The 115,343-nt window shown below is 52.6% G+C and carries 99 protein-coding genes and 2 tRNA genes (2 of these 101 only partly in view); 45 read left to right on the forward strand and 56 right to left on the reverse strand.

Annotated features, from left to right (window positions below; genetic code table 11):
* On the reverse strand, positions 1-1,366 hold the 5' portion of the coding sequence (locus SGBXF1_RS15835) for a TIGR04028 family ABC transporter substrate-binding protein (protein WP_186427151.1). Its footprint begins 260 nt before the window's first position; only the first 1,366 of its 1,626 coding nucleotides appear in the window; the start codon lies at positions 1,364-1,366; its stop codon lies beyond the left edge, outside the window.
* Between the two features lie 439 nt (positions 1,367-1,805).
* Here SGBXF1_RS15835 and SGBXF1_RS15840 point away from each other — a divergent pair, with 439 nt between their 5' ends.
* Positions 1,806-2,054 (forward strand): hypothetical protein, encoded by a 249-nt coding sequence (locus tag SGBXF1_RS15840; protein ID WP_130381348.1) that lies wholly within the window; start codon positions 1,806-1,808, stop codon positions 2,052-2,054.
* A 15-nt stretch (positions 2,055-2,069) separates the two neighbouring features.
* On the opposite strand, the gene SGBXF1_RS15845 is transcribed toward SGBXF1_RS15840, so the two are convergent.
* Entirely contained in the window at positions 2,070-2,699 is a 630-nt protein-coding gene (locus SGBXF1_RS15845) for an alanyl-tRNA editing protein (protein ID WP_186427152.1), read from the reverse strand.
* Between the two features lie 84 nt (positions 2,700-2,783).
* On the opposite strand from SGBXF1_RS15845, the gene SGBXF1_RS15850 reads away from it, so the two are divergent.
* Positions 2,784-3,719 carry a LysR family transcriptional regulator gene (locus SGBXF1_RS15850; RefSeq protein ID WP_200875974.1) on the forward strand — a complete coding sequence of 312 codons (936 nt, stop codon included), beginning with the start codon at positions 2,784-2,786 and terminating at the stop codon, positions 3,717-3,719.
* Here the strand turns inward: SGBXF1_RS15850 and alkB are convergent.
* Positions 3,702-4,349 carry a DNA oxidative demethylase AlkB gene (alkB, locus tag SGBXF1_RS15855; RefSeq protein ID WP_130381351.1) on the reverse strand — a complete coding sequence of 216 codons (648 nt, stop codon included), beginning with the start codon at positions 4,347-4,349 and terminating at the stop codon, positions 3,702-3,704. The two genes, SGBXF1_RS15850 and alkB, sit on opposite strands and share 18 nt — an antisense overlap.
* Before the next feature lie 140 nt (positions 4,350-4,489).
* Here alkB and rarD point away from each other — a divergent pair, with 140 nt between their 5' ends.
* Positions 4,490-5,371, forward strand: coding sequence for an EamA family transporter RarD (rarD, locus tag SGBXF1_RS15860; protein ID WP_037417042.1), 882 nt, complete (start codon positions 4,490-4,492; stop codon positions 5,369-5,371).
* A gap of 48 nt (positions 5,372-5,419) precedes the next feature.
* On the opposite strand, the gene SGBXF1_RS15865 is transcribed toward rarD, so the two are convergent.
* The 9 genes from SGBXF1_RS15865 to citC all read right to left on the reverse strand — a co-directional run bounded on the left by SGBXF1_RS15865 (position 5,420) and on the right by citC (position 14,295).
* A complete protein-coding gene (locus SGBXF1_RS15865) occupies positions 5,420-6,115 on the reverse strand; it encodes a 4'-phosphopantetheinyl transferase family protein (RefSeq protein ID WP_238320977.1) in 696 nt (231 codons plus the stop codon).
* Positions 6,116-6,219: 104 nt separating this feature from the next.
* Positions 6,220-7,449 (reverse strand): bifunctional glucose-1-phosphatase/inositol phosphatase, encoded by a 1,230-nt coding sequence (gene agp / locus SGBXF1_RS15870; RefSeq protein ID WP_061806658.1) that lies wholly within the window; start codon positions 7,447-7,449, stop codon positions 6,220-6,222.
* A 150-nt stretch (positions 7,450-7,599) separates the two neighbouring features.
* The gene (locus SGBXF1_RS15875) at positions 7,600-9,063 is read right to left on the reverse strand and encodes an anion permease (protein ID WP_037417038.1); all 1,464 of its coding nucleotides are present in this window, start codon (positions 9,061-9,063) and stop codon (positions 7,600-7,602) included.
* Between the two features lie 29 nt (positions 9,064-9,092).
* The gene (gene citG / locus SGBXF1_RS15880) at positions 9,093-9,974 is read right to left on the reverse strand and encodes a triphosphoribosyl-dephospho-CoA synthase CitG (RefSeq protein ID WP_238321050.1); all 882 of its coding nucleotides are present in this window, start codon (positions 9,972-9,974) and stop codon (positions 9,093-9,095) included.
* Positions 9,955-10,503: a citrate lyase holo-[acyl-carrier protein] synthase gene (citX, locus tag SGBXF1_RS15885; protein ID WP_186427155.1), complete on the reverse strand. Its 549-nt coding sequence runs from the start codon at positions 10,501-10,503 to the stop codon at positions 9,955-9,957. The genes citG and citX overlap by 20 nt, the downstream gene beginning before the upstream one ends.
* Before the next feature lie 4 nt (positions 10,504-10,507).
* Complete coding sequence (gene citF / locus SGBXF1_RS15890) at positions 10,508-12,013, reverse strand: citrate lyase subunit alpha (RefSeq protein ID WP_037417033.1); 1,506 nt, start codon at positions 12,011-12,013, stop codon at positions 10,508-10,510.
* Positions 12,013-12,933 carry a citrate (pro-3S)-lyase subunit beta gene (citE, locus tag SGBXF1_RS15895; protein ID WP_186427156.1) on the reverse strand — a complete coding sequence of 307 codons (921 nt, stop codon included), beginning with the start codon at positions 12,931-12,933 and terminating at the stop codon, positions 12,013-12,015. The genes citF and citE overlap by 1 nt, the downstream gene beginning before the upstream one ends.
* Entirely contained in the window at positions 12,917-13,225 is a 309-nt protein-coding gene (citD, locus tag SGBXF1_RS15900; protein WP_037417027.1) for a citrate lyase acyl carrier protein, read from the reverse strand. Before citD ends, citE begins: the two co-directional genes overlap by 17 nt.
* Positions 13,222-14,295 carry a [citrate (pro-3S)-lyase] ligase gene (gene citC / locus SGBXF1_RS15905; RefSeq protein ID WP_186427157.1) on the reverse strand — a complete coding sequence of 358 codons (1,074 nt, stop codon included), beginning with the start codon at positions 14,293-14,295 and terminating at the stop codon, positions 13,222-13,224. Before citC ends, citD begins: the two co-directional genes overlap by 4 nt.
* Positions 14,296-14,617: 322 nt before the next feature.
* On the opposite strand from citC, the gene dpiA reads away from it, so the two are divergent.
* The 4 genes from dpiA (at position 14,618) to SGBXF1_RS15925 (ending at position 19,152) form a co-directional block, all read left to right on the forward strand.
* Positions 14,618-15,304: a two-component response regulator DpiA gene (dpiA, locus tag SGBXF1_RS15910; RefSeq protein ID WP_037417021.1), complete on the forward strand. Its 687-nt coding sequence runs from the start codon at positions 14,618-14,620 to the stop codon at positions 15,302-15,304.
* Positions 15,305-15,414: 110 nt separating this feature from the next.
* Positions 15,415-18,504, forward strand: coding sequence for a beta-galactosidase (locus SGBXF1_RS15915; RefSeq protein ID WP_186427158.1), 3,090 nt, complete (start codon positions 15,415-15,417; stop codon positions 18,502-18,504).
* A gap of 113 nt (positions 18,505-18,617) precedes the next feature.
* Positions 18,618-18,693: transfer RNA gene (locus SGBXF1_RS15920), tRNA-Asn, on the forward strand.
* Between the two features lie 243 nt (positions 18,694-18,936).
* Entirely contained in the window at positions 18,937-19,152 is a 216-nt protein-coding gene (locus tag SGBXF1_RS15925) for a transposase (protein WP_130381363.1), read from the forward strand.
* A gap of 284 nt (positions 19,153-19,436) precedes the next feature.
* On the opposite strand, the gene SGBXF1_RS15930 is transcribed toward SGBXF1_RS15925, so the two are convergent.
* Positions 19,437-20,939, reverse strand: a complete 1,503-nt coding sequence (locus SGBXF1_RS15930; RefSeq protein WP_130381365.1) for an HNH endonuclease — start codon at positions 20,937-20,939, stop codon at positions 19,437-19,439.
* Between the two features lie 485 nt (positions 20,940-21,424).
* The gene (locus SGBXF1_RS15935) at positions 21,425-22,021 is read right to left on the reverse strand and encodes a hypothetical protein (protein WP_186427159.1); all 597 of its coding nucleotides are present in this window, start codon (positions 22,019-22,021) and stop codon (positions 21,425-21,427) included.
* Positions 22,022-22,106: 85 nt separating this feature from the next.
* Between SGBXF1_RS15935 and SGBXF1_RS15940 the strand changes: the two genes are divergently transcribed.
* Positions 22,107-22,784, forward strand: a complete 678-nt coding sequence (locus SGBXF1_RS15940) for a helix-turn-helix transcriptional regulator (protein ID WP_061806679.1) — start codon at positions 22,107-22,109, stop codon at positions 22,782-22,784.
* Between the two features lie 59 nt (positions 22,785-22,843).
* Here the strand turns inward: SGBXF1_RS15940 and SGBXF1_RS15945 are convergent, their stop codons facing one another.
* Positions 22,844-23,290 (reverse strand): universal stress protein, encoded by a 447-nt coding sequence (locus tag SGBXF1_RS15945; RefSeq protein ID WP_186427160.1) that lies wholly within the window; start codon positions 23,288-23,290, stop codon positions 22,844-22,846.
* A 367-nt stretch (positions 23,291-23,657) separates the two neighbouring features.
* Here SGBXF1_RS15945 and katG point away from each other — a divergent pair, with 367 nt between their 5' ends.
* A complete protein-coding gene (gene katG, locus SGBXF1_RS15950) occupies positions 23,658-25,856 on the forward strand; it encodes a catalase/peroxidase HPI (protein ID WP_186427161.1) in 2,199 nt (732 codons plus the stop codon).
* 49 nt (positions 25,857-25,905) lie between these two features.
* Here the strand turns inward: katG and SGBXF1_RS15955 are convergent, their stop codons facing one another.
* On the reverse strand, positions 25,906-26,793 hold the full coding sequence (locus SGBXF1_RS15955) for a LysR family transcriptional regulator (protein ID WP_186428523.1): 888 nt from the start codon (positions 26,791-26,793) through the stop codon (positions 25,906-25,908).
* A 176-nt stretch (positions 26,794-26,969) separates the two neighbouring features.
* Here SGBXF1_RS15955 and SGBXF1_RS15960 point away from each other — a divergent pair, with 176 nt between their 5' ends.
* Positions 26,970-28,502, forward strand: a complete 1,533-nt coding sequence (locus SGBXF1_RS15960; RefSeq protein ID WP_186427162.1) for an MFS transporter — start codon at positions 26,970-26,972, stop codon at positions 28,500-28,502.
* Positions 28,503-28,520: 18 nt separating this feature from the next.
* Here SGBXF1_RS15960 and SGBXF1_RS15965 read toward each other — a convergent pair whose 3' ends face one another.
* From SGBXF1_RS15965 to SGBXF1_RS15990, 6 genes are all read right to left on the reverse strand, one after another.
* On the reverse strand, positions 28,521-30,146 hold the full coding sequence (locus tag SGBXF1_RS15965; RefSeq protein WP_130381377.1) for an MFS transporter: 1,626 nt from the start codon (positions 30,144-30,146) through the stop codon (positions 28,521-28,523).
* Complete coding sequence (locus tag SGBXF1_RS15970; protein ID WP_130381379.1) at positions 30,139-30,567, reverse strand: DoxX family protein; 429 nt, start codon at positions 30,565-30,567, stop codon at positions 30,139-30,141. The genes SGBXF1_RS15965 and SGBXF1_RS15970 overlap by 8 nt, the downstream gene beginning before the upstream one ends.
* Before the next feature lie 152 nt (positions 30,568-30,719).
* Complete coding sequence (locus tag SGBXF1_RS15975; RefSeq protein WP_238320978.1) at positions 30,720-32,153, reverse strand: MFS transporter; 1,434 nt, start codon at positions 32,151-32,153, stop codon at positions 30,720-30,722.
* 179 nt (positions 32,154-32,332) lie between these two features.
* Positions 32,333-33,523 (reverse strand): sugar transporter, encoded by a 1,191-nt coding sequence (locus SGBXF1_RS15980; RefSeq protein ID WP_037416996.1) that lies wholly within the window; start codon positions 33,521-33,523, stop codon positions 32,333-32,335.
* A 159-nt stretch (positions 33,524-33,682) separates the two neighbouring features.
* Positions 33,683-34,624, reverse strand: a complete 942-nt coding sequence (locus SGBXF1_RS15985; RefSeq protein WP_037416994.1) for a sugar phosphate isomerase/epimerase family protein — start codon at positions 34,622-34,624, stop codon at positions 33,683-33,685.
* A gap of 23 nt (positions 34,625-34,647) precedes the next feature.
* Positions 34,648-35,826, reverse strand: coding sequence for a Gfo/Idh/MocA family protein (locus SGBXF1_RS15990; RefSeq protein WP_186427163.1), 1,179 nt, complete (start codon positions 35,824-35,826; stop codon positions 34,648-34,650).
* Between the two features lie 321 nt (positions 35,827-36,147).
* On the opposite strand from SGBXF1_RS15990, the gene SGBXF1_RS15995 reads away from it, so the two are divergent.
* Both SGBXF1_RS15995 and SGBXF1_RS16000 read left to right on the forward strand, forming a co-directional pair.
* Complete coding sequence (locus SGBXF1_RS15995; RefSeq protein WP_186427164.1) at positions 36,148-37,179, forward strand: LacI family DNA-binding transcriptional regulator; 1,032 nt, start codon at positions 36,148-36,150, stop codon at positions 37,177-37,179.
* Positions 37,180-37,226: 47 nt separating this feature from the next.
* Positions 37,227-37,913, forward strand: a complete 687-nt coding sequence (locus SGBXF1_RS16000; protein WP_186427165.1) for an aspartyl/asparaginyl beta-hydroxylase domain-containing protein — start codon at positions 37,227-37,229, stop codon at positions 37,911-37,913.
* On the opposite strand, the gene SGBXF1_RS16005 is transcribed toward SGBXF1_RS16000, so the two are convergent.
* The 5 genes from SGBXF1_RS16005 to SGBXF1_RS16025 all read right to left on the reverse strand — a co-directional run bounded on the left by SGBXF1_RS16005 (position 37,910) and on the right by SGBXF1_RS16025 (position 43,052).
* Entirely contained in the window at positions 37,910-38,626 is a 717-nt protein-coding gene (locus tag SGBXF1_RS16005; protein WP_037416984.1) for an ABC transporter ATP-binding protein, read from the reverse strand. The two genes, SGBXF1_RS16000 and SGBXF1_RS16005, sit on opposite strands and share 4 nt — an antisense overlap.
* Positions 38,623-39,498, reverse strand: a complete 876-nt coding sequence (locus tag SGBXF1_RS16010) for an ABC transporter ATP-binding protein (protein WP_037416981.1) — start codon at positions 39,496-39,498, stop codon at positions 38,623-38,625. Before SGBXF1_RS16010 ends, SGBXF1_RS16005 begins: the two co-directional genes overlap by 4 nt.
* On the reverse strand, positions 39,495-40,781 hold the full coding sequence (livM, locus tag SGBXF1_RS16015) for a high-affinity branched-chain amino acid ABC transporter permease LivM (protein WP_186427166.1): 1,287 nt from the start codon (positions 40,779-40,781) through the stop codon (positions 39,495-39,497). Before livM ends, SGBXF1_RS16010 begins: the two co-directional genes overlap by 4 nt.
* 10 nt (positions 40,782-40,791) lie before the next feature.
* Positions 40,792-41,706, reverse strand: coding sequence for an ABC transporter permease subunit (locus SGBXF1_RS16020; RefSeq protein ID WP_017893418.1), 915 nt, complete (start codon positions 41,704-41,706; stop codon positions 40,792-40,794).
* Between the two features lie 227 nt (positions 41,707-41,933).
* The gene (locus SGBXF1_RS16025; protein WP_037416975.1) at positions 41,934-43,052 is read right to left on the reverse strand and encodes a branched-chain amino acid ABC transporter substrate-binding protein; all 1,119 of its coding nucleotides are present in this window, start codon (positions 43,050-43,052) and stop codon (positions 41,934-41,936) included.
* Positions 43,053-43,611: 559 nt separating this feature from the next.
* Between SGBXF1_RS16025 and SGBXF1_RS16030 the strand changes: the two genes are divergently transcribed.
* Together SGBXF1_RS16030 and SGBXF1_RS16035 are read left to right on the forward strand one after the other, a co-directional pair.
* Positions 43,612-43,687: transfer RNA gene (locus tag SGBXF1_RS16030), tRNA-Asn, on the forward strand.
* A 225-nt stretch (positions 43,688-43,912) separates the two neighbouring features.
* Positions 43,913-44,455, forward strand: a complete 543-nt coding sequence (locus SGBXF1_RS16035) for a DUF3916 domain-containing protein (RefSeq protein WP_186427167.1) — start codon at positions 43,913-43,915, stop codon at positions 44,453-44,455.
* Between the two features lie 57 nt (positions 44,456-44,512).
* Here the strand turns inward: SGBXF1_RS16035 and SGBXF1_RS16040 are convergent, their stop codons facing one another.
* The gene (locus tag SGBXF1_RS16040) at positions 44,513-45,430 is read right to left on the reverse strand and encodes a LysR family transcriptional regulator (protein WP_130381389.1); all 918 of its coding nucleotides are present in this window, start codon (positions 45,428-45,430) and stop codon (positions 44,513-44,515) included.
* Positions 45,431-45,534: 104 nt separating this feature from the next.
* Between SGBXF1_RS16040 and SGBXF1_RS16045 the strand changes: the two genes are divergently transcribed.
* A complete protein-coding gene (locus tag SGBXF1_RS16045) occupies positions 45,535-46,743 on the forward strand; it encodes an MFS transporter (protein WP_186427168.1) in 1,209 nt (402 codons plus the stop codon).
* Positions 46,744-46,926: 183 nt separating this feature from the next.
* Here SGBXF1_RS16045 and SGBXF1_RS16050 read toward each other — a convergent pair whose 3' ends face one another.
* Positions 46,927-48,522, reverse strand: a complete 1,596-nt coding sequence (locus tag SGBXF1_RS16050; protein ID WP_186427169.1) for a sigma factor-like helix-turn-helix DNA-binding protein — start codon at positions 48,520-48,522, stop codon at positions 46,927-46,929.
* A 601-nt stretch (positions 48,523-49,123) separates the two neighbouring features.
* Between SGBXF1_RS16050 and SGBXF1_RS16055 the strand changes: the two genes are divergently transcribed.
* Positions 49,124-50,050 (forward strand): hypothetical protein, encoded by a 927-nt coding sequence (locus SGBXF1_RS16055; RefSeq protein WP_186427170.1) that lies wholly within the window; start codon positions 49,124-49,126, stop codon positions 50,048-50,050.
* A gap of 161 nt (positions 50,051-50,211) precedes the next feature.
* Here the strand turns inward: SGBXF1_RS16055 and SGBXF1_RS16060 are convergent, their stop codons facing one another.
* The 8 genes from SGBXF1_RS16060 to SGBXF1_RS16095 all read right to left on the reverse strand — a co-directional run bounded on the left by SGBXF1_RS16060 (position 50,212) and on the right by SGBXF1_RS16095 (position 57,615).
* Entirely contained in the window at positions 50,212-50,955 is a 744-nt protein-coding gene (locus SGBXF1_RS16060) for an SDR family oxidoreductase (RefSeq protein ID WP_186427171.1), read from the reverse strand.
* Positions 50,956-51,150: 195 nt separating this feature from the next.
* The gene (locus SGBXF1_RS16065; protein WP_186427172.1) at positions 51,151-51,762 is read right to left on the reverse strand and encodes a dTMP kinase; all 612 of its coding nucleotides are present in this window, start codon (positions 51,760-51,762) and stop codon (positions 51,151-51,153) included.
* 245 nt (positions 51,763-52,007) lie between these two features.
* Complete coding sequence (umuD, locus tag SGBXF1_RS16070; protein WP_061806708.1) at positions 52,008-52,361, reverse strand: translesion error-prone DNA polymerase V autoproteolytic subunit; 354 nt, start codon at positions 52,359-52,361, stop codon at positions 52,008-52,010.
* Between the two features lie 171 nt (positions 52,362-52,532).
* Complete coding sequence (locus SGBXF1_RS16075) at positions 52,533-52,847, reverse strand: hypothetical protein (RefSeq protein WP_186427173.1); 315 nt, start codon at positions 52,845-52,847, stop codon at positions 52,533-52,535.
* 147 nt (positions 52,848-52,994) lie between these two features.
* On the reverse strand, positions 52,995-54,749 hold the full coding sequence (locus tag SGBXF1_RS16080) for an ATP-binding cassette domain-containing protein (protein WP_186427174.1): 1,755 nt from the start codon (positions 54,747-54,749) through the stop codon (positions 52,995-52,997).
* 231 nt (positions 54,750-54,980) lie between these two features.
* Positions 54,981-55,772, reverse strand: coding sequence for a Fic family protein (locus tag SGBXF1_RS16085; RefSeq protein WP_186427175.1), 792 nt, complete (start codon positions 55,770-55,772; stop codon positions 54,981-54,983).
* A gap of 242 nt (positions 55,773-56,014) precedes the next feature.
* Positions 56,015-56,407: a cell envelope integrity TolA C-terminal domain-containing protein gene (locus tag SGBXF1_RS16090; RefSeq protein ID WP_186428524.1), complete on the reverse strand. Its 393-nt coding sequence runs from the start codon at positions 56,405-56,407 to the stop codon at positions 56,015-56,017.
* A gap of 254 nt (positions 56,408-56,661) precedes the next feature.
* Positions 56,662-57,615 carry a LysR family transcriptional regulator gene (locus tag SGBXF1_RS16095; protein WP_186427176.1) on the reverse strand — a complete coding sequence of 318 codons (954 nt, stop codon included), beginning with the start codon at positions 57,613-57,615 and terminating at the stop codon, positions 56,662-56,664.
* Positions 57,616-57,754: 139 nt separating this feature from the next.
* Between SGBXF1_RS16095 and SGBXF1_RS16100 the strand changes: the two genes are divergently transcribed.
* Both SGBXF1_RS16100 and SGBXF1_RS16105 read left to right on the forward strand, forming a co-directional pair.
* The gene (locus tag SGBXF1_RS16100) at positions 57,755-58,924 is read left to right on the forward strand and encodes a M20 aminoacylase family protein (protein WP_186427177.1); all 1,170 of its coding nucleotides are present in this window, start codon (positions 57,755-57,757) and stop codon (positions 58,922-58,924) included.
* A gap of 36 nt (positions 58,925-58,960) precedes the next feature.
* Positions 58,961-59,749 carry an ABC transporter substrate-binding protein gene (locus tag SGBXF1_RS16105; RefSeq protein ID WP_037425489.1) on the forward strand — a complete coding sequence of 263 codons (789 nt, stop codon included), beginning with the start codon at positions 58,961-58,963 and terminating at the stop codon, positions 59,747-59,749.
* Between the two features lie 63 nt (positions 59,750-59,812).
* On the opposite strand, the gene tmaR is transcribed toward SGBXF1_RS16105, so the two are convergent.
* The 3 genes from tmaR to SGBXF1_RS16120 all read right to left on the reverse strand — a co-directional run bounded on the left by tmaR (position 59,813) and on the right by SGBXF1_RS16120 (position 62,226).
* Positions 59,813-60,130 (reverse strand): PTS system regulator TmaR, encoded by a 318-nt coding sequence (gene tmaR / locus SGBXF1_RS16110; protein WP_037425492.1) that lies wholly within the window; start codon positions 60,128-60,130, stop codon positions 59,813-59,815.
* A gap of 161 nt (positions 60,131-60,291) precedes the next feature.
* Entirely contained in the window at positions 60,292-61,359 is a 1,068-nt protein-coding gene (locus SGBXF1_RS16115) for an FUSC family protein (protein ID WP_061806714.1), read from the reverse strand.
* 99 nt (positions 61,360-61,458) lie between these two features.
* Positions 61,459-62,226: an N-acetylmuramoyl-L-alanine amidase gene (locus tag SGBXF1_RS16120; protein WP_130381401.1), complete on the reverse strand. Its 768-nt coding sequence runs from the start codon at positions 62,224-62,226 to the stop codon at positions 61,459-61,461.
* 215 nt (positions 62,227-62,441) lie between these two features.
* Between SGBXF1_RS16120 and SGBXF1_RS16125 the strand changes: the two genes are divergently transcribed.
* Positions 62,442-63,188 (forward strand): LexA family transcriptional regulator, encoded by a 747-nt coding sequence (locus SGBXF1_RS16125; RefSeq protein WP_037425549.1) that lies wholly within the window; start codon positions 62,442-62,444, stop codon positions 63,186-63,188.
* 42 nt (positions 63,189-63,230) lie between these two features.
* Here SGBXF1_RS16125 and SGBXF1_RS16130 read toward each other — a convergent pair whose 3' ends face one another.
* Positions 63,231-64,340: an SDR family oxidoreductase gene (locus SGBXF1_RS16130; protein WP_130381403.1), complete on the reverse strand. Its 1,110-nt coding sequence runs from the start codon at positions 64,338-64,340 to the stop codon at positions 63,231-63,233.
* Positions 64,341-64,597: 257 nt separating this feature from the next.
* Here SGBXF1_RS16130 and SGBXF1_RS16135 point away from each other — a divergent pair, with 257 nt between their 5' ends.
* The 3 genes from SGBXF1_RS16135 (at position 64,598) to sbcB (ending at position 66,590) form a co-directional block, all read left to right on the forward strand.
* Complete coding sequence (locus SGBXF1_RS16135) at positions 64,598-64,807, forward strand: hypothetical protein (RefSeq protein WP_037425500.1); 210 nt, start codon at positions 64,598-64,600, stop codon at positions 64,805-64,807.
* Positions 64,808-64,882: 75 nt separating this feature from the next.
* On the forward strand, positions 64,883-65,071 hold the full coding sequence (locus SGBXF1_RS16140) for a DNA polymerase III subunit theta (protein ID WP_130381405.1): 189 nt from the start codon (positions 64,883-64,885) through the stop codon (positions 65,069-65,071).
* A gap of 91 nt (positions 65,072-65,162) precedes the next feature.
* Positions 65,163-66,590 carry an exodeoxyribonuclease I gene (sbcB, locus tag SGBXF1_RS16145; protein ID WP_186427178.1) on the forward strand — a complete coding sequence of 476 codons (1,428 nt, stop codon included), beginning with the start codon at positions 65,163-65,165 and terminating at the stop codon, positions 66,588-66,590.
* A gap of 56 nt (positions 66,591-66,646) precedes the next feature.
* Here the strand turns inward: sbcB and SGBXF1_RS16150 are convergent, their stop codons facing one another.
* Together SGBXF1_RS16150 and SGBXF1_RS16155 are read right to left on the reverse strand one after the other, a co-directional pair.
* Positions 66,647-68,014 carry an APC family permease gene (locus tag SGBXF1_RS16150; RefSeq protein ID WP_037425509.1) on the reverse strand — a complete coding sequence of 456 codons (1,368 nt, stop codon included), beginning with the start codon at positions 68,012-68,014 and terminating at the stop codon, positions 66,647-66,649.
* Positions 68,015-68,548: 534 nt separating this feature from the next.
* Positions 68,549-69,967, reverse strand: a complete 1,419-nt coding sequence (locus SGBXF1_RS16155; protein ID WP_186427179.1) for a glutamine synthetase family protein — start codon at positions 69,965-69,967, stop codon at positions 68,549-68,551.
* A 394-nt stretch (positions 69,968-70,361) separates the two neighbouring features.
* On the opposite strand from SGBXF1_RS16155, the gene puuR reads away from it, so the two are divergent.
* The 5 genes from puuR to SGBXF1_RS16180 all read left to right on the forward strand — a co-directional run bounded on the left by puuR (position 70,362) and on the right by SGBXF1_RS16180 (position 76,894).
* Positions 70,362-70,919 carry an HTH-type transcriptional regulator PuuR gene (gene puuR / locus SGBXF1_RS16160; protein ID WP_037425514.1) on the forward strand — a complete coding sequence of 186 codons (558 nt, stop codon included), beginning with the start codon at positions 70,362-70,364 and terminating at the stop codon, positions 70,917-70,919.
* A 206-nt stretch (positions 70,920-71,125) separates the two neighbouring features.
* Positions 71,126-72,637, forward strand: coding sequence for a sugar ABC transporter ATP-binding protein (locus SGBXF1_RS16165; protein ID WP_186427180.1), 1,512 nt, complete (start codon positions 71,126-71,128; stop codon positions 72,635-72,637).
* Positions 72,634-73,629 carry an ABC transporter permease gene (locus SGBXF1_RS16170; RefSeq protein ID WP_037425521.1) on the forward strand — a complete coding sequence of 332 codons (996 nt, stop codon included), beginning with the start codon at positions 72,634-72,636 and terminating at the stop codon, positions 73,627-73,629. The genes SGBXF1_RS16165 and SGBXF1_RS16170 overlap by 4 nt, the downstream gene beginning before the upstream one ends.
* 255 nt (positions 73,630-73,884) lie before the next feature.
* Entirely contained in the window at positions 73,885-75,882 is a 1,998-nt protein-coding gene (locus SGBXF1_RS16175) for a ligand-gated channel protein (protein ID WP_037425524.1), read from the forward strand.
* A 64-nt stretch (positions 75,883-75,946) separates the two neighbouring features.
* On the forward strand, positions 75,947-76,894 hold the full coding sequence (locus SGBXF1_RS16180) for a siderophore ABC transporter substrate-binding protein (RefSeq protein ID WP_130381413.1): 948 nt from the start codon (positions 75,947-75,949) through the stop codon (positions 76,892-76,894).
* 34 nt (positions 76,895-76,928) lie between these two features.
* Here SGBXF1_RS16180 and SGBXF1_RS16185 read toward each other — a convergent pair whose 3' ends face one another.
* Positions 76,929-77,717, reverse strand: a complete 789-nt coding sequence (locus tag SGBXF1_RS16185; RefSeq protein WP_037425529.1) for an ABC transporter ATP-binding protein — start codon at positions 77,715-77,717, stop codon at positions 76,929-76,931.
* The gene (locus tag SGBXF1_RS16190) at positions 77,714-78,796 is read right to left on the reverse strand and encodes a FecCD family ABC transporter permease (RefSeq protein ID WP_186427181.1); all 1,083 of its coding nucleotides are present in this window, start codon (positions 78,794-78,796) and stop codon (positions 77,714-77,716) included. Before SGBXF1_RS16190 ends, SGBXF1_RS16185 begins: the two co-directional genes overlap by 4 nt.
* 335 nt (positions 78,797-79,131) lie before the next feature.
* Here SGBXF1_RS16190 and SGBXF1_RS16195 point away from each other — a divergent pair, with 335 nt between their 5' ends.
* Positions 79,132-80,229, forward strand: a complete 1,098-nt coding sequence (locus tag SGBXF1_RS16195; protein ID WP_130381417.1) for a GGDEF domain-containing protein — start codon at positions 79,132-79,134, stop codon at positions 80,227-80,229.
* Between the two features lie 95 nt (positions 80,230-80,324).
* Here the strand turns inward: SGBXF1_RS16195 and SGBXF1_RS16200 are convergent, their stop codons facing one another.
* Positions 80,325-81,803 carry an amino acid permease gene (locus SGBXF1_RS16200; protein ID WP_037425538.1) on the reverse strand — a complete coding sequence of 493 codons (1,479 nt, stop codon included), beginning with the start codon at positions 81,801-81,803 and terminating at the stop codon, positions 80,325-80,327.
* 200 nt (positions 81,804-82,003) lie between these two features.
* Positions 82,004-82,876, reverse strand: a complete 873-nt coding sequence (gene yieE / locus SGBXF1_RS16205; protein ID WP_037425552.1) for a DNA-binding transcriptional regulator YeiE — start codon at positions 82,874-82,876, stop codon at positions 82,004-82,006.
* Between the two features lie 249 nt (positions 82,877-83,125).
* Between yieE and SGBXF1_RS16210 the strand changes: the two genes are divergently transcribed.
* On the forward strand, positions 83,126-84,214 hold the full coding sequence (locus SGBXF1_RS16210; RefSeq protein ID WP_130381419.1) for a YeiH family putative sulfate export transporter: 1,089 nt from the start codon (positions 83,126-83,128) through the stop codon (positions 84,212-84,214).
* Positions 84,215-84,331: 117 nt separating this feature from the next.
* Complete coding sequence (gene nfo, locus SGBXF1_RS16215; RefSeq protein ID WP_037425543.1) at positions 84,332-85,171, forward strand: deoxyribonuclease IV; 840 nt, start codon at positions 84,332-84,334, stop codon at positions 85,169-85,171.
* A 759-nt stretch (positions 85,172-85,930) separates the two neighbouring features.
* On the opposite strand, the gene fruA is transcribed toward nfo, so the two are convergent.
* Genes fruA through fruB form a run of 3 tightly spaced genes read right to left on the reverse strand, consistent with a single transcriptional unit; the run spans position 85,931 to position 89,705 of the window.
* The gene (gene fruA, locus SGBXF1_RS16220) at positions 85,931-87,622 is read right to left on the reverse strand and encodes a PTS fructose transporter subunit IIBC (RefSeq protein WP_130381422.1); all 1,692 of its coding nucleotides are present in this window, start codon (positions 87,620-87,622) and stop codon (positions 85,931-85,933) included.
* A gap of 11 nt (positions 87,623-87,633) precedes the next feature.
* Positions 87,634-88,575, reverse strand: a complete 942-nt coding sequence (gene fruK, locus SGBXF1_RS16225) for a 1-phosphofructokinase (protein ID WP_037425545.1) — start codon at positions 88,573-88,575, stop codon at positions 87,634-87,636.
* The gene (gene fruB, locus SGBXF1_RS16230) at positions 88,572-89,705 is read right to left on the reverse strand and encodes a fused PTS fructose transporter subunit IIA/HPr protein (protein ID WP_186427182.1); all 1,134 of its coding nucleotides are present in this window, start codon (positions 89,703-89,705) and stop codon (positions 88,572-88,574) included. Before fruB ends, fruK begins: the two co-directional genes overlap by 4 nt.
* A 247-nt stretch (positions 89,706-89,952) precedes the next feature.
* On the opposite strand from fruB, the gene SGBXF1_RS16235 reads away from it, so the two are divergent.
* From SGBXF1_RS16235 to setB, 4 genes are all read left to right on the forward strand, one after another.
* The gene (locus tag SGBXF1_RS16235) at positions 89,953-90,375 is read left to right on the forward strand and encodes a nucleotide triphosphate diphosphatase NUDT15 (protein ID WP_037426897.1); all 423 of its coding nucleotides are present in this window, start codon (positions 89,953-89,955) and stop codon (positions 90,373-90,375) included.
* A 257-nt stretch (positions 90,376-90,632) separates the two neighbouring features.
* Positions 90,633-91,793, forward strand: a complete 1,161-nt coding sequence (locus tag SGBXF1_RS16240) for a NapC/NirT family cytochrome c (RefSeq protein ID WP_037426900.1) — start codon at positions 90,633-90,635, stop codon at positions 91,791-91,793.
* Between the two features lie 12 nt (positions 91,794-91,805).
* Complete coding sequence (torA, locus tag SGBXF1_RS16245) at positions 91,806-94,286, forward strand: trimethylamine-N-oxide reductase TorA (protein ID WP_186427183.1); 2,481 nt, start codon at positions 91,806-91,808, stop codon at positions 94,284-94,286.
* Positions 94,287-94,759: 473 nt separating this feature from the next.
* The gene (gene setB, locus SGBXF1_RS16250) at positions 94,760-95,938 is read left to right on the forward strand and encodes a sugar efflux transporter SetB (protein WP_130381430.1); all 1,179 of its coding nucleotides are present in this window, start codon (positions 94,760-94,762) and stop codon (positions 95,936-95,938) included.
* A 6-nt stretch (positions 95,939-95,944) separates the two neighbouring features.
* Here setB and SGBXF1_RS16255 read toward each other — a convergent pair whose 3' ends face one another.
* Positions 95,945-96,199: a YkgJ family cysteine cluster protein gene (locus SGBXF1_RS16255; RefSeq protein ID WP_186427184.1), complete on the reverse strand. Its 255-nt coding sequence runs from the start codon at positions 96,197-96,199 to the stop codon at positions 95,945-95,947.
* A 287-nt stretch (positions 96,200-96,486) separates the two neighbouring features.
* Here SGBXF1_RS16255 and mtr point away from each other — a divergent pair, with 287 nt between their 5' ends.
* Both mtr and yeiP read left to right on the forward strand, forming a co-directional pair.
* On the forward strand, positions 96,487-97,731 hold the full coding sequence (gene mtr, locus SGBXF1_RS16260; RefSeq protein ID WP_037426757.1) for a tryptophan permease: 1,245 nt from the start codon (positions 96,487-96,489) through the stop codon (positions 97,729-97,731).
* Between the two features lie 275 nt (positions 97,732-98,006).
* Positions 98,007-98,579 (forward strand): elongation factor P-like protein YeiP, encoded by a 573-nt coding sequence (gene yeiP, locus SGBXF1_RS16265; protein ID WP_037426760.1) that lies wholly within the window; start codon positions 98,007-98,009, stop codon positions 98,577-98,579.
* Between the two features lie 196 nt (positions 98,580-98,775).
* Here the strand turns inward: yeiP and uxuA are convergent, their stop codons facing one another.
* Positions 98,776-99,966 carry a mannonate dehydratase gene (gene uxuA / locus SGBXF1_RS16270; protein WP_186427185.1) on the reverse strand — a complete coding sequence of 397 codons (1,191 nt, stop codon included), beginning with the start codon at positions 99,964-99,966 and terminating at the stop codon, positions 98,776-98,778.
* A 337-nt stretch (positions 99,967-100,303) separates the two neighbouring features.
* Here uxuA and SGBXF1_RS16275 point away from each other — a divergent pair, with 337 nt between their 5' ends.
* Positions 100,304-101,785 (forward strand): mannitol dehydrogenase family protein, encoded by a 1,482-nt coding sequence (locus SGBXF1_RS16275; protein WP_130381436.1) that lies wholly within the window; start codon positions 100,304-100,306, stop codon positions 101,783-101,785.
* 100 nt (positions 101,786-101,885) lie between these two features.
* Here SGBXF1_RS16275 and SGBXF1_RS16280 read toward each other — a convergent pair whose 3' ends face one another.
* The gene (locus SGBXF1_RS16280) at positions 101,886-102,194 is read right to left on the reverse strand and encodes a type 1 fimbrial protein (protein ID WP_037426766.1); all 309 of its coding nucleotides are present in this window, start codon (positions 102,192-102,194) and stop codon (positions 101,886-101,888) included.
* A gap of 318 nt (positions 102,195-102,512) precedes the next feature.
* Between SGBXF1_RS16280 and SGBXF1_RS16285 the strand changes: the two genes are divergently transcribed.
* The 8 genes from SGBXF1_RS16285 to yejF all read left to right on the forward strand — a co-directional run bounded on the left by SGBXF1_RS16285 (position 102,513) and on the right by yejF (position 112,807).
* The gene (locus SGBXF1_RS16285) at positions 102,513-103,487 is read left to right on the forward strand and encodes a CobW family GTP-binding protein (protein ID WP_186427186.1); all 975 of its coding nucleotides are present in this window, start codon (positions 102,513-102,515) and stop codon (positions 103,485-103,487) included.
* Positions 103,488-103,538: 51 nt separating this feature from the next.
* On the forward strand, positions 103,539-104,249 hold the full coding sequence (locus SGBXF1_RS16290) for a phosphatase PAP2 family protein (RefSeq protein ID WP_037426771.1): 711 nt from the start codon (positions 103,539-103,541) through the stop codon (positions 104,247-104,249).
* 409 nt (positions 104,250-104,658) lie between these two features.
* Positions 104,659-105,234 (forward strand): bifunctional murein DD-endopeptidase/murein LD-carboxypeptidase, encoded by a 576-nt coding sequence (mepS, locus tag SGBXF1_RS16295; RefSeq protein ID WP_037426774.1) that lies wholly within the window; start codon positions 104,659-104,661, stop codon positions 105,232-105,234.
* 366 nt (positions 105,235-105,600) lie between these two features.
* On the forward strand, positions 105,601-107,187 hold the full coding sequence (locus SGBXF1_RS16300; RefSeq protein WP_186427187.1) for a cyclic di-GMP phosphodiesterase: 1,587 nt from the start codon (positions 105,601-105,603) through the stop codon (positions 107,185-107,187).
* Positions 107,188-107,277: 90 nt separating this feature from the next.
* Positions 107,278-109,086, forward strand: a complete 1,809-nt coding sequence (locus SGBXF1_RS16305) for an extracellular solute-binding protein (RefSeq protein WP_186427188.1) — start codon at positions 107,278-107,280, stop codon at positions 109,084-109,086.
* A 10-nt stretch (positions 109,087-109,096) separates the two neighbouring features.
* Entirely contained in the window at positions 109,097-110,191 is a 1,095-nt protein-coding gene (locus tag SGBXF1_RS16310; RefSeq protein WP_061807980.1) for a microcin C ABC transporter permease YejB, read from the forward strand.
* The gene (locus SGBXF1_RS16315; protein WP_186427189.1) at positions 110,188-111,213 is read left to right on the forward strand and encodes an ABC transporter permease; all 1,026 of its coding nucleotides are present in this window, start codon (positions 110,188-110,190) and stop codon (positions 111,211-111,213) included. Before SGBXF1_RS16310 ends, SGBXF1_RS16315 begins: the two co-directional genes overlap by 4 nt.
* 1 nt (position 111,214) lies before the next feature.
* Positions 111,215-112,807: a microcin C ABC transporter ATP-binding protein YejF gene (gene yejF, locus SGBXF1_RS16320; protein WP_186427190.1), complete on the forward strand. Its 1,593-nt coding sequence runs from the start codon at positions 111,215-111,217 to the stop codon at positions 112,805-112,807.
* A gap of 8 nt (positions 112,808-112,815) precedes the next feature.
* On the opposite strand, the gene SGBXF1_RS16325 is transcribed toward yejF, so the two are convergent.
* From SGBXF1_RS16325 to rsuA, 3 genes are all read right to left on the reverse strand, one after another.
* Complete coding sequence (locus tag SGBXF1_RS16325; RefSeq protein WP_037420856.1) at positions 112,816-113,160, reverse strand: YejG family protein; 345 nt, start codon at positions 113,158-113,160, stop codon at positions 112,816-112,818.
* A 604-nt stretch (positions 113,161-113,764) separates the two neighbouring features.
* Positions 113,765-114,973 (reverse strand): Bcr/CflA family multidrug efflux MFS transporter, encoded by a 1,209-nt coding sequence (locus tag SGBXF1_RS16330; protein ID WP_037420858.1) that lies wholly within the window; start codon positions 114,971-114,973, stop codon positions 113,765-113,767.
* A gap of 165 nt (positions 114,974-115,138) precedes the next feature.
* A protein-coding gene (gene rsuA / locus SGBXF1_RS16335) for a 16S rRNA pseudouridine(516) synthase RsuA (protein WP_130381450.1) crosses the window boundary here: on the reverse strand, positions 115,139-115,343 show its 3' portion. 509 nt of this gene lie beyond the right edge of the window; the window shows 205 of its 714 coding nt (coding positions 510-714); its start codon lies beyond the right edge, outside the window; its stop codon occupies positions 115,139-115,141.

The raw sequence follows: 115,343 nt of genomic DNA on the forward strand, positions 1-115,343 counted from the left end.
GCAACAGCGCATCACGGTTGGTCGGGTAGAACTGGCTTTTGATCACGTCCGGATCGGCCCGTCCCACTTCCACCACCGCTGCGGGCGTTTTTTGTGGATCAAGGTTATCCGCCACCCGGCTGCCGGCATCCCCCGCCAGAATATTCAAACGTGCGCCAACCTTGCCCCACTGCTGAGAAACCAGTTGCAGCACCGCTTTATTCTGCGGCTGTGGCAGTGATTCATAGATATTCAGCAGCAGTTTTTTACCGTCTTTCTCGCGCAGACCATCACTGCCTTTTTTCCAGCCCGCCTCATCCAGTAGACGGTTGGCGAGTTCCGGGTCAAATTTCAGTTTGGCGGACAGGTCGACAAAACCGGCGGCAGAAGAGGCAATCACCGATTTGGCCTGCGGGTAGTTAACGGAGAACAGCGTATCGACAATCTGCTTGCTGTCAGTGGCGTGCAGCAACGCCTGACGCACGCGCAGATCGCTCACTAACGGGTTATCAGGCCGGAAAGCAACGCTGTCATTGACGCCACGCGTTGGGGCTGCGTAGATAGTGAAGCCCTGGTCCTGCGTTTGCTTCTCGTCGTAGGCCTGGATCTGGCGAATAAAGTCCGCCTGCCCAGCCTGCAATGCGCCGATACGCACACTGTCTTCCCCAGTGACAATCACCTTGATACCGTCCAGATTGGCGCGCCCTTGCTGGGCCAGTTTGGTGGGTCCCCACTGATAATCTTTGCGCACGCTAAGATCCACTTCGCGTCCCAGCGTCTCGCCGCTGACCACGAACGGGCCAGAGCCGATGATATGGCGTGCATCACCCAGTTCGTCATAGTTGCGGTTTAAGGTACCCAGCGAAACCAGTCCCGACCCTATGGTGGCGGTGCCCTGAAGGAAACCCGGTGACGAACGCTTGAAGTAAAATTTGACGGTTAACGGGTCAATCACTTCGCTATGGTCATAGTTATTGATGACCTCGGACACCGGCAGACGTTTTTCTTTATTGCCCAAACCAAAGGTATCGAAATTCTTCGCCACCGCGTTGGCATCCAACAGTGTGCCATCGGAGAAGGTCACGCCAGGCCGCAGCTTGAAGGTGTATTCGGTTTTGTCGGCGTTACTGCTCCAGGATTCGGCAATCCACGGTTCAATCTCCAGCGTTTTAGGGTTCTGATAGGTCAGTTTGTCGGTGATCTGGTTGAGAATGCCGCCGTTGGGGTAGAAACCGCCGGAAGGCGGATAAAGATTGGTGTGCGCCTGCTGCTCCAGGTAGACGAGCGTGCCGCCCTGCACCGATGCCAGCGCCGGACTCATCACCGCCGCCAATCCCAATGCCACTGTTATCCCGCTGGTTAATCTATTGAAAGAGAAATTAAACATAGAGTGCCACGCCTTCTTTATTTCGGAATATTAAATTAGGTTGCACCTCCCCACTGTGCGTGAGCGCCGCTGGTGAGCATTTCTCTACGCAACCAACCGTAAGCGTCAAGGTTTGCGGTGGCGCATAAACGATGAGCAATACAGAGGCGTAGGAAATGCACCCAGCCCTCTGGACCTCGTTCCTAAAACCTGTACTCAGCGTTGTCAGGCTAGGACATAGGCCCACTATGTCCGTCACCTTCCACCTTGATTACAGGCTTTAGGACCAGCGACGGCGCCGCGAACAGTGGGAAGGCACAACCTCGATAACAAACCAAATTGGCGGGGAGTTGAACGAACTAATTTCGCTAACCAATGGCGGAAAATGCACAAGGCGGTGACGGTTGGCAGAAAAGGGGTTTTGTTATAACGTATCAGAAACCAAACCGGGAAGACGAAAATGAAAATCCAACTTTCTCTGCTGTTCCTTGGGCTGCTGGCCGGGCAAGCCGCCGCGTTTCAGTCCAAAGTGCCCGAACCGCAGCCGGAAAAGGCACGCGCAGCGGAAAACAGCCTCGAGAATCTGTTTTATGGTTTTCACGCGCTGGACGCGCAGGCGGTCAACATCGGCACCTGTGCAGCGCTGCCACAGGCGGGATGCCAGTGCGCATTCTGCACCATGCTACGACAGGCCGGGCCGATGAAATAGTCGCCGGCTCTGTAATCAACCCAGCTCGTACTGCACAATCAACTGCCCTTTTTTCACCTTTAGCGCAGTGATGTTTACCGTGCCAAGTTCAGCCAGCGAAGGCACATGAGTACCGCCGCAGCCATAGGCCGGCAGTTCGCCAAATCCGACCTGACGCAGGCCGTCAACCGCCTGTTGTTTGCGTGGGAAATCCGCCGCAATCAACCGTGCCAGCTCCGCTTGCAGGAAAGCCTGATCCAGCGTTTGCGGTTCCGCGCCCGGTGCAAAGGTGATTCGCCCTTCGCCCGGCCAATGATGCGCCTTCACCGGTTGCCAGCCACGCGTTTCACCCAACCAACCGATTAAGTGCCCGGCAGAATGCCAACGGGTATGCAATCGGCGCAGTTCTCCATCAATCTGTACGTTCACCCGCCCTGCGGGTACGGGTTCCGCAGTAAAATGCAGCACTTTTTCACCCTGCTGCGCCACACGTAGTACCGGGACAGTGCCAAGTTGGCCGCCGTCGGCCGGTTGACCGCCGCCCTGAGGGTGAAACAGCGTGGCGTCCAGCTCTATCGCGTATCCACCCTCTTCAATCGGGGTGCAGACCAGCACCTGCGCTTCGCCTTGTAAATCGTCGCTGTAATAATAAAGTCGTTCGGTCATGGTTTTTCTCCTGATTAGAGAGCCCATTATATTCATGCCATAATCAAAGGATAATCCGTCAACATTACAATGGACCTTTGCGCTGTGAGCACAAATCTCTCTCATTCACTGCTGGCCGAAATGGCCATGTTTGTTCAGGTGGTAGAGAGCGGCAGTTTTTCCGCCGCCGCTCGTCGATTAGGCACTTCTCCTTCCGCCGCCAGCCGTAGCGTAGCCAAACTGGAACAGGCGTTGGCGCTACAACTGTTGCACCGCACCACACGCAAGCTACGCCTGAGTGAACAAGGTGAAGAGGTGTTTCAACGCTGTCGCAACATGCTGGACGCCGCCCATTCCGTCATGGAATTCAGCGGCCGTGGGACGGTAGAGCCTGAGGGGTTGATCAGTGTTAGCGTACCCAAGGCCGTAGGCCGCTTTGTATTGCACCCACACATACCAGAGTTTTTACGCCGCTATCCCAAGGTGGACGTTCGCCTGCGGTTGGAAGACCGTTATATGGACTTAATTGATGATCGGGTCGATTTGGCGCTGCGCATTACCGAGCAGCCTTCACCCGGCTTGATAGGCCGCCAGTTGATGACTATCGAACACCTGCTGTGCGCCACGCCCGCTTATCTGGCGCAACACGGCACACCACAACACCCGCAAGATCTGGCACATCACAGTTGTATTTATCTGGGGGAAACACCTAACGACGCCCGCTGGAAATTCAGGCGAGCCGGTAAAACGGTGGCGGTAAATGTGCATGGTCGCTATGCCGCTAACCATACCGGCGTACGCTTGGATGCGGTGAAACAGCATATTGGCATTGGTAGTCTGCCCTACTTCACTGCCCGACAAGCGTTGGACAGCGGTGACGTGGTGCAAGTGCTGCCGGAATGGGACTTTCTTAGCAGTTACCACGGTGGCCTGTGGTTGTTGTATGCACCCAATCAACACTTGCCACCCAAACTGCGGGTGTTTATCGACTATCTGGTCGCCTGCCTGGCTAAAGAGCCACAGTTAAAGCGCCTTACGTAGGGTAATGTTTATACGGTGTGGCCCCACCAACGAATGGTAGCCTTCTTTGATCGGCATAATGCCGTGAAAACATAGTCGCGATGGGCCGCCCCACACTACAACATCCCCGTGTGCCAAGGGAATGCGCTGTGCCCGGTCGCTGCGCTGCATACCACCAAACTGGAACACCGCCGGTAGCCCCAGGGAAACGGAAACAATCGGCGAGCCCAAATCATGCTCGTCTTTGTCCTGATGCAATGACAGCTTACTGCCCGGATCGTAGCGGTTCATCAGACAAGAGTCCGGGACAAAGGGGGCAAAACCTGCCTGTTGCGCCGCTTCATCCGCCAACGCCATCAGAATATCCGGGATCGGTGGCCAACGTTTACCGCTGCGCGAGTCACGCTCAGAGTAGCGGTAGCCACGGCTATCACTGCTCCAGCCGTTGCCGCACCAGCTCATCGCCACCGACATCACATGGCCGCCCGGCGTGGTCATATGCCGCCACGGCACCTGGGCGATCACCCCATTCACTGCCGCCAGTAACTCCGGGCCATGATCGCGCACAAAGCCGTGCATCACTACCGCACCTGGGGCGATCTGCTCTCGCCACGGCGGCGGCACAGCGTCTTCAAATAGATCGAGGGTCATTGCAAAACACCTGTATTAATACACAGTGTTTATTTTAACCCGCCACTGACGATTGTCCAGTGTGATACGCGGCATTGTTGTCAGCACCAAACTTCACTAGAGTGGGCGGCAATAAAATCAATAACTTTTCAGGACAGTCTGTGATTAAAGGAATAGCGCTTTCCGTTATCGCCTCGATATTGTTCGGCGTGATGTATTACTACACTTCCACTCTGACGCCACTCGACGGCGAACAGGTGTTTGGCTGGCGCACCCTGCTGACGGTGCCATTCTTGACCCTGTTTATGCTGTATTCCGCCGACTGGCGCAAAGTCAGTGAAACGCTGTACTGGATAAAACAACGGCCTCGTCGCCTGCTGTTTCTACCGCTGAGTTCGGCGCTGTTGGGGGTGCAACTGTGGTTGTTCCTGTGGGCGCCGCTGCACGGCAAAGCGTTGGAGGTGTCACTGGGCTATTTCCTGCTGCCGCTAACGATGGTGCTGGCGGGCCGTTTAATGTTCCGCGATCGGCTTTCTCTGCTGCAAAAACTGGCGGTAGCCTGCGCCATTATCGGCGTTGGTAATGAGCTGTATCAGGTGGGCGGCGTCTCCTGGACTACGCTGGTGGTGGCGCTGGGTTATCCGCTTTACTTTATTTTGCGCCGCCGTTTTGGCACTGATAACCTCGGCGGGCTGTGGTGTGAATTGACATTAATGTTACCGGTAGCCGCCTGGTTCGCCTTCGGTGGCAACGGGCCGCTGGCGGCGCTGAACATCAGCCCGGCACTCTATTGGCAGGTTCCGTTGCTGGGAGTAATCAGCGCCGCTGCGCTGGTATGCTATATCCTTGCCAGCCGCCTGCTGCCATTCAGTCTGTTCGGTCTGCTGAGCTATGTGGAACCAGTACTGCTGGTGGTGGTGGCGTTGTTACTTGGCGAGAGCATTGGCCGGGATGAATGGCTAACCTACATTCCGATCTGGCTGGCCGTGTTGTTGTTGGTGTCGGAAGGCGCCCGCCATCTGTTACGCAGAAGGCAGATTTAGCGCAAACGTGACAGTGCAACTCCAGTATTTATTTGATTAAATTACTCTTTATAAGAAAATAAAGGTTGTGACGTCGTCACCTTCTTGCCAATAGCGCCCGCTAAAACGGCGCCCAGCATGGCAAGAAGGTGTGAGCTGCTTGAGCAGTTCCAATTCAAAGGTCTGTTGGTACGCATCGAGCGCCACCAGACGCGCATCGAGAAAATCAAAATAGTTGCGCACCTGCGGGTACAACGCTTTGAACAGGCTTTCTTTGGCGGAGAACACCAACGTCAACGCGTGGTTAAATGTCAGCGGTTGAGCGCGCAGGTATTCATATTCCGCCTCGCTGACGATAGCCCCCCACAGCTCCTCCGCCCGTGCAGTGGGGATTAACGTTTCAACGTCCAACCCCACGCCACCCAGCCCGCTCTCCCGATGCACGGCGCAAAGCGCAGTATTTGCATTATGGCTGATTGCACCGGCAATTCCTTGCGGCCACTGCGGTGCACGGTCTTCACCACGCAACAAGGTGAAATCAGCAAATCCCTGAGGTATCAACAACGCCCGCGCCAAATAACGCCCGGCCAAATATTCCGCCCGCCTTTTGGGTACCGCCCGCGACAAATGATCAGGGATTGCCATGCCAATGTCAGCGAAGCAGCTGTCCTGATAATTTGCCAAAGAAAAACGGCAACGCACAACCTGCCCCGGATAATCATCCAGGTTCAGCCATTCAATATTGGGGATAAAAGATGAGAACACGTGTCGTCCATGTTGAGTGCGCAGACCGCCAATTTTAGACGCCGAACTGAAAGGCAACAATGATTATTCCTCTCCCCCGCAACCGGAGGAGAGGAACGGCAGGATTACAGAATGCCTTTCATGGTTTTCTCGAAATCACTCCAGGCGCAATATCCCTGTTTATCAATCGGACAACCCTTTAACGCCATCGTCACGCGTTGCGGCGGGGTCTTGAGCGTCAACGGGGTGGCATTACGCAACTGATCGGTAGATTGATACACGTACTCAATCTTCAGCAAGTCACGATCATTTTTCTTATCGTGCCAACGCTGGAACACCAGCTTGCCCCCAATCGGTGTTTTCTCATATTGATGCGGCAGTTGATACGGTTTGAACTCCATCGCTGACAGCAAAGAGGCAATGTTAGAGTCGTGGCCCACCAGCACCGTGACTTTCGGCGAATCTGGCTTGCGTTCGCCAATCAATGCGCCGTTGATGTAGGTCAGCAGCGGCTTGGCCACGTTCTGCGCCACCACTGGTGAGGTGAATAACGAATCCTGATAGCCATCTTTCAACTGCGCCAACTGCTTCCACTGATGTGGCGTGGTGATTTTTCCCCAGGCGACATCTTTCATCGGGAAGCCTTCGTAATATTGCAGCATAAAGGCATCCACCAGTGAGTTGCCTACCCGCAGTGGCCCAGCCACACCCGGCTCTTTGCCCGGTACCGCACTCATTTTGCTGGCTTCTTTGGTCAGATCACAGTGCTTGTCGGTTTTACAGGCGCTGGAGTCTTTGTAATCGATGATTTTTTCCAATTGCTTATAGGCCGCGTCCAGTTTCAACGAGGCCAGTTCGGCGTTCATGGCACCCAGCGCCTGTTGATTGAAAGCTTCGCTGTTGTCAGTGATGATCGGGTTGAAGGTCGGATCCATCTCCCCCATTTTGTCCTGATGGTGCACGCTGACATCACAGCCGGGGAAAGCACCGTTGGTAAAGAACTGCGCAGTCGCGACCGTACGTTGCAAACTGTTGGCATAGACATAAACACTGCCGGCAGTCGGGCAGCCTTCCTGCGGCAGTACCCCAGTTTGCTTTAGCCACGCATTAAAATAGTGCCCCATGTAAACTTCCAACACCCCGCCCTTGGTGGTTAACAAACCACCCGGAGTGTCCCAGGTCGGCCAGGCTTTGGGCGTTGACTGCGCCAGCACGCTACCGTTATTGGCCAACGGTGCACGCAGGTTATGGCGACTCATCACCAGCACCTGTTCCAGTTGATAGTCGTTGGTTTCCGCCAGGGCAGTCCCGGTCATAAATAACGGCAAGCACAGCAATAAGGTTTTTATTTTCATCCGCAGAGGCTCCAGGAATATGATTATTTTTAATGTGTTAGCTTTGTCGTCGTTATGATGGCGAGGTTAACGGGGAAAGTGTGTGATAGGTATCACAAGGAGAGGTCTGCCCAGCGACCATCCGCAGATGGCCGCCGTTAACTTAAAAACTTACAGCCACAACCGCATGATTGGCCAGCCGATCAACAGCAGTGCCGCGATATACACCACACCGAGAATACCGCCCATACGCCAGTAATCTTTCGATTTCACATAGCCGCAGCCATAGATGATCACCCCTGGGCCAGTCGCGTACGGTGTCAGTACCCCCATGATACCGATCGACAACACCAGCAACATTGAGAGTTGTTCCATCGGAACCCCCGGTAGCCCTTTGCCGACCGCCAGGATCACTGGCAGCATGGTAGCGGTGTGCGCTGACAAGCTGGCAAACAGATAGTGAGCAAAGTAAAACACCAGCACCAGAGCCACCACCGTCATATTGGGTGAAAAACCGTCCAGGTGGGTGCTCATGGTCTGAGCAAACCAGTCGATAAAACCGGAACGTGTTAAGCCATTGGCCATCACCACCAGCGTCGCCAGGTTAACCAGTGTGTTCCAGGCGCTGGAGTATTTGGTGATCTCCTTCCAAGACACCACGTGCAATGCCAACATCAGCGAGACCGCCAGCAGACAAACCGTTGTTGCGTCAAGCACCTTGCCGCCAAACACCCACAGACACAGGCTGAGCAGCACCAGACCAATCAGCGTGTATTCCTTACGCGTCAACTTGCCCATTTCACTCAACGCGGTATTCGCCCAGGTCGCCACTTCGCTACTGTGGGTCACACCCGGTTTGTACAGGTAATAGGAGATCAACGGCGCGATAATCAACAGCAGCAGCCCAACCGGCAGGAACGCCAGGAACCACTGCATCCAACTGATATGCACCCCGGCGATCTTGCTGACGAACTCAATCCCCAGCACGTTGGGCGCAGCACCGGTGACAAACATTGAGGAGCTGATGCTGGTGCCCACCACCATCATCCACATCAGGTAGCCGCCGATACGGCGCGAGGAGGGATCATTGGGGAACGAGTCAAACAGCGGCGGCAGGTTTTTCACCACCGGGAATACGGTACCACCGGTACGCGCGGTATTGGACGGGGTAAAAGGTGCCAACAGGATATCGATGATCACCACGGCATAGCCAAGCGTCAGCGTTCGCTTACCCATGAACTTCACCAGAAACAGTGCGATACGCCGCCCTAACCCCGTGGCTTCATACCCGAGCGCAAAGATAAATGCCCCGAATACCAGCCAGACGGTGGTACTGGAGAACCCTGCCAGTCCCCATTTCAGCGCCTCTTTACCGGCCTTAAAGCCCGGTTCTGCCAGTTCCTGCGCACCAAACAGCACCCAGTTGGCACTCAGCACACTGAGTGTCACGGCGATAAAACTGATCGCCGTCGCCGGAATAGGTTCCAGAATCATGCCGACAATCATCGCCACAAAAATGGCGAAATAACGCCAGGCCTGCGGCGGCATACCGTCGGGCGTGGGTATCCAGAGCAGGATCGCCAACACCAATAACGGCGTTAGCGCTTTCCAGATTTTTTCCTTGGTTTCGGACATAAGTTTCTCCTGAAGACGAGTTATTGTTTTTAGTTCGGTAACTGGGCCAACAGCCAGGTGACAATCAACAGGTCAGCGCTGCCGCCGGGGCTGAGATTGCGCGTGATGCATTCGGCGTCGAACTGCCGCAGGCGAGTAATACCCGGCTCACCCTGCGCGCCCCCCTGTGCCAGCAGCTCAGCGGCACGCTGTTGTAACCAGCGCAAACCATCAATGCCGCCGCGCGAAGCCACATTGGTGTCATCGTTGTTGGCCATTAACCACAGCAGGCTGTCCATCAGCGCTGTCTGCTCGTCGCACCCGGCATTCAGCCGTTGTCGATACAGCGGCAACGCACCGTTAATCACCCGTTCAAAGCCAGACTCCGCTTCGCCGCGAGCGCCGCTCAGGCCATGCCTGGCGTACAACCGTTGCCCTGCGGTTTGTAACGCGTTGTGCTGTTGCAGCTCACGTGTCACCAGCCCGCGGCACATCGCCGCCACTTCGGCACACAACGACGTGGCATCGATGACGTGTTGCTGCTGGGACAGACGACCGAAAGCGGTACACAGCAAGCCAAGCGAAAATACGCTGCCTTTATGGGTATTAACGCCGCCTGTGGCCTGGAACATGTGGTTTTCACAGGCCAGGCCGAGTGGGCGCAACCGTAGGAGCTGCTCGGCAACCGGGCGACATGCATCATCACGGCCCTGACGGATAAAACGCGGTAGCCAGATACCGATGGCGCGGGCGCTGCGGTAAAAATGGCCAATATTCATATCCCGGTGGGCACCGTTGTTATGGCGATCCACCAGCCCCGGTTTGGGTGTCAGATTCACTTCCACCAGCAGTGCACGGTAGGCGGTGTGGGCAAGGCCGTTAACCTCCGGCTGAGGCGTGCAGCTGGCAGGATCAACGGGTAGCGAGCGCATCATTGAGCATCCTTTCCATTTCTTGCAGTAACTCTTCACTGCTGTGCTGCCGCTGGCGGGCGCAGAGTTTGGCCGGTTGGTTACACAACAGGCAACGACGTTCCGACAGCCCCAGATCACGACGCGACAAAATGCGCCCCTGTGCGTCCAGCACGTCGATATCCCACAAGCGGCCAATCGGCCGCTGCACCTCTAATTGAATGGCGCAGTCTTTTACCCGTTGAGCATCCGCCTGCAGCGCCATAAAGCCTTCGCAGCCGGTAGACAGCGCCAGCGTTTCCGACTGTAGACACTGCCAACCCTGCTCGCCCCCCATTTGCTGCAACGCCTGCCAACCCAGGTTGAAAATATTGCGCGTCAGACCGCTGTCTTTTATCGCACCAGGTACCACCAGCGTCAGTACCAGCAGAGTAGATTGATGTTGCGACAACCACGCCAATTGGCGTGCCTGGCGGCATTCACGGCTGGTAAGCAGTTCAGGCAGGCTTACTGCACGGTTGGCGGCGAGTTCTGGCAGGACACAAGGCATAGGCTTACTCCACCACCTGATGCACCACGTCTATCACTGAACCATCGCGGTAGCGCACGACCGCCACCACTTTGTCGGTAAAGGCGATCGGTTCCGGCTCCCCGGTCAGCAGCAGCGCACGCTGACGCAACCACTCGATGCCGACTACCGGCAAACCGGCCTCTTGCAACCGCTGCGCCAGTTCCGGACGGGCCGGGTTAACGGCAATACCATGATCGGTAACCAAAATGTCGATACTGGAACCCGGCGTCACACAGGTGGTCACTTGCTCTACCAATGTCGGGATGCGGCCACGCACCAGGGGTGCCACGATAATGGCCAACCGTGCAGCTGCTGCGGTATCACAGTGGCCACCAGAAGCCCCGCGCAATACACCATCGGAGCCCGTCAGCACGTTAACGTTAAAGCCGGTGTCAATTTCCAGCGCGCTCAGTACCACCACATCCAACCGATCGACCGAGGCTCCCTTCGAGCTGAAATTGGCGTATTGGTTGGCGCTGATCTCGATATGATTTGGGTTACGCGCCAACGACATCGCCGCTGCGCGATCAAAGCTCTGCACGTCCAGCAATTTGGCGATCAGCCCTTTTTCATGCAGATCCACCATGGTCGAAGTGATACCGCCAAGCGCAAAACCCGCCCGCACGTCACGTGCACGCATTTTGTCTTCCAGAAAACGCGTCACCGCCAACGAAGCACCACCGGTACCGGTTTGCAGCGAAAAACCTTCGGTAAAGTAACCGGAGCCGGCGATCACTTCGGCGGCCCGGCGGGCGATCAGCAATTCACGCGGGTTGGATGTCATACGGGTGGCATCGGCACCGATCTTGTCAGCGTCACCGACCTGTTTCAGTTGAACGATCAGATCAACCCGATCCTGCGCCAGGCTGGCCGGATGATGTGGATACGGTACGATCTTCTCAGTGAGTAGCACCACGGTACCCGCAGCATCGGCATCTACTTTGGCGTAGCCCAGCGAGCCACAGCAGGCTTCCCCGCTGTAGCCGTTGGCATTGCCGAACTCATCGCAGGCCGGTACTCCCAGGAAAGCGACGTCAATGCTCAACTCGCCGGATTCGATCAGGTTTACCCGGCCACCGTGGGAGTGGATCTGCACCGGTTCGGCCAGCAGGCCACGGGAGATGGCATCCGCCAATGGGCCGCGCAGGCCGGAAGTATAAATACGGCTCACCACTCCATTACGGATATGACCGACCAGCGGTGCATGGCATTCGCTCAGTGAACTGGAAGCCAGTGTCAGGTTACGGAACCCCATCGCTGCCAGTGTTTCCATCACCTGATTCAATGCCAGATCGCCGCCGCGAAACGCATGGTGGAAAGAAATGGTCATGCCGTCCTGCAAACCGCTGCGTCGCACCGCCTGTTCCAGCGTGTCACAGCGTTTGATATCACGTGGTTTGCGCGCCTGTTGATTGGCCTTGGAGGCATCCTGATAGCAGCGTAAATCCGCCAAATTTTTCAGAGTCATCAGTCGTTGTTGACGTTTCATTATGCTTCCTCTCCGTGCTGAACCAATGCTTCGCGGATGCCGGAGAGCGCTGCGCGTTGCAATACCAGCCGCGCGCGTTCAATCACCGGGCTGTCGACCATCTTGCCGTTGAGCGACACGACCCCGCGCCCTTCTTGTTCCGCCGCTGCGGCGGCATCGACCACCCGCTGGGCGTGAGCCACTTCTTTGGCGGTTGGCGCATACAGGTTGTGCAGCAATTCAATCTGCCGGGGGTTAATCAGGGATTTGCCGTCGAAACCAAGCTGTTTGATTAACGCCGCTTCCTGCAGGAAACCCGCTTCGTTATTAGCGTCGGAATACACGGTGTCGAAAGCCTGAATACCCGCTGCCCGTGCCGCCTGTAGTAACGAGCAACGTGCAAACAGCAGTTCAATGCCTTCCGGTGAGCGTTCAGTACGCAGATTGCGCACGTAGTCTTCCGCCCCCAGCGCAATACCAATCAGGCGTGGGGAAGCGTGAGCAATCGCCACCGCCTGAGTGATCCCCGCCGCCGACTCAATCGCTGCCAGCAGACCGGTGCTGCCGACCGGACGCCCGCAGTCGGCTTCGATAGCAGCAATCTCACGATCCATGTCCACCACGTCCTGCGCACTGTCGGTTTTCGGCAGGCGAACAATGTCCGCCCCGCCGCGTACCACCGCCTGTAAATCTGCCAGCCCATAGGCAGAATCCAGTGCGTTAACGCGCACAATGGTTTCCACCTCCTGATACAGCGGATGTTGCAGCGCGTGGTACACCAGCCGCCGTGCCGCGTCCTTTTCACGCAGAATCACCGAGTCTTCCAAATCGAACATCAACGCATCGGCCTGATAAATAAAGGCGTTACTCACCATCGCCGCATTGGCGCCCGGCACGAACAACATGCTGCGGCGCAGGCGGTGTTTATTCAGCTTTTTCATTACGCGCCCCCCATGGCAGTTGACCATTGTCACTGGCACGCATCAGCGCCGTTTCCAGCCGGGCTCGTAGCACACAGTCAAGTGCACCTTTGTCATCCACCATCACTTGTACCGGCTCCACCTGATAGTGTTGCAATACCTGTAGCAGCGTCTGGCGAATGGCTTCACCGAACTGTTTTTCCACGCTGCTGGCGATCAGCAGATCGTGTTCCGGCCCCTCTGCGGGCGCGATGCGTACCATGACATCACTGGATTCCAGCGTGCCGGCCATTGCTTCTCGGATAATTTTCATCTTTCACCTGATTGTGCGGATTCAAAGGATTTTGCCGCCGGTTTGGCCCGGCGCTGCGTTTGCAAATCTTGTAGGTAGTAGAGGGTTTCTGGCGGAACCAGTGGCGCAGCAGCGTGAAAGTCGCCAGCAGCCAGCAGTTTGCGAACCCAAGAGGCGGAGATCGCCACACCCTGATATTGCAAACGCTCAATTTCTACCAGCGCGATAGGCGGGCTGGACAAGGCTGGGGTTTCCAGCCAGTAGCGCATGTCACGGTTGTACTTCGCAGTGACTGCGCAGAACGGTTCGTTGCCGACAAAACGGTGGGTGATACCCAGAGCGGGTGCCAGATACTGACGAAAGATCTTCAGATCGATTTCGGTGTAGCAATCGTCGGCAATGCCCTGGTCTTTAATGAAGTAACACGGGAATGTGGCGCGTGAAATGACGTACTGGGATCCTTCATGCACGGTCAGATTGGGAATATCCGTCGTGCCCGCCAGCACCAAGCGCCGTCGGTCTTCGTAGCTGAAACGTGAGGTGTCTTCCTTCACTAAAAACAGGTGCAGCCAGTCGCACTTCTCTGCTGCCTTGCGCACCAAGTATTGGTGCCCTCGCGTGAAAGGGTTGGCGTTCATTACGATGCTGCCAATGGTGTTGCCCGGCCGACGCAGTCCCGCCAACTGCGCAGCATAACGCTTCAAACGGCATGGGCTGTTTTCCATCAGCACCACGATGCCCGGCACACGGGCGATTGGGTAGAAGCCACACTGACGGAACAGCGGTTCATTTTGAATTTTGGTATAAATAAATAGTTGGGTGTGATGGCGTTCATACGCCAGATTCACCAGTTCGGTTGCCAGCGATAACGCCAGCCCTTCACCGCGCATTTGTGGGCTGATGGCAACGCATTTGATAATATTGTCTGCAATGCCACCGCAAGCGACCAACTTATCGTTTTGTGTAACGGTAATAAATATTTCAACCGTAGTATCAATATTCAGATCGTTACTGCGCAGGAAGGTATTAATCTGTGCAATATTTTTATGATCTGACCTTTTCACTCGGTTAAATACGGCATCGCCCAACATAACACGCTCTCTGGATTAACCATTAAACAACAAATTAAAAACAAATAAGAACATCAATTAACATCTTTCGGATAATTAAAACCTTAAAAACCATAAAGATAAAACCGTTAAAACCTTACTACTGACGTAATAAAACAATGGTAAGCAGAAAAAAACATCGAATTATTGACCTATTTCACAAACCCCTTCCGGTTAATAAGTTATTTAATGTTCTTTATTTACTTAATTATTTTTATGGTGTTTATTATTGAGATAATCTTTATTTGATGATGCAATTCACTTACATTTACTTAGCATATTTATTTCAATCGTAGGTTTTACTATGGAATGGTTGAACATACTGATCGTCGAAGATGAAACGCCGCTGGCAGAGATGCATGCTGAATTTATTCGGCAGAACGGGGGGTGTCGGCAAATCTGGCTGGCCGGCACCTTGGCGCAGGCGCGCATGATGGCCGACCGCTTCAAACCGGATCTGATCCTGCTGGATAACTTCCTGCCCGATGGTCAGGGTATTGAGCTGCTGCGTGAACTGACGTTAAAGGGGTATACCGGCGGTATCGTGTTTATCACTGCCGCCAGTGATATGGATACCGTCGCCGAAGCGCTGCGTTATGGGGTGTTTGATTACCTGATCAAACCGCTGGCCTATGATCGTCTGACCCACACCTTATTGCGCTTCAGCCAGCGGCGCCAGGCGCTGAAGGACAAAGCGCGCCTTAACCAACGTCGTATCGACCAGATGTTCAACACCTATGCACGAGGTGAGCAGCAGGCAGCATTGCCGGCAGGTATAGATGAATTGACGCTGGTTAAAATCCGCGCCTTGTTTGATCCCCCGACGGAAAGTCACACGGCTGAAAGCGTTGCGCAAAAAATGGGATTAAGCCGTACAACTGCACGTCGCTATCTGGAATTTTGCACCGCCGCACAACAACTGCGTGCCGAAATCATTTACGGCAAGGTGGGCCGTCCACAGCGGATCTATCGTTCTCTTCCCCCTGAATAAACGGTTATTTGATCGGCCCTGCAAGGTTGTATGTAACCGCTTTACTTTTCTTGTACTCGTCAGCATCTTATTCGGCATGATTTAATAATCTGCCGACAGGACGATCGCCGATGAGTAGCCTGCCCCATCCTTCCCTGAAAGACATTCTCGCTCGCCAGGACTGGCAAAACCCGGCCTGTACCCATTACCAGCGGTTAGCGGCACATCCACCGTTTTCCAGCTGGCGCGAACTGAACGCTGCACGTGACGATGTCGCCAGCAAAAGCCGACAAACACTTAATGGTGACTGGTGCTTCAGCTATTTTGATCGTCCAGAGGCGGTGCCGGACAGTTGGTTGCAGCAGGATCTGCGCGACGCTGATCGGCTTAACGTGCCGTCCAACTGGCAGCTTGCCGGTTATGATGCGCCGATCTACACCAACGTCCGTTATCCCATTCCGGTGAATCCGCCACGGGTACCGGAACAGAATCCGACAGGCTGCTATTCCCGGCATTTTACGGTTGATCCTGCGTGGTTGGCTGAGGGGCAGACACGCATCGTCTTTGACGGCGTCAACTCGGCGTTTTATCTGTGGTGCAACGGTCATTGGGTTGGTTATTCACAAGACAGTCGCCTGCCCGCTGAATTTGATCTCAGCCCCTGGCTGTTGGCAGGTGAAAACCGGCTGGCGGTGATGGTGCTGCGCTGGTGCGATGGCAGTTACCTGGAGGATCAGGATATGTGGCGTATGAGCGGAATTTTTCGCGACGTCACCCTACTGCATAAACCAGCCACACATCTGAGCGATATTCGTATTACCACCCCACTTTACGACAGTTTCCGCCGCGGCGAACTGGTGGCAGAAGTCCACGTCAACCGGCCAACGCAGCACCGGGTGCAGTTACAGCTGTGGCGCGATGGCCTGCTCGTGGGGGAGAAAACCCAGGCGATCGGCAGCGAGATTGGTGACGAACGCGGTGCCTATGAGGACCGCACTACCCTGCGCTTGCCGGTAGAGCAGCCGGCGTTGTGGAGCACGGAAACCCCCACGTTGTACCGTGCAACGCTTGCTCTGCTGTCAGCAGAGGGAGAAATCATTGAGGTGGAAGCTTATGATATTGGCTTCCGCCAGGTAGAAATCAGCAATGGCCTGTTGAAGCTGAATGGCCAGCCGTTGCTGATTCGTGGTACCAACCGCCACGAGCATCACCCAGAGCACGGCCAAGTGATGGATGAGGCGTTAATGCGCCATGACATCCTGCTGATGAAGCAACACAACTTCAATGCGGTGCGTTGTTCACACTATCCGAACCACCCGTTATGGTATCGGCTGTGCGATCGTTATGGCCTGTATGTGGTTGACGAAGCCAATATTGAAACCCACGGCATGCAGCCAATGAACCGGTTGTCTGACGATCCGCTATGGTTGCCGGCAATGAGCGAACGCGTGACGCGCATGGTGCAGCGGGATCGCAACCACCCTTGCATCATTATCTGGTCTCTGGGCAACGAGTCTGGCCACGGCAGCAACCATGACGCCCTTTACCGCTGGGTGAAAAGCCAGGATCCTACCCGCCCGGTTCAGTACGAAGGTGGCGGAGCCAACAGCCCCGCGACAGATATTCTCTGTCCAATGTATGCACGGGTCGATCAGGATCAGCCGTTCCCCGCCGTACCCAAATGGTCGATCAAAAAGTGGATCGGCCTGCCAGATGAGTCGCGACCGCTAATCCTGTGTGAATACGCTCATGCGATGGGTAACAGCTTTGGCGGCTTTGACCGTTACTGGCAGGCTTTCCGCCAGTATCCGCGCTTGCAAGGGGGCTTCGTTTGGGACTGGGTCGACCAGGCGCTCACCCGCCGCGGCGAAAACGGTGAGGAATACTGGGCTTACGGCGGTGACTTTGGCGACACACCTAACGATCGCCAGTTTTGTCTTAACGGGTTGGTATTCCCCGATCGCACGCCACACCCCGCGTTGTTTGAAGCGCAACGTGCACAGCAATTTTTCCAGTTTACCTTCGACGCCGATACGCTGACGCTAACCGTCAGCAGCGAGTATCTGTTCCGCCATACCGATAACGAGCGGCTGAATTGGCGGCTGGAATTGGATGGCACAGAGCGCGCCAGCGGCAGCGTTGATCTCTCCTTACCCCCACAAGGCAGCGCCCGTATTCATCTGATCGACCGTTTGCCGATGCTCCACCAACCCGGCGAACTGTGGCTGAATGTAGAAGTGGTGCAACCCCAAGCCACAGACTGGTCCGAGGCGAACCATCGCTGTGCCTGGGACCAATGGTTAGTACCACGTTCATTGCATCTGCCGCCGCCCACACCGAACGGCGTAGCGCCACAACTCAGCCAAAATGACCAGACGATTGTGATCAGCCACGGCAGCCAACGCTGGCAGTTTACACGCGACAATGGCTGTTTAACCCAGTGGTGGCAACACGATCGCCCACAATTGTTGACCCCGCTGCACGATAACTTTGTCCGCGCCCCACTGGATAACGACATCGGTGTCAGCGAAGTCGAACGTATCGATCCCAACGCCTGGGTCGAACGCTGGAAGCTAGCGGGCATGTATCGGTTGGAAGAACACTGCACGCTGTTGCAGGCTGATCCGCTAAGCGACGGCGTACGGGTGGTGAGCGAACATCGGTTCGGGGTTGATGGACTAACGCTGTTTCGCAGCCGCAAACAATGGCTGTTCGACAACCAGGGCACGGTCAGCGTCAGTGTCGACGTAGAGATCGCCGCTGGCCTGCCACCACCAGCACGTATTGGCCTGAGCTGCCAACTGGCAGAAATCCATCCGCAGGTACAATGGTTGGGCCTCGGCCCGCATGAGAACTACCCGGATCGCCGCCTCGCTGCGCAATTCGGCCGTTGGCAACTGCCGCTGGAGGAGTTGCACACGCCGTATATCTTCCCCGGTGAGAATGGCCTGCGCTGTGACACCCGCAGCCTACAGTACGGTGACTGGCACATTGACGGGTTGTTCCACTTCTCACTCAGCCGCTACGGCCTGCGCCAATTGATGGACTGTAGCCACCAGCACCTGCTGCAACCGGAAGCCGGTACCTGGCTTAATCTGGACGGTTTCCATATGGGGGTTGGCGGTGACGATTCCTGGAGCCCGAGCGTCAATGCGGATTACCTGCTTAGTCGCAGCCATTACCATTATCAACTGCGTTTAAAACGCGCAGAGCTGGGCTAAATCTGCCAAAACCTCAACGGGTTGCGCATTCTGTAAGCAAACAGTCACAGAATGCGTAATCCGCCTTTGACATGCCGCCAACACCCCGTTATGATTCCGGCCGTTCAAACGATTCCTCTGTAGTTCAGTCGGTAGAACGGCGGACTGTTAATCCGTATGTCACTGGTTCGAGTCCAGTCAGAGGAGCCATATTTAGAAAAGCCCGCTTAAGGAAACTTAAGCGGGCTTTTTGCTTTTGGAGTTTTTGACCGACGGTTATGAGCGAGAAGCGGATGTTAGCCTCACACGCACATAATCAGTATGTCAGAAGGTCTTTAAAAGATAATGGACCGTTTTGCAGGGATACTTACAGTTCGTCCTGTAACAAATATAAAGTTTTTTTCAGTAATGCCGATAAATGCAGCGATGTACTACCTACAATGGAGATAGGGTATGGGTTTCTGGAAAACGGCAGGACAGATAGCCAAGGGTGCTGCAAATGCACTCGAAAAGCAGGTCAATGAAATGCAGGCAACTAAGATGCGTCTTGAAAGTAAAAACAGTGCCGATCTCAAGCGCCTGATTAAGTCAGAAGGATTGTTTGGCTCAGCTAGCAGCATAGAGAAGAGTATTGCTGTGAAAATCCTCAAAGAGCGCGGCGACGCATAAGGAGATAATCATGGTTGGAACAGTCAGTTTGCCTCATACATGCCCTAACTGCAGGTCTGTGACTGCACACACTGCAGCGCAGCTTGCTACATTATTTGGTTTCAGGACCATTCCCAGCGGCGCCACGAATCAAAGCTGGTGTCGCAAATGTCGATCCTCAAATTGATATAAGCCGCTTAGCGGCTTTTTTTCCTAACTGCTCCAGCTTGGACAGCTTCAAAATGGATCAGGCACTTTCACTCAAAATCATCGGGTTGTGATTTGAGAACTTAAGCTTAAGGGAATTAGGTAAAACGGCGTTCTATTTCACCCTCACCATCGCACTTCCTGCAATCGTCACCTTGGTAATGTCGTTTTCCTTTGCAGATAGGGCATTTAACAAGCTCATAGTCTCGCTCATCTATCTTAGGTAAATCGCGTTTTCTTATGCTTCTCTCACCAATGCATACTGAGCAGTCATATCCGTTTCTTGCTCCGCTTCCTTTACAAATGGGGCACTCAACTTCATCATAGGAGCCAGTATCGATCTGAGCCGCGAGCCTACGTTCTAGCTTTTGATCTCCGCCACATTCAGGACAATCATTGCCCTCGAATCGTCCTGAACCGTCACACAGCGGGCAATCAACCTCTTCATATTCTCTGAGATCAATCTCTACTGCATGTCTCCTGTTCATCTCACGATTGCCATGACATGCGGGGCAATCATTACCTTTGTAATTCGCAGCTCCTTCACAAAGCGGGCAATCAACATTCTCATAATCTTTAACGTCGATGGTTTCAGCATAACGTTTTTCAAGCTGCGCATTTCCACCACATGCAGGGCAATAATCACTGCAGTATCGCCCTTCGCCTTCACAGAGAGGACAGTCAATTAAATTGTATCTGCTTATATCTATCCGGCTGGCGATATCTTTTTCAACCTGTCTGTCTCCATCGCACACAGGGCAATTCGAGCCATTATGCCGACCTTCACCGGTACACAAGGGGCAAGCCACAAAGCCGTAAGCAGCAATGTACTGGTTCCTTATCGCATGTGCTTTATCTAATCGTTTCGCAACACTGTTCTCATTATCTCTTGCAAGTGAAGAAATGCCTTCTGTAATGATTTTAACCTCCTGATATTTAGGATCACTTTTAGACACAGGAGCTAATTTTGGCAGTTTATCCAACGTTGCTTTAGCAATCGTTTCAACAGCCTTGATCTGAGATTGAGTCTTGGCCAGCTTAAGTTGCTTAGCCAATCCCTCACAATCCCCTAAGACCGTTAAGAGCTTTTGACTGATTTCATGTTGTGTGCGCCACAGAAAGATTTTGTATCGATGCAGGACCTGCTTAAAGTTACTTACAAATTCCTTATTTTCATCATTCGGTCCAAAAAGTCCTGCATCATAAGTCGTATGGTGATTACTACACAGCCAAAGAAGATTTTCCGGGTGGTTGTTGTGAGATTGAGATACAGGATCAAGGTGAGCCGCTTCGCAAGTATCTTTATGTCCATGGCAAATGGCACACTCGCCATTTGCTTCATCCTTTATTTCACGGCGTATTTCCTGCGGTATACTCGGGCGTGTTCCAGATTTAAACGGCCATGGAGATTTCAGCCACGCGTTAAAAGCATGGAGTTCGTCCAGCTCAAAGTAGTAAATGTCATCACGCTTCTTCGCAACTTTTAGTTTTCGACTCTCCTTATATTTTGGCGCATAAGATGTTAGCCACCGTAACAATGTTGGGGACATCCCAGTGATGCATGCTGCTTCAAATTCTGTGCAAATTTTTTTCTTAGTCATATCCAGCTCTTTTTATGCGAATTTCCTTAACGTTACAGATAGAGACATTACTAAGATTATGGAGTGATAATCAATAAAGTTGATCCGCTCTTCGTTGACCTGCTCCCCGCAGATTAGTACATCTCGATGTTAGCAACGCCCGCCTCTGGCACAGAGCAGACTGCTAGAGCTCTTTGGACACAATCTCGCTTTGAGCCGACTTTTTGATGCTTGTTCTGGCTACCCTTCCTTTGCAGATAACATCGTAGAACGATCAATACATGAAGCGAAGTGTTTAAACCCGCTTTAAGTAACAAGCAACTATTGGGGCTCATTCTGGTGGTCTTGACAAGACTCGAATTCAGATTTTTATTTTTATTCAGCCATTTATGGCAAAGTCGATACCAGTCAGAGGAGCCATATTTAGAAAAACTCGCTTAAGGAAACTTAGGCGGGCTTTTTGCTTTTTATCCTGTAATCACATAACGGCAATCCTTACGTTGCGGTTAGCAAAGCGAACCAAACTCCATACTCATGGGGTCAATCATCGCCAAAAAGACTCCGCATACCGTTTCTCCCTGCCAGGATGCGCAAATTGCCTCAGCACAGAGTTGATCATCCGCAAAAGCCATATCAATAAAGACGCCATTACCCAAACAGACCAAATATTGGTTTTTCCAGCCAGTTTGATGCGCGAGATGACGTTCTATCATGGCGTTATAGGCCGCATGCATCGTGCTTTCGTTAACACCCGGTTTTAGACGAAATCGTCCTATTTCAATGCCGTATCCTTTTCTGACCACCGAGGTTTGAACACGCGGTGCCACATAGTGCCCCATACTGTCCAAGTGGCTTACGGAAGATCTAAAACTCAAGAACTCTGGCAAACTCGCAACCGCTTTTGCCGCAACCTGTGCTTCCTCATGGCTTCTCCACACGACCAGATCAACACGTTCGCAAAGGACATCCATACCTGAGAAGGCGATCCAGTCGATGTAACCGGGAAACCGTTTCAGTTCACGTTGTGCAATCTCTCTGGCGGCGTCTGCCACTTGCGGGTCTTTCACCTGGTAAGTCACTATTTCGTAGCATAGAGGGGTCATCTGAACTCCATTATCGTCATGAAATGAAGCCTGAATCGTATTACACTCCCCTGACAGGTTTTGTCAGGGTAGTTCATCACATTCAATGAAAACCATACGGTTATTCACTTTATTAGATCATCTTCGCAGTCGCATACATCCGGTCTCAGCTGAAGTGTTGGCACACACTCTGAATGTGTCTGTCAGAACAATCTACAGAGACATGGTGACCCTGCAGGCAATGGGCGCACCTATCCGCGGTGAGTCAGGTTTAGGCTACTTGCTCGAAAAGGGACACTTTCTACCGCCGCTCAATTTCGATCATGACGAGCTGGAGGTGATTATGCTCGGCATGCGAATGATGGCCGCACGGGGTGATGATTCTCTTTCGGCCGCAGCTGGCCGTGTCTCAGCTAAAATTGGTGCCGTGATAGATGTTAAACATACCGATGCTTATAAACGATTGCCTCTCAGGGCGGTATCACGACACACCAAAGAAAAAGTGAATGCCAATAAGCATCTGACATTTCTTCGAGAGGCGATTCGTAAAAAATCTCTATTGAGTATTGCTTATGTCGATCTCCAGGGACGAGAAAGCAACCGGATAGCCCGTCCGCTTGGTTTAACTCTATTCGATGAAGTATGGTTACTCACGATCTGGTGCGGAACACGCTCAGATTTCCGCAATCTACGAGTTGATAATATTGTGTCTGTGACAAACACTGGAGAACGTTTCCGGCCAGAAAGCGGAAAGTTATTTGAAGATTATCTGAAAACACTGTAGCAAAAACCTGCCGCTTATTATCACATACTGACAATACCAACATGCCCACCTGCTCTCCCTCAAGGCACTGAGATTATCGGGACGGAAGGAACATGAACAATCAACACATCAACAGTTAAGTGGTTGATGAACTCAAAAGAGAAAGACGTGTAAACCCCCATAAAACGATTTTCATGGCCCAGCATGACCAGATCTATTTCTTCCTTATCGATCACTGCTTGAACGTCTTTAAATCTATGGATACTGACGATCGATTTTACTTTGACGTCAAAATGCGCAGATCCAATCAAACGGCTTAGCATCGCCTTCGCCTCGATCACTTCATGTGACTGACGATCCTTGGTTAAGGCATCGCTGGTGTAATCCAACTCTCTGTAGTCTTCGCTGATATGCCCCAGCGTGATACAGGTGCCCATTTCTTTCGCAAGGCGTTCGGCATGCGCCAACATGAGCTGACCATCTGTCTCATTTTGGACCAACAACAACGCATGCTTATAAATGTGCATACATCACCTCTCAAAAAGTAGATAAACTTAGGGTCATCTAAGACTAATACCCTTTTTTGTCTATTTCTGTTCTGTCGATCACGCCATAACAACCTATTAATATAACTACGTTCAATAGCTGCCAACTATTACAACATTCAACCTTTCCTATTTTATCTATCCGCATCTACTGACTAAGCTTAATCCTGAGAGTCGACGCGATCTCCATTTTCTCTTGGCGTATAAAAATCACTTTAAATCAGTTGATTAGTTAGACATTAGCGCAACACCCGACGCGAGCATTGGCCCGCGATGTCACGTTAACAGCTCCTCAGGTACAGGACAGACAGGGCCTGACGAGCGAACCTACAGAAGCAGAGAGCGCACCATGACAACTGAAAGTAAATGCCCGTTTTCCGGCAGCGGTAAGCCAAATACACCGCGCCGCGGCCCTTCAAATCAGGACTGGTGGCCAAACCAACTTAGCCTGAAGCCGCTGCACCAACACTCCTCCCTTTCCGACCCGATGGACCCTGACTTCGATTACGCCAAAGCCTTCAACAGCCTTGACCTGGCCGCCGTTAAACAAGATCTGCACGCTCTGATGACTGACTCACAGGATTGGTGGCCGGCAGACTTTGGTCACTATGGTGGTCTGTTCATCCGTATGGCTTGGCACAGTGCCGGTACTTACCGTATCGGTGATGGTCGCGGTGGCGCAGGTGAAGGTCAGCAACGTTTTGCACCACTCAACAGTTGGCCTGACAACGTGAGCCTCGATAAAGCCCGTCGCTTACTGTGGCCGATCAAACAGAAATACGGTCGCAAAATCTCCTGGGCCGATCTGATTATCCTGACCGGCAACGTGGCGCTCGAATCCATGGGCTTTAAAACCTTTGGCTACGCGGGGGGTCGCGCCGACACCTGGGAACCGGATGATGTTTACTGGGGATCGGAAAAGATCTGGTTGGAACTGAGCGGCGGTGCGAATAGCCGTTATTCTGGCGATCGTGATCTCGAAAACCCACTGGCAGCCGTGCAAATGGGGCTGATTTACGTCAACCCAGAAGGCCCGGACGGTAACCCTGACCCGGTCGCTGCGGCACGCGATATTCGCGAAACCTTCGCCCGCATGGCAATGAACGACGAAGAGACCGTGGCGCTGATTGCCGGTGGTCACACCTTCGGTAAAACTCACGGTGCAGGTCCAGCGTCGCACGTCGGTGACGATCCAGAATCTGCGGGCCTGGAGCTACAAGGCCTTGGCTGGCAGAGTAGTTTCGGTACCGGTAAGGGGAAAGACGCGATCACCAGCGGTTTGGAAGTGACCTGGACGACCACCCCCACCCAGTGGAACCACGACTTCTTTAGGCACCTGTTTGAATACGAGTGGGAGTTGACGCAAAGCCCGGCTGGCGCACATCAATGGGTAGCCAAAGACGTCGGAGATACCATTCCAGATGCATTTGATCCGGCGAAAAAACAGCGCCCCACCATGCTGACAACCGACCTGTCGCTGCGCTTCGATCCAGAGTACGAAAAGATCTCACGCCGCTTCTATGAACATCCTGACCAGCTTGCTGATGCTTTCGCTCGCGCCTGGTACAAGTTGACCCACCGCGATATGGGGCCACGCGCTCGTTATCTCGGTCCAGAAGTACCGGCAGAAGAGCTGATTTGGCAGGATCCGATCCCAGAAGTCGATCATCAGTTGATCAACGATCAGGATATCGCTGCGCTAAAAACCCAAATTCTGGCTTCCGGTTTGCCGATCTCAGTACTGGTATCCACCGCCTGGGCTTCAGCGTCTACTTTCCGCGGTTCCGATAAGCGTGGCGGTGCCAACGGTGCGCGCATTCGTCTGGCACCGCAGAAAGACTGGGCAATCAACCAACCGGCTCAACTGGCGCAAACACTGGCCACGCTGGAAGGGATCCAGCAGGCGTTCAACAATGCCCAGTCGGGTAACAAACGCGTTTCGCTGGCAGATCTGATCGTACTGGCCGGTGTGGCAGGCGTCGAGCAGGCAGCGATCAACGCGGGTCATCCTGTCAGCGTACCCTTCACGCCGGGCCGTATGGATGCGACACAAGAGCAGACCGATGTCGACTCCTTTGAAGCGATGGAGCCGGTTGCCGATGGTTTCCGTAACTACCTGCAGCGCCAGTTCAACATTCCGGCCGAAGCCCTACTGGTCGACAAAGCGCAGTTGCTGACGCTGACGGCACCGGAAATGACGGTACTGGTCGGCGGGTTGCGGGTGTTAAACGCCAACGTGGGTCAAAGCCAGCACGGCGTATTAACCCAACGGCCGCAGGCACTGAGCAACGACTTCTTCGTCAACCTGCTTGATATGGGCACCACCTGGAAACCGGTGGGCGATGATGGCGTGTTTGAAGGCCGCGACAGCAAAACGGGTGCGCTGAAGTGGACGGCAACACGTGCTGATCTGATCTTTGGTTCACACTCTCAACTGCGGGCACTGGCGGAAGTCTATGGCAGTGCCGATGCGCAGGCGAGTTTTGTGCGGGACTTTGTTGCCGCCTGGAATAAGGTGATGAACCTCGATCGTTTCGACCTCGCCTAAATGAGAACCGCAGTAACGTCGCCCGCTTAAGGAAACTTAGGCGGGCTTTTTATTCTCCGTTAACCGGGAATAGCCGCTCACCAAGAAAATCGATAAACACACGCAGTTTTGGGGCCAAATATTTGCTGGAGGGCCAGATAACCCGGAAAGAACCCTGATGCTCAACGAAGCCTTCCAATACCTTTTGCAGTTCACCGTGTTGCAGTGCCCTCTTCACCATAAAATCCGGCAGGCAAGCGATGCCCAAACCGGCCTGTGCCACCGGCAGCAAGGCTTCGGTGGTGTTACAGATCATGGTGGCCGGCAGCTCAGACAAACCTGGATCCCTTAATGGCCAAGGCTCAAGCCGCCCTGTGGTGGGGAATTTATGCTGTAAACAGGCATGATTGAGCAAGTCCGTCGGCTTTTCCGGCCGACCGCGTCGTTTTAAATACTCTGGCGACGCCACTAACACTAACTGAAAACCGCCAAGCCGCCGAGACACCAACCGCGAGTCCGTCGGCTCACCAGTACGTACCACCGCGTCAAACCCTTCCTCGACGATATCCACCATGCGATCTGAAAAGTCGACGTCCAACGCAATGTCCGGGTACTGATGCATAAAGTCGGTCAGCACTGGCATTATCAGTCCGCTGACCAGCGGCAAGCTGACACGCAGCTTGCCACGTGGCGTGCCACGGCTGTCGGCCAATTCGAGTTCAGCTGCGGCTAGCTCCGCCAGAATACGGCGGCAACGCTCAAGAAACAGTGCCCCTTCTGCCGTCAGCGTCACGCTGCGTGTACTGCGGTGAAACAGCCGTACCGCCAGCCGTTGCTCCATACGTGCCACACTCTTACCCACTGCGGATGACGATACCCCCAGTTGCCGCCCAGCATCGGAGAAACTGCGCGTTTCTGCAACCTGCACAAACGCCAGAATGCCATTAAGACTGTCCATCATGCATGTTTCCTTATTCAGGACATTTTTGTCCGATATCTATGGAAATTTAGCCTATTTTTCTTCGATGTGGGAGAGATTACCTTGATGGCTACGCAGTCGCAGGCCATGACACGGTCCTTAATGCTGCACAACACCCGCTTGCGGGCTTTTTCCACCCGATGCAGATAAACGCCATGACACAAATAACTTCGACCGCAGACCACATTGAGATCCGGGCATGGCTGCAATTATTTGCCGCCTGCCTGACCGGTATTCTTATTCCACTGAGCTTCACCGGCCCCGCAGTGGTGTTGCCCTCCATCAGTCATTCATTGGGTGGTAGCGCCGTACAACTGAGTTGGGTCGTTAATGGTTATATCCTCACTTATGGCAGCGCAATGATGGCCGCCGGTAGCCTGACCGACATTTATGGCCGTAAACGCGTCTGGCTACTCGGTCTGGGTGCATTTGCCATCCTGACGATGATGATCCCTTTCGCCCCTTCGGTGGTGGGCATCGATATTTTGCGGCTGGCGCAAGGTCTGGCTGGCGCGGCGGCTTTCGCCGGAGCCATGTCTTCACTGGCGCAGACCTTTCATGGCGCGGTGCGCACCCGGATCTTCAGCCTGTTGGGCACCACGTTCGGCATTGGTTTGGCTTTCGGGCCGTTGGCATCAGGCTGGTTAGTGGTGACAGCAGGTTGGCAATGGGTGTTTTTTGCCACGGCACTGATTGCTGTGGCGGGATTGGTGTTAGTGGCACTCAGTGCAACAGAGTCCCGCGATCCCGATGCTGCTGGGCTGGACTGGCCCGGTGCCATCAGTTTTACCGCAGCGTTGGCATTGTTCACCTATGCCATTCTGCTCGCCCCTGACAACGGTTGGGCCAGCCTGTCGGTGGCCGGTTCATTGCTGCTGTCGCTGGCGGTCTTTATCGCTTTTGTACTGATTGAACAACGAGTCACGCGACCGATGCTCGATCTGACGTTATTCCGCAGTACCCGCTTTATTGGGGTTCAGGTGCTGGCAGCCACACCGGCCTTCTTTTTTGTGGTGTTGATCGTCATGCTGCCGGGTCGCTTTATCGGCATTGATGGGCAGAGCGCCCTTGAAGCCGGTAAAACCATGATTGCGCTAGCGGCTCCGTTGCTGTTTGTGCCCTTCCTTGCCGCACTCCTGGCACACCGTTTTACCTCTGGTGTGCTTTCCGGTATTGGGCTGCTGCTGGTCGCTGTCGGACTGGCCTGGCTGGGTCATGTGGCAGCAAATAACGGCAACGGATTGATAGCGCCCATGCTGTTGATCGGTACCGGTATTGGTCTGCCCTGGGGGTTGATGGATGCCATGGCCGTCAGCGTGGTGGAAAAAGAACGGGCCGGTATGGCGACCGGCATTTTCAACGCAGTACGGGTTTCAGCTGACGGTATCGCAATTGCGATTGCCGGCGCAGTGCTTGCCATGCTTATTCAGGGCGGTTTGTTTGATGCCCTCCCCAGCGTTACCAACACCCAACAGATGATAGAAGCAGCCAACCGCGCAGCGCTCGGCGACGTGAACAGTGCGGCTACCCTGCTGCCCGGGCAACGTCAATTAACACTGCAAATCTACGATCAGGCATTTCGTCACTTGCTGTATATCCTGGCAATCGCCTCTGCCGCAACGGCGATATTGATCTTTATGCTATTGGGACGGTTACATGCCCACAACAGCGCGGCGGAGCAAACATGATTGCCCGCCGCGGCTGTTTTATTCCCCTGGTTTTTCTCTTCCTAAATGCCGCAGATCAAGCGACAGGAAGTGATGCACCTGCGGTTTTTCCGGGCCAATATGGAACTGCAGCGCGGCCTGTTGCAGATCGGCATCTGCATGCGAAACACGTTGATGCTGGCGCAAATGTTCTGCCCAGGATTCCACCATGAACCACTCCATCACGCACTGTGGATCGGCAGTATGCTCAGTCAGGCCCCAGGCATAGGCACCGTCGCGACGCCGCACACGTGAAAGCTGATGCAACGTCCGCAGGAACTGCGGACGATCTTCCAGCCGCACGCGGTATTCGACCTGGATCATCACTGGTCCACGATCGTTCTCTACCGGTGTGTTGAGCAAGGGTTCCGGCCAGTGATTGGACGGCTGCAGATCGGCTTCCCCTTCCGGCAAACGAATACGATGAAACGCCAGGGAAATCACTAACAACCCAATGCCGCCCGTCAGCAGCGTGGCTGCCACGCCGATCTCTTGGGCAATCAACCCCCACAACAAGCTACCGGCAGCCATAGCACCATTGAACACCATCAAATAAATCGCCAGTCCGCGCCCACGCACCCAGTTTGGCAATACCCCTTGTGCTGCCCCATTCAGTGATGTCAGCGCGATGATCCAGCCGGCACCCAGCGCCAACAGCAGTAATACAGCCAACCACTGCGGCGGGGCCAACGATAACAGTGCCATCACCGCGGCGGTAATCACTGCCGCCAAGAGCACCAAACCATCAGCGTTTAGCCGCTGGCGTAACCGCGGCAACAGCACCGCACCGCCTATCGCTCCCGCCCCCACGGCGCCCAACAGGATGCCGTAGAAACCTGCGGTACCACCCAACATCTGCCGTGCCACTAATGGCAATAACGCCCAAACCGAACTGGAGAACACGAAGAAGACCGCCGCCCGTAACAACACGACGTGCAGTTCACGGCTGGCGCGGGCATAGCGAATTCCGGCGCGGAAAGCGCCAAAGAAATGCTCGGAAAGGCCGTTATCCTCCACCTTGGGTCTGCGCCACCACAGTAGAGCTGAAACAACGAATACGTAGCTAAGTATGTCAGCGCCGTAGGCTGCGCCAGCGCCAAAGCTCGCCAACAACAAGCCTCCCGCCGCCGGGCCAATGGCGCGGGCGATGTTAATCCCCAGCGAGTTCAGCGCAACTGCATTTCTGAGATCGGCACGCGGTACCAGCTCGGGTACGATAGATTGCCAGGTTGGCCCCATCAGTGCCCCACCGATGCCACCGATAAAGGTCAACACCAGTAAATACTCAACGGTCAGCGCGCCACTTTGCGACAGTAACAATAAGGTGCCGCTGACGCAGGCCAGCAGAATCTGGACAAAAATAAGGAAACGACGGCGGTCAAGAATGTCTGACAATACCCCCGCCGGGATTGCCAGCAGGAACACTGGCAGTGTGGCCGCTGTCTGCATCAATGCCACTGCCGATGGATTAGAGGATAAATCCGTCACCAGCCAGGAACTGGCGACGTCGCGCATAAAGCTACCAACGTTGCCCAATACCGTGGCCCCCCACAGCACCGCAAATACCGGGATCTTCAACGGCGCGAAACCGCCAGGTGCTGCTTTGCTCTCAGCCGATTCAGCCATCGTTATGCTCCTTGAGATCGTAAAGCGCGACCAGCAGCAACGCACCCGCCAGCCCAATATGTTCAAAAAATCCGTTCATACCGGTAAAGCGCTCCGGCGGGCTCATTTCCCAAAAACGGTTAGCCATCAGCGTGGCGGCCAGGGTAAATCCGGCCAGCGCCAACGCGCCCAGCCAGCGGTAAAAACCCGTCAGGATCAGTGCCGAAGCCCCCAGTTCAAGCACAATCACCAGGCTGGCAAACAACGCTGCCGGCTGTAGACCAAAATGGGTCATCTCCGCCATAGCCCCGTTAAAATCCAGCACTTTGACCAAACCGCCCTGTATGTAGGCGGCGCAAATCGCCGCTAGCATCAAGCCGCGAATAAAGGGAGTATTAATAGAGGAAATTCGGGTGCCATCTTGCGTGGTCGGCGGGCTCATAGATCGTCTCCCAGTAGAGGTGTGAATGCATTTTCCGGGTCAAGATTAAGGCAGGAGAGAAAGCCGTGATAACGGAATTATTTTCGCATGATCGCCAGTTTTTTTGCTGAAGATACCGGCTTTGCCTCAGTGCGCAACGCCGGTTGAGTCCGTTAGATATTTTCCAGATCGATGCCGCGTGTTTTGGGACCGAATACCCCAATGACCACCATCACAATCAGCATGCTGGCAACGATAAACACAATGACACCCACCGAGCCACTGTATTGCAGGATCATGCCAATAATCAGGCTGCTGAATACCGTCGACAACCGACTAAAAGAATAGCAGAACCCGACAGCACGGGCGCGGATGTAGGTCGGAAACACCTCTGACTGGTAGGAATGATAACTGTAGGTCAGCCAAGCATTAGACCAGGTGATGAAAAACCCGCACAAAATTAGCCACAGCGGGTTGTTCTGCATAGCAAAAAGCGAACCGAAAACAACCGTGACCAGACAAGAAAGGACTATTTGCCATTTGTTTTCCATCTTGTCGGCATAGCGACTGCACAGCAGTGACCCCAACGGATAAGCCAGAGTAATAAAGAAGGCATACAGCAGACTGTGGGTGATCGACGCGCCCTTTCCAGCCAACAAGGCGGGTAACCAGTTACCAAAACCAAAGAAACCTATTGCCTGGAAGAAATTCATCACCACCAGCATCAAGGTGCGTCCACGGTATCGCGGCGCCCAGATATCTTTAAAGCTGCCCTGCGCCGGTATCTCGTTTTGTATCCCGGTATCGCGCAATGGGAACTCTGTTGTTTGGACAACACCGCAACGGCGCTCCATAGCCAACATCACTTGCCGGACCTCTGCGTAACGTCGCTGTTGCGCCAACCAGCGTGGCGATTCCGGTAACCCTTTACGCACCAGCCAAATCACCAGTGACGCCACCGCACCGGCGATCACCACATAACGCCAGCCACTCAAGCCCAGAATGGTTTGTGGAACCAACCACCAGGACATCAGCGCCACCGTCGGGACCGACAGAAACTGAATGAAAAAAGAAAAAGCAAACGCCCGGGTGCGCAGATGTGCGGGCACCCATTCGGTCAGATAGGTATCGATCGTCACCAACTCAATCCCCAGTCCGACACCGACCAGAAAACGCAGGAAGATCACCCACTCTGCCTGGTGCTGAAAAGCCAGAAACAACGAAAACACGCCATACCAGGCCAGCGCAAACATAAAGGTCGTGCGTCGGCCAAAGCGATCGGCATAGGGACTGAGCAGGCTGGCACCGATAAACAGGCCAAGAAAGGTCGCGGAGGCAAACGCTGCTTGATCAGAGACGCCGAACACACCTTGCGTCCCCGTATGGAATATACCTTCTGCGATTAAACCGGTGCTGATATAACCGGTTTGAAACAGGTCGTAGAGTTCAAAAAAGCCCCCTAACGCCAGCAAGGCGATAAACCGCCACAGGCCAGCTGAGGTCGGTAATGCATCAATTCTCGCTGACAGATCCTGTTCATGGATAGGCGATTGGGCCACTCCATTGTTTTCAGTAACCAAATAGCCACTCACCATTAACCATCCCATAACACAATCAATAATTTTCTATGCTATAGGCTCGGTGTCGGAGTTAAATATTTAATTAGCAGACTATGAAAAATAATTAAGCATAAAAAACTGCAGCAATCTGTTTTGCTGAGAGAAAGTTTAATCGGGGGGAGGAAACCTGATAGTGAGCTCAAGGCGCACTATCAGTAAGAAGGCGGTTAGCGGATGTGGTGGTGTTGGAACCGTTCACTGCGGTAAAAGTTCAGCAGGCACCAGCCAAGGGCGATCAACGCCAGCGGGGCAGCGACAAAACCTATGTTACCCATGCCCAGATACTGGCTAACCTGATTGCCCAGCAGTGCACCAGCGCCGATGCCGAAGTTGTATAACCCGGAGTAAATCGACATGGCGACATCGGTCGCATCCGGTGCCAGATTCAATACCTTGGCCTGCATGGATAAGCCAATCGCCATGATTGCCATGCCCCACACGGCAAACAATAACGTCAGATGGTTTTCATTGCCGGAGGCCGGTAACAGCAACAGCAGGCTCAACATCAGCAACGCGATGGCACCGATGAAAAAGCCAGAAGGGAAACGTTCGCTATAGCGGCTAAACAGCAGGCTCCCGATGATACCGGCAGCACCGAACAGCAGCAGCATCAGCGTCGTGAAGTTTTCCGACAGCCCTGCCACGGTCTGAATAAAGGGCTCGATATAACTGTAAGCGGTGAAGTTTGCTGTCACCACAATAATGGTCAGCATATACAGGCTGACCAGTGCCGGGCGCTTAAACAGCATGGGTACGCTGGCCAATGAACCGGAATGTTCGCTTTTCAGCACCGGCAGCAAGCGCCACAGCAGCACCAACGCCAGCGTGGCACAGACGGCGATACCGATAAAGGTCATACGCCAACCCAGGATCTGTCCAACGATACGCCCCAGCGGCAAGCCAAGTACCATCGCCAGCGCAGTACCGCCCGCCAGCAAGCTCAGTGCCTGTGCTTTTTTGCCTGCGGGTGCAACGCGGATCGCCAGTGAGGCGGTGATAGACCAGAATACGGCGTGGGCTAGCGCAACACCTGCACGGGAGATCACCAGCGTGGTGAAGTTCCATGCCACGGCGGTCAACACATGACTGGCGATAAACAGAATAAATACCCCGATCAGCAGCTTACGCCGCTCGATCTTGCTGGTCAGCAACATGCACACTAACGAGGCCGCGGCGACGATCCAGGCATAAATAGTGATGATTAAACCCACCTGCTCGGTCTGCATCGAGAAGCTTTGGGCGATATCACTCAGCAAACCCACCGGAATAAACTCCGTGGTATTGAAGATAAATGCCGAGACAGCAAGAATGACCACGCGCAACCAGGCAGTTGAGCGAGAGACCTGAGTGTGTTCCATGTTAAACGGGATCCGGGCAGGTGCGGGAAGTAGCGATATTTTAACCAATCGGTGGGACAAATGCGATATGCGTCACACTTTTATTGGGGTGTTTTTTTCTACAGTTTTTTCCGCTAATGGTCTGCTCGTTGGCAAGCCATTAGCGGATCAGAACGCGGTTTACTGACTAATACAGTGTTTTAATGCATCAACCGAAGTCGTAATGCCGGCATCGACGGACATCGTCAGATCTTCCATCTCTAACGATACCCAGTCGTTGTAGCCCATCATGCGGACTACCGAGAAAAACGCCTTCCACCACTGCAAATCCTGGCCGCAGCCAACTGCGACATAGTTCCAGGCACGGTCCGCGACCTGTTCCACTGGCCGGGTTTCCAATAGCCCGTTGACCGCCACCATGCCACTTTCCAAGCGCACGTCCTTGCCGTGCACGTGATGAATTGCGTCGCCTAAGCGCCGGGCAACCGCAATAGGGTCAGCACCCATCCAAATCAGATGGCTGGGATCAAGGTTTAGCCCCACCATCGGCCCTACCGCGTCACGCAGCCTGAACAATGTGTCCGGGTTCCACACCAGCATGGAACTGAAGTTTTCCAGCGCAAACTTTTCGATACCGAACGCCTGCGCTTTATCCACCAGCCGCTGCCAATAGGGGATCGCCACTTCGTTCCATTGATAATCGAGGCAGTTTTTCAGCGTCGGTGGCCAACTGACGGTATAGGTGATCCAGTTAGGGATGCTGTCACCGGGCGATGCGGGCGGTAATCCGCTCATCATGACGATTTTTTTTACCCCCAGGCTGGCGGCCAGCGCCAAGGTATTGTCGGTATCATGGCGATGCTTTTCCCCCAACACACCCGGATCCAGTGGGTTGCCAGAAACGTTCAGCGCGGCAATTTTCATGCCGCGGCTTTCTAATGCTGCCAGCAACCGCCGACGTTTGCCGGCGTCCTGTAATAAGGCAACGGTATCCAGATGCGGTGCTGAAGACCAACCGCCGGTGGTCATTTCCACCCCAAAAACGCCCAGTTCACCCAATCGATCCAACATGGCTTCAAACGGCAGTTGGCCCAGACTATCGGTACAGAAAGAAAGCTTCATGTTGTGTCTCCGCAAAGAAAGGTTTATCCGAAGGCCACCCAGCGGGCACCCTCGTTGGCGGAACGTACGCAGTTTTCAATCCAGCGCACACCGTCGATCCCGGCGTCGATATCCGGATACACCAATTGCGCCAGCGCCTGCCGATCGCCCCGGTTGCAGGCATCAATCGCCAGAGCAAATTTCAGGTAGATGTTGGCCCAGGACTCGGTCAGCCCTTCGGTATGCAGCGCCCCCAACCGCTCCCAGGCGTTGCAGGTCTCGTCCAGATATGGCATGCCGCGATACAGTGTCTGGTTCGGTTGCCCCTGCACCTCATAGCGCAGCTCGCTGGGATTGACATCACTCCACTCCAGACTGGCTTTGGATCCGACGATACGCATGCGCTGGCTACTCATTGCACCGGCATTGACCGACGAGGCCCACATCCGCCCCACCGCGCCATTGGCGTAGCGCATCATCACCAGTGCGTTGTCTTCCAGCGGCGCGCGCGAAGGAATAAAGCTTTGCCGATCGCACAGCAGTTCACGGATCTGCATTTGCGGCATAACCAATTGAGACAGGTAATAGGTGTGGGTGGAAATGTCGCCCAGTACAAAACTGGGGCCGGAGATGTTGGGGTCGATACGCCATTTTTGCGCTTCGCTGAGACGATCAACTTCGTCCGTGGCATTAAAACCGTGGGTGTATTGCAGGTCTACCATGCGCACTTCACCGATCTGCCCGCTGGCAATCATGGCACGCATTTGCAGCAACAACGGATGGCCGGAAAAACCGTAGGTTACACCAACGATACGGTTTTTTTCCGCCGCCAACGCCTTGATTTCATAGGCCTCCTGACGGGTAAAAAACAGCGGTTTTTCACAGATGACGTGCAGCCCAGCCAACAGCGCTGCACGGGTGATTTCATAGTGAGTGCCATTAGGCGTGGCCACGGATACCACTTCGATCCCGTCTTCTCTCTGCGCCTCTTGAGCAAACAGCGTGCGGTAATCCGCGTAGCAACGGTCAGCGTCAACCCCCAGATTTACGCCAAACTCACGGCCACGCTCCGGCACAATATCAAATGCCCCCGCCACCAGCACAAAAGCCGTGTTATCCCGTAATGCGCCACAGCGGTGCTTGTAACCCACCTGCCCCAGCCGCCCACCACCGACCATTGCCCAACGCAGAGGACGTGCCGTTTTTCTTTCGCCATTCAACATAGTTGCTCCCGAAGTCTAACGTTGCCAATAATTCTGCCGCATTGCACCCGGGTGCAAATTTGAATGCACCCGGGTGCAAAATCAGGTGGCAACTTGACCGCAAAACAAATGCCACTTGCGATGGACTATTGGAGATGGTTAAAAATAAGTCAAATACGCTATGAGAAATCTGCTGCTCAGGATCACACATTGCCGATAAAAGGATCCTGAGCCTTGCCCGGTTTGCCCCATAGATTCCACCGCGTGCGGCGGTCACTCCCGCATCTGACAGCGCTGTGCTAATCTGTTGAACCCATACCGTTTTTTCTTCACGAGCGAAAAATGATGGCGAAAAAACCCGGTTCTATCCCGGCACCGACTGCACGTAAGGCGACGGCCAGTGATGTGGCAGCCCGCGCCGGCGTGTCTAAATGGACGGTATCGCGCGCCTTTACGGACGGCGCATCGATCTCGCCGCAAGCGATGCTGCGCGTTCAAACCGCAGCACGCGAATTGGGCTATCGCCCTAATCTGCTGGCGCGCAGCCTGTCGAAAAAAAGCACCCGCATTATCGGGCTGGTGGCGGACGAACTGAAAAACCCGCATATCTTTACGCTGCTGGACGAAGTCACCCGGCACTTGCAAAGCCGCGGCTATATGGCATTGCTGCTGAACATCACCTCGGAAAACGACTATGAATCGGTGCTGACGCTGGCCGATCAAATGCAGGTGGACGGCCTGCTGTTTCTTGGCACCCTGCTCAATGACCGGCTAATTACGCTGGCGCAGGATATTCACCATATTCCGCTGGTGGTGCTTTATCGCTACAGCGAAAGCCCGTATATCCAGGTATTGGCGACCAATGGCTATCAGGCCGGGCAAGAAATCGGAGAATTGTTACTCGCGCAGGGTCATCAACGCATGGGGTATCTGGCAGGGCCAGTGAGTGAGTCCACCCAGTTACGCCGTCTTGACGGTTTCCGCGCAGCACTGGCGGAGAAACAACGTGACGTCAGCGTGGTGCTACAGGCTCCGCATTATCAACGCCTCTGCGGCATGGAGGCGTTTACGGCCTACCTGGCCGCCACCCCGCCGGAACAGCGGGTTGAGGCGATTTTTTGTGAAAACGATATTCTGGCGGTAGGCGTGATCGACGCCATGCGTGCCCTGCCGGACTGCGCACCCATTGCCGTGGTGGGCTTTGACGACATTGAGCTGGCCGCCTCCCCCAGCTACCAGTTAACCACCTACCGCCAGCCAATGCAGTCGCTGATTGCCGAAGGCATTCATTGTCTGACACAGGCTTTCGAACCCGGCGGACAAACGTTGTATACCGGAGAATTAATCATCCGACAGTCGCATATTAAACAATAATAATATCAAGAGACGGCGAGAAATCTGGTTACTCTATTGAGGTCATTATGTCAGCTATCTATGATTGGTCCGTGTTGGCATTACGCCGTATTTACGATCGTCGCATTAGCGGTACTCCCGTGCTCGACAGTGCACGCCTGTTCCCTGATGCCCAGCGCTTTACCGGCCAGTGGCAACAGATACGTGAAGAGGCGCTGACCGTAGCGGAAGATCTGCGTAATATTCCGCGATTTCACGAGATTATGATCGAACAGGCGTCGATCTCCGACAATGATGCGCGCGACTGGCGTATGTTTATCATGAAAGCCTATGGCCAGCCGATTGCGCGTAATCTGGCACGCTGCCCAACATTGGCTGGGCTGATTGCCTCATCCCCCGACGTCCTTTCTGCTTCGCTGTCCTTCCTGGCACCCGGGAAACAAGTGCCGGCACACCGTGGCCCGTTCCGCGGCATTCTGCGTGGCTATCTAGTGTTATCGATGCCTAAACGTGCCGATGGTCTGCCTGCCGCCGTGTTGAAAGTCGACGGGCAAGAATACCGCCTGAACGACGGGGAATTTATGCTGTGGGACGATACCTTCGAACATGAAGTCTGGAATGACAGCGATGAGGTGCGCACCGTGTTGCTGCTGGATATCCGCCGCCGCGATTTACCCACCGGGCTGCGGATCCTGTCCAGTGGCATCATCGCACTGGTGCGGCTGAACGTACGCTGGATCCAGCGCCAGTTCTAGGCGCCGCCCAGATAGGCTTTCCTCACCTCCGGATCGTTTAGTAGCTCTGCGCCGCTACCGGTCAGACGGATTTGGCCGTTGACCATGACATAGCCGCGATCGGACAGCTTCAGCGCATGGTTGGCATTCTGTTCCACCAGAAACAACGTCATGCCCCCGCGGGTTAATTCCTGCAATATGCTGAAGATCTGTTTGACGATGATCGGTGCCAATCCCAGGCTCGGCTCGTCCAGCAACAGCAGTTTTGGGCGACTCATCAGTGCCCGGGCAATCGCTAACATTTGTTGCTCACCGCCGGACATGGTCATCGCGCGCTGGTTACGCCGCTCCTTTAGACGTGGGAACAGATCGAACATGCGCAACAAATCCTCATCTACATAGCGATTGCCAATGGTAATGGTGCCCATCAGCAGGTTTTCCTCCACGCTCATGTCCGGAAAAATACGCCGCCCTTCGGGGGCCTGAGCGATGCCGCTGCTGGCGACATAATGAGTAGAACGCTGGCTGATGTCCTCACCGCGAAACAGGATCTGCCCGCCGCTGATACGCGGCTGACCGAAAATCGACATCAGTAACGTCGACTTACCCGCACCGTTGGCGCCAATCAGCGCCACCGTTTCCCCTTCATTCACCTGCAACGAGACCTGCTGCAACGCCTGGATCGGACCGTAAAACACGTCCACGCTGCGAAACTCCAACATCACATTGCTCATCCCGCCAGTTCCTCTTCATCTGCGCCAAGGTAAGCGGCGATCACCGAATCGTTATGCTGGATTTCTTTCGGCGTGCCTTCGGCGATCACATCGCCGTGATCAAGCACGATCACCCGATCGGAGATCTCCATCACCATACCCATATCGTGTTCGATCAACAGCACCGTGATGCCGTGATGCTGGCGCAGAAAACGGATAATACGGCTCAGGGTCGCCGTCTCCACCGGGTTCAGTCCGGCGGCGGGTTCATCGAGACAGATCATCTCCGGCGTGGTGCACATTGCTCGCGCGATCTCCAGCCGTCGCTGCTGGCCGTAGGACATTTCCCCCGCCAGCCTGTTGGCACTGTCAACCAACTCCACCACTTCTAGCCAGTAAAAGGCACGGTCCAGCGCCTGATTTTCTGCCCGGCGGTAGCCCGGCGTATTGAGCACGCCGGCGATCAAATTGCGGTTGCTCAGCATGTGCTGTGCTACCAATAGGTTTTCCACCACCGACATTTCGCGGAACAAGCGAATATTCTGGAAGGTACGCGCCAGCCCGGCGCGGTTAACCAGATGGGTGCCACCAAACATTTTGTAGTAAACACGCGACCCCAGCCGTTTTGGGTTAATCCAGTCACCCGCGTGGAATTTCTGCCCCAGCACCTGGATCACGTCGGTCGGCCGCTTGTGGGTATTGAGCAGGATCGCCCCGCCGGTAGCACGGTAAAAACCGGTCAGGCAGTTGAACACCGTAGTTTTACCCGCGCCGTTGGGGCCGATCAACGCGGTAATCGAACCGCGCTCTACGGCGAGATTCACGTCGTTCAACGCCTTGATGCCGCCGAAATGCATCATCAGATGCTCAACCTGCAAGATGGGATCGCTCATGGCTCAACCCCCTTGCGCGGTGCGAAGCTGGTACGGCTGATACGTACCAATCCACGCGGTCGCCAGATCATCATCGCCACCATCAGCACACCAAACAGCAATACCCGGTACTCGGCGAAGCTGCGCAACAACTCCGGTGCCACCGTGAGCACGAACGCCGCCAATACCACACCGATGGTCGAGCCCATACCACCCAACACCACGATTGCCAGGATCAACGCCGATTCAAAGAAGGTGAATGAGGTGGGATTAACGAAGCCCTGATAGGTGGCGAAAAACACCCCGGCCAGCCCGGCGGTAGAGGCACCCATCATAAAGGCCGACAGTTTCACCAATACGTGGTTCAGCCCGAGAGAACGACAGGCGATTTCATCTTCGCGCAGTGCCTCCCAGGCGCGGCCGATTGGCATACGCGTCAACCGGTGCTTGATATACAGCACCAGCAGCACCACCAGAAACAGCACGGCATAGATAAAAATAAACTTCAGATTAGGGTTATAAGCAATCCCGAGGAATTCGTGGATCGGTACGCCGCCGTCCTTCGCTCGCCGGCCAAACTCTAGGCCAAAAATCGTTGGGGCCGGTACCGAGACGCCGTTGGGGCCACCGGTCAGCGACATCCAGTTATTCAGCACCAGACGGATAATTTCCCCGAAGCCCAGCGTGACGATCGCCAGATAGTCGCCGTGCATACGCAACACCGGGAACCCCAGCAGCGCACCGGCCAGCGCGGCCATCAATGCCCCCAGCGGCAACATCGCCCAGAACCCCAGCCCAAGATACTGGTAGCCCAACGCCAACCCATAAGCACCAATGGCGTAGAACGCCACATAGCCCAGATCAAGCAGCCCAGCCAGGCCCACAACGATGTTCAACCCCAGCCCAAGCAATACGTAAATTAACCCCAGTATTGCTACTGTCAGCAGGTACTTGGTGGCAATAAACGGGAACAACAGCGCGATAACCGCCATTAACGGAACTCCCCAACGCAGACTGGTTTTGGCCCCAATCGGCCGGACATAGACGCCGTCGTTACCGCCGTCAAAGCGCGTTAACAGCTTGCGGCCCGGTGCGGTCTGCAAAAACAGGCTTAGCAGCAGTCGCCCAACCATCACCGCCGCGATAATCCACACCAGACGGCGTGGCTCAAAATTAAAGCTGTATCCGTTGAGAACAATACCGACGATCGGCCCAAACACGATCAGGGCGATCAGCCCAGCCAATACGGCGTCCAGCAGGCTGCGTTTAATGTTCAGCCCTTGGTGAACCAGAGATTGCGACATAGTTTTCCCCTCAAACCTTAGCGACCATTGGCCGTCCGAGCAGGCCCTGAGGGCGGAAAATCAGGATCACCACCAGCAAGCCGAAGGAAAATACATCTTTGTAATCCGAGTTAACCATACCGGCAAACTGCGCCTCCGCGACACCCAGCAGCAGGCCACCGAGCATTGCACCGGGCAACGAACCTATACCGCCCAGCACCGCAGCGGTGAAGGCTTTAATGCCAATGATAAAGCCGACGTAGAAATCAAAGGTGCCGTAGTTCATGGTAATCAGCACCCCTGCCAAACCAGCCATGGCGGCACCAATCACGAACACCAGGGAGATCACCCTGTCTGTGTTGATACCCAGAATGGACGCCATCTTGCGATCTTGTTGGGTCGCGCGGCAGATACGCCCCAGGCGGGTGTGCTGAATGATGTAAGTGAGGATAGCCATGCCCAGCAGTGAGGCGACCAGGATAAACACCTTGGTGTAAGTGATTTGGATCACCCCGCCGTCAAAGTTGAGGCGGAACACGCCATCCAGCAATGTCGGGATCCCTTGTTGGCGAGGCCCCTGGCTGATTTGCGCGTAATTTTGCAAAATGAGCGACATACCGATCGCGGAGATCAACGGTGCCAGACGCGTGGAATTGCGCAAGGGTTTGTAGGCGATACGCTCGATCACCCAGCCATACACGCCGGTGACGACGATGGTAAACACCAGTGTACCGAGGATCAGCAGCGGGAATGATTGCAGGCCGAAGAACGACAACAGTGCCAGCCCGATGGCACACAGGTAGGCGGAGATCATGTACACCTCGCCATGGGCGAAGTTAATCATGCCGATAATGCCGTAAACCATGGTGTAGCCGATGGCGATCAAACCGTAAACCGCGCCGAGTGTCAGACCGTTGATCAACTGTTGCAGAAAGAAAACATCCATAATGAGCAGTCTCGCCTGGTGGGACCGCAAGCAAATGCAGACGCGGCCCAAGGGAAGTATCGGCGCGGATCCGCCAAATACGCGGATCCGCTTATGGGTTAATCCTCTATGGATTTCAAGTGACAGTTAGGCGGCAAGTACGGGAGTCCCCAGAAGCTTAGGTTCACTAAGTGACTGGGGGAACGTATGCAGCCAACAACGCTGTGGCTTGAAAGACGCCGAGGATTTTAGAGTTGGTGATATTTGCCTTTATCGTCCCATTGGTAGACCACGTAATCCGATACCTTCAGGTCGCCCTTCTTATCCCAGGCCTTTTTGCCCATTACGGTATCCACATCATGCGATTTCAGCCATTCGCTGGCCTTGGCGCTGTCTTTGCCACCGGTCGCGTTGAACGCCGCGGCGATCGCCTGAATAGAGGCGTAGGAGTAGAGGGTGTAGCCTTCTGGTTCAAAACCGCTGGCACGGAACTTGGCGATCACCGCTTTGCCTTCCGGAATTTGGCGCGGATCGTTACCAAAGGTCATCAGCACGCCGTTGGTATACTGCGGCCCACCGGCAGCGGTCACCAGCTCTTCGGTCACGATGCAGTCACCGGAGAAGAACTTGGCGGTCACACCCTGCTCACGCATCTGGCGCACCAATGGCCCAGCCTCTGGATGGCAGCCACCGAAATAGACCACGTCAGGTTTAACCGAGGCGATCTTGGTCACCAGTGCGTTGAAGTCTTTTTCACCGCGTGACAGCCCTTCATACAGCACTTCCTTCACGCCGCGCTTGTTCATCTCTGCTCTGGCGGCATCTGCCAACCCCTGACCGTAGGTGTCTTTGTCGTGGATCACCGCGATGCGTTTGGCTTTCAGGGTATTGAGCATGTAGTTGGTGGCGATCACCCCTTGCTGGTCATCACGACCGCACATGCGGAACATGTTGGCCATGTTGCGCTCGGTGATCTGCGGGTTGGTCGAGCCGGGGGTGATGGCGATAATGCCGGCCTCGTCATACACCTCGGAAGCAGGCATGGTGGAGGACGAGCAGAAGTGGCCCACCACCGCCGCGACCTTGTCCTGATCCACCAAACGGTTGGCAACGGCGACCGCTTGTTTAGGTTCGCAGGCGTCATCCCCTTGAACCAGTTTGATTTTTTCCCCTTTAATCCCGCCGGCAGCGTTAATATCCGCTGCCGCCTGCGAAGCACCACGCCAATACTGATCGCCATAGGTCGCATTCGGCCCAGAGAACGGCCCGGCGACGCCGATAACGATATCGGCCTGAGCATAAAAAGCAGAACCTAAACAACCGATAAGCAGAGCAGCGAGCGGACTTTTAATCAATTTCGATGACATTGTTGTATTCCTCAGCACTGTTTTTAGATCCCAAATAATTGGCGCTGTATCAAAGCGGCGAGAACACCGATACGGCTTCAAGTATCACAGGTATAGCGGAACGCCCAGAGGCGTGGAGCAATCACTTTATGTGTAGACGGCGAAAATAATTTGCGCGAGAGCGCAGTCGCATTCCCCGCATTTAAACAAGCAAAAATCTAGCCATTGTGACGGCCAATACATATTTTCTGTCCATTCATCCTACATATCAGAGAGAAAATGCGAGGTTTCAGCGCCGTCAGGAGGCTCTGTGAGGGGATCTGCTGGCTAACTCGTCGCAATATTTTTCTGCGGTATTATCCGTTCACCTACGGCGATATCGCCCTGCGCACCAGAAGCGTGCAATGGCCGGTGCAAACCCGACGCCGGGGATTTTTGGGTGAAAAATAGCGTGGATAAACAAGATGAGTGCCGAAAAACAACGCAACATGCTCATTACGACAGCAAACACACTTTTTTCGTAGTTTAGTGCTTTGACAAAGCCGCACCACCCCGCTATTATTCGCCCCGTTCACACGATTCCTCTGTAGTTCAGTCGGTAGAACGGCGGACTGTTAATCCGTATGTCACTGGTTCGAGTCCAGTCAGAGGAGCCATATTTAGAGAAGCCCGCTCAGGGAAACCTGAGCGGGCTTTTTGCTCTTGTTTTTTATCGGTGGTTAGGAGCCTGTGTCGGATATGTCAGCGTTCCAATCTGTGACGGTTGCCAAGTGACAACAATGGCATTACTGGTAATATTTAAGCTATCGAAGAGGGACAGCACAGTTCTAAATTATGATTTTAGTCAGGACTGTTTGAACAGATAGGGAAGCTTAAAATAGATGAGTAGGCGTCTAAACAGAGATTACCGTACTAAAATAAGAAATATTCCCCGCCGCTTAAAAGCGCTTAACCGTTGGGCGGAAACCTTCCATGATCCAATCCTCGCAGTTTTTCCAGAAGACCAACGCTACTGGAACTACAAAATTCCTGTAGATGTCAATCTTGTTGAGGGAAAACACAGTCTCCAGAAAACCAAGGCAGCCTGCGCGCAAGCGTTAATTGACGCATGTTCTAATTTAATACTTGCAACAGCTGGCTCGAGCTACAGCCCGCGAATTACTTCTGTTATCTGCCTCCCGGATATGTTTACCAGCGAAGTCTGTCTTTACCATTCTGAAGAGTACTATCAGGGTTTCATATGCGAAAGCACTTCTGAAAATGTGGCTTCATCGATCATTAAGGGGCGTAGCCTTGCTGAAGAATGGGGATTAACTCTGCCAGAGAATGTACAGGAGCTGGGGACCTCGCTTGAATACTATGGCGGTGACGATCCTGATGAATGGTTTACAGGCGAACGTTGGTATTATGGCCAAGTGTTATAAAAGCGCGTTTAATGTCCGTTTCGCATAGTGCCAGTCTCACAGTGAAACGATGTCAGCTTATGTTGCTAAGGATATATTGCTCAATTTCTGATGCATGAAATCAATAAGCGCTCTTGTTTTAGCCGGCAAGTAACGCCGATCTGAATAAAGTGCAAACAATTGCAATGGGGCTGCCGATTGTTCAAACTCAACCTCGATTAACCGTCCATCGCTAATGTAGGGTTGGCAGGCTTGTTTCGATAGAATTGCAAAACCGACACCTGATACCGCAGCCCGTCCTGCCATCTCTCCGCTGTTTACCCGATAATGCCCATTAACCTTAATTGTCTCGAATCCCCCCTTTGTATTGACAAACTGCCAGGGGGCACCTTTCAGTGCACTTACCGTTGTAATGCAGGGTAATTCTTCAAATTGCTGGATATGAGAAGGGGTACCATAACGCTGAATGACAGAGGGGGCTGCAACAACGGTGCAAGGGATAGTCATCAGATGACGAGCTATGTAGTCACTGTCATCCATCTGACCCCGGGTAATAATGATAGCTAAATCCAAATCATCTCGCAGGGATTCGAGGCCCGACAAATTTGTGACACAGCTGATCTCCAGATCCGGGTACAGACAGGCGAAATCGGCAACAACAGAACCCAGCAATGCAGGACCTATTTCATTGGGAATACAGATGCGTAATGGACCCTTGAGTTGCATTTGCCGCAACGTTAATTCTGTCTCAGTTTGCTCAAGCGCCTCCAGTAATGGCTTCGCTCGGGTATAGAGTAAGTGCCCCGCCTGGGTGAGTTTCATGTGTCGGGTGCTGCGCTCAATAAGCTGAAGATTCAGTTTTTCTTCTAACTGAGAAATACAACGACTAACATTTGATGTCGGCATTTCAAGGACTTTCGATGCCCCGACAAAACTTTCTCTTTCAACCACAGCAATGAATACTTTTAGGGTATTAAAATCAAGAGCCGGACGCATCAACTATCCCATATTTGATAATAATGAATGCCATTTCTACCATATAATACACACCATTGATAGCGGTTAAACTCAGGGTATCTTTTATCCATAGGTTGCTTGCTATGCCACTGGTCACACAGACGTTTAATCATAAAACTCTCATGCGGATAGCCATTGTAATGGCTTTTATCCAGTTCACTAATGCGCTGGAATACATGGCGTTGACGCCTGTTTTTGCTTTTATGGCCGATGGATTTTCGGTTCCTGTATCATTTTCTGGCTATGTTTCTGGTATGTACACACTGGGTGCTGTCCTTTCTGGAATTATTGCTTTTTATATGATCGACCGGTTTAATAAAAAACAATTCTTGGTCAAGAATATGGTACTGCTGGGAACATTAACATTTTTGTCCACACTCACGACTCATTTTGACACTCTACTCGTACTACGATTTTGCGCAGGATTGGTTGGTGGTACGACAATGGGGGTGGGTACGAGCATTTTGATAAACTATGCCCCAGCGAACTTACGTGGAAAAATGCTGGCAACGGTGATTGCATCATTCTCGATGGTGAGTATCGTCGGCATGCCAGCTATATTATTTTTGTGCACGCACTATGGTTGGCATACTGCGCTGTGGTTAATCAGCTCACTTTGCCTACTGTCTTTACCGTTGATAGTATTTATTATCCCCAAGGATACGGTTCCATCAAGCGTGAAGGGTAATCTATCTATTGATACCCAAACCTTACTTTTCGCCTCTTGTGCTGCAATAGTACAATTTAGCCCAATGCTAATTATTCCGATTTTGACGCCATTAATGACGCAGTATATGGGAGCACAACAAAACCTATTACCCTTATTGTTCTTAAGTGGAGGGGTTGCAGGTTATCTGTCTACAAAAATAACCGGTGTTCTAACATCGCGTTTATCTGCTCTGATGTTGGCAACAATTTCAACGCTGTTCTTTGTAGCAAGTTTGCTGATTCCTGCGATGGACTATCATAATGCATTTCTATTTATAACCTTATTTCTTGGAGCCTCATATAGCCGACTTGTTTCCGCTTCGTCGGTTGCTGTCCAGTATCCTGAGAATGAACAACGAGCCAGTTTTTCTTCACTACAGGCAGCAATTATGTCCCTGATAACAACTCTCGCATTCTTTTTGTCTTCCTTATTACTACCTGACCAGGGAATAACAACGCAAAATCTAAACAGACTGTTAGCTGTAAGTGCATTAGCCGCAGCTGGATTTCCTGTAATGGTCATAATACTTCAAAAGAAACTGGCCAAACGGACTATCCAGCCTGACCATCTCATCATTGATTAGCATAACATCCACCTCTGGCACAAAGCGGGCATGTACCCTCACTATTGCTCCAGTAACACCACTTGATGTCCGGTGAATGAGCGTTCGTCATGCTGACCAAGCCAGGTATTTACAGAGCTGTCTACACCCGTATTTAACGGATAATGTTTCTGTAAATAGACCCATTTTAGAAAGCTCACGGGCTCAGTCCAGTATAGCCAGCACGGTGTCATGGGCATTTCGCGCAGTAATGCGGTAGGATCTGTCTACCTCAGCACCTGACTGAATGATATACGCCGTCAGATCGAACCGTGTAAGTTCATGCCGCGTGCATAACCCCATCATGTCGCGCCAGGTCAGAACCCCAGATGCGTTCAGTTCGTTTTCTATCAGCGTCCATTTAGCCGCAGGGATGACATGTTCTTCCAGTTGCCGTAACGTATGTCGATCGCTGACAACCAGCCATCCCCACCCTCGCGCGTGCGCCCATGCCCGACCAGCAATGGCTTTTGCACAGTTGATACTTAAGGCCATGCTGTCTGTTGGTTTAACTTCGACAAGCAGGCACCGGCCATCAACGGTCGCAACGAGCAGATCCGGGTAATACTTTCGGAGTTTGCCTTTAAAACTGTACGGAATAGCAACGGGTTGTTCCTGGTAAAAGGAAACCTGGTCGCTGCGCTCCAACAGCGTCATGATATCTAGCTCAAGTCCGGACTCGTACTGGACGACGCGTTCGAGCTTCTGTGAGTAAAAATGACCGGCGATATCCGAATCATTGACTAATCGCTGAGAAGAGAGCTGCGCTGCCGTTGGTGGCGGAGCGATGACTGAGGGCCAGTCTGTATTATTTAACCAGCCGCTGAGCACAGATTCAATTCTCTCTTTCGCGGCTCGACTCCGGTCCAGCTCGCGCAACTTTGTCTTTTGTAGTCGTGAAATAGTGGAGAAGAATCCCACAATTTCCACCCTCTTAACCTTCAGAATACCGGCAGTGCAGAGAATGAACTTCGCGGCCAGTTCAGGCGACGTCATAAAATCACGGTGAGCGATACGATGCGCCCATATCGCTATTTCATACGAGGAATCACTGACTGCGATAATAAGCTTTTTAAGAGCGGCGCCGGGGGCTCCCTCATAGCGAGACTTAGCCGCTAGCCGCCTGAAGGCCCGCTCCTGAATTTGTCTGACTCTCTCACGGGAAACACCCCATTTGATGGCGATCTCAGCGAGTGTATGGGGATACTCATCTATGCCGAAACGCATCAGAAGAACATCACGATCGCGCTCCTTAGATAAACTCTCCACAGCCGCACTAACCAGCATGATGACATCGGATTCACTGGCTACATAATCCAGAAATTCCGTGTTGGGGACGAAATCTGTTATTTGCTTTTCGTCTGGCGTTTTACCGCTCGCTCCCGGCATCGCTGCACATGACGAAACAGCTTGCTCACCAACCCTCTGTGGTATCCCTATTTCTTGTTTTTTTTCCGGGGCTTTTTCTGTTGCAGCAGACCGACGCAGGGCATTGATAAGACATGCCCGTTCTTGACTTCGTGTTTCGTTGAAATAGCGCGCCAGATCACACACTGAACCAATATTGTTGTTCTGGCAAAATTCAGAGGGGAGCAAACGCTTAATCGCGCCATATATACCTCCAAACGTACGCTGATGACGTTCGGCAAGCTCACTTAGCGTGAGGCCCTGCTCTATTGCTAAGATCAGTTGCTGAAATTCTTTTTTACCCCACGGAGCTCCATGGCGCGCTGGAAAGTTCTTGGTGGTGGTTTCAGACATAGCTTTAGCGATATATCCCTATTTTTCGTTACGAACTGCCTCACTGAGAGCGCATGACGTCCATTTACGGTGATAATGGTAGCAAATTCAGTCTGTGGCAGAAAACAGCCGCACCGACATTAGCCTAATTATTGGATCTCTGTTCCTTCCCATCTCCCAATAACAATGTCATTGCTCCCGCAGTCCCCGTTTTGTTCCTAAGCAATGCTTTCGGCTGAAAGCTCCAGAGTAAATACTATCCTGATAGCGAGTGGATTAATGGTACTTCATCCTTTACCTAGTGGTGAGCCACAGAGGTCCACTTTAGCGAGAAGCGGAAGTAGGCACTTTTGCTCCCACAAGAGAGTCTACATAAACAGTCGCAACTCAGCCATGTTCCCGTCCCCTGCGCAATACTTTGGCGCACAAAACCGGGAATGTGTACGTAAGGTGCTGCTTCATTAGAGAAAATTGAGTGGAGTGGACTGGTCTCGTCGGCAGGCTGAAGGTAGCTGATCCCGGCAGACGTTTTTCGGTTTGTCGGGCCGAAAGGTAAGTAATACTATAATTTTGAAAAGCTTAAAATAAGTAAGACGCATAAACATGAAGTTAAAGGACAGACATGACAGCATATTCAAACTCTGATGCGGCAAGGGACTTACGCCCGGCCTTAGACAAGGCGCCCGCAGGCGCTGTGAACGGAGAATGGTTCTTTATCACCGAGCAGGCTGGAGTCTCCTCACAGTCCGGAGGCTATATGTATGCAGACGGGAGTCACGGTGCAAAGGGTAACCACTCCTTTCAGAAGATCCAGGAGGTTGTCGAGAAACTCGAAGCATCACGGATACAGCCCTTTAATAAGGTTATTGTTCGCTGGACAAGGTCTAAAATACCGTTAGTACGGGGGCGCGTTACGGTTGACACAATATTCGACGAGGCAATTGTACCGCGCGGTCCTCAAAACCCGATTTATGAGGCAGCCGCTGTAGCAAGGCGAGCTTTTTGGGAAATGTATGGCGGCGTCTCAGATGGCTTTGCTGCTGAACGAGGTGACGCAAATGTACACAACCAGACGAAATGGTTCGGGCCCCATCGCCGGGTGATCAACACTAAGAGTAACACCAAATTAACGCTGGCCACTGATGGCCTCTCGACGCCCTGGGCCGGCATTGCAGACCCGGAAAATGGCGTAGGATGCGAACTTTTCATGGAATTAGATGCTTCGGATATTACCAGCCATCAGATTGATGACTGGGCTCATCTATTAATTAGCTTAGGAGATCTCGTTGCCGATGGGCATGAGATCGCTGCCGATGTTGAAAAATATGGAGCAATCCTGTTTTGCACTCTTACGGGCGATTATAACCCAATGACCCGGATCATTCTCAGCCGTGATGGTCGTAGGATTGATAATTTGCCTTTCGGTTCAGTTCCGCTGATCCGTGTAACGCCGATAGCAGAGTCAGAGATTGAACACCTGGACCAGTCCGATGAATGGGCATCAAACGCAGCAAGACATGCTCTCGCGGAACGGCGGATAGAAACATAGTTAATTATCACGAAGTTATTCACACCCCCTTATTCACACCCCCTTACGAGGCAGAGTGAGTCAGTCACCTTCCTTTAAAGGAAGAACAGCATCAAATGATCGAACCTTGTTCAGCTGTGAGCGAAAGTGGACGTTGACTATTCTGTTCAACGTCACCAAATTCAGCCCCTAACCTTCAGGTCTTCGCGCGTTGGACCTTGAAAGTAGATGCTACTTATATGGCAACTGCGAGGTTGAGCCAGCACAAAACGAATCGTTTCCCAGATCGATCGCCCATTCATCAGATGCTCCCCCATTCTGGATTGATTATCGACAAATATATCTAACCCAGTAAGTTCGAAATCCGGTGGGTACAACCCAGTAACACGTATGTTTTCTTCGGACAACTGCTGGGACAGTTTAGTTGTAAACCCGCTAAGCCCATGTTTGCTGGCGAAAAAAGCAGGATGCGCAATTGAATCCGTAAAATTCGGAATCCCACATGCAGATATAATTGAGATGATATCAGCGCTGTCTGAACGTCTTAACCCAGGCAACAATGCCTGAGTCAGTAGGATCGAACCTGTCAGGCCTGAACTGATGGTATTGATAATTTCTGTGTCAGGTTGATCGTCTAACGTTCCTGACAACCACTGAGCAGCATTGAGGATTAAAATGTCTATGGGCTTGTCTGAAGTTAACAGCTGTGAAGAAAACTGAGAAAGGGATTCAGGCTGGGTTAAATCACAGATATATCCTTTTGCAATGCCGCCTTCAGCAGTGATGATGCTGCAGGTTTTTTGAATATCATCAGCCCGCCGCGCGCAAAAATCCACTTCGACGCCTTCTCGCGCCAACCACACGCACAGCGCCTGACCAAATCCTCCGCCTCCACCGGTAATAACAGCTCTTTTACCTCTCAGCATCTTCATGCATCCTTTTATCAATGAGTATGTATTGATGGAGATATAGCATGGGAAGGCGGAGTGATATCTTTCAGTTAGTGCCCTTTTTACATGAGGAATATAAATAAGCTGCACTGCAAACTGTTTAATAGTGTGCCAGGGGATTAGCAACTTCCTCTATTGGCACAAAACTGCCCATGGCAAGCACGTAGTGCATCATCCAAGCACTCTGTAGATCTCGGAAATCACTTGCATCGTTGCGTCTTCAATCATTCCTTCATTACGGCATAAAATCCAGCCGTGATTTGCAATTTCTTGCTCGAACGCCTTGGTACAAGCGACATGCTCTTCCAGCTTATAAATCACCGTGCTACTTAGCCCACGCGGTCGGGCCGCGGCCCTCGCCCATGAAATATCAGGCGCAGTAACAACCCCAACATGCAGGTCTGGTGTGCGCACGTTTCGCTCAATGTTAAGTTGTAAAATCTCTGAAAATGGAACCATCCGGCGAAACGCGGCATCCGACGGGTACCAACGATCCATCAGGATAATGCTGTCCGGGGGCTGTTTAGTCAGCACTTGCTGGGAAATCCAGGCACGGCTATCAGCAAGGCGCTTACAAACCTCCAATTCCAAATCCAGGCTGGGATTTCTGGCGAGCTTATTAACGAGGGCCATTGTTTCCCCTCTGTAAGGATCGCTTTTTTTCTCGCAAAGTCGGACCACCTTCTTGTTGTCTGCCCTTAGTACTTTCGTAATGGCCTCCAACAGTGTGGTTTTACCGGCTCCTTTAGGCCCATCCAGAGAAACAAACAGTTGACGACTCATTCTTGAAATGACGATTGATATAGGGTTTTTGTATAGCGTGCATCTGGCAAAAGCATCTTACTTCCTTCGTTTGAATAGCAGCCCGCTCTGCGTTCGTTGGATTAGGTACCCTAACTCAAGGTCACCCTTATCAACATCAGAAATGTGAAACATTAGTTATACCTGATTCATTTTTAGCTTTTAAAGCTACCCTATCTTTTCTAATTGGCCTGCCCGCCTTTGATTATCACATTGAAGCTAGCTTTTCAGGCATCCGGCGACGAGGATGATGGAGTATGAAGTCTGCAAAGAGTGAGTAGCAGACGTTTCACGGTAAATTCCCCGTCGACTGCGGCAATCACTATGCTGTCATGTTCAGGTTTTTCTGCGCGGTCAACGATCAGCAGGTCACCCGACAATATCCCGCCATCGACCATTGATTCCCCCGTTGCACGGATAAAGTATGTTGCTGCCGGATGACGAATAAAATCATTTAAATCAAGTGATTGTTCAATATAATCGTCGGCTGGGCTTGGGAACCCAGCAGGGCATTGCGCACCGAAAAATGGCAGCTTAAACGTGATTTCTGGTGAAAATCTGAACAGCTTGGTAATGGTCATCGTTTCTATATCTTTGCTGTATAAATACACAGTGATCATAAGCGAAACAGATAGACCTGCAAGCCCCGCAACCGCGATGCTGACAGGGCAAGAAGTAACTCAATAATTATCCGAATGATTTAGCTTGCCGGAAACGCTGATTTTTACCGACGATTGCACACACGTTATCCACTAAATTTGTGGATAACGTTGATGTTTCCCGTGGCGCAGCGCCTCATTCTGTCTCAGGTACCCTTCAACTGCAGTCAGTTGTTCACACAGCTCTGTCAGGGCAGCGGTTGAATCCGAGGCGAAGGCTCCGACCGCACCGGCCGCCACGATACTGTTGGTCACCACGGCCAGCCAGTCGGCGGCGCTGCCGGTCTCTGTCAGGCCAAACAGCAGGCCTCCCACCAGAAGTACCAGGCAGGTCAGCGCTGCACTGATCACGGCCGTCAGGACGACATCCCCTGCCCCGCGGGCTATTTTGCGCCAGCATGCCGTCACGCCGGGCTCGTTCGGGCGGGGCGGTATCACATCGGCAGCGTGTTGTACCGTGCCCGTAACGCGGCCTTTCCTGCCCTTGATACGGCTGAACAGTGTCATCATTTCCCCCTGCGGTCTCCGTGGCCGGCGGGGGGTGAGGACGGGGTATTAACCCGCAATGTCCAAGTTGCCTTTTTCCAAGATGGATTGAATATAAGCATTTTTTCCAGCAAGTGATGCAAAATTACCTCGTTCAACAATTCCATCCTGATCCAATACTATTATCTCATCTGAGTAATCAAATGTTGAACGCCGGTGACTGATATTGATGACGATAGCTAAAGGGTAGGCCGATTTTATGCTTTTCAGCACTGCTCTTTCATTTACAATATCCAGTGACGAGGTGATTTCGTCGAGAATAATGATTTGTGGCTGCCGGAGAAACAATCTGGCCAATGACAGGCGTTGTCGTTGCCCACCTGACAAGGTCATACCATTATCTCCTATTGGCAAATCTAACAATTCAGCGGGGCTGTCGCAGGGAATATCATTAAATTGAGCCAATTGCAATGCCGTGAGTAGTTTTTCATCCGATGCATGCGGGCTCGCAATTTGTAAATTAAAGCGAAGAGTATCCATGAAGATATAGTCATTTTGTGATACATGAAACATTAACTCCGCTCGTGTCTTATCCGACATTTCATTTATTGGTGTTTCATTAATATATATATGGCCTGAGTCAGGTATGAGCTCACCAGCAATCAGTTTAGCCAGGGTACTTTTCCCGGCTCCGCTTGGGCCGGTCAAGGTATAGAAACCTGGATTTGAGAACGTTAAATCCATGTTGTTTATTGCGTTCGTTCCATTTTTTTCATACGAAAACAGGACCTTTGAGAGCGTCACAGAGATATTTTTACCTTGGGCCTTGTTCATCACCGGATGATCATTTCGGGGGGGCGTGCCCATATCAGTAACAAACTTATAAAGCGATACCATGGATTTTTGCATTGCGGTATACATGGAGCCGATATTCTCAAGGGGAGCAGCCAATAGCATAATGTAGGAAGATACCATAACAAAGTGACCTAGAGTGATATCTTGACTCATGACACGATAAAAGGAGAGTAAGAAAGAGGCACCAAAAAATAGAACGCTTAAAATAGACTCAATCAACAGAAACCGGAAGTCGGCCTTAAGCAAGGCTTCATGTTTCGCTTCTATTGAATTGAGTAAGTTTTTATATCTACCGAACAAAAAATCATAAGAGTTGCAAACTCTAACTGCATCTATATTCTTAACACTGTCTGTGATTACGCTGTATTTTTTCACTGAGGAAGAATAAAAATCAGAATACAGATTAACAATGCGCGGGTTAAATTTTCTTTTCGTCCAAAGATAAATAATAAAGTAAAGCACGAAGAGCAATGCAACAACCACATCTCCAGACATCAATATTATTGAAATGCTAAACAATAATTGCAGGAGTGGGGGTAGCAAGTTGTGCGAGATGTTTCTCAGTAACGTTGTCAGTTCGTCAACCGCCTGATTCAACCTCTGTGTGATATCACCGGTATTCTCATTTTTCGTCATTTTATTGGAGGTAAACAAACTTTTAAAATAACTATCTGTCAGACTAATGACAACGTTGTTACGCAACGACGTTATCAAAATAAAGCTCACTGCCGAGGATAGTTTTTTTATGCTCATCAGCGCAATATAACTAATGGCAAGACCAATAACCGCAACGGATAAATTGTACTCTTTTATCTCGATGGCATTGACCAGATATGACATAATGACGGGTTGCACTGAAAAAAGCAGCGTGGTGATAACGGAAATTAACACGACATAGACAAACTGCCGCTTTACCGTTTTATTTGATGAAGCTCTGAAGTACTGAAACAAAAACAAAAGTTTTTCCATATTGGAGCCTTTTATTTTTTATAGTATGGCGGGGCCCCACCATACTTTGTAATCAACGGTCAGATAAAGTATTACCTAACATACAACTTCAATTAAGTCTTAGAGGTAGTCCAAATGTCACCCTTACCGACTTGCGTATCCGTCATAGTTGTTGTCTTGATCAAAAGCAAATCTTTTTCAGTTAACATAAATGCTCCTTTGTCGATAAATTAGCTAAATAGCATACATTTTTCACTGTATGCTATTTAGATCACTTAATGATGAGTCATAGAGAAGATGAATACACTTACAGTAAAATCTGATGATGTTATCCCACTCTGAGAACAAAAATGCCTCACGTATACTGAGTACATACCCACTACGTGCTGCGTAACACAACTCGGTGAGCGGGATGTAATCGGATAAGGTATTTCTTAGCATCATATTAAAAAAAAGCCTGGATGTGCGACCGTTTCCGTCTAAAAGTGGATGAGCGTGTACAAACATAACGGAAAAAGCAATAGACACAAACAAACTATGCTCACCATTATTTTTTAGTGCATATTCACGTAGGGAAAGTAGCGTCGTTCTAAGCATTGATATATCAATAAACTCGGTGTACCCACCGTCTTCATCAGGGACAGTCCTTATATTTCCCGGCCTAATAATGTTAGACTCATCTTTTATTTTACGTCCAGCTTCACTGATAAATTCAATGAACGAGTCATCACTGAATAGTTTGTCTATGAAAGCAGGCCCCGTATTCTGATAGAAAGAAAATTCTTTAAAACTGATCGCGTTCTCACTGGGGAATATTTTGGGATCGACATGATTACTGAGGCGATGTTGCAATAATTTTATCTTGTCTGTGTTTATTACCTCATTAGCATTGCTGACCAGTTTTTCATACCCAATATTTGTTCTCTGTAACAACCGCTGAGTTCTATCCAGCAACACAAGACTATCCTTATGAAGATGATTTACATCAGGATATGCGATCGGTTGTAGTTTGATGACATTGCCATTTAAAACGTAGTTTTCCATGCATCCCTTCTATCTATAATCCATCCAACTCCCAGCGTAACTTCATTTTTTTACATAAATGTTTCTTGTTTGTTAACATTTTCTTTCCCACCCTCTCGTAAATATTTTCTTGCTCAAACTCCGTATACGCATAATGGGGTCCGCTTGGAAAACGGAAGATATCCCACGTTAAGCCTGTTTTTTAAGCAAAAATGACAATCCGCTTCAAGCGAGAAGCGGACCTGCTCATGTTCATGGTATGACTAGCCGCGCAAATCAAAGCGAGATTTTTGAAAATCGCGGTACACCGCCTCATTAGTGAAGGCCGGAAATGTGGCTTTCTGGGCTGCTGATTTTACCGCTTCGCAATATGCTTTATTACCGTCACTGGTTGATATGTTTAAAGCCGTGCCATTCTGCGCAAACTCGATATGCAACCGACACTTCTTCCCTTTCCAGTTTTGTGGCTCAGCAAGTTTTGCATTTATCGCTGCTCTGATCGCCCGCGCTTGCGAGCCCCACTCATCCCGATCATCCCAGTTGCCAGAACCGCAATTACCCAGTGCAGTGGCTTTATGGCATCCTGAAGGTTGTAATGGTGCGCAACCCATTGCCTGACTGGCCATAAATGCCAGCATAGACATTTTAATTGCCATTCGATTCGCTCTCACTCCTTGCTCCCTCATTCGATTAATTTCTTCATACACACTGAGATATTGTTCCGTCATTACTGGCGCATTTTCAACTACTCGTAATGGTAATGACGTGGTCGCCATTACGTGGTCACTAACTCCCTATTGATAACTTCAAACAATTTTTTAAAGGTCCGCTATTGGCACAAAGCTGACTGTCAGAATACCCCTGAATAACCAAAATGCTCCCAGTCCCAATAACTCCGAGCCCCCACCCCCTAAATCAACAACTTCACCCGATCATAAATCAGTCGATCCTCGAGCCGAGCGGAGCGGGCATGCTGGCGCAGGGTACGGATCAGGTTATCAATCAACGCGTGGGCAGCGGTGCTAAGAATGCTGTTGCGCCGGGTGACGATATTCAGCCGCGCTAGGTCACAGCCTTCCTGTAGCGCCAGCGGTTGCAGCCGTCCGGCAAACTGCGGTAAACCTATCAACGGTGCCGGGCTCCAGGTACACATGTCTGCCGACTCTACCATTGCCTGCAACATGCCGAGGGAATGCGCATGAATAATGCGGTTCGGATCGAGTTGAGCGCCGTGTCGGCTGAACAGTTGCTGGATTAAATCATCATAATTTTCCGGGGTGTAATTCAGTACCCAATCCTGCTCCAGCAATTGGTGGACTGAGGTGCTTTGGGCCAACGGATGGCCGTGGCGCACCATCACCGCCGTTTCATAATCCAGCAACGGCTCACAATGAAACTCCTGCGGTGCCATCGAAGCCGGAAGCGGCGTGATGGCAAAATCCATCGTGCCCTCTCGCAGTTGGGATTGTGCGTTGGCCATCAGGCTTTCAAACAGCTCCAGTTTTACCCTCGGCATCTTTTTGCGAAAGGCCACCACCGCCGCCGGTAACACCGTCAACATCAGCCACGGAGTGATCGCCACTTTCACCTGCTCTTGCGCCAGCCCACGCAGGCCCGCCATCTCATTGTTGGCCTGTTCCAGTTGGTTCAACACCAGCCGCGCGTGTGCCAACAACGTTTTTCCATAAGGCGTGAACCCCAACCCGGAGGGTGTGCGGATCAGCAACGGCAATTCCTGTTGCTGTTCCAGCTCTCGCAAGGCCCGCGTGACCGCCGCCTGTGAAAGCCCCAATTGTCGTGCGGCGGCGCGGATGCTACCACCGTCGGCACTGGCGACCAAAGCCTGTAACTGATGTAGTTTCATCACGCCCCCTGACAATCATAAGTTGTCAGCATAACCGAACGACGGCTCCCCGGGCAAAAGGTTGTTTGTTAGTCTCCGAAGTACCTTGTTCCCGGTTATCTTTCGCGTCGGGGAGTGAACATTCAATCGGGATGCCGCAATGGGAAATTTGCTTGTTTTACCTGAAATAGCCGCTGTTCATCACGAAATGGTCTCCATTCGCCACCATATTCATGCGCATCCAGAACTGGGATTCAATGAGTTTGCCACCAGCGATCTGGTGGCAAAGCTGCTGACCGAATGGGGATATCAGGTCACGCGCCATATAGGACAAACCGGGGTTGTCGCCACCCTGCAACGCGGCGTGGGGAAATCGCTTGGCTTGCGGGCCGATATGGATGCATTGCCGATTGAAGAAACCAGCGGACTGCCTTATGCCAGCACCCATAGCGGGGTGATGCACGCCTGCGGCCATGATGGCCACACCACCATGCTGCTGGCGGCAGCACGCTATCTGGCACTGCACTCTGACTTTACCGGTACTCTGCATCTGATTTTCCAGCCGGCAGAAGAAGGTGGCGGTGGTGCCAAAGTGATGATCGAAGATGGGCTGTTTGAACGCTTCCCTTGTGACGCGGTGTTCGCCATGCATAACGTGCCCGGCTTCCCTGTTGGCCAACTGGGCTTTGCCAGCGGCCCCTTCATGTGTTCAGCCGATACGGTCAACATCACCCTGCACGGCCGCGGCGGCCATGGTGCGGTCCCGCAGCACACGGTCGATCCGGTGGTGGTCTGCGCTGCTATCGTGATGAGCCTGCAAACTATCGTGTCCAGAAATATTGATCCACAGGAAACGGCGATTATCACCGTAGGCGCGATCCAGGCCGGTCTTGCCAGCAATGTGATCCCTGCGACTGCCACCATGACACTGAGCGTGCGCGCACTGAATGCCGATGTGCGTCAACGGCTGGAAAACCGTATTACCGCATTGGTTGAAGCGCAAGCCATCAGTTTTGGTGCCCGGGCAGAAATTGATTACCAGCATGGTTATCCGGTGCTGGTGAACCACGCTGCGGAAACCGAACTGGCGCGTGAAGTGGCGCTGGACTGGGCGGGCGAACAACAGCTCATTCCATCACTACGGCCATTTACCGCCAGTGAGGATTTCGCCTTTATGCTGGAGAAATGCCCCGGCAGCTATATCTCAATTGGCAATGGTGAAAGCACGCCCGGCAATTCATTGCATAACGCCGGTTACGATTTCAACGACGCATGCCTGCCGATTGGCGCGACGTACTGGGTCAAGTTGGTTGAACGCTTTTTGGCTTAATGCCCTTTTGAACACCACAACACTGAGGAAAATGAAATGAAAACAAAAAGTAGCCTGGTTTTATTGCTGCCACTGGCGTTAAGTTTCGCGGCCTTTGGTGGAGAGTTCAGCGGCAAAGTCATTAAGCTGGGCGTCGACCCCACCTATCCGCCGTTGGAATACAAGACTCCACAGGGTGCGCTGACCGGATTCGGTGTCGATATTGCGCAGGCAATGTGCGATCAAATGCAGGCCAAATGCATTTGGGTCGAAAGCAGTTGGGATGGGATGATCCCGGGGTTGCAGGCAAAAAAGTTTGACGCTATTGCCTCTTCCATGACCATTACGCCGCAGCGTCAGGCGCAAATAGCCTTCTCGGATAAAGTGTCCAATGCCCCAGCACGGTTGGTAGCCCGTAAAGGCAGCGATCTGCAACCTACCGCGGCTTCGCTGAAAGGCAAATCCGTTGGCGTACAACAGGGATCCAGCCAGGAAGCTTACGCCAACGCGCTATGGCGACCAGCTGGGGTCAATGTGGTGTCCTACCAAAGCCAGCAGGAAGCCAATGAAGATTTGGTCAATGGACGGTTGGATGCGTCACTGTTGGCCAGTGTCAGCGCCAGTGAGTTTTTCCATACGCCTGCCGGGAAGGATTTTGCCTTTACCGGTGCTGAGCTCAATGACAGCAAATATTTCGGTATCGGCGACGGTATTGGGTTGCGTAAAGAGGATACGGCATTGCTCAATGCATTTAATGCCGCGCTGAAAGCGATCATCGCCAACGGCACTTATAAGAAAGTGAACGATAAATACTTTGATTTTGACGTGTATGGTTCAGGGCAATAACGGCGGATTGGCGGGAAACAAAAAATAAAAGGGCCAGGCAAATGCCCGGCCCGATAAAAACGGTTACTTCACTTCGCCCATAGCTTTCAGCTTTTTGGACAGTTCGCGACGTTCTTTAGACAGATCGGCATTTTTGATGATGTAGTCATCAACGCGATCTTCATAGTCGCTGCGCATGTTGCCAATGATGCCCTGAACGTCTTCAATGCTCATGCCTGGCTTGATGTACTCACTCAGGTTGTCGAGTAGCAGCACACGCTTTTGGTTATCACGAACTTTCTTTTCGTTGTCGATAATTTCGCGTTGCAGCTTATTTTTACGGCGGAACATACGCACAAACTCCAGAACGTCCTGGAAACTCGGCTTATTTGCATTATCCATCTTCATACCCTTGCTTTAGTAATACACAGATTCATTTGCTTACGGCCACAATGATACCAAGATACAGGTTTGTGGCGGTCAGGCACAACACTCATCGCCCTATCTTACTCACTTTGCTGTCCGGACAAAAACCCGAAGCGCCTGCTTCATGATCTGACCCCCTATTCGCGCCCGGTAGCAGTACAGACCTTGAGCAGGTCGCCCAGTTCTTCCAGTTGTTGTGTCAGCTCCATGCTCAGCCAGACATAACCGTAAATTGGCGCTTCGCCGTGCTGACTGACACTGGCTTCCTGCATCAGCGTTTTCAGTTCAGCGGCGATTTCGCTTAGCTCGCCTGCCACGACAGATTGTTGCGCTTGTGGGCCATTACGCATCGTGTCCGCCAATGATTCAAGCGACCGCAGCGTCAGCAATTGCGCACTGCGCAGGGTTTTCGCATTCAGCATAATGAAATGGGTTTCACGCGAGGCCCAATAAGCGTCCGCCAACAGCTCCAGAGTACAGACCAGATTGCGGCTCAACGTTTGTACCGCTTCAAATACAGCCGGAGGAATATGGGTTTCTTTACTGCTGGGAACAATCAGGCCGCGCAATTTGACCACCTGATTCAAGAGATCTTTCAACTGCGGTTCCAACCGCGGCCGCTCTATCATGTTCGGTGACAAATAAGCACCGTAGATTTTACTCGCGCTTTGCAAGCAATCCGCCATCTGCATGCGCCACAGAATGTAGGCGCGCTGAGGGTAAATGCTGGTGAACAACAACGCCAGCAACGAACCAAAAATTACGTCACCACTGCGCCACAACGCGGTATGCATATCACCTGCCCCCGCGCCACAAACCACCGCCAGTGTAATCCCCACCAACAGTGCCATATAGGGCCGCTTACCGAGTGTCAGATAGCCGCAGAAAAACATCACCACCCCACACCACGCCAGCATCAGCGGTAGCGAGTAGAGTTCTAGATACAGAGCAATCAGGCCCGAGGCTGCACCAAACACCGTACCGGCGATACGTTGCAGTGCACGTTGCAACACATTCCCCCAGAACGAAATCGGCCCCATCACCACCACTAAAGTAATCAACGGCCAGGTCCCTTCCGGCACTGCGAGCAAACGAATCAGCAGGAAGGTCAGGATAAACGCCAGCCCAATGCGCACACCATGCACAATGCGGTAATGGCGATAAGTCAGACGTTCAAACGACGATATTTTTCTGTCGAGGCGCACAATGCATCCCGTTATGAGGGGCGAGAAAGTACATTAGTTTAGCGGAGGAAGAGGGGTAGAGAAAAGGCGGATAAGGCGTCCCTCACCCGCAGTCAGTCCTTAAGCAGCATATTTATCCACCAGCGCCTGTAAAATGGCGGCGGTTTCCACATCCATCACCCCATCATACTGGCGTTGACGGAAATGCAGTTGGAACGCACGCACCAGTTGGCGATAACCTTCAGCGTCAACCGCTGCCGAGGTGTCATAGCCATATTTGGCGAACAGCGCCAATAAATCAGCTTGTGCGGGCACGCCATGACATTGATATTCATGCTGGTGTCGTTGTTTCGCCGCATCGTCATACCAGGCGCCAACCCCGGCTTGATACAGCTGATGCCACGGGAACTGCGGACCCGGATCGCTCTTGCGGCCCGGCGCGATATCAGAATGCGCCACCACGTTAACGGGGGTGATATCCGGATAACGTTGCAGGATATTTTGCGCCAGTTGAGTTACCGCCGCAATTTGCTGCGGGTTAAACGGTGGGAAAGTAATGTCTTCACCATCGCCACTCGCCAGATTGACGATCTCAATACCAATCGCCGTATCGTTGAGATTAGAGCGATTGCCCCATTGGCTTGCACCGGCATGCCAGGCCCGTTCATCTTCATCCACCAAATTAAAGATGCGTACACCGCTGAAACCGGCCGCCTGATAGGTTTGATCTTCCGGATCCGGCACCAGGTAATGGGCGCTGACCGATTTGCCGGTCAGTGACTGCACGGAATCGGCAAAATTCTGCGCCGTGTAATGCAGCACCAAAAAGCGCACCCGGTGGCCAAAGCCGGCTACCGAACGGTAGCTATTGTAATCAATACTGAACATCGTAGATTCCTTGTTAGTTAAACTCGCGTGCCTCAGTCACTGTAGGAGACGAATATATTCGTCCCGGGTCAAGCAGTCCCAACATGCTACGACCCTACAATGTCTTCGTGGACCCTGTCCACTCATTAATGTTTAGCTAATTGCTAAATTTAAATCAAGTTAAATTTAGCAAAAACGATATTTACCTTTTTGCTAAAGAATGCGATCATCCGATGATGGAAACCAAAGAAATAAGACGCAATAATTTGCGCGAGCTGATGGCCAGCTACGCCCGGCAGGGCATCAACCAGAACGATTTTGCGGTGCTGGTTGAATCCTCTTCGCCAACGCTGAGCCAAATTACCGGTGAAAAATCCTCCCGCAACCTTGGCGATAACCTTGCCAGGCGGATCGAGGCCAAACTGGATCTGCCCAAAGGCTGGTTCGACGTTTTCCATGAAAAACAGTTGGTGCACCCGTTCGATAACGTGGCGGCAGAGTCGGATTTTCAACCTGCCCGCCTGAAACCGGTAGTGTGGGAAGATACCGAACAGGACAAGGAAGAGTTTGTGGAAATCCCCCTACTGGATATCAATTTTTCTGCCGGCGATGGCTGTTATGAAATCGTTGATCGTGAAGAGTTTTCACTGATCTTTCGTCGCTACTATCTGCACAAGATGGGGGTGGCGGTCAATGCGGCGCGTATCATCCGTATTTCCGGCTCCAGCATGGAGCCACGGCTACAAGATGGCGACGTGGTGGGCATCAATACCGATGACACACGCATCCGCGAAGGCAAAACCTACGCGATTCGTCATGGTAATTTACTGCGGGTCAAAGTGCTGATCGAACAGCCTGACGGTGGGGTCACTATTCGCTCCCTGAACCGGGAAGAATACCAGGACGAACACCTGAGTTATCCGCAGCGTAAAGACCAACTGGTGGTGTTGGGCCGCGTTTTCTGGTCGTCTTCGTCCTGGTAATGGACGGGATACAATCAGGCGCCGCTCAGCGGCGCCATCCTGTTATTTGAAATCCACGACCATCTGCTGCTGGATAGACAAACCGCGGGTAGACTGCACGCAACGGGCGATGTAGTCGGTAAAACGCGGCGGTTTCGGCATGCCCAGCTTAAGAATTTTGTCGTTGCTGAAACGCACGTTAAGCATGGCGAAAGATCCATACAAACGCATCGCTTTCAGCATCAGTCTTTCGTTGCACGGCCCGAAAATATCTTTCAGTTGCTTGCGCATTTTCAGCAGTGCTTCGTAACTGACCTGTGCGTAATGGTCGCCAAGCGGTGGTTTTTCCAACGCGGCAGCAATGGCGCGATCAATATCTGCAAAGCTGACACTGCTCTCTTCGCCAGCGGAAATATGGTAAACGTCATTATCCAGCGTTTCGCTGTTCAGCAGCATCACCATCGCATCAGCACAGTAATCGACCGGGATCACGTCGATGTTGTCCTGCAGCGAGCACATGAATTTACGCAGCATCAGTGCCATGCTGAACACCCAGAAAATACTGCTGGATGGCTGGCACCCTAAACGGGTGTGCCCAACAACGATAGAAGGACGAGCAATCACCAGCGGCAGTTGCGGGCAGTGTTGACGCATTAACTGTTCAATTGTGGATTTAGAGCGGGTGTATTCCACCAGATGCTCAGCCGTTTCTTCAAACTCACCACTTTCCGCAACCAATGAACCCGGTTCCGGTGCACAAGACATTGCGGTACCCACATGCAGAAAACGTTTTAATCCCGGTACCTGCGCCATTCTTTCGGCAAAGGCCAATGTACCTTCAACGTTAACCTTCCAAATAAGCGGGTTATTGCCAAATGAAGCGACAGCGGCACAATTGATAACGTGCGTTACATTGTTAATACGTGTGTCCGCTAAAAAATTAGCAGGCTCACTTAAATCACCCAACAATATATTTTCTATCGTGATTTTAGAGAATAAATCGGATTCAATATTAAACTTCTCCATATTAATCCGAATACGCTCCAGCCCCTGCTGCGCATTTTCAGCTCGCACTAACAGAAGATAGTTAATTTCCTGATTTTCATTCAGTAATTTTTCGAGCACTGCACCACCGAGAAAGCCAGTAGCGCCGGTTAACAGCAGAGTTTTCATAATATGCACCCACATTGGCATTGAATGCTGCTGATTGTATGCGGGGATATTTAAACAAATATTAAATGGAACTCAGTGGCACCTATTTATCTTTTCTTAATATTATCTTAAGGAATATCCTGAAACATCACTGAGGTATTTGGTAACACATTAATAAAAAAACACCCATAATAAATGCGGCCGTTTACGGACCATTGATACAAACTCTGATTTAATTTCCTGGTAAATGTTATTCCCTTTTTTCATCAGGAGTATTTATGAGCTATAACCAAAAAGTTTGGTTGGGCATCCTGGTCCTGTGCAGTGTCTTCTGGCTGGCGGTGATTGGCGGTGTTTTCTCGATCCATGAAGCCTACGAGCGCACAAGCCTGCAAAGTCAGCAGGATTTCACAACGCGATACTCTCAGCATTATCATGGCACTGCAACACCGAACCACGGCCTCCAGGCGCGAACACCAACATCCTGATATGCCCCCCTGAATGGGTAGGGACAAGCATGTCTAACGATCTTATGATGCCCTTTAGTTCATAGGGAGAATAATATGGATCGAAAGCTGGATCGCTTACCGCAAGCCGAACGTGAGAAAATTGAAACTGACTTACTCGCTCTCAGCGTCATTTATAACGAACGCTATGGCATTGCCGCCAATACTGCCCATGCCGAAAAACAGGTGCCTGATTATTTGCGTTCCTACTTTCATCTGCGCCTAAGCTACTATCGCAGTGCGTAATACCGCGCATTTCGGTGATTAACGCTAACGACTCGTACATCTCGCCGTTACAATAGGAAGATATTCCCAACGCCACGTGAGAGATGCGATTTTGAGCAGCAAGGCACCGGCCACATTCTACATCCACGACTACGAAACCTTCGGTAAAAGCCCATCAATGGACCGCCCGGCGCAGTTTGCCGGTGTGCGTACCGATATGGATTTCAATATCATCGAAGAACCACTGGTCATCTATTGCACCCCGGCCGACGACTACTTGCCTGATCCTGAAGCGGTGATGATCACCGGTATTACGCCGCAATTGGCACTGGCAAAAGGTGTCAACGAAGCCGAGTTTGCGCGCCAAATTCATCAGGCATTCAGTGTTCCTGGCACCTGTATTCTGGGTTACAACAATATTCGTTTCGATGACGAAGTCAGCCGCAATATTTTCTACCGCAGCTTCTATGACCCCTATGCTTACAGTTGGCAAAACGGTAATTCCCGCTGGGATCTGCTCGATGTAATGCGTGCTTGCTATGCATTGCGTCCGGACGGTATCGTCTGGCCGGAAAACGAAGATGGCTTCCCCAGCTTCCGTCTGGAACACCTGACCCGTGCTAACGGCGTTGAACATGAGCATGCCCATGACGCCATGTCGGATGTTTACGCCACCATCGCCATGGCCAAGTTGGTCAAACAAGCGCAACCGCGGCTATTTGACTTCCTGCTGCAACATCGTAACAAGCATAAGCTGAATGCCTTGATAGATATCGCAGAAATGGCTCCGTTGGTACACGTTTCCGGCATGTTCGGCGCAGCGCGTGGCAATACCAGTTGGGTATCGCCGTTGGCCTGGCATCCGGATAACAAAAACGCGGTCATCATGTGTGATTTAGCCGGTGATATGACGCCATTGTTGACGTTAAGCGCTGATGAATTGCGCGAACGGCTGTATACCCGCAGAGACGACCTGGCACCAGACCAATCCCCGGTACCGATCAAACTGGTGCATATCAACAAATGCCCGGTACTGGCACCCGCGAAGACCCTATTACCAGAAAACGCGGAACGCTTGGGGATCGATCGCCAAGCTTGTCTGCAAAATCTGCAATTGCTGCGCCAACACCCACAAGTACGCGAAAAAGTGGTGGCGTTATTCGCTGAAGCCGAACCGTTTAAGGGCTCTGATGACGTCGACGCCCGGCTTTACGACGGTTTCTTCAGTGATGCTGACAAAGCGGCAATGAAGATTATCCAGCAAACTAAACCGCAAAACTTGCCGGCGCTGGATCTGACCTTCAGTGATGGCCGCATGAAGGAACTGCTGTTCCGCTTCCGGGCCCGCAATTACCCCAACACGTTGGATGACAGTGAGCAACGTCGTTGGTTGCAGCATCGTCAGGAAGTACTGAGCGCCGAACGGGTACAGAGCTACGTACTGCAACTGGAGTCGCTATATAACTTGTACGAAGGTGATCAAGAAAAGACCGCGCTGTTGAAAGCGCTGTTTGAGTACGGTAAAGAATTGGTCGGCTGACAAAAACAAAAAAGGGTGCCGAAGCGCCCTTTTTTAATGCACAAAGCCGTTAAGACTTATGCAACGTCTTCGCTAGCCTGTGGAACTGGCAGACGGAAGCTGCGGGTGACGAAGGCCAGATAAATCAGACCAATCGCTGCCCACACCAGACCCAATGTCATTGAGCTGGCTTCCAGGTTCAGCCACAGCGCACCTACAGTCAGTGCACCCAGAACAGGCAGAATCAGGTAGTTAAAGGTGTCTTTAACGGTACGGTTCAGCTTGTCGCGGATATAGAACTGCGAAATGACCGACAGGTTCACAAAGGTGAACGCCACCAGCGCACCGAAGTTAATCAGTGCCGTCGCAGTCACCAGATCAAACGATACCGCAGACAGTGCAATCACGCCGACCAGCAACACGTTCAATGCCGGGGTACGCCATTTCGGGTGTACATAACCGAAGAAACGCTCCGGGAATACACCGTCACGGCCCATCACGTACATCAGGCGTGAAACACCGGCGTGCGACGCCATGCCTGAAGCCAGTACGGTTACGCAAGAGAACACCAGAATCACCGACTGGAAGAACTTGCCGGCCACGTACAGCATGATTTCCGGTTGGGACGCGTCAGGATCTTTGAAGCGCGAGATGTCCGGGAAGTACAACTGTACAAAGTAGGACACCACAATAAAGATGACACCACCAATCAACGCCGTCAGGAAGATGGCTTTTGGGATCACGTTTTCCGCGTCTTTGGTTTCTTCAGACAGTGAGCTGATACCGTCAAAACCGAGGAACGAGAAGCACAGAATGGTCGCACCGGTAATCATCGGCACCACATGCGCACCCTCAGACCAGAACGGACGGCTGCTGATCAGCGTGCCGGCACCTTCACCATGCGAAATGCCGTTCACTACCAGGAACAGGAACACGACCATGATCGCCACCTGCACCACCACGATAATGGAGTTCAGGTTCGCCACCAGCTTAATGCCGCGCAAGTTGAAAATCGTCATCAATGCGACCAGCGCTGCCACGAAGATCCACGAAGGCACGCCCGGGAAGATAGCTTCCAGGTAAATTTTGGCCAACAGGATGTTGATCATCGGCATGAACAGATAGTCCAGCAGCGATGACCAGCCCACCATAAAGCCAACGTGCGGGCTAATGGCCTTCTGGGCGTAAGTATAGGCAGAACCGGCGGACGGGAATTTCCGTACCAGTTTGCCGTAGCTCAATGCGGTAAACAGCACCGCCAGCAGAGCAAAGGCGTACGCAGTGGCGACGTGACCATCGGTCAGGCCGGATACGATGCCAAAGGTATCGAAGATGGTCATTGGCTGCAGGTAAGCAAGCCCCATCATCACTACCGGAACTAAAGTCAGGGTTTTACGCAGCTGTGCGCGTTGAGCCGGAGCGGCACTGATGATGTTATCGGACATGACGCAGCCCCCCCTTACCTTCTGCCTTGCGGAGCGTAGACACGCCAAGACTTAAGGTTGCGGGGAAACTTCGCAACGAGCGACTGAATTCAAAAAGAAGGGGATTGGAAGCTGGATAACGAGTCAAGGCGGCCTTGGCTGCTCCATAATCGCTGCGACCGCAGCGGAAACCGGCGGGCACCGGTGCTAAAGTGAAAAATTGCCCCATCTTTCTTATCCTCATGAGTCACGACCATAAAGTTTTGTTTGATCGCGCACGAAACTATTTATCTATCCGGATCGGTGTCCGGCCTCGCTTGGTGTATGAAACGCACAGTTTGTAGTACATAAATGCAAAAAAAATAACCGACGCGTTAAAACGTCGGCTATCTGCATTAGGGATATTTTGCACCAAAAACCCTCCTGATGACAAGATCAGGAAGGCCTCTTAAACAAATTCTTTTCGCGATCGTTCGGAAAACAGCCCTTACGGGTGAATTAATCCGCTATCCTCAGCATCGCTTACTCAGTTAATACTGCTTAGTTTACGCTCCCTCAGGCATTTTTCAACATCCAGTCGATCTCTGTTTCCGTCACTAAGCGTTCAAACTGCATCAATTCGTCCATCTTGCAGGCATGATAAACATGGGCAAAACGTTCTCCCAGATACTGCGTCAGCTCATGCTGGTGCTCAAATTCGTATAGCGCATCGCTTTGGCGGATCGGGAACGGCAGCCCTTCTTGTTCGAGCCCGTTACCGGTCACCGGTTCAGGCAACGGCAGTTCATTGTCCAACCCGTACAAAATCCCGGCGAGGATCGCGGCAACCACCAGATAGGGGTTTGCATCCGCGCCCGCGACACGATATTCCACGCGATGATTCTCTGTTTCACCACAGGGAATACGCAACGCGACGGTGCGATTATTGTGTCCCCAAGAGGCTTGAGTGGGTACATACATGCCCGGCTGGAAACGACGGAAAGCATTAACATTGGGTGCCAGTAGTGCCATTGACGCCGGCATTAAGGTAATCATGCCGGCCAGCGCACGGTGCAGTAATGCAGAGTCTTCGCCGTCCGCTTGTGCGAACACGTTGTTACCGTTGCCATCAAGCATGCTGATATGCACGTGCATACCGCTACCGGCGTACTCTTCATAAGGTTTTGCCATAAAGGTGGCGTGCAGATGATGATTCTCCGCCACCATACGTACCAGGCGCTTTAACCCCAGCGCATGATCGCAAGCCAGCAGTACATTATCGGTATGCTTTAGGTTTACCTCGAACTGGCCGGGTGACGCCTCTGCCACCGCACCGTCCGCCGGTAGCCCCTGCATCTGAGCCAGGCTATCGATGTCGTTCAACACTTCTGCAAAGTGATTTAGGTTATCCAGCGAGTAAACCTGACTTTGCACGTTGCGTTCCTGGGTCCCAGGTGCGCAAGGGGGTTGTAGGTAACCCTCAGAGTCTCGTTGCCGGTCAATGAGATAGAACTCCAACTCTACCGCTACCACCGGGAACATGCCTCGCTGGCGCAACGCCTGCCACACTCGGTTCAGGACATTACGGGGTTCAACGTCAAAGGGAGTACCATCTTCATCCAGCATGGTCAGCAGCACCTGACCGATATTATCCGGGTCCGCTGCTGACGGCGTCAACGAACCAAGCACCGGCATACAGACACGGTCTGGCTCCCCCAACTCCTGGCCCAGGCCCGCTTCTTCCACCACATTACCCAGAATATCCATAGCGAATACCGAGGCGGGGAAGTAACTGCCTTTTTCCAATTTTTTCAGTCCGGAGACAGGAATACGTTTACCGCGGAAGGAACCATTCAGGTCAGTGAGAAGGATATCGATATACTGCGTTGAGGGATGGCGTTCCAAATAGTGAGCAACTTCACGTTGGAACGCGCTACTTCGCCTCTCTTCATTATGCTGTGCAAAATTTTCAACTGCTGCGATATTGGTTTGCATACATCACCCGCCATTATGCTCTGAGGACGCTGCCGCGCCCGCCTGCCGATAGGTTCAACACATGGTCTGATTTCTCTGTAGACTGCGCCAGAACAGGCGCTCAAAATAACATCCATAATATGAAACATAGCTTTAACACAAATGGTTTGCAAATGTTACAATGCTGTTTGATTATTCGCCACCGACTGCTAAATTGATAAAATATTGACCGAAAAGGTGTTAACTGCCTTTTTATGTACAGAATTTCGTCCGCCAGAACGGGGGTGACCATGGGCAATATATTTTCCAAATTCGACACAACTACCGATATCATGCAATGTCGATATCACTCAGACAGGCACCTGACACCGATATTCATTTCTGCCTGTCGTCCCTACCAGAAGGAAGTACCGCTATGAGCGAAGTCAGCTTGGCGCCAGGTAAGCGCCTGTCACAGATCCGTCTGCAATTGGGTTTGTCGCAGCGCCGAGTCGCCGAACTGTCCGGGTTAACCCACAGCGCAATCAGCACCATCGAACAGGATAAAGTCAGCCCGGCTATCAGCACGCTGCAAAAACTGCTGAAGGTCTATGGTTTGTCGTTGTCCGCGTTCTTTGCCGAACCTGAAACCGCAAATGAACCCAAAGTGGTGATCGACGCCGAAGATTTGATCGAGATCGGCAGCCAGGGCGTGTCGATGAAGCTGGTACACAACGGCAACCCAACGCGCAATCTGGCGATGATGCTGGAAACCTATCAACCCGGTACGACCACCGGTGAGAAGATAAAGCACCAGGGCGAGGAGATTGGCACGCTGCTGGAGGGTGAGATCATGCTGACTATTAATGGCCAAACTCATTGCCTGACTGCTGGACAAAGTTATGCCATCAACACCGGTATTCCCCACAGTTTCAGCAATACCTCTGCACGCGTCTGTCGTATCGTCAGTGCACATACACCGACGACATTCTGATAAGCCGGATAAGGGCGTCGCGTTGCCCGCGATTCCCTTTTCCCTGCCTTCCGTTTAGTGATGTCGTTTACGCTGGACAGATCCCTTTGTCGGCTAAACATCATTTTCGTCTCAGTTATTCTATTTAGTGTGTTGCGTGAATCGCAATCTGTGTTACAAAAGACTATCTTTAGCCATCTAAACACCTAAACGTCTTTAATCACACTATGCCAACCACTACGCCCTCATGTCTCGAGATGCGCAATATCTCGATCGCCTTTGCCGGATTCAACGCGCTGCAAAACGTCGACTTTACCCTGCTGGGTGGGTCTATCCATGCACTGGTCGGCGCGAATGGTGCCGGGAAGTCCACACTGATGGCGATCCTGTCCGGGGCGCATAATCATTACCGCGGTGAGATCTTTATCGACGGTCAAAAAGTGGATATTCATTCGCCACTGCAAGCCCGCCAATATGGGATTCACGTGGTGCAGCAAGAAGTGGATGTGGCACTGATCCCCACGCTGTCAGTGGCGGAAAACATCATGCTCGATTGGCTTAATGAACCAGGCCATTTGCTCAATTGGGCACAATTGTACCGGCAGGCCACCCAACTACTGGCCCAGTTGGATTTGACCATTAACCCACGCCAGCGTTTGGCAGACTGTACGCTGGCGGAAAAACAGCAAGTACTGCTCGCACGCGCACTGTCACACCGCTGCCGTTTCCTGGTACTTGATGAACCCACCGCTCCGCTCGATCGCGCCGAAAGCGAACGCCTGTTCCGCGTGGTGCGCCGCCTGCAGTCCGAAGGGATCGGCATTGTCTTTATTTCACACCGTATTCACGAACTGAGTGAAATCTGCGATCGTTTAACGGTACTGCGCGATGGCCGCCATGTCAGTGAAGATGCTATGCAAGGCCTGAATGGCGAGCAGATTGTTGAGAGAATGCTCGGGCACCGGTTAGACGATATCTTCCCACCGCGACGCCCACCGCACGGATCACGCCCGTTGTTACAGGTAGAAAACCTTCACGACCGCCACAAACTACACGATATCACTCTGCAACTGCATCAGGGGGAAATTCTCGGCATCGCCGGGCTGGCCGGTGCCGGTAAAACGGAGCTGTGCAAAGCGCTGTTTGGTGCCTCTCCGGCCCGCATTGAACGCGGTGAGCTGCTGGGCAAGCCCTGGAGGCCTCGCGCTCCGCATCTTAGCGTCGAGCAAGGGTTGGCACTGGTACCGGAAGAACGGCGTAAAGAAGGCATTTTTATAAACGAAGCTATTCCGATGAACCTGAGCGTCAGCGCCGACGACAGCTTCTCACGCTGGAGTCTGTTCAGTCGCCGCCAGGAACTGCGCTGGGCTCTGGATATCATGCAACGCCTGAACATTCGCGCCTCGGGTCCTCAACAGCGGCTGGCAAGATTGTCTGGCGGCAACCAGCAAAAAGTGGCCATTGGCAAATGGCTGCGCGGTGATGCCAGCGTACTGATTTTTGACGAACCGACCAAGGGTGTGGATATCAAGGCCAAACAAGAGCTGTTCACTGTGATCGACAACCTGGCACGCGAGGGGAAAGGCATTATCTATGCCTCCGGCGAGTTCTCGGAGCTGGTCGGCTTGTGTGATCGCATCTGTGTGTTGTGGGATGGGCGGATCGTGGCGGAACTGAACGCCGCCGATATTGATGAAGAAACCTTATTACTGTATTCCACCGGAGGAACCCCAGCGTGAGTAAAGAATTATCCCTACAAAATGCGCAACCCTGGCGCCATCAGTTGTTTGAGTTTCTCTACAAATGGGGGATGTTACTCACCGTTGTTGCTCTGATCGCTCTGTTCGGACTGGCATCGGATAATTTCCTCGATCCGAACAACATCATCAACATTTTGCGCTCGATCGCGATCGTTACCGTGATCGCCATTGGTGTGTCCATCTCACTTTCGGTGGGCGGCTTCGACCTTTCTGTCGGCTCCACCGCTTCACTCGCTAATGCCTTGGTGGTTTCGCTGTTCGTTTGGTACGGCTTCGGCACGACCAGCGCGATTGTACTGACACTCCTGATTTGTACGTTGGTCGGTCTGTTCAACGCCTTCCTGATCGTGGTACTGAAAATTCCTGACATGCTGGCGACACTGGCAAGCTTGTTTGTGATCCAGGGTGTGGCAATGACCTACAGTTACGGCGGGTCAATAACCCAAAACATGCTGCTGCCGAACGGCGATATGGCTGAAGGCCTGATCCCGGATATCTTTTCTTCACTAGGTCAGGTGCCGATCATTGTGCTGATCATGCTGGCAGTCACCATAGTGGTGCAGCTTTTCCTGTCGCTGACCAAACACGGCCGGCGCATGTACGCCATTGGCGGTAACCCGGAGGCCGCGCGTCTGTCAGGCATTCGCACCGTACGTTACAGGGTTGCCGCCTATGTCATTTCTGCCCTGCTGGCCTCACTTGGCGGCATATTGCTGGCGTCACGTATTGGCTCTTCCCAGGTGAATGCCGGTGGCGGTTATCTGATGGATGCCGTCGCCGCCGCCTATATTGGTTTCTCGTTGGCTGGCTCCGGTAAACCTAATGCGCTCGGCACATTGGTGGGTGCTGTGATCCTCGGCGTATTGCAAAACGGTCTGGTAATGCTTTCCGTACCCTACTATGCAATGGACATCATCAAAGGTCTGGTACTGGCCCTGGCGCTAGCGATTACCTATATCCAGAAACGTTAATGACTCCACCGGTGCACGCCTTGCTGCGCCGGTTTTCCCTTTAATTCATACGGTTAATTATTCCTCCTCTCCGTAATTATACAAATGATACGAATTATCATTTGCGTTTACATTTTGTTTGAAATCCTTACAATGGCCTGACGAAATACTGACGGAACGACGATCCTCGCAACGACGGGGCCCGTTTCTACTTATTATTCAAACCGTTAAAACGACACTTTGTCGATTTACATCAGACCAGGAAAGGTTTGCCTCATGGAAAAGCCACGTTATAACTCGCTTACTGCACTGATTATTGCTTCACTCGGCAGCGCCAGCGCGTTTGCCGCACCACAAAATGACGCTCAGGACACCATGGTGGTGACCGCCTCCGGTTTCCAACAAAAAATCCAGGACTCCCCTGCGTCTATTTCTGTGATCCCACGTCAGCAAATTGAAGACAAAGCCTACCGCGACATTACCGATGCGTTGAAAGACGTGCCGGGCGTGGTAGTGACCGGCGGTGCCAGCAGCAGCGATATCAGTATCCGCGGCATGTCCTCCAAATACACCCTGATTCTGGTGGACGGCAAGCGCGTAGACACCCGTGGCACCCGCCCGAACAGCGATAACTCAGGCATTGAACAAGGTTGGTTGCCCCCGCTGGAAGCCATTGAACGAATCGAAGTGGTGCGCGGCCCAATGTCTTCGCTGTATGGCTCCGACGCGATGGGCGGCGTGATCAACGTCATCACCCGTAAAACATCCACCACTCAGGCATGGAAAGGCTCGCTGCACGGCGATTCCACCTTCCAGGAAAACAGCAATTCCGGCGATATCTTCCAGACCAACGCCTACGCTTCCGGCCCATTGATTGAAGGCCTGTTGGGCCTGCGGGTTAATGGCCTGCTGTCGCGCCGCGCTGAGGACAAAATCCTCAATGGTTTTAACGAACAACGCATGCGCAGCGGCACCGCGGTATTCAGCCTGACACCGAACGAACAGAACGATTTCGATTTCGAAATTGGCCGCTCTTTGCAGGATCGCAACAGTACGCCGGGCAAATCCATGGCGACCGAAAACTGCCGCAATAAAAAGTGCACAGCTAACAGCGCCAGCGACAGCCTTTACACCCGAACCAACTACGCTGTAACCCACAACGGTTATTACGATTTCGGCAATACCAACAGTTACATTCAGCGCGAAGAAACCAACAACCCGGGCCGTAACATGAAGATGTACAACACCATCTTCAATACGCAAACCCAGTTTGACCTTGGTAACCATATGCTGAATCTGGGCGGCCAGTACCGCTACGAGAAATTGAGTGACGGGGGCAACCAGTTAGCATCGGCAGATAAGTTGAACAAACTGACGCGCTGGAGCTGGGCGCTGTTTGCCGAAGACGAATGGGCGATGACCAACGACTTCAGCCTGACCAGCGGTATCCGTATGGATCAGGACCAGAACTACGGTAATCACTGGACACCGCGCATGTACGGCGTCTGGCATCTGACCGAACAATTTACGCTGAAAGGCGGCGTTTCCGCCGGTTATCGCTCACCGGATCTGCGCCAATCCTCCGCCGGCTGGGGGCAAATCACCGGCGGTGGCCGTACGTCAATCATTATCGGCAACCCGGATCTGAAACCAGAAAAGAGCCTGAGCGAAGAGATCGGTGTGATGTGGGATAACCAGCAAGGCCTGAACGCCGGTGTAACCCTGTTCAATACTGATTTCAAAGACAAGATCACCGAAGTACGTCGCTGTGATAGCGGTGACGGTGATGCGCAATGCATGATCGGTACCACGCCATATTACTTTATCAGCGACCGCACTAACGTCGATAAAGCCAATATGCGCGGCGTAGAAGCGACGTTCGGTTGGGAAATCACCAAAGACTGGCAGTTGACCACCAACTATACCTACACAACCTCTGAACAAAAGAGCGGTGATTTCCAGGGCAAACCCTTGAACCAAATGCCGAAGCATATGGTTAACAGCGTATTGGACTGGCAGGCCACTCACGACGTCAGCCTGTGGTCGCGCGTTAACTTCCGCAGCAAGACATCGGACTACATGAGCCGTTCATCGATGGCCAAAAGCACGCCGTCTTACACCTTTGTTGACGCTGGCCTTAGCTACCAGGCGAATAAAAACCTGATGGTGACCGGCGGGGTTTACAACATCCTCGATAAGACCGTTGATTACGATAACTACAATACCGTGTTGGATGGCCGCCGTTACACCGTCGGCATGACCTACAACTTCTAACGCTACCCTGGGCGCGCACTCAAACTGCGCGCCCTTTTTATATCCCCCACCCGAGGAAGCCTCTATGACTTTACGCCGCTCCCCAATGGTTATTGCCCTGCTGGCCTGTATGGCGCTGGCTGGCTGCACCAACAAAACCCGCACCACCGTTATCGATGCTCCGGCAACGGTCAGTTTTCAACATCTTAACGGCACCACCGACGTGAAAAAGCACCCGCAGCGTGTAGTCGTTCTGGACTATGCGTCGCTGGAAACACTGCAACTGCTGGGTGTCGAGCCTCTGGCGCTGCCGGGCAACCGCACAATGTTGCCGGACAGCCTAAAACAGTACCAAGATGCCAAATACCTCAACGCAGGGACACTGTTTGAACCAGACATGGCTACGCTGCGCGCGGCCAAACCGGATCTCATTCTGATTGCTGGCCGCTCTTCTAAGGCTTACGCCGAACTGAGTGCCATCGCGCCAACGTTAAATATGGCGATTGATCCGCAAGATCAACTGGGTAGCCTGAAGCAACGCACACTGCAACTGGGCGAGTTGTTCGATAAACAACAGCAGGCACAAGCGGCGGTCGACAAACTGGACGCTGAGATTGCAGCAATCAAGCCGCAGGTAGCCAACGCCGGGCGTGGTCTGGTTGTACTGTTCTCCGGCGGGAAAATCAGCGCTTATGCGCCTAAAAGTCGCTTCAGCTTCACCTATGATGCTCTCGGGTTCAAATCGGCATTGCAGAGCGAAAACCCCGATGTGCGTGGCAACAAACTGTCGCCCGAGCAGGTCGCCAAGTTGAATCCTGACTGGTTGTTTATCATCGATCGTGACGCGGCCACCGGCCGTCCGAACGCGGTTGCACCGCAGAAAATACTCACCAATACGGCGCTGAAAAACACCGTTGCAGTCAAAAAGGGTCAGGTAGTGTATTTGCCGGCGGCTGAGGTCTATCTGTCAGGTGGCATTATCACCAGCCAACATATCGTCGAACGCGTCACTGAGGCGCTGAAAAAGAAGTAATTGAACAGGCCCGGCGATGCCGGGCCTTTTTGGTTTAGATCACGGGCTGGTTCACCAACCCGTCGATCAACACCTGAGGCGTCCCTTGCGAGCAACGCTCAATGCGCCCGCGCACACCATAAACACGCGCCAAACTCTGTGGCGTGATCACCTCTTCTGGCGCACCGTCAGCAATCAATTCCCCGTCTTGTAGCATCAATACGTGATCACCATGGCGCAAGGCTATGTTGATGTCATGCACCACCACCACGGTGATGATATTGCGTTTACGGGTTTCTTTACGCACCAAATCCATCACGTGGAACTGATAGTTAAGATCGAGTGCACTCAGCGGTTCATCCAGCAACAACAGCGAAGGCTGGCGGATCAACGACTGTGCCAATCCGACCAACTGCTTCTGACCGCCAGATAGCTGATCAAGATAACTCAGTGCCAAATGGGCGATGCCAAGTTGCTCGAGCAACGCCATGACTTCCGCCTCACTGCCCGCATTGCTACGGCCACCCGAGGCACGTTGCGCCACGATGATCGATTCCAGCACGTGCAAATGTACCCCAGCGGGCAGCGATTGTGGCAAATACACGACCTTTTCTGCCCGACGGGCAAAAGGGATCTGCATTAGATCGATATCGTCCAGCCACAGTTGCCCCTGAGCTGGGTTTAACCCCGCCAGTGAACGCAGCAGCGTCGATTTACCGCTGCCGTTTGGCCCTAGCAGCACGGTAATTTGACCACGAGGTAACATGGGAACCGCCAGATCGGTGATCACCTGTCGCTTCGGATAACCGGCGGAAAAATGCTCAATACGCAATCCCTGACTCATACATTCCCCCGGTGACGCAGAATAATGCTCAGGAAGAATGGCACGCCCACCAGCGAGGTGACGATGCCGACCGGAATAATAATACCCGGGATCAGGTTTTTCGACGCCACGGAGGCCATCGACAGTACCAGCGCGCCAATCAGCGCACTGGCTGGCAGATAGAAACGGTGATCTTCACCGAAAATCATGCGCGCAATATGCGGTGCCACCAGGCCGATAAAGCCAATCGGGCCAACAAAAGCGACGGCTAATGCGGAAAGAATACTGATACGCAGCAACGTGGTCAGACGCAAGCGGCGCACGTCGATACCGAAGCTCACCGCCCGATCTTCACCCAAACGCAGTGCGGTCAACTTCCAAGAACTCATCATCGACAACGGCAACAACACGGCAAATACACCAAGCAGAATACCCAGCTTGTCCCATGAGGCACGCGCCAGGCTGCCCATGGTCCAGAACACCAGCCCCTGCAACGTATCTTCGCTGGCGATAAACTGCATCATGGAGACCAGTGCATTAAAGGTGAACACCAACGCAATGCCGAACAACACCACGCCAGACGTCGCAACCCGCGTCCAGCGCGTAATGCCATCGAGCATCAGTGCCGCGAACAGAGCAAAAATAAACGCATTGGCGGAGATAAACCACTGATCCGGAATGCCCGGTACGCCAATCCCCAACACGATAGCCAGCGCTGCGCCAAACGCCGCGGCTGAAGAAACCCCGAGGGTAAATGGGCTGGCAAGCGGGTTGTTCAGGATGGTTTGCATTTCTGCACCAGCTAAACCAAGCGCAAACCCAACCACCACGGCCATCAACGCATAAGGCAAGCGAATATCCCAAACGATCACCCGCGTACCGGCATCAGCCACCGCAGGATCAATCAACGTTTGCCACAGAGAGGACAGTGAAAGTCCGGAAGGCCCCATGGTAAAGTCCAGCAGTAGCGAACCCAAAATCGCCAGTGCCAACACCCCCATCATTAATAAACGGTGGCGGAGAATATGGTGATAACGCCCCATCACATTGACGCTGGGTTGCCCCTTGGCCTCAGGGATAGGATCGGTGGATACGCTCATTATTTCGGATACCTGTTACGACGATGACCATAGCGGCTGAAAAGGGCCGCTTGAACCTGATAAGCAGCCGATAACAATAAAGCAAACGATAATACTTATCAATCATATCAATAGCTATTACCTGTCATATAAAGATGTAACACTTTATTTTATAAAGCTATTCCCGTATTCATGACGATAACCCTATAAAAGCACACAGGGTTAACAATTCCGAAAGTTACGCCCCACCCCGCCCAGCTGTGACAAATCGCAACGAAACCACATAGAATCCGAAGCCTGACCGCCAAACCCGTTCTTTAGGGCTTATTGGCGAGGTCCTTATTAATGAGGCTGCAATGAGAAGTCGACTCCCCACGTTAACGCCTAAAAGGCCCGCTCTGCTGCACTGGCTGGTACAAAGCCCACAGCATACTGATGATGCCCAATTTCAACGCCAAATGCGGCTTACGTTGGTGCCTTCTCCCGCAACGCCCTGGTTAAATGCCGCCGGTGTGGCACTGCTGCTGCTGGGTTACATCTGGCTGAGTCATCGCGCACTCGGTGCCGCACTATTGGTTTCGCTCTTACTGCTGACCGGCGGCCGTTGGTGGCTGATGCGCGTCAGTCCGCCCCGCTGGCCAAATGCAATGCTTGTAACGATGCTATTGTGGTGTGCACTGGTGGGCGCAACCGCCCTATTGGCCATGTTGTCAGGCCGTATGGTACTGATCCTGTTCGCCGGGCTATTGATTACCGGGCTGGCTTTCTGGCTGATGCAGCGCCATGCCGCAGCACCGCGTTTTGCCTTGCTGGAAATCATGTTGCTGACACTGCCTTATCTTGTAGTCGCACCACTATCACGTGTACAGAATCTGTTTTTACTGGCAGATATCATTCCGCTTTGGCTCCTGTTAGCCCATGGACTGATCGCGTTTTACCATCGCCAGGTCACTCAACACGTCACTCTGACAGCCGAAAAACAAAAAGCGGCTCATCAGGATCGTTTGACCGGCTTCCTTAACCGTGCAGGCGGCGAGGCCGTCATGCAGGAAGTTTGTCGGCCGTCAGCAACGATGCATCCGCTTTCTCACCTGTTTATTATCGAATTCACCCCACTGGCTGCGCTGTATCAGAGCCACGGCGTTCTCATCGGCGATGACGTATTACGCACCATTGGTGAGCGCTTGAAAATGCTGGTGCGCCCGAGTGATTTTGTCTGTCGCTATACCGGAGGCCAATTTCTGATCCTGGTACACGGCTTACCTTACGGTTCTGAAGGGGAGTTTTTGGCGCGTATTGTCCCGCCACTGCAAGCACCCTATGATTTTGGGGCTTTTGGTGAGGTATCGCTGCACCTGAACACAGGCGTACTGGCGTTAACACAGGATTATCAAAAGGTAGAGAATCTGATGGCCGCCGCGCAACACGCGCTGACCATTAATGGAAAGGAATAACGCGGCGGTAACCCGCCACGTTGTACATATGTGTCTTTCAAGCTGCAGCCGAACCTTTCGACCACAGCTTGAAATACCTAAGGCTTATACAGAGATTACTTCACGTCCATTTTCGGGAATTCCATTTCGCTGTACTTCACAACACGGGTGCCGCGCGTCAGCTTATAACCGAACCAGATAATCAGGAATAGTGGAATGCCGATATAAGTGGCAGTCACACCGTACCAGTCGATTCGGTCTTGCAGGAATGCCTGATAGTTCTGCCCCAGCGTAATGATCAGGCACAGGACGAAGGCAAAGATCGGCCCCAGCGGGAAGAAACCGGAACGGTATGGCAGATCGTTCAGATCGCGTCCCTGAATCATATAGCCGCGACGGAAACGGTAATGGCTGATGGCAATCCCCAACCACGCGATAAAGCCGGTCATACCCGAGGTATTCAGCAGCCACAGATAAACCGACTGATTACCGAACATTGAACTCAAGAAGCACAGGCCCGCAACCACGGTCGTGGCATACAACGCATTGCGTGGTACCCCACCCTTTGACAATTTGGCAAAGATACGCGGCGCTTTACCTTCCGATGCCAGGGTAAACAGCATACGGGTGGATGCGTACATCCCAGAGTTACCGGCGGACAATACCGCAGTCAGAATAACCGCATTCATCACCGCAGCAGCAGACAGCAGACCGGCGTGCTGGAAGACCAGCGTGAACGGGCTGACGCTGATGTCTTTAACATCGTTACGCAGCAGGCTCGGATCGGTATAAGGAATGATCAGGCTGATAATCAGGATGGCAAAGATATAGAACAGCAGGATACGCCAGAACACCTGACGCACCGCGCGCGGGATGTTTTTGCCTGGGTTTTCCGACTCACCGGCAGCGATACCGATAAGCTCAGTCCCCTGGAATGAGAAGCCGACGATCATCGCCACACCAATCATTGCCGAGAACCCGCCAGCAAACGGCGCGTCACCAATGGTCCAGTTCTGCCAGCCTGCGTGTTCGCCGCCCTTAAGGATGCCGAAAATCATCAGCACACCAATACCGATGAAGATAATGACGGTGGTCACTTTGATCAGTGAGAACCAGTATTCTGCTTCACCGAAACCTTTGACCGAAATGTAGTTCAACAAGAACATCAGGCCGAGGAACAATGCGCTCCAGATCCAGCCGGGGGTATCCGGGAACCAGTAGGTCATCACCAACTGCGAGGCTACCAGGTCAACGGCGATAGTCACTGCCCAGTTGTACCAGTAGTTCCAGCCCAGCGCGAAACCAAAGCCTTCTTCGACATATTTGGCGCCGTAGGTGGAGAAAGAACCCGATACCGGCATAAAGGCCGCCAGTTCACCCAGGCTGGTCATCAAGAAGTAGACCATCAACCCGATCAATGCATAAGACAGCAGAGCCCCACCAGGGCCAGCCTGAGAAACCGTAGCGCCAGAGGCGACAAACAGACCGGTGCCGATAGAACCACCAATAGCAATCATGGTTAAGTGCCGCGCTTTCAGCTCGCGCCGCAATCCGGGTGCTTGTTGCCCCGATGTTTTTATATCCTGCTGAGCCATTCTTACCCTATCTGCTGGTCAAAAAAAATGAGGGCGGATTGTAACAAATACCCGCCGGCGAACTAGTAACATTGCACTGATATAAGATAGCTTCATAATTCAGGGCTAATTATTAGCAACGGTCTGGATGGCCTTACTTACTGTCATTAATGTGACAGGGAGCAGCTTTTTATGCTTTGTTTCACCTTACGGAGACGTTATCAAGGCTGAAACGCGCAATAACTCAGGAAACGCTGTAAAGCATTGGAGATGTGCTTTTGCCGATGATGGATCAAATACAACGTGCGCATTAACGGAGGCAACGGCACTTGCAGCTCCACCAGCACGCCGCTGGCCAGTTGCTCACAAATCACCCGGCGCGACAGGCAACTGATGCCCATGCCATGGCGAACCGCGTGTTTTATCGCTTCTGAGTTACCCAATTCCATCACTAGCTGGAAGTGCGGTAAGTGCGCCAGCAGCAGATGATGCAACACTTCACGCGTACCCGACCCGCCCTCGCGCAGGATCCAGGGTGCATCAGCCAGCATCTCCAGGGTCAGCGGTTGCCCCGCCAACGGGCTATCCGGCGCAGCGAACACAACCAACTCATCTTCCAGCCATGGCTGAGTGACCAATTCCGGCATATGACAGGGCCCCTCGATTAGCCCCAAATCAACCCGGAAGTCAGCGACTGCACCAATCACGTCCTGGCTATTGCCGACGTTGAGTTCCAGCGGAGTAGAAGGAAAATCATGCCGATAATGGGCGATCATCTCCGGCAGCATATAGTTGCCGATGGTGCTGCTGGCACCGATACGCAGCGCGCCGCCATCATGACGAAACAATTGTTCAATTTCTCCCGCCTGTTCCAGCAGCGCCAGCGCTTTCGGATACAGCAGTCGGCCATGCTCGTTGATGACCAGACGCTTGCCGACACGATCGAACAACTGCACGCCCAACTGCCCTTCCAGATCGGCCAGCGCGGCACTGACCGCCGACTGTGATAACGCCAGAACTACGGAAGCCTGCGTGGTCGAACCGCTTTTAAGCACTTCGGTAAAGACTTCTAATTGACGTAAGGTAATATGCATAGCGTCTCGGTATTCATCAAAGGTGACGTCGAATAAAGTCACTGAAATTAATGCAAAATCTGCGCTGCTGACCGGCAACAACGCACAGGGTGAATACTATTAATGTTACCACGTTTGCAGAAATCAGTATGAAAGCCGCCGATGCCGATTAACCACTTATTCAGATAAGTTATAAACATATAATCAATTTCTCTTTTATGCGGCAAGAACGTAGTCTGTGCTCAAGAATTTGATTAAAAGGGCTGACTTATGGCGACCAATACCACACATACTTTTCCATCGCGGCAATTTCCCCTGTTCGGTTTACCTCACTTAGTACCAGGACTCCTGTTGACCGGTGCCATCACCGCGTTGGCGGTCTGGGTGGGTGATATTCCATGGGTGGCCGGATTGGGGCTGGGCGCGCTGACACTGGCGATTTTACTCGGCATTGTGGTGGGCAATACGCTGTATCCCTGGTTACAACCGAACTGCCATGGCGGTGTTCAGTTCGCCAAACAACGTTTGCTGCGGTTGGGCATTATCCTTTACGGCTTTCGTCTCACGTTTCAGCAGATTGCCGATGTGGGCACGACCGGCATCATCATTGATGCATTGACGTTAACCACCACTTTCCTGCTGGCCTGCTGGCTGGGCAAAAGAGTATTCGGGCTCGACAGCCATACCACTATGCTGATCGGTGCCGGCAGCAGCATCTGCGGTGCGGCAGCAGTAATGGCTACCGAACCGGTACTAAAAGCCGATGCCAATAAAGTGGCCGTAGCGGTAAGCACCGTAGTCGTCTTCGGTACGCTGGCGATCTTCGCCTATCCGTGGTTGTACCATCTGAATGAGCAATTCCAGTGGCTGCCGTTTAATCAGGAAAGCTTCGGTATCTTCACCGGTTCAACGATCCACGAAGTGGCGCAGGTTGTTGCCGCTGGGCATGCCATCGGGCCGGATGCTGAAAATGCTGCGGTGATCTCCAAAATGATCCGCGTAATGATGCTGGCACCGTTCCTGGTTGTGCTCTCAGGGTTTATCAGTCGCAGTCGTAGCACTGGCAATACCAGTGAGAAAGCAGAAAAATCTGCCATCACTATTCCTTGGTTTGCGGTGCTGTTTATTGCCGTCGCTGGGCTGAACTCGTTCAACCTGATCCCGGCCACGCTGGTGAAACATCTGATTACTGCGGATACCTGGATGCTGGCGATGGCCATGGCGGCACTGGGGCTGACCACCCACATCAGCGCAGTGCGTCAGGCCGGGGTCAAACCGATTCTGCTGGCGACCTTGCTATTCATCTGGCTGATTGTTGGGGGTATAGCAATTAACCTGCTGGTGCAATACTTCCTCTGATTCTCCGTACTGTTCTTCCCTGTCTTTAGGCCCGCAATCGCGGGCCTTAGCTTTTCCAGCCATTCAATCCTTCCGCTATCAATGCCATAATGACGCCGATTACACAGGAGAATGAAAATGAAGTTTGTCGGTGCACATGTCAGCGCGTCAGGCGGCGTGGATCAGGCGGTTATCCGCGCGCACGAATTAGAGGCGACCGCATTCGCCCTGTTCACTAAAAATCAACGTCAATGGAAAGCCGCTCCGCTGCCTGCTGACGTGATCGATAAGTTTAAAAGCGCCTGCGCGCAGTACGGTTACGGTCCGGGACAAATCCTGCCACACGACAGCTACCTGATTAACCTCGGCCACCCGGTAACCGAAGCCTTGGAAAAGTCCCGTGAGGCCTTCCTTGATGAAATGCAACGCTGTGAGCAACTGGGGCTGACGCTACTGAACTTCCACCCTGGTAGTCACCTGTTGCAGATTGATGAAGACAAATGTCTGGCGCGTATCGCCGAATCCATCAATCTGGTGCTGGATAAAACAACCGGCGTGACAGCGGTAATCGAAAATACCGCCGGTCAGGGCAGTAATCTGGGCTTTAAATTTGAGCATTTAGCGGCAATCATCGACGGTGTGGAAGACAAAAGCCGCGTCGGTGTCTGTATCGACACCTGTCACGCCTTTGCTGCTGGGTACGATTTGCGTACCGAAGAGACCTGCGAGCAGACTTTTAAAGAGCTCGGTGACGTTGTCGGCTTCAACTATCTGCGTGGCATGCACCTGAACGACGCCAAGAGTGAATTTGGCAGCCGTGTTGACCGCCACCACAGTCTGGGCGAAGGCAATATCGGTAAAACGGTGTTTAGCTATATTATGCGTGACTCACGTTTCGACAATATCCCGTTGATTTTGGAGACGGTGAACCCGGATATCTGGGCGGAAGAGATCGCCTGGCTGAAAGCGCAACAGTAAATACCGTCTAAAAAACGGGGCTTGGGCGCTAATGTTTGTCTGTGTGGACTTATCTAAGTGTATTCGCAACGTTTCGGTCGATAAGACTGCGAGGCTCTACGTGGTTTATGCGCACCGACCGAGCAAGGGACCGTAAGGCGCGGTCCCTTGCAACCCGCGCCTTTGCCCCATCAGACGGTTGGCTTCGCCAACTGCCCTCACTTCGTCACATCGCATCACGGCCGGCTACGACAGGCGTCCCTGCCTGTCTCGCCTGAAACCGCCGTCCATGGCGGTTTCGCCTATGCGCCATTCCTGCGTTCGGCGTCTTCAAGGGCGTCAAACCACGTGCTCATATCAGCATCACCTTTGTTTTCAGTCCGTAACGTCAAACACACTGGATAGGTTGCCTGGTGGCGGCAGATTCGGGTGTTGACCTTGAGTGCGCATCACCCTCTGCTGAGCAAGGAGGCGTTGTCAGGGGCAACTGGCCAGGGAAGGCCAGTTGAGGCGAGACAAACAGGGACGTTTGTCGTAGACGACCCGCCCGACAACGATGACGCCGCGAGGGCATCTGCGTAGCAGACAGAGGGTGTTAAGCGAAGGCGGGGGTGGAGGGGCCGCGCCTTCGGCCCCTCCAATTGCCGGACATTGTTCTTACAGATAATTGCCCTACGTTTGTGGCAATTCCCTTTACACGCAACTAACAGAGACAAACAGAAGAGTCTGTCAGGCTTAGCCGAATAACATTGAGCCAGCTTCGGCTTTCTATTGGCAATGTTAAGCGACAGTAGCCGCCGGGACGTCGGCACGTTTCAGCACCGCGTAAGACACCCCCGCCAACAGCGTACCGGCAATAATCGCCACCAGATACAACAGTACCGGTGTGATAGCCCCAGGAATCAACAGCACAAACAGACCACCGTGTGGCGCCATCAACTTGGCACCGAACGCCATGGACAATGCCCCAGTCAGTGCACCACCAGCGATACAGCAAGGCAGAACGCGCATCGGGTCACGGGCGGCAAACGGAATTGCGCCTTCAGAGATAAAGCACAGGCCCAGCACCAACGCCGCTTTCCCGCCTTCCTGTTCGGACTTCTCAAACTTACGACGTGCCAGCAATGTCGCCAACCCCATCGCCAGCGGTGGCACCATACCGGCAGCCATAATCGCCGCCATTGGGGCATACACTGAAGAACTCAGCAGTGCCACACCGAACGCGTAGGCCGCTTTGTTGACCGGGCCGCCCATATCGGTACACATCATGGCACCGAGGATCGCGCCCAGCAGCACCGCGTTAGCGGTACCCAACGACTGCAACCAATGGGTAAGGCCTTCCATGATTTTCGCGACTGGCGTACCGACGACGAAAATCATAATCAAACCGACGATCAGGCTGGCAACCAGCGGAATGATCAATATCGGCTTCAGCGCTTCCATACTCTGCGGCAGACGCAGTTTGGTACTGATAAATTTGGCAACATAGCCCGCCAGGAAACCGGCAATAATACCACCGAGGAAACCGGCACCCGTGCTCACCGCCAACATACCGCCAATCAACCCCGGCGTCAGGCCCGGACGGTCAGCAATAGAGAACGCGATAAAACCAGCCAGTACCGGCACCATCAACGCAAAGGCTGAACCGCCACCAATCTGCATCAACGCCGCCGCCAGCGTGCCTTTGACTTCGAACGCCTTGATACCGAATACAAAAGACAGCGCGATACACAAGCCACCAGCGACCACCATTGGCAACATGTAGGACACACCGGTCAACAGGTGACGATATGGCCCGGCGCTCTCTTTTTTCTTGCCCGCGGAAGCTGGCGCACCACTTTTCTGCGGCTGGAAAACCTCGGCTTCAGTGAATGCCTTGTCCAGTTCCTGTGCAGTTTTCTTCAGTGCCAGGCCGGTAGAAGTACGGTACATCGGCTTACCGGCAAACTTATCCAGATCCACCTCGATGTCTGCCGCTACAATGACCAGATCGGCCGCAGCGACTTCTTCTGGTGTAATGGCATTACCGGCACCCACTGAGCCGCGGGTTTCCACCTTTACCCACCAACCACGTTTTTTAGCTTCACTCTCAATGGCTTCAGCGGCCATAAACGTGTGGGCTACCCCGGTTGGACACGCGGTAATCGCCACGATACGTTTTGGTCCAGCCCCTTTTACGGGCTCAACTGGCGCTGTGACAGGGGCCTGATAGGCTTTCGCTTCAGCGATAGCCTGCGCCAGAAAAGCTTCCGGCTCACGCACTGCGTGTTCAACATCACCCACATAAACCTGTTTGCCGTTCAGTGCGGTATCAGCAGGCGCAGTTTGCCCTGCCACCACCACCAGCTCAGCCTCGGCCAGCGACTCAACCAGTGTCAGACCGGTTTTCGCCGCCGCCGCACCGAGCATACGTTTCGCCAGGTGACCACGCGCCTGTCCCAGCGAACTGTCTATCATCAGCAGTGTTTTCATTCTGCCTCCAGCTATTGATTAAAAGGTTTCAGATCGACACGCGCCATCATTGCGGCCAACTGTGGACGATCGGTCACGCCAACGTTGCTCTGGCTGACTGCCAGCGCAGCTACAGCGGTGGCCAAGCGCAAAGTATGTTCACTGGACTCACGCATCAGCAGGCCGTAGATCAGGCCGCCAACCATCGAGTCGCCAGCCCCCACGGTGCTGACCACTTCGCAAGCGGGTGGCTTGGCAATCCAGGCACCAGACGCGTTAACCCACAGCGCACCTTCAGCACCGAGAGAAATCACTACGTGGGCAATACCTTGATCGCGCAATGCATGTGCGGCCTCAACCACATCGGCCAATTGCGGCAAAGGTCGACCAGCCCAGATTTCCAGTTCACGACGGTTCGGTTTCACCAACCAGGGTGCCGCTTTCAATCCAGCAACCAGGGCTTCACGGCTGCTATCGAAAATAATGCATGGGCACTGCGCGCGCAGGCGGATCATCCAGTCGGTAAAGGCGTCGGGATCAACACCGGCAGGCAAACTGCCACTCACCGCCACCATGTCAAACTGGCCCAGCCAGCTCAGGGAGTCGGTCACGAAACGTTCCCAATCCTGCCCTGTCACTTCAAAACCAGAGAAGTTGAAATCCGTCACTTCACCGTCTTTTTCCGTCAGTTTGACGTTAATACGAGTGCGCCCCGGTACCACCTGAAAGCGATTGGCAATGCCCAAATCGCTGAACAGCAATTGGAAACCGTCCTGATTATCTTTCCCCAGGAAACCGCCCACGGTTACATCAATACCCAGGTCCTTCAGCACCTTGGCAACATTGATCCCCTTCCCTGCGGCGTGAAGACCTGCTGTTTTGACCAAGTTAACTTCACCGCGCTCAATCTCTGGGCAGAAACCCACCAGATCGTAAGCCGGATTCAGGGTAATTGTTGCTACTCTTCTGCTCATGCTGCGCCCTCGCCCAGTCCTTCGTTAATCGCTTCTCCGATCGCCTTCAACGCCGCTTCAGCATCTTCACCCTTGGCGGTAAAGCGCAGGTGATGTCCTTTTTTCACACCCAACGCCACAACCTTCATCAGGCTGCGTCCGTTGGCCGGTTTGCCACTGCCATCCAGATTTGTGACGGTAATTTCACTGCCAAATTGCTTGATCACGTTAACCAGCGCGGTGCCCGGACGTGCATGTAAACCGTGTTCGTTACGGATCACATACTCGGCACTCAGCGTGGTGCTTTCTTCTTCTACCTCACTGGTCAACAAGGCCAGCACGGTGACAGCATCAGCGTTCAGCAAGCGTTCAGCTTTGTTTGCCAACAGCAGATCGCTCAGGTAGTTCAGTACGGCCAAGGGCTGCTGATCTGCTACGGACAGCGTCAGTAGCAGCGCCACTTTTTCACCATCCTCGTCAAATGCATGCGCCGGTCGGCTGAGGGTCGCTGCGCTGGTCAGATTGCCTTCGGTGCTGTCGCTCAACCAAATGCCTTGCCCCAAATTCAACGGTTTGCGGGTAATGACGTCGCTGACGAACTGAGCGTTAACCGCACCGATTTTCTGTAGGCGACCCGCATTCAGCGCCTGCAACGTCATCAGGCTGTCGGCGGCCACATCAAGCGCAATCAAAGATGCGTCAAACCTGAACTCTGCTGTCAGCTTTTCGCCCATCAGCAAACTGCGCAGCTCTTCCGCTGACGTGGTTTTGGCCAGTTGTTCGGCTACGCTATCGTCGCTCAGGACATGCGTCAGTTGGCGTAACAGCGCCAGGTGCTCATCAGAACGGGCAGCAATACCGATCACCACAAAGGCAGTTTGGCCTTCGCCCCATTCAATGCCCTGTGGAAACTGAAATACCTGCACGCCGGTGTTCAGAACCAGATCGCGGGTATCAGTGGTGCCATGCGGGATGGCAATGCCGTTACCCAGGTAAGTGGAGGTTTGCAGCTCGCGCTGCAACATACCGTCCACATAGGCGGCGCTGACGCACCCCGCCTCAGTCAGTGCTGAAGCCACGTGCTGGATGGCTTCCTGCTTGCTGCCGGCGGCTGCGCCCAGGTGAATATCTTGCTGTGACAACTGGAACATGATTCTCCTCTCCTGCTGAATTGAATCGTTTCAGCTTCATTGGGAAAAAGGAGCGTTATCGACACCGAATCATCGTGACAATAACGCTGAAACGTTTCAAGGAGTGTGTAAGTAGCTTTGGATGAAAGCAAGTTTTCTCCATTTTGATGTGATAGATTTTTGACATTACGCACACTTTTCCCGAAGGGTTACCTGTCGCAGCGCTAAAATGACATACTGTGCTGAAACTTTGCTGACGGAGAAATACATGTCTGTAGTTGCAGGAGTCGGTGTGATCATCGTAAACGCACAAGGGGAAATACTGCTGGGAAAACGCTGCGGCCAGCATGCTCCTTTCTGGTCTATTCCCGGCGGGCATCTGGATGCCGGTGAAACCTTTGAACAGTGCGCACAGCGTGAGATTGCCGAAGAAACCGGACTGATGATCGCCCCACCTCGCTTTATCGGTATCAGCAATAACCTGCAAACCTGGCGTGCCGAAGGAAAACATACGGTATCCGTGTGCTTGCTGACACAGCATCCCGGCGGCACGCCCGAACTCAAAGAGCCGGAGAAATGTGCCGAATGGCGTTGGTGTTCTCCGAATGCATTACCGGAGCCGCATTTTGAAGCCAGCCGCAATGCTATTCATCTGTGGCTCACGGGCGAGGCCTACCTACCGACGACCTAGTCGTTTTCATTCAGAGTTTTTCTCCTCTGTCCGTGATCTTTCTCATGGACTGATAAAACCACATAAAAAATGCGTTATATAACTTAGAATATAACGCTGTAAAATCCCTCGAATGGCCGTTTTTCCTCTAAAAATAACCCTATAGTATTAGATGTCTTTGCTAATAGTACCTATACTTCTCCAAGTATGTCGGCGCTCGGCCGGCACTTTTTTGGCAAGGTTTTCCTTGGTATTTCATAATTATAAGCGGGTTCAATATGACCAATAAACTCACTGGCTTGATAAAAAAGCACCGCTGGGGATGGCTGTGGATTTTACTGCTCGGAATTATCCTCGGGGCAGCACTATTAGCGGGCACCGCGACGGTATTCCACAAAACCAGCGACACGGCCTTCTGCGTTTCCTGTCACACCATGCAACAGCCGCTGGCTGAATATCAGGGTAGCGTCCACTTCCAGAATACCAAGGGCATCCGTGCAGAATGCGCCGACTGCCACGTTCCGCATGAGCCGCTCGACTACCTGTGGACCAAAATCCGCGCAGTAAAAGACATTTATGGCGAGATGGTCGGTACCATTAATACACCGGAAAAATACGAGGCACATAAACTGGCCATGGCCCAGTCGGTATGGAAAACGCTCAAAGAAAGCGACTCCGCCACCTGCCGCTCGTGCCACAGCTTTGACGCCATGGACATCACCGCTCAGCGGCCTGAAGCACGCATTCAGCATCCGGTGGCCATCAAGCAAGGTGAAACCTGTATCGATTGTCATAAAGGCGTGGCACATATCCTGCCGGATATGAGTGGCGCAGCCCAGGCCGGCGCCGCCGAACTGGCAAAAGCTGCCGCCGAAACCTCACCAACCGCGACCACGCTGTACACCATTGCCACTGAGCCCTTCTTCCTGAAGCCTGATGACAGCCACAACGCCGGTAACCTGATGCCATCCACCGAAGTTCAGGTGGTGAAACAGGAAGGCGACAAAGTGCTGGCCAATGTCACCGGCTGGCAGCAAGACGGCGTCAACGAAGTGTTCTACGCCGCACAGGGCAAGCGTATTCTCAGCGTGCTGCTGGGTGAAGACGCACGCAAACTGTTAAAAACAGGCACCACCATGACTGATAGCGAAACGGGCCTGGTGTGGCATCAAGTTTCTCTCCAGGTATGGCTACCGCGTAAACAACTGATCGACGATCAGCAAAAAATCTGGCGCTACACAGCGGATATGATGTCTGCCAACTGTACCGGTTGCCACGGCCTGACCGCTCTCGATCGCTTCAACGCCAACCAGTGGATCGGCGTAATTAAAGGTATGGCTCCACGCACCTCGCTGACGCAGGAACAACTGCGCGTTCTGACACAATATGTGCAGAAACACGCCAGTGACATGCAACCAGCCGCACCAGCCAAGCTTTAAGGGAGAAGCGAAATGAGCAAATATCAACAACAAGCGTTAAAAATGAGCCGCCGCCGCTTCCTGACCGGTGCCACTGCGCTGGCCGCAGCACCTTTGCTGGCAGGCTTGTGGCCCAAGTCCGCATTAGCACAGGCTATCAGCCAGGCGCTGCCACAGTTTGTGGTACTGCGCCAGGCACAAAAAGGCATTCTGACAGGGGCACACTGGGGCGCTTTTGAAGCCATAGTGCAGGACGGCAAAATGGTCGGTGTGCAGCCGGTCAAAGACGATCCTTATCCGAACGAACTGATCACCATGGCGCCTTATCAAGTCCATGCTGAAAACCGTATCAAATACCCGATGGTGCGCAAAAGCTGGTTGGAAGGCGGCCCTGGTAGCCATACCGAATTGCGCGGTCGCGACGAATGGGTACGCGTCAGTTGGGACAAAGCCATTGAACTGGTGTGCGGTGAAATTACCCGTCTACAGAAAGACCACGGCCCACAATCAATCTATGCCGGGTCTTATGGCTGGAAGAGCGTCGGTATGCTGCATAACAGCCGCACGCTGCTGCAACGTCTGATGAACCTGACCGGTGGTTTCCTCGGTTATGCCGGCGACTACTCCACCGGTGCAGCCCAGGTGATCATGTCACACGTGGTAGGGTCTATGGAGGTTTACGAACAGCAGACTGCCTGGCCTAACGTGATTGAAAACAGCCAACTGGTGGTTCTGTGGGGTTGTAACCCAATGATCACGCTGAAAAACAGTTGGAACGTGCCAGACCACTACGGGCAGACGGGCTTTGAGGCGCTGAAGAAAAAAGGCACCCGCGTGATCAGTATTGATCCCGTACACAACGACAGCGCCAAATTTGTCGATGCACAGTGGATCGCCCCTCGCCCTTATACAGACGGCGCTATGCTGATCGGCATCGCTCACACGCTGCTGACCGAGAACCTGCATAACCCGGACTTCCTGAAAACCTACACTGCCGGCTTCGACAAATTCCAGGCTTATTTGCTGGGCGAAACCGATGGCACGCCAAAAACCGCCGAGTGGGCCGCCGATGTGTGCGGCGTCGATGCCGACGTATTGCGCCAACTGGCTCGCGACATGGCAAAAAATCGCACGATGATCATGGGCGGTTGGGGTATTCAACGCCAGCATCATGGTGAACAACAGCACTGGCTTTTGGTTACCGTGGCGGCGATGCTCGGCCAAATCGGTTTGCCGGGCGGCGGCTTTGGTTTCAGTTACCATTACTCTTCCGGCGGTAGCCCGACAGCGAAAGGCGGCATCATTTCCGGTATTTCTGCCGGTAATGCACCGAAGAACTCACCGGCACCTATCCCGGTGGCGCGCATCGCCGAATGTCTGACCAACCCTGGTAAGACGATTAACTTCAACGGTGCACAAGTCACCTACCCCGAGGTGAAAATGGTGTATGTGGCTGGCGGGAATACCTTCCACCAGCATCAGGACACCAATAATCTGGTCAAGGCCTGGCAACGGCCGGACACCATCGTGGTGAACGAACCCTACTGGACTGCCACCGCCAAACACGCCGATATCGTGCTGCCGGCCACCACCAGCTATGAGCGTAACGATCTGGAAATGGGCGGCGACTACTCGCAACTCTATGTGTTCCCGATGCACCAATGCGTACCGCCGCAGCATGAGTCGCGCAGCGATTTCGATATCTTCGCGGCCATGGCAGCCAAGCTGGGTGTGCAAGATGCCTTTACGGAAGGCAAAGATGAAACCCAGTGGTTGAAAGGCATGTACGACGACATGAAGACTCAGGCGCGCGCCGCCCGGGTGGCCCTGCCACCGTTCGACATGTTCTGGGAATCTAATAACTATGTACGCTTCCCGGTACCTGAGGCCAATACACAGTGGGTACGTTTCGCTGACTATCGCGAAAACCCGTTGCTCAATCCGTTGGGTACGCCGTCCGGTAAAATCGAAATTTACTCCGACGCCATTGCCAAAATGAAATACCAGGATTGCCCAGGTATTCCAACCTGGATGCCGCCGCATGAATGGTATCGCGGACCGGAGGCGGTTAAATATCCACTGTCGCTGAACACCGCACACCCGATAAACCGCCTGCACTCACAGCTCGACAATACGCCACTGCGTAAAAAATATGCGATAGCAGACCGGGAAGCGATTGTGATCCACCCGCAGGACGCCCAGTCCCGCGGCATCGCTAACGGTGATCTGGTGCGCGCCTTTAACGATCGCGGCCAGATCCTTGTAGGTGCGGTGGTGAGTGAAGACGTACGCCCTGGTGTGGTGCGTATCAGCGAAGGGGCCTGGTTCGATCCGGCGGATCCGTCACAGCCGGGGTCTCTGTGTAAGAACGGCAACGTCAACTGCCTGACCTTCGACGTCGGTTCCTCCAGCCTGGCGCAGGGGAACTGTGGGCAAATGGCACAATTGCAGATAGAGAAATATCAGGGCGAGGTGCTGAAAAACACCGCGCACGACGTGCCAGCCGGCGCGTAACGGCAAATCCCTGGTCAACACAGATGCAGCTTCAAGTATGGCAGGCATATACCCTAAATATTTGGAGTTGCATCAAGGCGACAAACCCGTAAGTCCCCGGAAGCATAGATAACTATGTGACCGGGGCGCGCGTGCGCAGCCAACACAGATGCAGCTTCAAGTATGGCAGGAATATACCCTAAATAATTGGAGTTGCATCAAGGCGGCAAGCCCGTAAGTCCCCGGAAGCATAGATAACTATGTGACCGGGGCGCGCGTGCGCAGCCAACACAGATGCAGCTTCAAGTATGACAGGAATATACCCTAAATAATTGGAGTTGCATCAAGGCGGCAAGCCCGTAAGTCCCCGGAAGCATAGATAACTATGTGACCGGGGCGCGCGTGCGCAGCCAACACAGATGCAGCTTCAAGTATGACGGGTATAGGCGTATTATGCGCGCGACCCCCTCATTCACGGCTATTTTCTGACCTCTATGCCTAGTTCAACTGCGGTAACGCGACGCTCGCCCGATCTCACTTCACTGGCTTTTTTAGTGGTGGCCTTTCTCACAGGGATTGCCGGTGCGCTACAGACCCCCACGCTAAGCCTATTTCTGGCGACAGAAGTGAAGGTACGCCCTTCAATGGTCGGGTTGTTTTTTACCGGCAGCGCCGTCATCGGCATCCTGGTCAGTCAGTTTCTTGCCCGGCGTTCGGATCAAAAAGGCGATCGTAAAACGCTGATTTTCCTGTGCTGCATGTTGGGCGCATTAGGCTGTGTGCTGTTCGCCTGGAATCGTAATTACTATCTGTTGCTGGCCGTCGGCGTAATGCTGACCAGCTTCGGTTCCACCGCTAACCCCCAAATGTTTGCCCTGGCACGCGAACACGCCGATCGCACCGGTCGCGAAGCCGTGATGTTCAGTTCTATCCTGCGGGCGCAGGTTTCCCTGGCTTGGGTCATCGGGCCCCCTATCGCCTTTGCGCTGGCATTAGGGTTCGGTTTTAAGGTGATGTATCTGGCTGCCGCGGCTGCATTCATTCTGTGTGGCGTGTTGGTGTGGAAAATGCTGCCCTCGATGCGCAAAACGCCGGTAGCCACCAGCACTACGCTGGAGGCCCCACGACAAAACCGTCGCGATACGCTGCTGCTGTTTATGGCCTGCACCTTTATGTGGACCGCCAACAGCATGTACCTGATCAATATGCCGCTGTATATGGTGCATGAGCTGCAGCTGCCGGAAAGGCTGGCAGGTGTATTAATGGGCACGGCAGCCGGGCTTGAGATACCCACCATGCTGGTCGCCGGTATGGTGGCGAAACGCTTCGGCAAGCGCTTCCTGATGCGATGTGCTGTGGTGGCTGGCCTACTGTTTTACGTCGGCCTCCTGTTTATCACGGGTACCTGGCAACTGATCGCCCTGCAACTGCTTAACGCGGCCTTTATCGGCGTGCTGGCTGGGATTGGTATGCTCTATTTTCAGGATTTGATGCCCGGACAGGCCGGAGCAGCTACCACCTTATTTACCAACACGACCCGAGTAGGTTGGATCTTTGCCGGTTCAATTGCCGGTGCAGTGGCAGAAATCTGGAACTACCACGCGGTGTTTTATTCCGCGCTGGCGATGGTGATCGGTGCAGTGTTGTGTTTGTGGAAGCTTAAAGACGCGTAAACAGGTTTAGGGTGCCGTATCCGCTTCCAGCTTAACCAAATAGATTAGCGCCTGGTCACGGTGGTCGTGACACATTTCACGGCTTGCTTGCAAGCTGCCACAGACTTTGGGCCGCAATGGCGAATGAAACAGGCCGCAACGCAGTTGCTCGCTCAGATGAATACAGCGGGTATTCGCGGGCTTGCCGTTGGGCATGCCGGGGATCGGGCTGGATATTGAAGGCGCAATACAACAGGCGCCACAGTCGGCACGGCAGTCCATCAGCGAGTCTCCCGGTGGGCTGGCGGAATTGAAGCGCGACAATATCAGTAGCGCTCATTGGCCGCCAGCATAATCCGGGTTTGCCTATGAATCTTTACATCCCACTTTTTTAGCCGCTAATTGACGGCGCTCATGCAGAACAAAAATACATCAAAAATAGCCCCATTCCCGCAGATTAATGCATGAAACAAGCGAACTCACGGCTTTACATGCGTCAACCACTCACGTACCATTGAGCTAGTACAAAAGAACTCAAGACCGATACGGTCATTCAGGAGCAATTAATCATGTCTGCGGACACCATCCAGAAGCTTTCGCGCCCTTCAGTCCTTGGCGGCGCGATGATCATTGCAGGCACCGCCGTCGGCGCCGGCATGTTCTCCATCCCTATTGTAACTTCTGGCGTGTGGTTTAGCGGCTCTGTCGCGCTGCTGATTTATACCTGGGCATGTATGCTGATTTCCGGCCTGATGATCCTTGAAGCCGCGCTACATTACCCAAGCGGTGCCAGCTTCAATACCATCGTTAAAGATCTGCTGGGCAAGAGTTGGAACGCCATTAACGGCATTTCCATTGCCTTTGTACTGTACATCCTGACCTACGCCTATATTTCCGCGGGCGGTTCAATCATCGCTCACACCCTGGAAGGTATCATTGGCGTCGGGCAAACTGCTGCCGGGCTGGTATTTGCCATCGTAGTGGCATTTATTGTTTGGCTTTCCACGCGGGCGGTAGATCGTCTGAGCACCATCTTGATCGGCGGTATGGTGATCACTTTTGTGATGTCCGTGGGCGACATGTTTACTCATGTGCAACCGGCAGTCCTGTTCAACCGTGGTGACGACCAAGCCAGCTATCTGCCTTACGCCCTAGCGGCGCTGCCTTATCTGCTGACTTCGTTCGGCTATCACGGCAATGTGCCGGGGCTGGTGAAGTATTATCATAAAGACAGCAGCGCAGTAGTACGCAGTCTGGTGTACGGTACGCTGCTGGCGCTGGCGATCTATATCCTGTGGCAGTATGTGATTCAGGGCAACATTGCCCGCGACGCTTTCCGACAGGTGATTGCCGAAGGCGGCAATATCGGCAGTCTGCTGAAGCAAATGGGTAATGTGTCCAGCAGCCAGACCGTCGGCCAGCTTCTGAGTGCCTTCTCTTATATGGCACTGGCCAGTTCATTCCTCGGAGTGTCACTGGGCCTGTTCGATTATCTGGCGGACTTCTTCAAATTCAGCGATGACACGGCAGGACGCACTAAAACCGCGTTGGTCACCTTCGCACCACCAACAATTGCCGCGCTGTTGTTCCCCAATGGCTTCTTGTATGCCATCGGCTTCGCCGGACTGGCAGCCACCGTTTGGGCGGTCATCGTACCGGCAATGATGGCACGCGCTAGCCGCCGCCGCTTTGCCGATGCACAATATCGTGCTCCCGGTGGTTACGGCATGATCCTGTTCATCATTTTGTTCGGGGTGGTCAATGCCGTCGCACATGTGTTGGCATTGCTGGGTCTGCTGCCGGTATTCAAGTAACACCCAGGGGATGGCGCTCGCCGTCCCCTGGGCTGGTGAAAAACACCCGAAAAACGTGGTTTTCGGGTGTTTGGGGTAAATCAGAAGACATCATCCTTTGTTTATTAGCCCCAGAACAAGACTTTTAACCGCAAAGAACTTTGTCAGCAATCTGAGGGGATGGCGCCGCCATCCCCTTTTCCGCCACTGTTTTTGCTTGATCTACTTGCCTGAAATCCACGGCGCGAGTAACGTGTCGCAACTTCCCAAATACTCTTCATTGCAGGTTATTTTATATGGCAAAGGCTAACGAAATTAAGCGCGGCATGGCGATCAATTACAACGGCAAATTGCTGCTGGTAAAAGACATTGATGTACAAAGCCCAAGCGCACGCGGTGCCAGCACTTTATACAAAATGCGTTTCTCTGATGTCCGTACCGGGCTGAAGGTAGAAGAACGTTTCAAGGGCGACGATATCCTGGATACCATTAGCCTGTCCCGTCGTAAGGTGAACTTCTCTTATATTGATGGCGAAGAGTACGTCTTCATGGATGACGAGGATTACACCCCTTATATCTTCAAGAAAGACCAGATCGAAGACGAACTGCTGTTTATTCCTGAAGCCGGTCTGCCAGGCATGCAGGTGCTGACGCTGGACGGCCAAGTGCTTGCGTTGGAACTGCCGCAAACCGTGGATATGGAAATTGTCGACACCGCACCAGGCATCAAAGGCGCCTCTGCCAGTGCCCGCAACAAGCCGGCCACTATGGCGACCGGTCTGACCATTCAGGTACCGGAATACCTCAGCGCCGGTGACAAAATCCGCATTCATATTGCCGAGCGCCGCTACATGAGCCGCGCCGACTAGTCCTAACACAACAGCCTGCTGACAAAGCTTGTTATTAGGGATAGCGTGCCGAAGGGGTCGTAGCAGCTTTAGCTGCCGACCCACATAGACGTGTCCCATAATGGCCCCTCTGCACGCCAGGCCCGGGTATCTCAAATTAATAAACCACTTTGTCATCAAGCACAGGGGCCGATTATGGCCCCTGTTGATTTTAACGCTACGGTAATTCAGGGAAGAAACGGCGTTTGAGCGCCAGCTCGACTCCACGCAGTTCCGCCAGCCCCTTCAAACGCCCAATCGCCGAGTAACCCGGGTTGGTTTTTTTCTTCAGATCGTCCAGCATCTGGTGCCCATGATCGGGACGCATCGGAATTGGCCGTCGATCGCCTGCCTTGTAACGCCTCTGTTCTTCACTGAGAATCGCCTCAATCACCGCCACCATGTCGACGTCACCTTGCAGATGCGCGCCTTCATGGAAACTTTTCGGGTTTTCTTCACGACAAGTGGCACGCAGGTGAGTGAAATGGATACGATCGCCGAAGGTCTCAATCATCCGCACCAAATCATTGTCCGCACGCACACCATAAGAACCGGTACACATAGTAAAACCGTTATAAAGGCTGTCTACCGTCTGTTTGAACCATTGCATATCATCAATGGTCGAGACAATGCGCGGTAGACCAAGGATTGGCCGCGGCGGGTCGTCTGGATGCACCGCTAACCGTACACCCACCTCCTCCGCCACCGGAACGATTGCACGCAGGAATACCGCCATATTCTCGCGTAGTTGCGCCTTGTCGATCGCATCGTACTCCGCCAGCCGAGCACGGAACTGATCCAGCGTATAGCCTTCTTCAGCTCCCGGCAGCCCGGCAATGATATTGCCGGTCAACGTGGCAATCTCCGCAGTGCTCATGGCCGCAAAGCGCTCGGCGGCCTGCGTCTGCTCTTCCGGCGTATAATCCTGCTCTGCACCTGTGCGTTGCAGGATGTGCAGATCAAAAGCCGCGAAGGCGATTTGATCGAAACGCAGTGCTTTCGAGCCGTCAGGCAACACATATTCCAGATCGGTGCGTGTCCAGTCGAGGATCGGCATAAAGTTGTAGCAAACGGTATCGATGCCGCAAGCCGCGAGGTTACGCAACGATTGTTGATAATGGGCGATATGTTGCTGGTAATTGCCGCTGTGAGTTTTGATCTCTTCATGCACCGGGATACTTTCTACCACTGACCACACTAGCCCCTTCTCTGCCAGCAGTGCCTGACGAGCTTTGATCTCCTCGATCGGCCATACCTCGCCATTCGGGATATGGTGCAATGCAGTGACGACGCCAGTGGCGCCAGCCTGACGCACATCATCAAGAGAGACAGGATCGTTCGGCCCATACCAACGCCATGTTTGTTCCATTATTTATCCTTATAAAAATCGCCCAGTATTACGGAGGGGTAAAGATCTCACAGTTTTGATAATCTTGTTATACCAAATTGAGATAGATATCGGTTATCTTTCACCTTACTCCTTCGTATCTGTCTGTCAAAAACGAAACCATGATTGGTTGATCCACTTCACGAATCTGGCTTATTCTGAGCTGAGCAATGTTATTGACGTGCTTACAGCCTTACACTACGACAGAGAACCCGTGTGCAGAAGGGTGAAAATCATGCCCCTTAGCGCAAAAAAAACTGGTCTAATAACTTTTAAAAAGTTACCTGCCAGCATCTTTTACTCAGCTTTGGAGCTTTGCATGAAGACTATCGCCAACTCACCGCTTCCCGATACCGTCCAGCAACCGCACTACGAACGCAGCACATTACAAAGCCGCATCGTGCATATTGGGTTTGGTGCCTTTCACCGTGCGCACCAAGCATTGCTGACCGATCGGGTATTGAATCATCAGGGAGGCGATTGGGGGATCTGCGAGATCAGTTTGTTTGGCGGCGATAAGCTATTTCAGACGCTACGTCAGCAAGATCATCTGTATAGCGTGCTGGAGAAAGGTGCGGCGGGTAATCAGGCCATCGTGATCGGCGCTGTGCATGAAAGCGTTCACCGTAAGCTGGAAGGGATCGGCGCTGTGCTGGAAAAACTGGCGGAGCCTCAAGTGGCGATTATCTCAATGACGATTACCGAGAAAGGCTACTGCATTGAACCGGGCAGTGGGCAACTGGATCTCCAGCATCACGCAATTCGCACCGATCTCGCCAATCCCGAGCAGCCAACAACGGTGCCTGGCATTCTGGTGGAGGCGTTACGCCTGCGCCTTGAACGTGGCCTGCCCGCCTTTACTCTGCTTTCTTGCGACAATATTCCAGAAAACGGCCACGTGCTGCGCAATGCAATAGTCGGATTAGCGCAGGCGCGCGACAGCGTTCTGGCCGACTGGATTACTCAGCATGTCAGCTTCCCCAGCACCATGGTCGATCGTATTGTTCCTGCCGCTACGCCAGAAACGCTGGATGAAGTGGCTGATGCGCTTGGCGGGGTACGCGATGAATGCGCCATCGCTTGTGAGCCCTTTATTCAATGGGTGGTAGAAGACAATTTTGTCGCGGGGCGCCCGGCGTGGGAACTGGCTGGCGCACAGTTGGTGAACGACGTGTTGCCGTTCGAGAAAATGAAGCTGCGTATGCTCAATGGCAGCCACTCCTTTTTGGCCTATCTCGGTTATCTGGGCGGCTATCAATATATAAACGACTGCATGGGCGATGATGCTTATCGTCAAGCCGCACACCACCTGATGCTAGCCGAGCAAGCCCCGACACTCAGCGTCAACGGTATCGATCTGGCTGCCTACGCGACACAGTTGATTGAACGTTACAGTAACCCGGCATTGCAACACCGTACCTGGCAAATCGCCATGGATGGCACGCAAAAACTACCGCAACGTATGTTGGACTCCGTGCGCTGGCATCTGCAGCATGGCAGCAACTACGCAGGTCTGGCGTTAGGCGTGGCAGCCTGGATGCGCTATGTCGGTGGTGTGGATGATGCCGGCCAGCCGATCGATATCCGCGATCCGCTGTTGGTAACACTCCAGCAGGTGGTCGCCGCAACGCCGGACGATGAACAACGCGTAACAGCGCTGTTGGGGCTAAAAAACATTTTTGGGGAACAATTGCCTGGTAATGAGGGTTTTGTGGCGACGGTTACTCGCGCTTATCTGTCGCTGCGCGATCATGGCGCACGGAAAACGGTGAGAAACTGGGTGTCGACACAGCTGGCGTAATATCACTCCCCTAATGATGGTGAGTAAGAGGATAGAATATACTTTCAACATATGGGGAAAATGACCATGCCGGACGGTTCATCCGGCATGGCCGAACGACTTAACGATAAACTACCGTCATTACTGCAAGTTTTTTCTGTTGATCCACCCACTGCATTTCGGTTGTGCCTAAATTCAGTGGAAGCTCTTTGCGTGTAGCATCAAATTTTGACAGGGCCTGCTGATCTTGATAGTGCTGCCCATTGCGGTAACATTGCGTATTGGCCGTTGAATCGGTGACACTCACCGCGCAGGGACTTTCCACAATAGAGCCGACAAAACGAATAACCCCGCCAGTGGTTCCTGCATGACTTGCTGCCGTCCATGAAAACAATATTCCTACGATCAAAAATAACCGAAAGACATTCATGGCAACCTCATTTTTTGTTAAGCCAATTTAAACATAGAGGATCTTCTTAAGAATAATCGCAAGGTCAGGGTAATTATTTGGCGGGTAATCGGGCAATTAACAAAGAAAAAACAAGCTACTAACAATCAGTATCCATAGCTAATTCATGGTTTTCGCTAAGAATTTTCTGACAAGTTATCGTGGATTTAGCCAGTTAAATATCGCATCGTAACCTGCTAAATTTGTGACATGACGCAAGCTGGGCAGCCCAATACGCTCAAGCCAAGCAGTGCTACTTATTTATTGAACAACAGAAATTATTAACATCAGGAATAATACATGACCAAAACTAACCTGATCACCGGTTTCCTAGGCAGTGGTAAAACCACCACTATTCGTCATTTACTGGCAAACAAACCTGAAGATGAACGCTGGGCCGTGCTGGTGAATGAATTCGGTGAAATTGGTATCGACGGCGCATTGCTGGCAGACAGCGGCGCGGTGTTGAAGGAGATCCCGGGGGGCTGCATGTGTTGTGTCAACGGGCTGCCAATGCAGGTTGGACTCAACATGCTCCTGCAACAGAGCAAACCCGACCGGCTACTTATTGAACCAACCGGCCTCGGTCATCCGAAACAGATTCTGTCATTGCTCACGCAAGACAGTTATGCCGGCTGGATTGATCTACAAGCCACCCTGTGTCTGTTGGATGCACGCCAACTCAGTGAGTCTCGCTACCGCGAAAATGAAAACTTCCGCGATCAACTGGCAGCCGCAGACATTATTCTGGCAAGCAAAAGTGATACTTATCAACCACAAGATCTGCTGGCCCTGCAGCAATGGACCGCGCAGGATCCCCGACAACGTCCGCTTTATCAGATCGCACAGGGCCAGGCAGATGTCGCCTTGCTCGACCAGCCTCGCACAAATCGCACAGAATTACCGGATGCACAGCATCATCATAGCCATGCCAAAACGCAGGGCTTGGCCGCATTGCGGTTGCCGGAAACGTCACGCTGGCGCAGAGCGCTCAACCAAGGTCAGGGTTTTACCAGCTGCGGCTGGATCTTTGATGCAGATACCGTATTCGATACCGTTGGCATCATGGAGTGGATACGCCTTGCCCCCGTTGAACGTGCCAAAGCTGTGGTACGCATTGCTGAAGGCACATTATTGATCAACCGTCAGGGACAAGATCTCAGTATCGAAACACGCCCAGTGGCACCACTGGACAGCCGAATTGAACTGATTCACAACGAGAATGCCGACTGGAACACGTTACAAGCCAAGCTGTTTACTATTCGTTTAAGTTGAGATCTTTACCGTTAGCACCCTTTTATTTTTAGACTTACAACAGGTTATGCCATGACTCGCCGCAATTTACCCTTCATCATCTTTTTCAATTTACTGGGCATTGCGCTGTTTCTGTCCTGGTACCTGCCGGCTAATCACGGTTTTTGGTTTACTGTGGACTCATCCATCTTCTTCTTTTTCAATCGCCATTTAGCCACTGACTCCGGCTTTTTGCATTTGGTGGCCATTACCAATAACCGTGCATTTGACGTGATGTCACTGCTCGCCATGGGTTTGCTGTATCTGGGTTTTTACCTGCAACAGAATGCCGCTGGGCGTCGCCGTTTATTGATCACCGGTGTTGTTATGCTTCTGACTGCCGTAGTGCTGAACCAGCTTGGGCATTTACTGCCGGTCAAACACCCTAGCCCGTCGCTCAGCTTCGAGAATATCAACCGCGTCAGTGAACTGACCGGGATTCCTACCAAAGACGCCTCCAGTGACAGCTTCCCTGGCGACCACGGTATGATGTTGATGATTTTTTCATGCTTCATGCTGCGCTACTTTAACTGCCGGGCATTTGTCGTCGCGTTGCTGATCACCGTGGTATTTTCATTGCCACGCGTGATGATTGGCGCCCACTGGTTTACAGATATCGCCGTCGGCTCACTGTCTGTCGTGTTGGTTGGCGCCAGCTGGTGTCTGATGACCCCGTTCAGTGATGTATTGATTCAGCGCCTGAACAATATGCTGCCCGGTAAGCACCGTCCGTCACAGCCATAATAAATCGTGATACCTCGCAGGAGGTCTGTCGGCCTCCTGATGATTTCCTCACCGTTTTCTGCTTATTTGCACATCATCGTGTTAACGCTTTCGCCGCCTGATTTCACGCAGAACCAGCACAACGAACAATTAGCGTTTTTAATATGAAGATTTACATTATGTTACATCACAAATTCATATAAAAAAGGGCTGAAAAAGGCTCGCAATCCCCAATTCGTTACGGTAATCTCGGATGCGTTTGTGCCTGGTTTAACTCAACTCAGCATCAAATCGATTAAAAATGTGCGTTCCAGCACGTTTTTAACGGTAAGCGATTGTCGAGAAAACAGCCGCAGATTAGTCTCGTTCCGTTTGGCATTTTTCAGGTAGCGACTTTTGTCGTTAAGGACTTCAAGGGAAAACAACAACAATGGTCAAATCTCAACCGTTTCTGAGATATTTTTTGCGGGTAGTACCTGCAATTGCCGCAGCGGTAATGCTCTCCGCGTGTAGCACGACTCACACTTCGAACTTGAATAACGCACAAACTGAGATGCGTGCAGTTAATGACAAAGATGGTCTTTTACTGCAAGCCTCTCAGGATGAATTCGAAGCAATGGTCCGTAACGTTGACGTTAAGTCAAAAATTATGGACCAGTATGCAGACTGGAAAGGCGTTCGCTACCGTTTAGGTGGTGAAACCAAGCGCGGCATCGATTGCTCAGCGTTTGTACAACGCACCTTCCGTGAACAGTTTGGTATGGATTTACCGCGTTCAACCTATGAACAGGAAGACGTCGGCAAGAAAATCTTGCGTACTAAACTGCGTCCTGGCGATCTGGTGCTGTTCCGCGCCGGCTCTACCGGACGCCACGTCGGCATCTATTTAGGTAACGATCAATTCGTTCATGCCTCTACCAGTAACGGCGTGATGATTTCAAAACTGAGCGATAACTACTGGGATAAACGTTATCGTGAAGGCCGCCGAGTGCTTACCCGCAGTTGACGGTACGAACCTGATTGTCCTGAATACCAAACGAGCGATAGAACGCTGCCTTCGGGCAGCGTTTTTTTTTGCCTTTCGTGACATCCAGACATAATTGCGCTATCAGCGATCGGTTCGATTGGCTTTCTTCCACCCTCCCCTTATTTATTTCGCGATATTATTTTCGGGAAACTACACCTCAGATGAAAAACTCACCTATTATCCTCAAATGGAGATAACGCCAGTAATGCGTTAGTGGGCTATATTGGCCGATTGTCATTCGCGAGATGTGCGATGAATAATGACTGTAAGACCACCATTGGGATATATTACGCAGTCACTCTATAACAAAAACAGATTGATACGCCGTGCTCAGGGGGCAGGTTTATGGGCTTGAAAAGGGCATTTGCACGCCATGTCTCGCACAGACGACGTAGCCTGGCTAAAAGCGGCATTGTAGCTCTGGTGTTCTTTATCCTGTTTATGGCTATTACGCTTTCTTTGATTAGCCACCAGCGTACGCAATATCAACGCGTGGTGGAGCAACGCACGCAAAAATTTACTCTTGAAACCTTTAATGAGTTAACGGAAATCATGCAGCAATTGTTGCCGTTAACCGAACGCTCCTGCGCAGCCAGCCAGCCGGATATTACCTATCAGGCAGCTTTCCATTCCGGCGTACGTACTTTTATGTTGGTAAAAAACGGCGTTGCCTATTGTTCTTCCGCTACTGGCGACATGACGCTGGCGCTGAAAAACATCTATCCAGAAATTAACCAACAACAACGACTGGATCTCAAACTGCAGCAAGGAACACCGTTAGTTCCGGGAAAACCCGCCGTCGCCGTTTGGTTGCGCCAACCGGGCCAGGAAGATACCGGTATACTGGCCACGCTGGATATAGGGCTAATGCCCCAACAAATGTTCAGTCCCAGCGCCGATCGAGCGACAGGTATTGCCATTATTCTCGGCGATCGCGCACTCACCAGTTTTAGTCCTAACCTGATGCCGATTAACCAACTGCCCAACGAGCAGGCCGACAGTATTTCCATCGCCGGCACGCCGATGACTATTTTGTTTTATAACCAAAAACTGACGCCCAACGATATCCGCCTGACCCTACTGGGAAGCCTGATCCTGTCTTTGATGATCGGCGTACTGTGCTACTACATGCTGTTGTTACGCCAAAGCCCGGAACGCGCCCTGATGCGCGGCATCAAACACAACGAGTTCTTTATCGAGTATCAGCCGGTATTTCATACCAAAACCGGTACCATTGGAGGGCTGGAAGCGCTGATCCGCTGGCAGCACCCAATCGAAGGACGCATCCCGCCAGACCTGTTTATCCCCTATGCCGAAAGCGAAGGGCTGATTGTACCGCTTACACGTCACCTGTTCCGCCTGATTGCCGAAGACGCTCCTAAGTTGGCAATAGCGCTGCCGCAAGGCTCGAAGCTCGGTTTGAACATCTCCCCTTCACACCTCAGTGCGCCGTCGTTCCATCATGATGTGTATGAACTGCTGGCCCAATTACCGGGAGACTATTTTACGCTGGTATTTGAAATTACCGAGCGCGGTATGGTGGAAGAAGACAGTGCACTGACAGAATTCGACTGGCTGCACCAGCAGGGTATCGAAATCGCCATCGATGATTTTGGAACCGGGCACAGCGCACTGATTTATCTGGAGCGATTTAGCATGGATTACTTGAAAATCGATCGCGGCTTCGTTAACTCGATCGGCCGGGATACAGTCACCGCGCCCGTTCTCGATGCAGTTATTTCACTGGCCAAAAAGCTGAAGATGCAAACCGTAGCGGAAGGGGTTGAAACGGCTGAACAGCTACACTTCCTGCAAGAACATGACGTTAACTTTATGCAGGGATATTATTACAGCAAACCCTTGAGCATCGATAATTTCGTGGCGTATTGCAATGCCCATACCGTATTTGATTATCAGGCACTCAAGGCTTGAGCTTCATTATTTCTTTACCCTGCGGCGTGGCAAAAAAGAGTCTACCGGCCGCAGGTTTAACTGACTTTACAGCAGGAGCTTACCGTTAAGATGTCCGTGCGCGTTTTTGCTGCCCTGGTGCTCTCAGCACTGAGTTTTGGCTTGCAGGCCGAAACCCTCAATGAAAGCTACGCTTTCGCCCAACTCGGTGAGCCGAAATATGCCACTGACTTCAGCCATTATGACTACGTCAACCCGGCAGCACCGAAGGGTGGCGACGTGCGCCTTGCAGCCATAGGTACCTATGATAATTTTAACCGCTATGCCCCACGCGGCGTGCCTGGCGAACGAACCGACGCCCTGTATGACACGCTGTTCACCACCTCAGACGACGAAATCGGCAGTTACTATCCGTTGATTGCCGAATCGGCCCGCTTCCCCGCGGATATGCGCTGGGTGGAGCTGGATATTAATGCCCGCGCCCGTTTTCACGACGGCACACCTATTACCGCCGCCGACGTAGCTTTCACGTTTAATAAATTTATGACCGAAGGCGTACCGCAATTTCGCGTGCTGTATAAGGGCATTACGGTCAAGGCCATCTCACGTCTGACAGTGCGTATAGAATTCCCCCAACCCGATAAAGACAAACTGCTCGGGCTGTTCAGCCTCCCTATTTTGCCGCAAAGTTTTTGGAAAGATCATAAACTGAATGAACCGCTGAACACGCCACCACTCAGCAGCGGTCCTTACAAGATTGCCAGCTATCGGCTCGGCCAATACATTACCTACCAACGCGTGCGCGATTACTGGGCCGCCAACCTGCCGGTCAACCGCGGCCGCTTTAACTTCGACAGCATTCGTTACGACTACTACCTCGACGACAAAGTCGCACTGGAAGCCTTCAAAGCCGGTGCCTATGACTTCCGTATCGAAGGCTCGCCAAAAAGCTGGGCGACGCAGTATCAGGGCGGCAATTTCGCCCGTAACTACATAATCAAACAAGACGAGACCAACCAGTCGGCGCAAAACACCCGCTGGTTGGCCTTCAATATGAGGCGACCGCTGTTCGCCGACCCTCGGGTGCGGGAAGCTCTCACGCTGGCCTTCGACTTCGACTGGATGAATAAGGCACTGTATTACAACGCCTATCAACGTACTAACAGCTACTTCCAAAACACCCCATACGCTGCCAATGGCTACCCAGACGCGGCCGAACTGGCACTGCTGGCACCGCTGAAGGGAAAAGTACCAGCGGAGGTGTTCACCAGTATTTACCAGCCACCGGCCTCTGACGGCAGCGGCAATGATCGCCAAAATCTGCTAAAGGCCACTCAACTCTTGAAGCAGGCCGGTTGGGAAGTGAAAAACCAACAATTGGTGAACAGCAAAACCGGCCAGCCGTTTACCTTTGAATTGATGTTACTGAGCGGTAGCAACTTCCAGTACGTATTACCGTTTCAGCACAATCTGAAAAGGTTGGGCATTGATATGCAGATCCGTGAGATCGACATTTCACAATTCACCAAACGCATGCGCGACGGTGATTTCGACATGATGCCAACGGTCTATCTGGCGATGCCGTTCCCCAGTACCAGCCTTAAACAACTTTGGGACTCCAAATACATTGATTCCAGTTGGAATACTGCCGGCGTCACCGATCCGGCAGTCGACAACCTGGTCAGACAGATCGCTGCACATCAGGGGGATGAAAAAGCCCTTCTGCCGCTTGGTCGTGCACTGGATCGGGTGTTGACCTGGAATAGGTATATGTTGCCAATGTGGTATTCCAATCATGATCGCTATGCTTACTGGGATAAGTTCTCCACTCCGCCAATCCGCCCGGCCTACGTGATTGGGTTCGACAACTGGTGGTTTGACGTTAACAAGGCGGCCCGTTTACCGGCCCAACAACAATAAGGAGTCTGCGATGGCGGCTTATCTGATTCGCAGACTGTTGCTGATTATCCCCACGTTATGGGCGATCATCACTATCAACTTCTTCATCGTGCAGATCGCCCCCGGCGGGCCCGTCGATCAAGCCATTGCCACTATTGAAATGGGTCAAAGCAGTGGCTTCGGCGGTGGTCGCGTGGGTGAAGGGTTGGGTCATTCACGCATCGGTGTCGGTAGTGCGACAGATAGCCAGTACCGCGGTTCACGCGGCTTGGATCCGGAAGTGATCGCCGAGATCACCAAACGTTATGGCTTCGACAAACCACTGCATGAGCGCTATTTCACCATGCTATGGAACTACATGCGCTTCGACTTTGGCGACAGCCTGTTTCGCGGCGCATCGGTAATGCAACTGATTGGCCATAGCTTGCCCGTTTCCATTACCCTGGGGTTATGGAGCACGCTGATTATCTATTTGGTGTCGATACCGCTGGGTATCCGCAAGGCCGTCAATAACGGCAGCGCCTTTGATACCTGGAGTAGCACCCTGATTATCATCGGTTATGCTATTCCTGCTTTCCTGTTCGCCATTCTGATGATTGTGCTGTTCGCTGGCGGCAGCTACCTCGATTGGTTCCCACTACGCGGTCTGGTCTCGAGCAACTTCGATGCCCTGCCGTGGTACAGCAAAATAACCGATTACCTGTGGCATATTACGCTGCCGGTGCTGGCGACAGTGATTGGCGGTTTCGCCACCCTCACTATGCTTACCAAGAATTCATTTCTCGATGAAATCCGCAAACAATACGTGGTGACCGCTCGCGCCAAGGGGCTCGACGAGAAAAAAATCCTTTACCGCCATGTGTTCCGTAACGCGATGCTGCTGGTTATCGCAGGCTTCCCAGCGACCTTTGTCAGCATGTTCTTCACCGGTTCACTGTTGATCGAGGTGATGTTTTCGCTCAATGGACTGGGGCTGCTGGGTTACGACGCTACCCTGCAACGGGATTATCCCGTGATGTTCGGCACGTTGTATATCTTCACCCTGATTGGCTTGCTCTTGAATATCCTTAGCGACATCACCTATACCCTGGTCGATCCGCGCATTGATTTCGAGGCCCGCCAATGAGCCGCTTAAGCCCGATCAATCAGGCCCGTTGGGCACGTTTTCGCAGCAATCGTCGTGGCTACTGGTCACTGTGGATTTTTTTAGTGCTGTTTACTCTCAGCTTAGGCGCTAACCTGATCGCCAACGACAGGCCACTGCTCGTCCGTTACGAAGGCCGTTTGTACCTGCCGTTCATCATTGACTACAGCGAGACCACTTTCGGCGGAGAGCTGCATACCACAACCGATTACCAGGATCCGTTCGTAAAGCAACAGATCGAAAAGCACGGATGGGCCGTTTGGCCACCGATTCGCTTCAGTTACGACACCATTAACTTCGCCACCGATGTGCCCTTCCCTTCAGCCCCTTCACGCCATAATCTGTTAGGTACCGACAGCAACGGCAGTGACGTGCTGGCCCGCGTACTGTATGGCTTTCGTATCTCAATGCTGTTCGGGCTGGCGCTAACGCTATTCTCAAGCGTGATTGGCGTCTGTGTGGGCGCGATGCAAGGCTATTACGGCGGCCGCTTTGATCTATGGGGCCAACGCTTTATTGAGGTGTGGTCGGGCATGCCGACGCTGTTTTTGATCATCCTGCTGTCGAGTATCGTACAGCCCAATTTCTGGTGGCTGCTCGGTATTACCATTTTGTTTGGCTGGATGAGCCTGGTGGGTGTGGTGCGCGCCGAATTCCTGCGCACCCGTAACTACGATTACATCCGTGCCGCTCGTGCCATGGGGGTACAGGACAGAGTCATTATGTATCGCCATATGCTGCCTAATGCAATGGTGGCTATGCTGACCTTTTTACCCTTTATCCTGTGCGGTTCTATCACTACCCTAACCTCACTCGATTTCCTCGGCTTCGGTCTGCCAATCGGATCACCCTCATTGGGTGAGCTGTTGCTGCAAGGAAAGAACAATCTTCAGGCACCGTGGCTCGGCATCACCGCATTCCTGGTGCTGGCAGTATTGCTGTCTCTCCTCATTTTTATCGGCGAAGCGGTTCGCGACGCCTTTGACCCCAGCAAGGCGCATTGATATGGCTAGCCCTCCTCTGCTTTCAATTCAGGATCTCAGTGTTGCTTTCCGTCAGGGAGACCAACTGAATCCGGTGGTCAACGGCATTTCGTTGCAGATAGAAAAAGCAGAAACGCTGGCGCTGGTGGGTGAGTCCGGCTCGGGTAAAAGCGTCACTGCACTATCAGTACTGCGCCTGTTGCCGTCACCTCCTGTGGTTTATACCGGCGGTGATATCCAGTTTAATGGCGCTTCGTTACTGCACGCGCCAGAGGCCGAACTACGCAAAGTTCGCGGTAACCAGATTTCGATGGTTTTCCAGGAACCGATGGTGTCGCTCAATCCATTGCACACTATTGAGAAACAACTGACGGAAGTGTTGGCACTGCATCGCGGTATGCGACGCGACGTTGCGCGTGGCGAGATTATCCAGTGCCTGGATCGCGTAGGTATCCGCAACGCCAAAGGCCGGTTAAAAGATTACCCGCATCAACTTTCCGGCGGTGAACGCCAACGAGTGATGATTGCCATGGCGGTGTTAACCCAACCCAAACTGCTGATTGCCGATGAACCCACTACCGCGCTCGATGTGACCATTCAGGCACAGATCCTGTCGCTGCTGAAAGAGCTCAAGCAAGAGATGGGCATGGGGCTACTGTTTATCACCCACAACCTGAATATTGTGCGCCGCCTGGCGGACAATGTGGCCGTGATGCGCCATGGCCGTTGCGTCGAGCAGAACAGTCGGTCCAGGCTGTTCTGCAACCCACAACACCCTTATACCCAGCAGTTGTTGGCGGCAGAAGATATCGGCATGCCATTACCGCTGCCGGCAGATGCCGCGCCACTGTTGAAGGTGGAAAATCTGCAAGTCAGCTTCCCGATCAAGCGCGGACTGTTACGCCGCACGGTTGGCCACAATTACGCGCTGAAAGGGCTGAGTTTTGAATTAAAGAAAGGGGAAAGTATCGGACTGGTGGGCGAATCTGGTTCAGGGAAAAGCACCACAGGGTTGGCGTTACTGCGTCTACTAAACGCTGGCGGTATGATGTGGTTTAACGGTCAGCCATTGCACCAGTTCAGCATGAAGCAAATGCTGCCGTACCGCAGCCAAATGCAGATTGTGTTCCAGGATCCTTATTCCGCACTCAATCCACGGCTGAATGTGCTGCAAATCATTGCCGAAGGGTTAGAGGTACACCAGAAATTAAACGCCGAACAGCGAGAGCAAAGGGTGATCGACGTGTTGCAGGAGGTCGGGCTGGATCCTGCCCTACGTCACCGTTACCCAACTGAGTTTTCTGGTGGTCAGCGCCAACGCATCGCCATCGCACGTGCACTGATTTTACAGCCACAGTTACTGATCCTGGATGAACCGACCTCGTCGCTGGACAAATCAGTACAGGCACAAATCCTGACGCTGCTGAAATCACTGCAGCAACGCCACCAACTGGCCTATCTGTTTATCAGTCATGATTTGCAGGTGGTGCGTTCGCTGTGCCATCAAGTGATTGTGCTGCGGCAGGGAGAAGTGGTCGAACAAGGTGACTGTCAGACGATCTTTAATTCGCCCGCCGCCGCGTATACGCAACAACTGCTACAGTTGGCGGACTAGCGACGGGATCAGAAAGGGTATTGGGCGCTCATAGGTTCAGCAATCGCAGCGCCTACATTTTTTAAGCGACACATGGTGGCGCTTTCGTCACAGCGCTGCACGAACAGGCAAGGCTCCCCTTCCCACTCCACAACGGCGCAGTCCACCTGAATCTCTTGCAACGACACATTAAGCTGTTGCATAACATGCCAAGCGTCAGCGCCTTCATGGCTGAGTAATTTCAGGCCAATCAGGTTGTTATCTTCGTCTATTCCGCTGAGCGGAATTGGTTCAACCTTGACGCCGGTAAAACCTGATAGCCAACGATAACTTTGCGGCAAACGATGCACTACCGAAAGTTGGATACTTTCCACATGAAATCCCTAGTTTGAAAAGGTGAAACACTTTTTACCTGACAGGGTTACTAAGTTATAGCCGTTGACTACCGACTCTGCTGCGTACAAATGTTATTTAAATGTAAATTCGTCACAGCTAGTTAACTTAGCCCTGCGCGTGCTGATGTCATACTGTTTTCATGCGCCGTGCGGTGTCGTTTCACGGCATTTTGCGACTCAGCTCGCATTTTTGCGTTATATGTAACCCTTTCCTGTCGCAATCACAACTCTTTTTTCTTGCAATGCGGCTACTTTTTGCCCTTCATAATTTTACATTGCGGAAACATTTAACCTCGAGCCGCAGAAAGTCTCGACGATATAACTCATTGATTATCATTATCGTTAAAACAAATTAAGCGCTATCCCCAGGTAAAACATAACGCGTTACACCCCGTGGTTATCCGGTGTAGAACAAGCCTTATTTTTAACAAAAAAAACACAGCATACTCGCGCACATTTAGTTAGCACGCTGATGCTTAGCAGCCATGACTTTTCTATCATTAGATATCTGAGGGGGAGAGAACGGAAAGTTTACCCCAATCAAGACCCCATTTGCGGGGACCCTGAGTGGGGCATAATCACACTACGGGGTAGCAGGCGAGGCTTTATGCCGTGGTCGGCTGGCATACAGATAGAACAGGACAGCAACGATACTGCACAACGCCATGGAAGAAACCATCGGCCATGCGCTCTTGCCTGGTGCCATAGCCAGTACCGCCCCCACTAACGCACCGATACTGAAACGTAACGTCCCAGCCAATGAAGAGGCCGTACCCGCCATATGCGGAAAATCATCCAGGATCACCGCCATGGCGTTTGATGAGATCATAGCGATACAGCCCAGATAAACTGCAACGCCAATGACCAGCGCCCAGAAGCCCAATCCCACAGCGCTCACCGCCAACAACCATAACCCCATTGCCAACTGAACAAACAACCCTAAGCGGAACATCTTGACCGCCCCCAGTCGCCTTACATTGCGGCTGTTGACCAGCGTTGTCAGGAACAAAAATACAATGTTCAGTGCAAAATAGTAGCCAAAGTGCTGCGGTGAAACGTTATTCAGTTCGATATACACAAACGGCCCGGCACTGAGAAACGAAAACATACCAGCGAATGAGAAGGCGCTGGCAAGCATATAGCTCAACACACGCTTGTGGCGGAACAAGGAGCCGAAGTTGCCTAACGTAGTACGCAAATGGAATTTCTGTCGCCGCTCTTTAGGCAATGTTTCCTTGATAAAGAACGCGACCAACAGCGAGCCGATCAGCGCTGCCGCGCCCATCGTCCAGAAAATCGCATGCCAGCTGAACCACAACAACAACGCACCACCGATCATCGGTGCAAGAAGTGGGGCAATGGTCATCACCAGAATGACAAACGACATCATGCGCGAGAACTCATCTTTGGTGAACATATCGCGCATCAGGGCATTAATCACCACGCTGGCCGCTGCGGCTGACAGCCCATGCAGGAAACGCAGGTTGATCAGTTGATCAATCGATTGCGCCATTGCACAAGCACCACCTGCAATGGCGAAGATCAACGTTCCCCACAGGATCACCGGCTTGCGGCCAATGCTGTCCGACATCGGCCCATAGAACAGCTGCCCCAAAGCAAAGCCGAGCATATAGGCGCTGAGCGTCATCTGCACGCTGCCCGACTCGACGCCGAACTGTTTAGCAATCACCGGCATACTGGGCAGGTACATGTCGATAGCCAACGGCATCAACATGGACAGCAGGCCCAGAATAAAAATCAAACCGAGGTGAGATGACCGGTTCTGTAGCACGTTCGACGACTCCTTCATCAGCCGTAGTGTGTGGTTATCCCTTCAATCATTCCCGTTGCATTGAGGCGACCACCAGGAACATCCCCGGTCACATATACGTCGTACGTGACTGGGGAAAGCGCAGGCAACCAACAAAAATGCAGCGTGAACGATGATGGGTATAAATTAATCTTGCAGGTGCGGTGCACCAACGCTGGCAATTTCTTCTTCGGTCAGTGGACGGTATTCGCCCTCTGCCAGATCTTCATCCATCACGATGGCACCGATACGTTCACGATGCAGTTCGAGAACTCGGTTACCGACCGCTGCAAACATACGTTTCACCTGGTGATAACGCCCTTCGCTGATGGTCAAACGCACCAGTTTGTCT

The organism is Serratia grimesii (genome assembly GCF_900186025.1).
Taxonomy (GTDB): domain Bacteria; phylum Pseudomonadota; class Gammaproteobacteria; order Enterobacterales; family Enterobacteriaceae; genus Serratia; species Serratia grimesii.

Coding starts and splice junctions, on each gene's coding strand:
- SGBXF1_RS15840 (WP_130381348.1), top strand. CDS start 1,806: ATGAAAATCCAACTTTCTCTGCTGTTCCTTGGGCTGCTGGCCGGGCAA.
- SGBXF1_RS15845 (WP_186427152.1), bottom strand. CDS start 2,699: ATGACCGAACGACTTTATTATTACAGCGACGATTTACAAGGCGAAGCG.
- alkB (WP_130381351.1), bottom strand. CDS start 4,349: ATGACCCTCGATCTATTTGAAGACGCTGTGCCGCCGCCGTGGCGAGAG.
- agp (WP_061806658.1), bottom strand. CDS start 7,449: ATGAAAATAAAAACCTTATTGCTGTGCTTGCCGTTATTTATGACCGGG.
- SGBXF1_RS15875 (WP_037417038.1), bottom strand. CDS start 9,063: ATGTCCGAAACCAAGGAAAAAATCTGGAAAGCGCTAACGCCGTTATTG.
- citG (WP_238321050.1), bottom strand. CDS start 9,974: ATGCGCTCGCTACCCGTTGATCCTGCCAGCTGCACGCCTCAGCCGGAG.
- citX (WP_186427155.1), bottom strand. CDS start 10,503: ATGCCTTGTGTCCTGCCAGAACTCGCCGCCAACCGTGCAGTAAGCCTG.
- citF (WP_037417033.1), bottom strand. CDS start 12,013: ATGAAACGTCAACAACGACTGATGACTCTGAAAAATTTGGCGGATTTA.
- citE (WP_186427156.1), bottom strand. CDS start 12,933: ATGAAAAAGCTGAATAAACACCGCCTGCGCCGCAGCATGTTGTTCGTG.
- citD (WP_037417027.1), bottom strand. CDS start 13,225: ATGAAAATTATCCGAGAAGCAATGGCCGGCACGCTGGAATCCAGTGAT.
- citC (WP_186427157.1), bottom strand. CDS start 14,295: ATGTTGGGCGATGCCGTATTTAACCGAGTGAAAAGGTCAGATCATAAA.
- dpiA (WP_037417021.1), top strand. CDS start 14,618: ATGGAATGGTTGAACATACTGATCGTCGAAGATGAAACGCCGCTGGCA.
- SGBXF1_RS15915 (WP_186427158.1), top strand. CDS start 15,415: ATGAGTAGCCTGCCCCATCCTTCCCTGAAAGACATTCTCGCTCGCCAG.
- SGBXF1_RS15925 (WP_130381363.1), top strand. CDS start 18,937: ATGGGTTTCTGGAAAACGGCAGGACAGATAGCCAAGGGTGCTGCAAAT.
- SGBXF1_RS15930 (WP_130381365.1), bottom strand. CDS start 20,939: ATGACTAAGAAAAAAATTTGCACAGAATTTGAAGCAGCATGCATCACT.
- SGBXF1_RS15935 (WP_186427159.1), bottom strand. CDS start 22,021: ATGACCCCTCTATGCTACGAAATAGTGACTTACCAGGTGAAAGACCCG.
- SGBXF1_RS15940 (WP_061806679.1), top strand. CDS start 22,107: ATGAAAACCATACGGTTATTCACTTTATTAGATCATCTTCGCAGTCGC.
- SGBXF1_RS15945 (WP_186427160.1), bottom strand. CDS start 23,290: ATGCACATTTATAAGCATGCGTTGTTGTTGGTCCAAAATGAGACAGAT.
- katG (WP_186427161.1), top strand. CDS start 23,658: ATGACAACTGAAAGTAAATGCCCGTTTTCCGGCAGCGGTAAGCCAAAT.
- SGBXF1_RS15955 (WP_186428523.1), bottom strand. CDS start 26,793: ATGGACAGTCTTAATGGCATTCTGGCGTTTGTGCAGGTTGCAGAAACG.
- SGBXF1_RS15960 (WP_186427162.1), top strand. CDS start 26,970: ATGACACAAATAACTTCGACCGCAGACCACATTGAGATCCGGGCATGG.
- SGBXF1_RS15965 (WP_130381377.1), bottom strand. CDS start 30,146: ATGGCTGAATCGGCTGAGAGCAAAGCAGCACCTGGCGGTTTCGCGCCG.
- SGBXF1_RS15970 (WP_130381379.1), bottom strand. CDS start 30,567: ATGAGCCCGCCGACCACGCAAGATGGCACCCGAATTTCCTCTATTAAT.
- SGBXF1_RS15975 (WP_238320978.1), bottom strand. CDS start 32,153: ATGGGATGGTTAATGGTGAGTGGCTATTTGGTTACTGAAAACAATGGA.
- SGBXF1_RS15980 (WP_037416996.1), bottom strand. CDS start 33,523: ATGGAACACACTCAGGTCTCTCGCTCAACTGCCTGGTTGCGCGTGGTC.
- SGBXF1_RS15985 (WP_037416994.1), bottom strand. CDS start 34,624: ATGAAGCTTTCTTTCTGTACCGATAGTCTGGGCCAACTGCCGTTTGAA.
- SGBXF1_RS15990 (WP_186427163.1), bottom strand. CDS start 35,826: ATGTTGAATGGCGAAAGAAAAACGGCACGTCCTCTGCGTTGGGCAATG.
- SGBXF1_RS15995 (WP_186427164.1), top strand. CDS start 36,148: ATGATGGCGAAAAAACCCGGTTCTATCCCGGCACCGACTGCACGTAAG.
- SGBXF1_RS16000 (WP_186427165.1), top strand. CDS start 37,227: ATGTCAGCTATCTATGATTGGTCCGTGTTGGCATTACGCCGTATTTAC.
- SGBXF1_RS16005 (WP_037416984.1), bottom strand. CDS start 38,626: ATGAGCAATGTGATGTTGGAGTTTCGCAGCGTGGACGTGTTTTACGGT.
- SGBXF1_RS16010 (WP_037416981.1), bottom strand. CDS start 39,498: ATGAGCGATCCCATCTTGCAGGTTGAGCATCTGATGATGCATTTCGGC.
- livM (WP_186427166.1), bottom strand. CDS start 40,781: ATGTCGCAATCTCTGGTTCACCAAGGGCTGAACATTAAACGCAGCCTG.
- SGBXF1_RS16020 (WP_017893418.1), bottom strand. CDS start 41,706: ATGGATGTTTTCTTTCTGCAACAGTTGATCAACGGTCTGACACTCGGC.
- SGBXF1_RS16025 (WP_037416975.1), bottom strand. CDS start 43,052: ATGTCATCGAAATTGATTAAAAGTCCGCTCGCTGCTCTGCTTATCGGT.
- SGBXF1_RS16035 (WP_186427167.1), top strand. CDS start 43,913: ATGAGTAGGCGTCTAAACAGAGATTACCGTACTAAAATAAGAAATATT.
- SGBXF1_RS16040 (WP_130381389.1), bottom strand. CDS start 45,430: ATGCGTCCGGCTCTTGATTTTAATACCCTAAAAGTATTCATTGCTGTG.
- SGBXF1_RS16045 (WP_186427168.1), top strand. CDS start 45,535: ATGCCACTGGTCACACAGACGTTTAATCATAAAACTCTCATGCGGATA.
- SGBXF1_RS16050 (WP_186427169.1), bottom strand. CDS start 48,522: ATGTCTGAAACCACCACCAAGAACTTTCCAGCGCGCCATGGAGCTCCG.
- SGBXF1_RS16055 (WP_186427170.1), top strand. CDS start 49,124: ATGACAGCATATTCAAACTCTGATGCGGCAAGGGACTTACGCCCGGCC.
- SGBXF1_RS16060 (WP_186427171.1), bottom strand. CDS start 50,955: ATGCTGAGAGGTAAAAGAGCTGTTATTACCGGTGGAGGCGGAGGATTT.
- SGBXF1_RS16065 (WP_186427172.1), bottom strand. CDS start 51,762: ATGAGTCGTCAACTGTTTGTTTCTCTGGATGGGCCTAAAGGAGCCGGT.
- umuD (WP_061806708.1), bottom strand. CDS start 52,361: ATGACCATTACCAAGCTGTTCAGATTTTCACCAGAAATCACGTTTAAG.
- SGBXF1_RS16080 (WP_186427174.1), bottom strand. CDS start 54,749: ATGGAAAAACTTTTGTTTTTGTTTCAGTACTTCAGAGCTTCATCAAAT.
- SGBXF1_RS16085 (WP_186427175.1), bottom strand. CDS start 55,772: ATGGAAAACTACGTTTTAAATGGCAATGTCATCAAACTACAACCGATC.
- SGBXF1_RS16090 (WP_186428524.1), bottom strand. CDS start 56,407: ATGGCAATTAAAATGTCTATGCTGGCATTTATGGCCAGTCAGGCAATG.
- SGBXF1_RS16095 (WP_186427176.1), bottom strand. CDS start 57,615: ATGAAACTACATCAGTTACAGGCTTTGGTCGCCAGTGCCGACGGTGGT.
- SGBXF1_RS16100 (WP_186427177.1), top strand. CDS start 57,755: ATGGGAAATTTGCTTGTTTTACCTGAAATAGCCGCTGTTCATCACGAA.
- SGBXF1_RS16105 (WP_037425489.1), top strand. CDS start 58,961: ATGAAAACAAAAAGTAGCCTGGTTTTATTGCTGCCACTGGCGTTAAGT.
- tmaR (WP_037425492.1), bottom strand. CDS start 60,130: ATGGATAATGCAAATAAGCCGAGTTTCCAGGACGTTCTGGAGTTTGTG.
- SGBXF1_RS16120 (WP_130381401.1), bottom strand. CDS start 62,226: ATGTTCAGTATTGATTACAATAGCTACCGTTCGGTAGCCGGCTTTGGC.
- SGBXF1_RS16125 (WP_037425549.1), top strand. CDS start 62,442: ATGGAAACCAAAGAAATAAGACGCAATAATTTGCGCGAGCTGATGGCC.
- SGBXF1_RS16130 (WP_130381403.1), bottom strand. CDS start 64,340: ATGAAAACTCTGCTGTTAACCGGCGCTACTGGCTTTCTCGGTGGTGCA.
- SGBXF1_RS16135 (WP_037425500.1), top strand. CDS start 64,598: ATGAGCTATAACCAAAAAGTTTGGTTGGGCATCCTGGTCCTGTGCAGT.
- SGBXF1_RS16140 (WP_130381405.1), top strand. CDS start 64,883: ATGGATCGAAAGCTGGATCGCTTACCGCAAGCCGAACGTGAGAAAATT.
- SGBXF1_RS16150 (WP_037425509.1), bottom strand. CDS start 68,014: ATGTCCGATAACATCATCAGTGCCGCTCCGGCTCAACGCGCACAGCTG.
- SGBXF1_RS16155 (WP_186427179.1), bottom strand. CDS start 69,967: ATGCAAACCAATATCGCAGCAGTTGAAAATTTTGCACAGCATAATGAA.
- puuR (WP_037425514.1), top strand. CDS start 70,362: ATGAGCGAAGTCAGCTTGGCGCCAGGTAAGCGCCTGTCACAGATCCGT.
- SGBXF1_RS16165 (WP_186427180.1), top strand. CDS start 71,126: ATGCCAACCACTACGCCCTCATGTCTCGAGATGCGCAATATCTCGATC.
- SGBXF1_RS16175 (WP_037425524.1), top strand. CDS start 73,885: ATGGAAAAGCCACGTTATAACTCGCTTACTGCACTGATTATTGCTTCA.
- SGBXF1_RS16180 (WP_130381413.1), top strand. CDS start 75,947: ATGACTTTACGCCGCTCCCCAATGGTTATTGCCCTGCTGGCCTGTATG.
- SGBXF1_RS16185 (WP_037425529.1), bottom strand. CDS start 77,717: ATGAGTCAGGGATTGCGTATTGAGCATTTTTCCGCCGGTTATCCGAAG.
- SGBXF1_RS16190 (WP_186427181.1), bottom strand. CDS start 78,796: ATGAGCGTATCCACCGATCCTATCCCTGAGGCCAAGGGGCAACCCAGC.
- SGBXF1_RS16195 (WP_130381417.1), top strand. CDS start 79,132: ATGAGAAGTCGACTCCCCACGTTAACGCCTAAAAGGCCCGCTCTGCTG.
- SGBXF1_RS16200 (WP_037425538.1), bottom strand. CDS start 81,803: ATGGCTCAGCAGGATATAAAAACATCGGGGCAACAAGCACCCGGATTG.
- yieE (WP_037425552.1), bottom strand. CDS start 82,876: ATGCATATTACCTTACGTCAATTAGAAGTCTTTACCGAAGTGCTTAAA.
- SGBXF1_RS16210 (WP_130381419.1), top strand. CDS start 83,126: ATGGCGACCAATACCACACATACTTTTCCATCGCGGCAATTTCCCCTG.
- nfo (WP_037425543.1), top strand. CDS start 84,332: ATGAAGTTTGTCGGTGCACATGTCAGCGCGTCAGGCGGCGTGGATCAG.
- fruA (WP_130381422.1), bottom strand. CDS start 87,622: ATGAAAACACTGCTGATGATAGACAGTTCGCTGGGACAGGCGCGTGGT.
- fruK (WP_037425545.1), bottom strand. CDS start 88,575: ATGAGCAGAAGAGTAGCAACAATTACCCTGAATCCGGCTTACGATCTG.
- fruB (WP_186427182.1), bottom strand. CDS start 89,705: ATGTTCCAGTTGTCACAGCAAGATATTCACCTGGGCGCAGCCGCCGGC.
- SGBXF1_RS16235 (WP_037426897.1), top strand. CDS start 89,953: ATGTCTGTAGTTGCAGGAGTCGGTGTGATCATCGTAAACGCACAAGGG.
- SGBXF1_RS16240 (WP_037426900.1), top strand. CDS start 90,633: ATGACCAATAAACTCACTGGCTTGATAAAAAAGCACCGCTGGGGATGG.
- torA (WP_186427183.1), top strand. CDS start 91,806: ATGAGCAAATATCAACAACAAGCGTTAAAAATGAGCCGCCGCCGCTTC.
- setB (WP_130381430.1), top strand. CDS start 94,760: ATGCCTAGTTCAACTGCGGTAACGCGACGCTCGCCCGATCTCACTTCA.
- SGBXF1_RS16255 (WP_186427184.1), bottom strand. CDS start 96,199: ATGGACTGCCGTGCCGACTGTGGCGCCTGTTGTATTGCGCCTTCAATA.
- mtr (WP_037426757.1), top strand. CDS start 96,487: ATGTCTGCGGACACCATCCAGAAGCTTTCGCGCCCTTCAGTCCTTGGC.
- yeiP (WP_037426760.1), top strand. CDS start 98,007: ATGGCAAAGGCTAACGAAATTAAGCGCGGCATGGCGATCAATTACAAC.
- uxuA (WP_186427185.1), bottom strand. CDS start 99,966: ATGGAACAAACATGGCGTTGGTATGGGCCGAACGATCCTGTCTCTCTT.
- SGBXF1_RS16275 (WP_130381436.1), top strand. CDS start 100,304: ATGAAGACTATCGCCAACTCACCGCTTCCCGATACCGTCCAGCAACCG.
- SGBXF1_RS16280 (WP_037426766.1), bottom strand. CDS start 102,194: ATGAATGTCTTTCGGTTATTTTTGATCGTAGGAATATTGTTTTCATGG.
- SGBXF1_RS16285 (WP_186427186.1), top strand. CDS start 102,513: ATGACCAAAACTAACCTGATCACCGGTTTCCTAGGCAGTGGTAAAACC.
- SGBXF1_RS16290 (WP_037426771.1), top strand. CDS start 103,539: ATGACTCGCCGCAATTTACCCTTCATCATCTTTTTCAATTTACTGGGC.
- mepS (WP_037426774.1), top strand. CDS start 104,659: ATGGTCAAATCTCAACCGTTTCTGAGATATTTTTTGCGGGTAGTACCT.
- SGBXF1_RS16300 (WP_186427187.1), top strand. CDS start 105,601: ATGGGCTTGAAAAGGGCATTTGCACGCCATGTCTCGCACAGACGACGT.
- SGBXF1_RS16305 (WP_186427188.1), top strand. CDS start 107,278: ATGTCCGTGCGCGTTTTTGCTGCCCTGGTGCTCTCAGCACTGAGTTTT.
- SGBXF1_RS16310 (WP_061807980.1), top strand. CDS start 109,097: ATGGCGGCTTATCTGATTCGCAGACTGTTGCTGATTATCCCCACGTTA.
- SGBXF1_RS16315 (WP_186427189.1), top strand. CDS start 110,188: ATGAGCCGCTTAAGCCCGATCAATCAGGCCCGTTGGGCACGTTTTCGC.
- yejF (WP_186427190.1), top strand. CDS start 111,215: ATGGCTAGCCCTCCTCTGCTTTCAATTCAGGATCTCAGTGTTGCTTTC.